Source organism: Pseudomonas sp. Soil_N_39 (genome assembly GCF_057655955.1).
This window is the reverse complement of record NZ_JBDGLI010000008.1, coordinates 102,571-195,870: the sequence shown is the minus strand read 5'-3', so window position 1 is coordinate 195,870 and position 93,300 is coordinate 102,571. Positions and strand designations below refer to the sequence as shown.

Sequence of the window (93,300 nt, the reverse complement as noted above, 5' to 3'; positions counted from 1 at the left end):
GACCCACCGCTATCGCGAGCAAGCCCGCTCCCACATTGGATCTGTGGTGGACTGAGGATTTGTGAACACCCCAAAAAACCTGTGGGAGCCGAGCTTGCTCGCGATGGCGTCAGCAGCATCAGCATCAATGCAAGCTGACCCACCGCTTTCGCGAGCAAGCTCGCTCCCACATTGGATCTGTGGTGGACTGAGGATTTGTGAACACCCCAAAAAACCTATGGGAGCCGAGCTTGCTCGCGATGGCGGCGGCACATCCAGCATCAATGCAAGCTGACCCACCGCTATCGCGAGCAAGCCCGCTCCCACATTGGATCTGTGGTGGACTGAGGATTTGTGAACACCCCAAAAAACCTGTGGGAGCCGAGCTTGCTCGCGATGGCGTCAGCAGCATCAGCATCAGCATCAATGCAAGCTGACCCACCGCTATCGCGAGCAAGCCCGCTCCCACATTGGTTCCGTGGTGGACTGAGGATTTGTGAACACCCCCAAAATCTGTGGGAGCCGAGCTTGCTCGCGATGGCGTCAGCAGCATCAGCATCAATGCAAGCTGACCCACCGCTTTCCCGAGCAAGCTCCCACACTGAGTGTCGGGTGGTTGGAATGGATTTTTCATTTCTGCGCCGTTTTCGCTTTCCCGGGCGACAAATCCTGTTCAAAGGGCTCCCCCGCCGCGTGTTCATGGTGCTAGGTTGTAAGTGATTGTTTCATCAAACGATACTTCTCTCCTGCAAAGGAATGCCTGCCACCATGAACTGCCCGTTCAAGCGTCTTGTCGTTGCCACCCTCATACTGTCCAGCCTGTCGTCATTCGCGATGTCGGCCAACGCCAACATCACCGCCCAACAAAGCACGGCCATCGTCAAAACCTTCGCCGATACATCAGTCACCGATTTCAGGCAATTCCTCGCCGAAGTAGCCAAAAGCGACCTCGCCAAAACCGCCAACCTCGGCCCGACCATCAGCGCCTTCCAGGCCAACAAAACCCTGTCGACCGAACAGCAGAACGAAATCCATCGCCTGCTGGGCCTCTACGCCCGAGTGAAATACGGCAAAGCTGCCACCGAGACGCTGAAGGAACTGGTCGCCATCCCGACCTTTCGCAAGGACGGTGTCGCCCAACACGAGAACCCCGAGTTCCTCAAGATCGCCGACAAGATCAAAAGCCTGGCCGAGGCGTTCAACCTGAACTTCCGCAACATCGACAACCGCGTCTATGAGATTTCACTCGAAGGCAGCGGTGACGAAGTCGTCGGTATCCACGCCCATGCCGACGTGGTGCCGGTCACGCCGGAAAACTGGGTGTTGAAAGACGGCACCCGTCTCGATCCGTTCAAGGTCACCCTGGTGGGCGACCGCATGTATGGCCGGGGCACCGAGGACGACAAGAACGGCATCGTCGTGGCGCTCTACGCCATGAAGATCATCAAGGAAGAGAAGCTGCCGCTGGCGCGCAACTTCAAGCTGCTGGTCGACACCACCGAGGAAACCACCGGCGACGCCATTCCCTATTATTTCGAACGCAACCCGACGCCCAACTACAACTTGGCACTGGATGGCGGCTATCCCGTGGTGATTGCCGAGAAAGGCTACGGCACCGTCATGGCCAATTTCCCTCGCCGCGCGGCACAGGGCAAGGGCGCGCAAATCACCGCATTGACCGGCGGCCTGGCGACCAATCAGATTCCGTCGACGTCCGTGGCCACCTTCGCCAGCGACAAGCCCGCCGAGATGGCCGCCGACCTGCTCAAGGCCGCTACCGACTATGCCAAGCGCAACGGCGGCAATTTCGAAGTGGGCTCCCAGGTCGTCGGCAAAGACGTGCAACTGACCTTCACCGGCGTTTCCGCCCACTCCTCCGAGCCCGAGTCAGGCGTCAACCCGGTGGCACGGATGCTGGACTTCATCAATGGCCTGGACGGCAAGGTTGCGCTCAAACACAACCACATCACCGACGCCGCCCGTTACGCCGCCAACAATTGGGGCTTGGATTACCTGGGCAAAAAATTAGGCATCGGCTTTTCCGATGCGTTCATGGGGCCGCTGACCGCCTCGCTGACCTACGTCGGGATGGATGACAAGACGTTCAAGCTGGCGGTCAACCTGCGGGTACCGGTCGGCAAGACCACAGAAGCCCTCAAGACTGAGATTGCCGACAAGCTGGCCGTCTGGAGCAAGCAATCCCAGGTCGCGGTGGCCTTCGACTACTCCATCGACGCGCCGATGTACCGCAACCCTGAGGGTGAATGGGTCAAGGCACTGCTAGCCGTCGCCACTGAAAATCTCGGCATGGAACACAAATACGGCACCTCCGCCGGCGCCACATCGGTCCATGACCTGCCCAACGGCGTGCAATTCGGCCTGGCGATGCCCGACGTCAAATACACCGGCCACAACGACAACGAGTTCAAGACCGTGGAGCAATTCCTTTTGGACTTGCAGATCGTGACCGAGATGATGGGACGGATCGGGCAGTTGCCGAAGCTCTGATCGGCCTGCACGGGACAGCTATCAAGACCTGTTGGTTTTCATTGTGGCGAGGGAGCTTGCTCCCTCGCCACAGGTTTACCCTTATTCCTTCACCTTATTCCTTCAGGTGAGTGGCGCTGGGGTCAATGACCTTGGCGGTAATGTCGACCAACTCCAGCCCCCAATCCCCATGCAGGTACCAATCGTCCCCGATCATCTCGGCCGGGTGCATCGTTCGATCGGCACCGTTGCCGCAGGCCAGCGCACTGGTCGGACAGTAACGATCACATCCCCAGCAGATGCGCTCGGGATGCTTGGGACTGATGGGAAAAGGCTTTGCCATGACGACCCCGTATGACCGATGGGTGTACCCATACCCTACCCCGCTGGGCCGCTGCCGCCCTTGATCCTGATCAAGAACAGCCGCGCAGGAACGATCCCACGTTCGTTGATCAAAAATTCGCGCTGAAAATTGACAAGAATCATTATTATTCGCAGCGAAGCTTCCTAGACTCGGCGCCATCAATTAGCCAACCAGGAAGTCATCATGCGCACCCTTGCTCCGTTGTCCCTCGCCTTGCTGTTGCTCCCACCGCTGGCCCAGGCCAAGGAATACCCCATCGGCGAACCGCAACTGTGCCCGGGGCTGGAAGTCGGCGCGGTGTACTTGCAACCGATCGAAATGGCCCCCGCTGGGATGATGCGCGCCACGGCGGATTCGGATGTGCACCTGGAAGCGGATATCCGCGCCACGGCGGACAACCAGCAAGGCTTTCAGGAAGGCAGTTTCGTGCCCTATCTCAACGTGTCGTTCCAGCTGAAGAAACAAGGCAACGACACCACGCTCAAAGGCGACTTCCACGCCATGGTTGCCAATGACGGGCCGCACTACGGCGACAACGTCAAGCTGCTCGGCCCGGGCAAATACCAATTGACCTTCACCGTCCTGCCACCGGGTGGCCACGCGTCCCTGGGTCGTCATACCGACAAGGAAACCGGCGTGGCCCCATGGTTCGAGCGCTGCGAACTGCATTATGAATTCGTCTACGCCGGGATCGGTAAAAAAGGCGGGTACTGAACATGAGCCGCCGATCCTGGCCGTCATGCCTGGCCTGGCTGACGCGGGCCGCTCTGCTGCTACCGTCAATCGCCCTGGCCGAACTGCCCACCTATGAATTGAGCATGCGCGACGGGTATTTCACGCCGTCGCAGCTGGAAGTACCCGCCGGGCAACGGTTCAAGATCGTGCTGAAGAATGTCGGCCAGGGTCCGGCGGAGTTCGAAAGCACGCCATTGCGCGTAGAGAAAGTGCTCTCGCCCGGCGTCACGACTTTCGTGGTCATCCATCCGCTGCGCCCCGGGCACTATCCGTTTTTCGATGAATTCAACCCGCAACTGCCCGAGGGCGGGATTCTCGCCCGGTGATCGGCCAGTAGGAGGCGTTTGCATGACTCAATCGATGTTTATTGTCTGGCGCGAAAGCGTCGAAGCGTTGTTGGTGATCGGGATTCTCCAGGCCTGGGCCAGCCAGCAGCAACAGGCCAGCCAACTGCGGCGCTCTGTATGGGCCGGCGCGGCGTTGGGCCTGTTGTTGTCCGGCGTGCTGGCCGGCCTGATCCTACTCGCCGGCGAGGCCATGAGCGGTGCGGCCAATGAGTGGTTCCAGGCGTCGTTGGCACTGTTTGCCAGCCTGTTGATCGTGCAAATGGTCGGCTGGATGCACCGGAACGCGAGGACACTCAAGCATGACCTGACACGCCACGCCGAACAGCGCCTGAGCCGTCAGGGCGGCCTGGGGCTGTTGGTCTTGGCGTTGCTCGCCGTCAGCCGCGAAGGCAGTGAAACCGTGGTTTTCCTGTATGGCGCCGGGACACGCCTGCACGGGCCGCAACTGGGCTTGTTCGCCGTGGGCGCGCTGGCCGGGCTGGTGCTGTCGCTGCTGACCGTCTCCTTGCTGCACAGCAGTCGTCGGTTAATCTCGTGGCCGCGGTTCTTTGCTATCAGCGAAGCGATCCTGCTGCTGTTGGGCGCGGCGTTGCTGGTCAGTGCCATCGAGCGAGTCGGCGGGCAATTGCTGGCGATGGATTGGCCCGAGGCGGTGTATCGCGGCATTGGCGACGCGCTGTGGGACAGCAGCGCATTACTCGACGACGGCCATGGTTTCGGCGGGTTCCTGGCGGATTTCACCGGGTATCGGGCCAGCCCGAGTGCGATGACATTGCTGGTGTGGCTGGGCTATTGGGGGGTGGTCGCGGGTTGGTTGCGGCCACGCAAAGCGGAAACCCTGCCATGCCCGACCTGAACCCCTGGCTGCAACGCCTGGGCGACGGCATGCGCCGCCACGGCGCAACCATTCGTGCAGTGCAATGGGCGGTGGTGCTGTTCTACGCGGTGCTGTTGGTGGTGCCGGCAATGTTGCCATTACCGGACAGCCAGGCGCGGCTGTTGGATAGCCTGACGCTGCTGGCACAGTTCCTGTTCTGGGGAATCTGGTGGCCGTTCGTGTTGCTGTCGATCGTGTTGTTCGGCCGCCTCTGGTGTGGCGTGCTGTGCCCGGAAGGCGCCTTGAGCGAATGGGCCAGCCATTACGGCAAGGGCTTCGGGGTGCCACGCGGGTTGCGTTGGGCCGGCTGGCCGACCCTGGCGTTCTGTCTGACCACGGTCTACGGCCAGTTGATCAGCGTGTACGACTATGCCCAGGCGGCACTGCTGATCCTGGGCGGTTCCACCGTCGCCGCGGTGATCGTCGGCCTGTCGTTCGCCCGGGGCAAGCGGGTGTGGTGCCGTTACCTGTGCCCGGTCAGTGGTGTGTTTGCCCTGCTCGCCCGCTTGGCACCGGTGCACTTCCAGGTGGACGAACAACGCTGGCTGGAAAACCCTGCACCCCGGCGTCCTCCCCCCAATTGCGCGCCGCTGCTGGACATCCGTCGCCTGCGCGGCGCCGCCGATTGCCACGCCTGTGGTCGCTGCAGCGGCCAGCGCGACGCGGTACGGCTGATTGCCCGCTCCAGCAGCGCGGAAATCCTCCAAGCGACGGCCAAGACGCTGTCGTCCTGGGACGTTCGCTTGCTGCTGTTCGGCGTCATCGGCCTGGCCATGGGAGCCTTTCAGTGGACCGTCAGCCCCTGGTTCATCGACCTCAAGCAGGGCCTGGCCCAATGGCTGGTGAGTCACGATTGGCTTTGGGCGCTACAGGACAACGCGCCCTGGTGGCTGTTGACCCACTACCCGCAACTCAATGACAGTTTCAGTTGGCTCGATGGTTTTTGCATCGTCGCGTATCTGGGCATGAGTGCTCTGCTGATGGGCACTTCGTTGATGCTATTGATGCGCCTGGCGGCATGGCTCTCGGACGATGCCACAGCCTATCGGCCCCTGGCCCTCACCCTGACGCCTCTTGGCGCTGCCGGGTTGTTCCTCGGCCTGTCGGCCACCACCGTCAAGCTGCTGCGCTATGAAGGGCTGCTGCTGGAATGGGTTTCACCGGTAAGGGCCGCGCTGCTGACAGCGGCAATTGCCTGGAGCCTGTGGCTGGGCTGGAAACGCCTGCGGTCCACCGTGGCATCGCCGATCCGACGCTTGCCCGCCATGGCATGCCTGGTCCTGGCTAGCAGCCTGGTGGGGTATGGCTGGTGGTTGCAATTCTGGGGTTGGTGATCGAGGGATTGCGAGGGTCTACAAAGTCATGTCCACCACAGGGCCCCTGTGGGAGCGAACCTGCTCGCGATAGCGGTGGATCAGCCTGCATCCATGTTGAATGTACCGCCGTCATCGCGAGCAAGCTCGCTCCCACATTGGTTCCGGGGTGACTGCGAATTATGTATCCGCCACAACGCCCCCTGTGGGAGCGAGCTTGCTCGCGATGGCGGCGTGTCAGTCAGCACTTCTGCAAACTGACACACCGCTACCGGCCACTCAACTGCGCAACACAAACGAGGGGAACAGCTCGCGCAGGGCGGCCCATAACTCCGGCTGCAAGGCCTGCGCCGAGACGCTGGAAAGGTGGGGGTCGAGCATCCGGGCGGTGCGCACCAATTGCACGGCAAATCGGGTGACGCCGCGCTCGCTCAGGCGCCGGGCCAGGGTCAGCAGCCGTTCGGGGTCGAACAGGTGCCAGTGCACCGTCGTGCGACATTCATAATCCACGCCGCTGTCCAGCAGATGATCGAGGCTGCGCCAGTTTGCAGCGCCGCTGCCTTCGACCCGGGTTACATCGAGGGCATCTTCGGGCAAGGCCTTAATGTCGAACCCCACCCAGTCGGCAAGCCCGACCACTTTGGCGAAGGCCGCCGGCTTGATGCCGGCGCTGTGCAGGCCGATGCGAAAGCCCATCTGCCGCACCTCCTCCATGGCTGGCGCCAAGCCGTCCTGCAAGGTCGGCTCGCCGCCGCTGAACACCACGGCGTCGAGCAGATCCTGACGGCGTTGCAGAAACGCCAATACCCGGCACCAATCCACCTCCTCGCTGCCGCGTGGCGGAATCAGTTGCGGGTTATGGCAATAACGACAACGCCAGGCACACCCCTGGCAAAACAGCACACAGGCCAGTTGGCCCGGATAATCGAGGGTGGTCAGGGGCACCATGCCCCCGACCCGTAGCACTCGACTCATGGACGCCCGGCCGCGCGTTCGGTGAAGTGCACCCGCTCGCGGTGCTCGGACTGTTTGCCCGGGTTGAAGGCCGTCACCGGGCGGTGATAACCCATCACTCGGGTCCAGACTTCGCAACGTTGACGCTGTGCTTGTGGAAGGCTTTGCGATGCATTCATGGGTGAAGCTCCTTGCGGTCGATGAATCGGATCAGTGAACGCTGCCTGCCAACTGCTGTTGCAGCAGCAAGGCCTCGTCGCATTTGGGGCAAAACTCGTGTTCGCCGGCCAGATAGCCGTGCACCGGGCAGATGGAAAAGGTCGGCGTGATGGTCAGGTACGGCAGGCGGAAACGTCCCAGGGCCTTGCGCACCAGTTGCTTGCAGGCCTGTGTCGAGGAAATCTGCTCGGCCATGTACAGGTGCAACACGGTGCCGCCGGTGTATTTGCATTGCAGTTCGTCCTGCAGCTCCAGGGCTTCGAAAGGATCGTCGGTGAAGCCCACCGGCAGTTGCGACGAGTTGGTGTAGTACGGCGCAACCGGGCTGCCGGCCTGCAAGATATCCGGGTAGCGCTTGAGGTCTTCCTTGGCGAAGCGGTACGTGGTGCCTTCGGCGGGCGTGGCTTCGAGGTTGTAGAGGTGGCCGGTTTCTTCCTGGAAACGCAGCAGCGTGGCCCGCACGTGATCCAGCAGCTTCAGGGCAAATGCCCGGCCCTGCTCGGTGTGCAGGCCTTGCTGGTCGTCGGTGAAGTTGCGCAGCATTTCATGCAGGCCATTCACGCCGATGGTGGAGAAGTGATTGCGCAACGTGCCGAGGTAGCGCTTGGTGTAAGGGTACAAACCGGCATCCATGTGATGCTGGATGACCTTGCGCTTGACCTCCAGGCTTTCCTTCGCCAGTTCCATCAGGGTATCGATGCGTTGCAGTAACCCGCTGGTGTTGCCTTTGTACAGGTAGCCCAGGCGCGCGCAGTTGATCGTCACCACGCCCAGGGAACCGGTCTGTTCCGCCGAGCCGAACAAACCGCCACCGCGCTTGAGCAGCTCGCGCACGTCCAGCTGCAGGCGGCAGCACATCGACCGCACCTGGTTGGGTTGCATGTCCGAGTTGAGGAAGTTCTGGAAATACGGCAAGCCATAGCGGGCGGTCATTTCGAACAGCCGGTCGGCGTTCTCGCTGTCCCACGGGAAGTCATGGGTGATGTTGTAGGTCGGGATCGGGAAGGTGAAGACCCGGCCTTTCGCATCGCCGGCCTGCATCACCTCGATGTAGGCGCGGTTGATCAGCTCCATTTCCGCTTGCAGGTCACCGTAGGCGAACGGCATCTCCTCGCCACCGATCACCGGGATTTGTTCGCGCAGATCCTCTGGGCACACCCAGTCGAACGTGAGGTTGGTGAACGGGGTTTGCGTGCCCCAGCGCGACGGCACGTTGAGGTTGTAGATGAACTCCTGCAACGACTGGCGGACCTCGTCGTAGCTGAGCTGGTCCTTGCGCACATAGGGCGCCAGGTAGGTGTCGAACGAGCTGAACGCCTGGGCGCCGGCCCATTCGTTTTGCAGGGTGCCGAGGAAATTCACCATCTGCCCCAGGGCGCTGCTCAGGTGCTTGGGCGGCCCGGCCTCGACCCGCCCGGGCACGCCGTTGAGGCCTTCGTGCAACAGGGTGCGCAAGGACCAGCCGGCACAGTAGCCGGCGAGCATGTCCAGGTCGTGGATATGCAGGTCCGCCTCGCGGTGCGCCTCGCCAATGGCCTGGCTGTAGACTTCGTCGAGCCAATAATTGGCGGTGACCTTGCCCGACACGTTGAGGATCAGCCCGCCGAGGGAATACCCCTGGTTGGCGTTGGCCTGTACACGCCAGTCTTCGCGGTCGAGGTATTCGTTCATCGAGGTGGCGACTTCCACCAGCGTACGGCGATCCCGACGCAGGCGTCCGTGTTGCTCGCGATAGACGATGTAGGCGCGCATGGAGAGAAAGAAACCGGCGTCCATCAGCACCCGCTCGACGCGGTCCTGGATCTGCTCGACGTTCAAGCGCGTCTGCCCTTCCAACCGCGCCAATACCGCCTCAAGCAACCCCTCGGCCTCGGCTTCGGCATATTCGCCAGTGGCCTTGCCGGCGGCGATCAGCGCCTGGCGGATCTTGTCCGCATCAAAGGCGACCACACTGCCATCGCGCTTGTGCAAGCGGTTACACCCTACTGAGATCAACGTGCTCTGCATTTTGGCTCCAGACACTACATATAGGCTTTTAATAATCTTAAGACACAATATGCAGTGGAGAGTACGGGCAAAAGGCAGGGTTGCAATTGATCGGCATCAAGAATCGGCAGCGACTATTCGTCAGGCTGAAAGGTCATTTGGCAGCCCCCTGCCCCCCCTGTGGGAGTAGGCCTGTGGGAGCAAAGCTTGCTCGCGATGAACGATGACACGGTCTTGCAGTTGAACCGTGTAGCCTGCATCGCGGGCAAGCCTTGCTCCCACAGGCCCGCTCCCACAGAGGTTACGGCGTGACTGTGAGATTTGTATCCACAACAAATCCCCTTGTGGGACCTGAGCAGTGCTCACCCACCGCTCATGTTCATGAACCGCACAATCTGCACCTCCCCGCCGGGGTTAAAGTCGTGGCGCAAGGGTTTGCCGCGCAGCGCCTGCCGCACCGCCTGGATCACCGGTTGATCGTCCAGCGGGTAACGCCGTAGCAAGCCACGCAGGTCGAGGGAGTCTTCTTGTCCCAGGCACAGCAGCAAGCGCCCTTCGACGGTCATGCGCACGCGGTTGCAACTGGCGCAGAAGTTGTGGGTGTTAGGGGAAATGAAACCGATCCGGGTATCCGGATGCTGCTCCAGACGCACATAACGCGCAGGCCCGCCGCTGTTTTCAGTGCTGTCGAGCAGCCGGTGATGGTGAGCGATCTCGGCCCGCACCTCATCGCTGGAACAGAACGACTCGCCCCGGGAACGACCCACATCCCCCAACGGCATTTCCTCAATGAAGCTGATATCGATGTGTCGGTCGATGGCGTACTGCACCAGCGCCGGGACTTCATCGAAGTTGCGGCCCTTCATGACCACGCAGTTGAGCTTGATCCGCTCGAACCCGGCGACCTTCGCCGCTTCAATCCCTGCCAACACTTGATCGAGGTTGCCGTTACGGGTGATCGCCCGAAAACGTTCGCCGTCCAGGCTGTCGAGGCTGATGTTCATGCGCTTGACCCCGGCCTCGACCAGCGGCTGGGCCAATCGCCCCAGCTGCGAGCCGTTGCTGGTCATCACCAGTTCCCGCAGGCCGGGCAATGCCGCTATCTCGCGACACAGCCCGACGATGCCCGGACGGATCAGCGGCTCGCCACCGGTCAGGCGGATTTTCTTCACCCCCAGGCCGACGAACAGCCGCGCCAGGCGCTGCAACTCCTCCAGGGTCAACACCTGCTGGCGCGGCAGGAACGTCATGTTTTTCGCCATGCAATACACACAACGAAAATCACAACGATCGGTCACCGACATCCGCAAATAATCGATCTGGCGCCCAAACCCGTCCTGCAACACCGCGTTCATGAAGATCTCCCGATTGAGCCCGTGCTCACTGCACCAGCGGCGAGTCGGCGCCCTGAAGGTGAATGCCGCGAATATCCGCCGCACCGATCAAGGTTTGCAGGTACTGCACCAGCGCCTTTTGCCAAACGCCCTGCTGCAACTGGGTGCGAATTGCTGTCGCTACGGCCTCATAAGGCAACGACTGGCCATCGATGCGCTGGTCGATGCTGATCACGTGCCAGCCGTAGCGGCTTTCCAGCGGTTTGCTGGCCAGACCCGCTGGCAGGGTGAACAGTTGGCGCTCCAGTTCGGGCACGGTCTGGCCCTTGCTGATCTGCCCCAGCGAACCGCCCTGCTCCTTCGACGGACAGGCCGAATACTTCAGCGCCAGTTCGGCGAAGCTGCCCGGGAACTGATCCAACCGCTCCAGCAGCAGCTCGGCCTGCACATGGGCCAGGCTGCGCGCCTCGACATCGTCCGGCGCGCATTCGAGCAGGATGTGCCGCACCGCCAACAACGGCGCACTGTGAAAGCGCGCCCGGTTGCTTTCGTAGTAACGCAGGCAGGTGGCATCGTCGCACTGCGGCACCTGCACCTCACGTTCAAGCAACAGCCGCGTGGCCGCTTCCTCTTCGTTTTCTCCGGCACCGACCTGCAATGCCAGGCCCAGCTCGGCGATACGCTGCTGGAGCAATTCGCGAATCACCAGGGCCCGAGCGGCCTGGTAGACCGCATCCTCGCGACTGTCAGCCGGGTGATATTGCAGCTCCTGGGCCATCGCCTGCGGGGTGATCGACACCCCGTTGACGCTGATGATCGGCCACTCCTGCTCACTGCTGGCAATCAACTCTGGCGCTTCATCTTCCACCACCGGCCCGGCCTGGGCCGGCTCGAACTGCACGGTCCCAACGGGCTCCACATCGACCACCGGCGGCACTTTTGCCGAAGAACCACAGCCGCCGCTGCCGCCACCACCACCGCCACATCCGCATCCACTCGCCATGATCTTCTCCTCAAAACTTCTGCCGAACGATTTGATAACGACGTCCCAGGTACCAGACCGGCGCACTGACGATGTGAACCAGACGGGTGAACGGGAACAACACGAACAAGGTCAGGCCCAGCACCACGTGGAGCTTGTAGACCAGGCCCACCGGCGCTATCGCGGTAGCAGCTTCCACCGGACGCAACAGCACGGTGTTCTGGGCCCAGTCGGCGAGCATCACCATCACCGAGCCATCCATATGGGCGGTGGAGGCGACGATGGTCATCAGCCCCAACACCAGTTGCACCAGCAACACCACCAGCACGAGGATGTCCGAGGCATTGGAGGTGGCGCGCACCCGTGGGTCGGTCAGACGACGGTTGAGCAGCATCATCAGGCCGATCAGGCCGAGCACGCCAAAGAAGCCCCCGGAAACCATCGCCAGCAGCTGCTTGTTCTCGGTGCTCAGCACATGGTGGTAGATCGCCGACGGTGTCAGCAGGCCAACGAAGTGACCTGCCAGCACAAACAGCACGCCAACGTGGAACAGGTTGCTGGCCACGCGCATGCCGCGCTTGTTCAGCATCTGGCTCGAACCGGCCTTCCAGGTGTACTGGGACAGGTCGAACCGTGCCCAGCTGCCGAGCAGGCAAATCGCCAAAGCGACATAGGGGTAGACCCCGAACAACAACAGATCCCATTTAGACATTGCCCACCTCCCCGGCTGGCGCTGCGGCCCGCCCTTCATGCTGAAAATCCACCCAGTGCAACGGCACCGCACTTTCGTCCCGCGCCTTGCCAGGCGCGCTGGGCAGTGAACTGCAACGGTCCTGCTGTTCGGCCTTCATGAAATCCACCGCCTCTTCTTCCCAGATCTTGTCCAGGGCTTCGAGGGAGTCGTCCCGTGGCTCGGCCTTCACTTGCTCACGCAACTCGGCCACCGCCACCTGGGGTTCGGCCCCGGCGATTTGCAACAAGGCCCGGAAGCAACTGGCGTAGACACTTTCGCGTTCGTCCAGGCGCGCCGCGAGCAAGGCCAGCAGGTGCGCCACATCCGCCAGGCCCTCGCGGGCCTCGAGGTCTTCGCGGGTGGAGAGAAACTCCAGGTACAGCGGGATGTAGTCAGGCAACTCTTTGACGCCGATGGCGAAACCGGCCTCTTCGTATTGCGCCATCATGTCCACCATGGCCTGGCCCCGGTCGCGGGACTCGCCGTGGACATGTTCGAACAGCAGCAGCGACAGGGAGCGGCCACGACCGAACAGCGCGCCGTAGTGCTCCTGGCCGTCCATCAGGTCAGTGCCGCAGATCACCTCGAGCAATTCAAACAGGCCGGCGCGCTGCTGGGGACTGATTTCCCGCGCTTGTGCAATGGCCTGTTCCAGCTCGTCGCGACCGGCCACCAGGGTCTCGGTCGGATAATCGAGCAGCAACGAAATCACCTTGAGAATGCGCATGTTCATTCCTCCCACAACTGCACGGTTTTGATCACGTCGCGGCGGTTGGCTTTCTTGCCGCCGAACATGTTGGTGTCGGAGCTGCCGCTGCAGCCGCTGCCGAAGCTGAAACCACAACCGGAGCGTTCGGCGAACGCATCGCTCATGGCGTCTTCACGGTGAGCGCTCGGTACGACGAAGCGGTCTTCGTAGTTGGCGATGGCCAGGTAGCGGTACATCTCTTCCACCTGGTTCACGCTCAGGCCGACGTCGGCCAGCACTTGCAAGTCCTGCACGCCGTCCACTTGTTCGGAACGCTTGTAGGCGCGCATCGCCAGCAGGCGCTTGAGCGCAAGCTTGACCGGTTTCTCATCGCCGGCGGTGAGCATGTTCGCCAGGTAACGCAGCGGAATGCGCAGGCTGTCGACGTCCGGGATCACCCCGTTCATGCCCACGGTGCCGGCCGCGGCGGCGTTCTGGATTGGCGACAGTGGCGGCACATACCAGACCATCGGCAAGGTGCGGTATTCCGGGTGCAGCGGCAGTGCGAGTTTCCAGTCCACGGCCATTTTGTAGACCGGCGAGCGTTGCGCCGAATCGATCACCGACTGCGGCACGCCATCGGCCAGGGCCTGGCGAATCACCGCCGGGTCGTTCGGGTCGAGGAAGATCTCCAGTTGTTTCTCGTACAGGTCCTGCTCGTTGGCGGTGCTGGCCACTTCGCTGATGCGGTCGGCGTCATACAACAGCACACCGAGGTAACGAATCCGTCCGACGCAGGTTTCAGCGCAAACGGTCGGCATGCCGGCTTCGATGCGCGGGTAACAGAAAATGCATTTTTCCGACTTGCCGCTCTTCCAGTTGAAATAGATCTTCTTGTACGGGCAGCCACTGATGCACATGCGCCAGCCGCGGCACTTCTCCTGATCGATCAGGACGATGCCGTCCTCTTCGCGCTTGTAGATCGCGCCGCTCGGGCAGGACGCCGCGCACGCTGGGTTCAGGCAGTGCTCGCACAGGCGCGGCAGGTACATCATGAAGGTGTTTTCGTACTCGCCGTAGATGTCCGCCTGGATCTTGTCGAAGTTCTTGTCCTTGCGCCGTTTGGCGAATTCGGTGCCGAGGATTTCCTCCCAGTTCGGGCCCCATTCGATTTTCTGCATGCGCTTGCCCGACACCAGCGAACGTGGCCGTGCGGTGGGCTGATGTTCGCCCAGCGGCGCGGTGTGCAGGTGCTGGTAGTCGAAGTCGAACGGTTCGTAGTAATCGTCCAGGCTCGGCAGGTCCGGGTTGGCGAAGATGTTCGCCAGCACGCGGAACTTGCCGCCAATGCGCGGGTTGATCGAACCGTCGGCGTTGCGGATCCAGCCGCCCTTCCACTTGTCCTGGTTTTCCCATTCCTTGGGATAGCCGATGCCCGGCTTGGATTCGACGTTGTTGAACCAGGCGTATTCCATGCCTTCACGGCTGGTCCAGACGTTTTTGCAGGTAATCGAGCAAGTGTGGCAGCCGATGCATTTGTCCAGGTTCAGGACCATGCCGATTTGTGAGCGAATCTTCATCTCAGTTCTCCTCGATATCAGTCGGCAGTGGACGCGGCAGATCATCGCCACTGGAACCATCGAGCCAATCGACTTTGGACATCTTGCGCACCACGACAAACTCGTCGCGGTTGCAACCGACCGTGCCGTAATAGTTGAAGCCATAGGCCTGTTGGGCGTAGCCACCGATCATGTGGGTGGGCTTGAGCACCACGCGGGTCACCGAGTTGTGGTGGCCGCCCCGGGTCTTGGTGGTTTCCGAACCGGGCACGTTCACAATGCGTTCCTGGGCGTGGTACATCATCACCATGCCTTCCTTGACCCGCTGGCTGACCACCGCCCGGGCGGTCAATGCGCCGTTGACGTTGAAGCACTCGATCCAGTCGTTGTCCTCGATACCGGCGCGCTTGGCGTCGATTTCCGAGAGCCAGACAATCGGTCCGCCACGGCTCAAGGTCAGCATCAGCAGGTTGTCGCTGTAGGTGCTGTGGATGCCCCACTTCTGGTGCGGGGTGATCCAGTTCAGGACGATCTCGGTCTCGCCGTTGCTGCGCTTGCCTTTCACGCCGGCGATGGTGCGGGTGTTGACCGGTGGCCGGTAGCTCATCAACTGCTCGCCGAACGCCTGCATCCATGGGTGATCCTGGTAGAACTGCTGGCGACCGGTGATGGTGCGCCATGGGATCGACTCATGGACGTTGGTGTAGCCGGCGTTGTAGCTCACGTGATCGTCTTCCAAGCCAGACCAGGTCGGGCTGGAAATGATCTTGCGCGGCTGGGCCTGGATGTCACGGAAGCGAATCGCCTCGTGCTCCTTCGAGACGGCCAGGTGGCTGTGGTCGATACCGGTGAATTCCGACAGCGCCGCCCAGGCTTTCACCGCGACATGGCCGTTGGTTTCCGGGGCCAGGGACAGGATCACTTCGGCAGCGTCGATGGCGCTGTCGATTTTTGGTCGTCCTTGGCTGATGCCCGCTTCGACTTCCTTGTGGTTCAGCTCACCGAGGAATTTCACTTCGGTGTCGGTGTTCCAGTTGATGCCCTTGCCGCCGTTGCCGAGTTTTTCCAGCATCGGGCCCAGGGAGGTGAACTGCTTGTAGATGTTCGGGTAGTCACGCTCCACCACCTGCAGGTTCGGCGCGTTCTTGCCCGGTACCGGCGCCACGCCGGCGCTTTTCCAATCGGTGCCGCCAAAGGGTTGGGCCAGTTCGCCAACGCTGTCGTGCATCAACGGTACGGTGACCAGGTCTTTCTCTACGCCCAGGTGGCCGACCGACATGGCGGAAAACGCCTTGGCGATACCCTTGTAGATTTCCCAGTCCGAACGCGATTCCCAGGCCGGATCGATAGCGGCCGACAGTGGGTGAATGAACGGGTGCATGTCCGAGGTGTTCATGTCGTCTTTTTCGTACCAGGTGGCGGTCGGCAAGACGATGTCGGAATACACGCAGGTCGAGGACATGCGGAAGTCCAGGGTGGTCACCAGGTCGAGCTTGCCAATGGCGCCCTCGTCGACCCATTCGGCTTCGGTGGGCTTGCACTCGCTGCTATGGCCGATGTCTTCGTTCATCACGCCGTTCTTGGTGCCCAACAGGTACTTGAGCATGTACTCGTGGCCCTTGCCCGAGGAACCCAGCAGGTTGGAACGCCAGATGAACATGTTGCGCGGAAAGTTCACCGGGCTGTCCGGTTGCTCGCAGGCAAAGCGCAGGGAACCGTCCTGCAGCGACTTGACCACGTAGTCCTTGGGGTCCAGGCCCGCGGCGGCGGCATCGCGACAGATGTGCAGCGGGTTGGTGTTGAGCTGCGGCGCGCTGGGCAACCAGCCGGCCCGTTCGGCGCGGATGTTGTAGTCCAGGGCGTGCTCGGGGAACTGCGACTTGTCGGCCAGGGGCGAGAGCACATCGTGCATGCTCATCTTCTCGTGGCGCCATTGCGAGCTGTGGCCGTAGAAGAAGCTGGTACCGTTCATCTGCCGTGGCGGACGGTTCCAGTCCAGGCCGAAGGCCAGGGGCAGCCAGCCGCATTGCGGACGGAGTTTTTCCTGGCCGACATAGTGGGCCCAGCCGCCACCGGTCTGGCCGACGCAACCGCAGAGCATGAGCATGTTGATCAGCCCGCGGTAGTTCATGTCCATGTGGTACCAGTGGTTCATTGCCGCACCGACGATGATCATCGAGCGTCCACGGGTCTTGTCGGCGTTGTCGGCAAACTCACGGGCGATCTGGATCGCCTTCTCGCGGCTCACGCCAGTGATCTGCTCCTGCCAGGCCGGGGTACCGGGCACCGAGGCGTCGTCATAGTCCTTGGCAACGTTGGCGCCGCCCAGGCCACGGTCAATGGCCAGGTTGGCCGCCGACAGGTCGAACACGGTGGCGACTTTCGCCACGCTGCCATCGGCCAGCACCACGCTGTGCACCGGCACCCGGCGGAACTGCACCGCATCACCGGCCACGTGCTGGAAGTACTCCTGGGCTTCACCGGCAAAATACGGGAACGCCACCTCGGCGACGTCGCCGCCGATGAGGCTCAGTTTGAGGTCGATCTCACGCCCCTCACCGCCTTCACGGGGCAGGATGTTCCACTTGCCCTTCTCGCCCCAGCGATAGCCGATGGAGCCTTGGGGTGAAACCAATTCACCGCTGGCATCCAGGGCAATGGTTTTCCACTCCGGGTTGTTTTCCTGCCCGAGGTTGTCGGTCAGGTCGCTGGCCCGCAGGAAACGGTCCGGCTGGAAACCCGCGCCCGGCGCCGCGCCGAGCATCGGCTTGAGCATCACCAGCACCGGCAAGTCGGTGTAGCGCTTGGCGTATTCGGTGAAATAGGTGCTGGGCTTGTCCAGGTGGAATTCTTTGAAGATCACATGGTTGAAGGCCTGGGCCAGCGCGGCGTCAGTGCCCTGCTTGGGGTTGAGCCACAGGTCGGTGAGCTTGGCGACTTCCGAATAGTCCGGGGTGATCGCCACGGTCTTGGTGCCCTTGTAGCGCACCTCCGTGAAGAAGTGGGCGTCAGGGGTACGGGTCTGCGGGACGTTGGAGCCCCAGGCAATGATGTAGTTGGAGTTGTACCAGTCGGCCGATTCCGGCACGTCGGTCTGCTCGCCCCAGACCATCGGCGAAGCCGGCGGCAAGTCGCAATACCAGTCGTAGAAGCTCAGGCACACGCCACCGATCAGCGACAGGTAACGCGAACCGGCGGCATAGCTGACCATCGACATGGCCGGGATCGGCGAGAAGCCGACCACCCGGTCCGGGCCGTGTTCCTTGACGGTGTAGACATTGGCGGCGGCGATGATCTCGTTGACTTCTTCCCAGTTGGAACGGATGAAACCACCCATGCCGCGCTTGCTCTTGTACGAGTCAGCCTTGGCCTTGTTCTCGACGATGCTGGCCCAGGCCTCAACAGGCGGCAGGGTCTGCCGGGCTTCGCGCCACAGTTTGAGCAAGGGCTTGCGGATCTTCGGGTACTTGAGCCGGTTGGCGCTGTAGATGTACCAGCTGTAGCTCGCACCGCGGGGGCAGCCGCGGGGCTCGTGGTTCGGCAGATCGTTGCGGGTGCGCGGATAGTCGGTCTGCTGGGTTTCCCAAGTGATCAGGCCGTTCTTGACGTAGATTTTCCACGAGCACGAACCGGTGCAGTTCACCCCATGGGTGGAGCGCACGATCTTGTCGTACTGCCAGCGCGAACGGTAGACGTTCTCCCAGTCGCGGGACTCCTTGCGGGTCTCGCCGTGGCCGTCTGAAAACTCGCCTTGCTTGCGGTTGAAGAACCGCAGTTGATCCAATAAATGACTCACAGTGTCTTCCTCTCAGGCTTGCTCCGCGGGGTCTTCGCCCCGCCCACGCAATAGTTGAATTCGTCTTAGCAGGGTGTCGCCGCGCCTTTGCGGGCGTACCACCACCAGGTCACCACGATGCAGCTCAGGTAAAAGCCGACGAACATGTAGAAGGCCATCTCCGGGCCGCCGGTCAGGGCCATCGAAGTGCCAAATGATTTGGGAATGAAGAACGCCCCGAAGGCGCCCATGGCCGAGCTGAAACCCAGCACCGCGGCCGATTCCTTGCCGGCGTTCTTGAGCGCTTGCTCGCGCACCTCGGGCTTTTTGCCCAGGGCGGCTTTTTCATGCAGGGTGCGGAAGATCACCGGGATCATGCGGAAGGTCGAACCGTTGCCCACGCCAGTGGTGATGAACAGCAACATGAACATGCCCAGGAAACCGTAGAAGCTGCCGCCCTCGCCGCCCTTAGGCAGAAAGTGCAGGACACCGAACACCATCACAATCATCAGCACGAAGTTCCACAAGGTGACTTTCGCGCCGCCGAGCTTGTCCGCCAGCCAGCCGCCCAGCGGCCGTACCAGCGCGCCCACCAGCGGGCCGAGGAAAGCGAATTTCAGGGCGATGACTTCTGGGAACGAGGTTTTGATCAGCAGTGGGAACGCGGCGGAGAAACCGATGAACGAGCCGAAGGTCGCCAGGTACAACCAGCACATCAGCCAGTTGTGCTTGCGCTTGAAGATCACCGCCTGTTCGCTGAACGACGCCCGGGCACTGGACAGGTCGTTCATGCCGAACCAGGCAATCAGGGTCACGGCGAGGATGAACGGCACCCAGATGAACCCGGCGTTCTGCAACCACAGCGAGCTGCCATCGGCCAGCACTTGGGGTTGGCCGCCCATGAAACCGAACACACCGAAGGAAATCACCAAAGGCACGCTGAACTGCATCACCGACACGCCCAGGTTGCCCAAGCCGGCGTTCAGGCCCAGGGCAGTGCCCTGCTGGGATTTGGGGTAGAAGAAGCTGATGTTGGACATGCTCGAGGCGAAGTTGCCACCACCAAAGCCGCAGAGCAGCGCGATCAGCACGAACACGCTGTAGGGCGTGCTTGGATCCTGCACCGCGAAGCCCATCCACAGCGCTGGCGCCAGCAATGACGCGGTGCTCAGGGCGGTCCAACGGCGGCCACCGAAGATCGGCACCATGAACGAATAGAAGATGCGCAAGGTCGCGCCGGACAACCCCGGCAACGCCGCCAGCCAGAACAGTTGGTCAGTGGTGAAACTGAAGCCGATGGCGTTCAGGCGCACGATCACCGTGCTCCAGACCATCCACACCGCGAAGGCCAAGAGCAGCGCCGGGATCGAGATCCACAGGTTGCGTCGGGCGGTCAGTTTGCCGCTCTTGCCCCAGAACGCGGGGTCTTCCGGGCGCCAGTCATGAATGACCGGGCCCTTTTCAGGCGTTTGCAGAACGGACATGTTCTTCTCCTTGGGCAATGCTGGAAAACGGGGATTGGCTGGCCGGCGGCTGTTTACCCAGCAGCGGGCGCTTGCGCATTTCGCTGAAGTACATCCAGGTCAGGGAGACCCAGACCACGCCGTACATCAACATGAAGCAGGACGAGCGCACGCCGGTGAGGTCCACCAGGGCGCCGAACATGATGGGCAGCACGAACCCGCCCAGGCCGCCGGCCAGACCGACGATGCCGGACACCGCGCCCATGTTTTTCGGGTAGTCGTTGGCGATGTACTTGAAGACCGAGGCCTTGCCGAACGCGAAGGCGATACCCATCACGAACAGCAGCACGGTGAACAGCGTGGCGTTGAGGCCGATGTGGAAATCGACGATGCCGTTGACGGTCTGCACTTGCAGCTGGGTCTGGGGATAGGACAGCAGGAACAGGCAGATCCAGCTGACCCACAACACCCACCAGGTCACGCTCTGGGCGCCCCAACGGTCGGACATCCAGCCACCGACGGCCCGCAGCACGCCACCGGGCAAGGAGAAACACGCCGCCAGCAGCGCCGCGCTTTGCAGGCTGAAGCCGTATTCCTGCACGTAGTACTTGGTCATCCACAAGGCCAGGGCCACGTAGCCGCCGAACACGATCGAGTAGTACTGGCAGTAACGCCACACGGCCGGCTCTTTCAAGGTTTTCAATTGCTCGCGCAACGTGGCACCGCCGGTGCCGCTGTGTTCCTTTTTCTCGGTGGTGAGAAACCAGAACAGCAGCGCGGTGATGAACAGGATGGCGCTGAACACCTTCGGCACCAGGTGCCAGGAGCCGAATGCGATCAGGGCCGGAGCGAGGAACTTGGTCACCGCCGCCCCCGCGTTGCCAGCGCCGAAGACGCCCATGGCAAAACCCTGGTTCTGCTTATCGAACCATTTGGCGACGTAGGCAATGCCCACCGAGAACGAACCACCGGCCAGGCCGACGAACAGCCCCAGCACCAGGAATTGCCAGAAGGCCGTGGCGAGGGTGATCAGGTACAGCGGCAATACGCAGGCGAGCATCAGCAGGAAGAACACGATTCGTCCGCCAAAGCGGTCGGTCAGAAGGCCCAGGGGCAGACGCACCAGCGAGCCGGTCAATACCGGCGTGGCGGCCAGCAGGCCGAACTGGGTTTCGTTGAGGGCCAGCAGTTCCTTGATCGGAACGCCCAGCACGGCAAACATCATCCAGACCATGAAGCACACGGTGAAGGCCAGGGTACTCATCCCGAGTACCAGCCCTTGTTGCACTTGTGCTCGCATCACGAGGCACTCCGTCAGTTCGATGAGCGCAGCCTAGTGATACGAACCCTGCGAAAACTTGACCTGGGTCAACGTGCGCCGGGGCGGTACAGGCCTATGCTTGGCCCGTCTACCTCCAAGGAGGTAGGCCTGGATATCGATGAAACCCTTTGTTTTTCAATATTTTGATCAAGTTGGCCGAGGCTTTTATGGAAACGGAACGGCCAGCAACTCTTTAGAGGTAGTGCGCCCGGGATCGGCTCCTACACCCTCAGGTCAAGGGCGCCCCTATGCTCGGTTCACCGTTTTGCCTCCCAGGCCCCCGGCGATGATGGGTTGGCTGCGCAGCTCCCTGCCCGCTCGCGCCGGGCTGGCGGTGATCCTGATCGCCATCCTGGCCCTGGCCAGTTCCTTGAGCGCCGGTTTGATCGCCTGGTTCAGCCAGGGCGACGCCGCCGCCATCAACACCGCCGGCTCCGTGCGCATGGAGACCTACCACCTGAGCTGGAAACTGGTGGCGGGAGCCAACGACGACCTCCCGGCGATCATCGACAGCCTGCAACAACGCCTCGACAGCCCGGCCCTGCGCGCCGTGCTGGAAGACGGGCCGGAAACCTCCTTGCACAAGAGCTATCGCGACCTCATGCAGCGCTGGAACCAGACCTTGCGTCCGGCCATCGAGCGCGGCGATTCGACGTTTTTCCAAAGCAGCGCCCCTTCTTTCGTTGAGCAACTGGACCAGTTCGTCACCCTGCTGCAACGCCAGAGCGAACACAAGCAAGGCTGGCAACAGACGATCCAGGGCATGGCGCTGTTCAGCACCATGATCATCCTGCTGATCGGCCTGTATGAATTGCAGTACGGCGTGGTCACGCCCTTGCAGGAACTGGTGGACGCCACCCAGCGCTTTCGTCGTGGCGAATTCCAGGTGCGGGTCAACCATCAGTCCGAGGATGAGCTGGGCCAGTTGGCGACCAGTTTCAACACCATGGCCGAGACCATCGAGCAATCCCACCGCACCTTGGAAAACCAGGTCCAGCAAAAGACCCTGAACCTGCAACAGGCCAACGCCGCCCTCGAATTGCTGTACCAGAGCAGTCGCAGCCTGGCGACACGCCAAGCCAATGCCGAAGGCCTGGATGAGCTGATCCGGCGCTTCCAGCAGCGCTTGCCGGGGTTGCGCCTGACGCTGTGCCTGCAAGGGCAATTGCAGGCCCCGGCCAGGCACCTGCTGGCCCTGCATGGCGCCGCCAGCCGCCAGGTCTGCGCCAGCAGCGATTGCGCCAGTTGCCACCGGCAGAACGCCGCCCGCCCGCAGGCCTTCAGCATCAGCAACCAGGGCACCGAACTGGGTGAGCTCAAGGCACATTTCGTCGATGGCCACGCGGCGCAACCCTGGGAAACCGCGTTGATCCAGGCCCTGGCCAACCTGATCGGCACGTCGCTGTCCCTCAAGCGCCAACGCGAACAGGACCATCGCCTGCTGCTGCTCGACGAACGCACGATCATTGCCCGCGAGCTGCACGACTCCCTGGCCCAGGCCTTGTCGTACATGAAGCTGCAAGTCAGCCGCATGCAGACCCTGATGCGTCGGGGCGAGCCGGTGCAGACCCTGGAGACCGTCACCGGTGAACTGCGTGAAGGGCTCAACAATGCTTATCGCCAGTTGCGCGAGTTGCTGACCACCTTCCGCTTGCAGATCCACGATGACGGCCTGGTGGAGGAACTCAAGGACACCGCCGAGGAGTTCTCCAACCGAGGGGATTTCCAGGTGCACCTGTTCATCGACACCCTGGCCTTCGAGCTGTCAGCCAGCGAGCAGATCCACATCCTGCAGATCACCCGCGAGGCCCTGTCCAACTGCCTGCGCCACGCCCATGCACAAAACGCCTGGCTCGAACTGCGCCAGGAAGGCGAGACCGTACGGCTGTCGATCGAAGACGATGGCCGGGGCTTCAGTGGCGAGGTCGACCAGCGCGAACACCATGGCCTGAACATCATGAACGAGCGGGCCCGCAGCCTGCACGGTCAACTGCAGATTCACTCCCGTACACCCCAGGGCACCCGTATCCAGGTGCATTTCCAACCGGAATTCCTGGGCCAACCCACCGAAGGCCTCGCAACATGAACGCCCCCCTGCGCCACACCCTGCTACTGGTCGACGATCACCCGATGATGCGTCGCGGGATCCGCCAGATGCTTGAGCTCGAAGACGATTTGCAGATCGTTGGCGAAGCCAGCCACGGCGAAGAAGCCCTGACCCTGATCGAACCGCTCAAGCCCGACCTGGTGTTGCTGGACAACAACATGCCGCAGATGAACGGCATCGAGACCCTGCGCCGCCTGCGCGCCATGCACTACACCGGCAAGGTGCTGCTGTTCACCGTGTCCGATGCCGAGGACGACATTCGCGACGCCCTGCGCCTGGACGCCAACGGTTACCTGCTCAAGGACATGGAGCCGGAGCTGCTGATCCAGTACATCCGCGACGCCCTCAACGGCGCCCTGGTGATCAGCCCCGGCCTGACCCGCGTCATGGCCCAGGCCCTGCGCTCGCCACCGCGCCAGGCCGATGTGGAACTGACCGAGCGTGAACGCCAGGTGCTCAAGACCATCGCTGGCGGCTACAGCAACAAGGTCATCGGCCACAAGCTGGGCATCACCGAAGGCACGGTCAAGGTGCATGTGAAGAACCTGCTGCACAAGCTCGGCTTGCGTTCACGGGTCGAGGCGGCGGTGTGGGCGATGGAGCATTTGCGCGGGGCGGGCTAGCCCAGTAAAACACACGCCCTGTGGGAGCAAAACATACGCCCTGTGGGAGCAAAGCTTGCTCGCGATGGCGGTAGTTCAGCTTGCGAAAATGTTGAATGTGCCGCCGCTATCGCGAGCAAGCTTTGCTCCCACAGGGGATTGGCAGCAGATCTGGATTTCGTTCCCCACAGGGTTTTGCCTTGATCGAGAGGCCCATCCCTCTTCCGAGGTAGGCCAGCCGAGGCATAGGCCAGCGGCGACTTGGGCTCTACCATGACGGCACCCGGAGGTACGCCATGCTGACCCACCCTTCCATCGTTTTACTGTTGCGCCGTCATCACCTGTTCAGCCAATTGCCGGAGCGGGAATTTGAAGACGTCTGCAACCTGGCCGTCCTCAAGCGCCTGGGTTGCAATAGCACGCTCATGCACCAAGGCGATCCGGCCAAGCGGTTTTTCTTGCTGGTCAGTGGCCAGATCAAACTGTTCCGGGTCACCGGCGAGGGCCAGGAGAACCTGGTGGAAATCATCCAGCCCGGCCAGACCTTCGCCGAGGCCCTGCTGTTCAGCCAGGCCCGTTGCTACCCGGTCAGTGCGTCGGCGATCAAGGACAGTGTGCTAGTGAGTATCGAGGGCACGCATTATCGCAAGGCGCTGGAGGACCAGCCTAAGGTCTGCCTGGCGATCCTGGCGAGCATGAGCATTCATCTGCATCAGCGGCTCAAGGATATCGATAACTTGACCTTGGCCAGTGCCAGTCGGCGGGTGATCAATTTCCTGTTGCAGGAGCGGGATCCGCGGGATGGTCAGGTGGTGTTGCAGGTGTCCAAGCGGCTGGTGGCTTCCAAGCTGGGGATTCAGCCGGAGACGTTTTCGCGGATTCTTCATCGGTTGGTGGATGGGGGGTTGATTGCCATGGAGCGGCGGCAGATTCGTATCTTGTCCGAGGATGGGTTGGAGGGGTATCAGCAGTAGGTTTCTTTGGTGTGAATATCCATTCCTTCGGTTACGGCTGCTTATGGTTCCGCCCTTACGGCGGGTCACTTTTAAAGAGCCCGGAAGCCGGCCCAGTCAAAAGTAACCAAAACGCTTCTGCCCCACCACTCGGCACCTCGCCTAGGCTCGGTGTGCCCGAGATCAACGTCCATCGCGAGGCGGCCTTATAGCCGACCTGGTTCTGGATGAGACCGAGTTTCCCCTGTGGGGTGAGTGTGGGAGCGAGCTTGCTCGCGATTGCGGTGGTTCAACCAACGGAGATGTTGAATGTGCCGACCTCTTCGCGAGCAAGCCCCCCACAAGGATACTGCGGCGTACATAAGTTTTGTGCCTGCTGAAAATCCAGTGTGGGAGCGGGCTTGCTCGCGAAAGCGGTATCACAATCGACGCGGATGCTGAATGCGCTGGCCTCTTCGCGAGCAAGCCCGCTCCCACAGGAGGAACGCGATCCCACCAAGAGCCAGGTCGGCTATCAGGCCGCCTCGCGATGGACGTTGATCTCGGGCGCCCCGTTAACCACGCTGGCCGAACGCAGGCATTGCGCAGTGGGCATCCCGGCATGGATGCCGGGATAGCCGCGCTGGGCCATGGATGGCCCTTCGCGGCGGCCCACGGAGCAATGCCGGAGTGAGGGCACACCGAGCCTAGGCGAGGTGCCGAGTGGTGGGGCAAAAGCGTTTTGGTTACTTTTGACTGGGCCGGCTTCCGGGCTCTTCAAAAGTGACCCGCCGTCAGGGCGGAACCATAAGCCGCCGTTACCGAAGAAATGGATATTCACCCACCCCTAACCCACATCAACCAACGCAACCACCCGCGAAAACACCAACGCCATATCGCGCTCACCGCAATCCACCCCAAACCGCTTGCGCAAACCCAGCTGGTTCAGAATCACATGCACATCCGCCACCAAATCATGCTGCCGCAAACACGCCTGGACACACTGCAACGGACACCCATCCAACGCAATGATCCGCCGCCCCGACCGCGCCTTGTCAACCAGCGGCGGCACACCCCCACCCACCCCGACAATGCAAGACATCTCAGCCAGGCCCGCACGATCCAGCCGCAACGCAACGGTATTGGCCAGTTGCGCCACATTGGAACAACCGGAACACGAATACACCAGAGGCAACACACTCGGGGCTTTCATCAGACCGTCGCCAACCCCTTGCCTGCCCGCTCCAGATTGCGCCACAACCAAACAGGCAATACCTCCGGATCAAGACTGTCGATCAAGTTCTTCAACGCCAACCCCAACTCGGTATCCCCCTCGATCACCAACCTGCGACGAAAGAACAACGTGTCTGGATCCTCCTGACGACTGGCCAACAACAGAAACTCACGCCAGTTACCGCTGATGGTGACCTGAGCCTCAGCGCGCTCGGCGATGCGCAATCCATCCCGCGCCAGGGTCAGGTACCAGCACAACTTCAGGTCAGGCACGCGCAGGCACAACCAGCGCCCACGCAGCACCTCGAACCCGCCATCGCGCAACGGCTCGGCCAGGCAACGGTTGAGCGCCTGCTGCAACGTCAGCCGCTGCACCACGAACGGCACCTTGCCCACCAGCGGCAGCAAACGGTCGGCACCTTTGAGCAGCCACTTCTTCGGACTCAACACAGGCCCACCTCCTCTACCTTCAACATGCCGGCATGACCGTGCCAGTAACCATTGCAACCCTCCACGAACAGCGGCGGTGCCTCGCCCTGGCGGACCTTGTCGAAGGCCGTGACCACCTCGGCCATGCCCTGGGCCCGCGGGCTCAGGCGCAGTACGTCGGCGCCGCAAGCCAGCAGCGCGTTGTAATCGGCCAGCAGATTCGTCACCTCGCCGGACATCGTCTGGATGCCGTTGAGGGTGAACAACTGTTGGCCTTCCTGACTGCTCAACGCCAGGCCGTCGGGGTAGTTGATGCAACAGAACTGGCAGTCGTCCTTGGGTCGGTTTTCGGCTCGGGCGGTAAAGCAGCGCGCCGAGTACGCCAAGGGCAGATGACCATAGGAAAAAATCTCCACTTCGGGCACCTTGCGGCCCATCTCCCGCACCTGCTCCAGCACATCACCGATCAACGCCGCCGAACATTCCACCGGTGGCACCCAGCGGATCATGCCGCTGTCGAGCAATTGCCCCAAGGCATGACCGTTGTACAGGTTCAGCGCCGGGCCGCCGACAAAGGGCAGCCTGCGTTCGGCGAGGAACTGCACCGCACCCATGTCGTTGGCTTCCACCAACAATTGGCCGTTGTCACACAGGCGTCGCAGCGAAGACAGCTCCGAGGCCGCTTCGATCAGCGTCAGGCTCGACAACACAATCTGTGCCTGGCTGCACGCTTGCAGCTCGCGCGCCAACCCCAACCACTGATCCAGGGAGAACGCCCGGCGTTTCGAGCACACGGTTTCTCCCAGGTAAATCACGTCCAGCGGCAAGGCCGACATCTCGGCGTAGAAATTCCCCAGTTGCGCTTTGTCCCAGTAAAACAGGACCGGTCCCAGGCTGAGCTTCATCTGGCCTCCTTCATTGCCATGATCGATGGTAGGCACCCAGGGTGGTCTGGCTGCCTTCGGACAAACCGGCCAACACCTGACGCCATTCTTCCCGCACCCGGAACCGTTGCGGCGCGGCCTGATGGGCGTCCAGCGCGGCGCGCCAGACCCGGGTCACTTGTTCAACGTAGGCCGGGCTGCGTTGGCGGCCTTCGATCTTCACCGCTTCGACGCCGATGGTCGTCAGTTCCGGCAGCAGGTCGAGGGTGTCGAGGCTGGTGGGCTCTTCCAGCGCATGGAAGCGCTTGCCGCCCACCAGGAAGCGGCCTTTGCACAGGGTCGGGTAACCGGCCGGCTCTTCGGGGGTGTAGCGGTCGATCAGCACCTCGCTCAGGCGTGCACTGAGGCCTTGGGCGTCCTCGCTCCAGCGCACGGCCTTGGCGGGCGAGCAGACGCCGCACAGGTTCGGCGACTCGCCGGTAATGTAGGAAGACAAGTGGCAACGGCCCTCGGCCATGATGCACAGGCTGCCGAAGCCGAAGACTTCGATCGGCACCGGGCTGCCCGCCGCCACCTGCCGCACCTGGGCCAGGGACAGTACGCGTGGCAGCACGGCGCGGCGGATGTCATAGCGCTCTGCATAAAAAGCCAGGGCCGCCGCGTGGGTCGCCGAGCCTTGTACCGACAGGTGCAGCGCCAGTTTCGGATGACGCTGGCTGGCGTAGCTGAGCACGCCAGGGTCGGCGGCGATCAGGGCGTCCACGCCGAAATCGGCGGCACGGTCCACGGCCCGTTGCCAGCGCTCCCAGCCCTTGGGTTGCGGATAAGTATTGACCGCCACGTACAGCTTGCGTTGGTGCTGGCGGATATGCGCGACAGCCGCGTCGAACTGTTTGTCGTCCATGTTCAGCCCGGCGAAATGCCGGGCATTGGTGTCATCGCGAAAGCCGACATAGACGGCATCGGCGCCTTGGCGCACCGCCGCTTTGAGGGCAGGCAGATTCCCTGCCGGGCAAACCAGTTGCATGGGGCATCCTCGTGAGGAAACTAAGGGCGCCGCCAGTCTAGCCAGCCCTCGGCCGACGACCTTGACGGCAATCAATTGCCGTCAATGCATCAGGTCGGAGAATGGCAGGTACAGCACCTTGTCGTGCTTGTGCAGTTGCGCCTCACACTCCACCACCGCCAGCCCATCGGCCCAGCACGCGGCCGTCAGCATTGCCGAACTTTGCTGCGGGTGCAGCTCCACGCACAGGTGACCGTTGGCATCCGCAACCAATCTGGCGCGCAGGTACTGTCGACGTCGGTTGCGCTTGAGCCAGTCGAACCCGGCCGGGAGTTGCAACGGCACCGGCAGGACCTTGTCCATGCCCTGGGCCCGGAACAGGAACGGCCGCACGACGATCAGCGCCGTAATCAACGCCGCCGACGGATTACCCGGCAGCCCGATCCAAGGTTTTCCCGCCACATCGCCAAAGGCCAGGGGCTTGCCCGGCTGGATCGCCAGGCGCCAGAGGTCGATGCTGCCCAGGGCTTCGATGGCTTGCTTGAGGTGGTCCTCTTCGCCCACCGAGACACCGCCCGATGTGATCAGCACATCACATTCGGCCGCGGCCAGGCGCAACGCTTGTCGACTGGCCGATAACTGGTCGGGCATGACCCCGAAGTCATGCACCTCAACACCCCAGCCACGCAACAGCGCGGCGAGGCTATGGCGATTGCTGTTGTAGATCTGCCCTGGCGCCAGTGGCTCGCCCGGTTCGCGCAGCTCATTGCCGCTGCTGAGCAAGCCCACTTGCAAGGGGCGATAGACGTCCACCTGAGGGACGCCGGCACCGGCGAGCAAACCCAGTTCCTGGGCGCGCAGGCGCGTGCCCGCTTCGAGCAGCCGATCACCTCGACGCAGCTCTTCGCCTTCCTTGCGAACATGGTCACCGCTGTTGACCGATGGCAGCCAGACTCGCTCGCCGTCGACCTGGCAGCTTTCCTGTGGCACCACCGTGTCGGCCCCCGGAGGCAGCGGCGCGCCGGTAAAAATCCGCACGACCTGCCCGGCCTGCAACGGTTCGCCCGGCCCGTCACCGGCGGCGATGCGCCCGGCCAACGCCAGGTAGCCGCCATCAACCGGCAGGTCAGCGGCCCGCAGGGCATAGCCGTCCATCGCGCTGTTGTCCCAGGCCGGCAGGTTCATCGGGCACAGGATATCGGCGGCCAACACCCGCGCCAGGGCTTGATCAAGGCCGACTCGTTGCACGGGCGGTGGCGGCGGTGCCTGGTCGAGCAGATGCCGGATCGCTTCATCCACCGGCATCAGCACGCCGCTGTCGCATACCCGGCCGCTCACGAGCGCGTCTCGCACGCCGTCGGGGCGATGCCGTCCTGGGGCTTGAGATGCGGGGTGAAATTGCACGGGCCGGTGCGGCTGTCCAATTGCCCCGCCAGGATCTGCTCCCAACCGGTCCGACAAGCGCCCGGCGAACCCGGCAAGCAGCACACCAGCACGCCATTGCTCATGCCCGCCAAAGCGCGGGATTGCAGGGTGGACATGCCGATCTCAGCCAGCGACACCTGGCGGAACAGTTCGCCGAAACCGTCCACCTGTTTGTCCAGCAACGGCGCCACCGCTTGGGGCGTGTTGTCGCGCGGGGTAAAACCGGTGCCGCCGGTCATCAGCACCACCTGCACCTTGGGGTCGGCGATCCATTGGGAGACCTGGGCACGGATCTGGTAGATATCGTCCTTCACCAGCCCACGGTCGATGAGCACGTGCCCAGCGGTTTGCAGCAGATCCGCCAGGGTCTGGCCCGAGGTGTCGGTGTCGAAGGTTCGAGTATCGCTAATGGTAAGGACCGTGATGTTCAGCGGTTGAAAGAGGCGTTGCGTCAGATGGGCCATGATCAGCCGTCCTGTCAGAAAAGATGGCCCAGCCTGAACCGCAATCGTTGCCCGGCCTATTCCTCCTTGGAGGTACCTCCCTTGGCACCCCATGCAAGAACGATCCTATTCCCGTAGGAGCTGCCGAGCGTAGCGAAGCTGCGATCTTTCCATGGCCAATTGAGCCTCAAGCGAAAGATCAAAAGATCGCAGCCTTCGGCAGCTCCTACAAAGGCATCCATTCAGGGTGCCAGGCGGCTACGTTGCCAGAAGCCGTCTTGCAGACGGTAGTCGAGCCGATCGTGCAAACGGTCGGCGCGGCCCTGCCAGAACTCCAGGCGTTCGGGCCGCAGGCAATAGCCGCCCCAATGGTCGGGACGCCGCACGGGCTGATCGGCGAAGCGTTGTTCAGTCTGCGCCAGCAAGATTTCCAGCGCGGCCCGATCCGCCAGAGGGCGACTTTGTGGCGACGCCCAGGCACCCAGGCGACTGCCTACGGAACGGGACTCGAAGTAGGCATCCGACAGCGCTGGATCGAGTTTGTGGACCGGCCCTTCGATGCGCACTTGCCGCTCCAGCCCCGGCCAGAAAAACGTCATGGCCGCCCAGGGATTGGCCGCCAGATCCTGGCCCTTGGCACTGTCGTAGTTGCCGAAAAACGAAAAACCCTGGGCGTCGAAGCCCTTGAGCAACAAGATCCGACAATGAGGCCGACCCTGTTCGTCCACCGTCGCCAGGGCCATGGCGTTGGCTTCCACGGGTGGACTTTCGGTGTCGCGGGCCTGTTGCATCCAGAGCGTGAACAAAGCCATGGGATCGTCGGGTGCCTGGGCTTCATCCAGTCCATTGAGGGTGTACTGGCGGCGCATTTTGGCCAGGGAGAGGGGCATGAGGGTGATCTCCACAATGGGTTTGGGCCAGTGTGGAGTCGGCTGGGTTGCCGGACCTTGATCGTCGTCAATGCCGGTTCTTGTGGTGAATTGAAGGGCGCTATCGCGAGCAAGCTCGCTCCCACAGGGGACTTGTGAACACAGCAGATCACCTGTGGGAGCGAGCTTGCTCGCGATGAAGGCAACGCGGTCTAACAGATCAACGGCTACTTAAGCCCCAACCGCCGCGCCAGCTTATGCAAGTTGCTCGGATCCACCTCCAACAACCGCGCCGCCCCCGCCCAGTTCTGCCCGCAACGCTCCAGGGCGTTGAGGATCGCCTGTCGCTGACAACCATCGACGGCTTCGCTCAACGGCTGGATCGGTGCATCGAGCGCCTCCGGGGGCGCCTCCAGCAACGCATGGGCCGTGGCGGTGTTAGCGTTGACGTCCAGGTCCAGCACCTGCGGCTCCAGGGTCATGATCAGGCTGCGACTGGCACCGCGGCTCAGTTGCTTTAACGCCGCGCGACTGATGACGTGCTCCAGCTCCCGTACATTGCCGGGCCAACTGTACGCCAACAACGCCTGTTCGGCCGCCGGTGACAGGCGCAAGCCGCGCAAGCCCAGGCGTGTGCGGTTCAGTTCGAGAAAGTGTCCGGCCAGCATCAACACATCGTGGCCACGCTCACGCAGCGGCGGGATCGGCACCGGGTAGACCGAAAGCCGGTGGTACAGGTCGGCGCGAAACAGCCCGTCGCGAATGCTGTCGGGCAAGTGCCGGTTGGTGGCGGCGATGATCCGCACATCGACATGCAACGGCTTGTCCGCCCCCAGGCGCTGGATCTCACCGTTCTGCAGGGTGCGCAGCAACTTGGCCTGCACACTCAACGGCAACTCACCGACCTCATCGAGAAACAGCGTGCCGCCATTGGCCGCATCGAAACGCCCGGCGCGGTCGGTGGTCGCCCCGGAGAACGCACCTTTGACGTGGCCGAACAACTCGCTTTCGGCCAGGGACTCGGGCAATGCTGCGCAGTTGACCTGGACCAGCGGCTTGTGACCGCGCCGGGACAAGCGATGCAGGCGGCGGGCGAACAGCTCCTTGCCCACACCGGTTTCCCCCAGCAATAGCACCGGCAATTCGGAGTCGGCCAGCACATCCAGCTCGTTGAGCAATTGCTGCAAACCTTCGCTGCGCCCAAGGATCTCGCCCTCCTCGGCTGGCAAGCGCAGGTCGGTCTGGTCGCTGCGCGATGCCCGCAGGCTACGGTTTTCCTGTTCAAGTCGAGTGACCCTCACCGCCGCCTCGATCTGCAGCGTGCAGCGCTTGAGTTCCTCCCGGGCGCGGCTGTCGAAGGTGCCGGCGTGCAACGCATCCAGGGTGATCGCCCCCCAGAGCCGGCCTTCCACGTACAGGCTCACGCCCATGCAGTCATGCACCGGCAGGGGTTCACCGACGTGGTTGTCGAGCAAGCCGTCATAAGGATCCGGCAAACGACTGTCCGGTTCGAACCAGGTGGGTTCGCGCGAGGCCATGATCGCCGCCAGGCGCGGGTGCTGGGCAATCACGAAGCGTCGTCCCAGCGCCTCGTGGACCAGGCCCACTGTGGCCACGGGCCTGAGGCTGTCGTCGTCCAGGCGCAGCAACCCCACGGCGCCACTGTTGAAGTATTCGCGCAGGGTCTGCACCAGGCGCTGCAATCGCACCGCATTGGGCAGCTCGACGATCAGGTCGGCGGCCAGGCTTTCACGCAGCATGGTAGTGATGACCCTCCAGGGTTCGTTTGACCCTTCACAGTCAGGGTGACAATCACCCTGTAAAAAATTTAAGGCTTAGTTTTCAGTCAGTTACATTTGGCACGCCGGCTGCAAAGAGAGTGCTCATCTGTCCCTCCCCGGGATTCAACCCAAGGAAGCATGATGAGCCTCGACCTGCTGGAACAAAGCCTGGGCCAACTGGCCTGCGACATTCCCGGTGCGACCCGCACCTTCCATCATTACAACCTCGACTTCTGCTGCGGTGGGCAAAAATCCTTGCGCGAAGCCGCGCTGGGCAAAGGCCTCAACCCGCTGCTGATCGCCGATGCCCTCAGCACCTTGCAAGCCGCCGGGGAACTGGGCCATGACTGGCGCGACGAGCCCCAGGCGCTGTTGATCGCCCACATCCTGGAACGCTACCACGCGCGCCACCGCGAACAGCTGCCGGAATTGATCCGCCTGGCCCGGCGCGTCGAACAGGTCCACGGTGCCCGGGCCAGTTGCCCCAACGGCCTGGCCGATCACTTGCAGGACATGTATCAGGAACTCGAAGGCCACATGCTCAAGGAAGAACAGGTGCTGTTCCCGATGCTGCAGCAGGGCCTGGGCGAACGGGCCTCGGCGCCGATCCAGGTCCTGCGCTATGAACACGACCAGCACGGTGAAGCCCTGGAAACCATGCTCGCCCTGACCGACCAGATCACCCCGCCCTCCGACGCCTGCAACACCTGGCGCGCCCTGTACCGCGGGCTGGTGGAGTTTCGCGACGACCTGATGCAGCACATCCACCTGGAAAACAATGTGTTGTTCGTCAATGCGATGAAGCCCGCTCGCTAGCTCTCAAACATTGCCCATTACGCCTGTGGGAGCAAAGCTTGCTCGCGATAGCGGTGAATCAGTCAACATTGATATTGACTGACACTACGCCATCGCGAGCACGCTTTGCTCCCACAGGTATTTGCAGCTCTCATTTGCCGCCCTCATCCGCTGCTCAAAACTGCCAATAGAACATCGCCTTCGCCAACACCACGATCAGTACCATGTGCCCCAGGATACTGCGCCGCAGCCAGCAGGCGCGGCTGGGTGTCAGGCAGCCGCGCTTGAGCCAGTACGCCAGCCACACATAGTGCCCGACGATGCTCAGCGCCAGCAGGATCTTCAGGCTCAGCAGCAGGCCGAAGCTGTTGCTCAACGGCTGGCTCAATGCGCCGCGATGTTGCCAGGCCAGGGCCAGGCCGGCGCCGTACAACACCAGCACCACGCCATGCAGTACATGCCGCGAGCGCTGGGCAATCGCCTGATCAGCGCCTTCCCTGACGATCTGCGTCAAAGGCCGGCGGGCGGCATGCCAGATGAACACCTCAAAAAACAGCGTGCCAATGAAGGCGATCGCCGCCAACAGGTGCGTGACCAGCAAGACCCCGTACATCATCGATCCCCTCCGCCCCATCGACTCATCCCGGATGCCCATCCACCCGGGTCTGCAACAGCATCGGGCCATAACGCCAAGCGTAGAGGCCGAACGCCAATGTCCAACACAGCGCCGCCAGCCACAGCCCAACCAGCGGCAACAGCAGCACCAATAGCACACGACTCAGGCACGCCAAGTTCAGCAGGATAAAGGCCAGGGTCATGCCCGCCGGTGGCTCCAGGGCTCGCCCGGTATGGCCCAGGCTGACGCGGGCAATCATCGCCAGGATCAAACCGGCCATGGCACCGATGGTCAGGCTGTGCACCGCCAGGCTCGGGTTCACCGGCATCCCGAAGTGCCACAGCGCCATGCCCAGGCAAGCCACCGCCAGCCAAGCGTAGGCCAGGTGCAACGACCACAGCAGCGGCACCCGCCACAAGTCCCGATCGTGCCAACGCACCAGTCGAATCCCGTGGCCCACCGCCAACGCGGCGAACAACAGGCCGACCCAGGCGCTGGCCACCAGCGCCGGACCGAAGGCATATAACAACGCCACCAGCGCCGCACCCGCCAGCAACAAGCGATCGAGCCACGGCCAAGGGGCCACGCCCTCGACCCGCCCAAGGCCGCGCTGGGTAAAGAATGGAATCACGCGCCCGCCGATCAACCCCATCATCGCCGCCACCAGCCACAGGCCGGTGAGCACGCTCTGGCGCTGCAAGCCTTCGTTGTGCTGCACCAGGCCATACACGGATAACCCATCGGCGGCGGCCAACAACAGCAATACCAGGACAATCGGGTAATTGCGCTTCTGCCGCACACGCCACAACGTCACGCCCATCAACACAGCGACCGCCAGGGCAAAACCCAACTCCAGCAGCGTCAGCAACGGCCAGGGCGCATCGACCAGCCAGGCCAGCCGCGCGCCGAGCCACAGCGACGCCAGCGCGGCCAAGCGCTTGCCACTGAGCCCCGGGGTGCCGGTCCAGGTTTGCACCGCCGTCAGCAGGAACCCGGCGATGATCGCCAGGCCGAAGCCGAACAACAATTCATGTCGGTGCCAGGCCAACCAGCCGCCGGCCGGCTGCCAGGTCGACAAGCGCCCGGTAAACGCCGCGAGCCAAAAGGGAATGGCCAGCAGCGCCAGCACGCAACCGGCCAGAAAGAACGGCCGAAACGCCAGGCGCCACAGCGGCGCGATGGCCATGGCCTTGCGACGGTCAAGCACTTGCATACATCACTCCTTTGCCTCGCCAAACCGTCAGCGAGGTACGACAAACCAGGGTTCGAATGATCGGCTATCGACGCCAGCAGGCCTTGTCTCAGATCAAGCCAGCGCATCGGCAACCTCCCGCCTCGAACAGGCACTTGCAAGGGGCTTGCCGAACTGGGTCATTGTGGGAGCCCACTTAAGGCATTCGATAAACCCGTGGCGAGGGAGCTTGCTCCCGCTGGGCCGCGAAGCGGCCCCTAAACCCGCCAAATGCGGAGCATCAGACACTCCGCACCCGCCGGTTTACGACTGCTTCGCAGCCGAGCGGGAGCAAGCTCCCTCGCCACAGGTCCATCATTTTTTTGTGTACAGCATTGTGCTCCCACAGGGACTGTAGTCGAACGGGGTATTTATGACCCGGTCATGGTCGTTTTAACCCTATTGCGCCAGGGTCATTTCTACCCTCACCAGCCCCAACGCCCCACGAATCAAAGCACCCAGGCCTGGCCCGGCTCTTGCTCAGGCACGGCATTACCTTTGTTGCCGGGGTCATCCATGAAATCCGTCGTTCTGCCGCTTACCTGGTTCGTCGTGCTCACCTGCGTCCTGGCGCTTGCCAGCGGCCTGTCCCTGAGCCTGGTCTGACCCCGCTCACTTCTTTCGCCACTACAAGGATCCATGCCATGGTGCTCCACCGTGTCCATCACCAGATTCTGCGCAGCCATCATCTGTTCGAGCCCTTGAACGAAGAACAGCTCGACGAATTGATGAGCAACAGCCAGTTGCTGAGCATCGACAAGGGCGACCCGTTGTTCCGCCAGGGAGAACCGGCGCAGGCGTTTTACTTCGTGATTTCCGGGGCGGTGAAAATCTACCGGCTGACCCCGGACGGCCAGGAAAAAGTCTTCGAGGTGATCGGCGAGCGCCAGACCTTCGCCGAAGCCATGATGCTGATGGACACGCCCAACTACGTCGCGTCCGCCGAAGCCGTCGGTCCGACCCAGTTGTATCGGCTGTCCAACGCCACCTACATGCGCCTGCTGCAAAGCAACAGCCGGCTGACCTTCGCCCTGCTCGGCAAGCTCTGCGTGCGCCTGCACCAACGGGTCAACGAAATTGAAACCCTGTCACTGAAAAACGCCACTCACCGCGTGGTGCGCTACCTGCTGACGCAACTGGTGCGCCTGCAAACCGTCGACAGCCAGTTCGAACTGCCGATGGCCAAGCAGTTGATCGCCGGGCACCTGTCGATCCAGCCGGAAACCTTTTCGCGGATCATCCGGCGCCTGATCGATGAAAAAATCATCACCCAGGACGGTCGCCAGATCGCCATTCTCGATCGCCTGCGCCTGGAGCAATTCGAATGAGCGCGCAGCCCACTTGCCTGTATTGCCAAAGAGCCAACCCTGTCGATACCACCGAATGCCGCCAGTGCGGCATGCCCCTGCCGGCCGAGGCTGCATTGGCCGGCGAACGTCGGCTGCGGCGCTTCAGTTGGTTCTGTGTCGGGCTGACGATTTTCTGCATCGTCATGTTCTTCTGGCTGCCTCGCAGCATCGTCTGAACCCTCAATCCTGAGTCAACTGCCGGTATAACTGCGGTAGACGCAGCGGCAGTTGCTGGGGCTGGCGAATCAAGGTGTAGCCGTTGGCCCCGAACATGTACGGCAGGTAATCCCCCGCTTCGCGATCGATGGTAATGCAGAACGGCGTCAACCCTTGGCGTCGCGCCTCAAGCACCGCCTGGCGGGTGTCTTCCACACCGTAGCGCCCCTCATAAAGGTCCAGGTCATTGGGCTTGCCGTCACTGAGCAGCAACAACAATTTGCGCCGCCGCCTGCAGCCCGCCAACCGTTGCGTGGCCTGGCGAATCGCTGCGCCCATGCGCGTGTAGTAACCGGGCTTGAGGCCCTGGATGCGTCCGCGGGTGTGATCGTCGTAACGCTGGTTGAAGGCCTTGAGCTCATGCATGCGCACCTGCTGGCGGCGCAGGGAAGAGAACCCGTACAAAGCGAAATCATCCCCCAGCACCGACAGGGTTTCGCCGAACAGCAACAGGCTGTCGCGGATCACATCGATCACCCGGTGCTCGTCGTTGAGGTGGGCATCGGTGGACATCGACAAGTCGGCCAGCAGCAGGCAGGCCAGGTCGCGGCGGGTCTGGCGCTGGTCCATGAACAGGCCGCGTTCGCTGCACTGGCCGTGCTGGCGCTCGACATGAAAGTCCAGCCAGGCTTGCAGATCCAGCTCCGAACCTTGGGTTTGCTGGCGCAACCATTGACGATCGTTACGCAAGTGTTCGAACTGGCGACGCAGGCGCTGGGCCGAGCTTCGCAGGCGTGCGGGCAACGGCTGGGGCTGGCAATCGCGGGGGGTAAAGGTTTGCAGACTGACGAAGTCGTCTTGCAGGCGTTGCTTGCGGTAATCCCATTCCGGCAACAGGATGCCCGCGCCCAACGGGATGTCATCCACATCGGCCGGAGGCAGGTCCAGGTGCAGTTTCAAGCCACCGCCCTTGCACACGCGGGTGCGCGACAAGGTCAACTGATCCAGGTCCTCGGCGACGCGAGCGGCGTCCGGGTCTTCGCTGTCATCCGCCCAGCGATCCAGGTCCACGTGTTCGGTCCAACTGAACAGGTTTTCCAGGCGCACGATCAGCAGCCCACCGTCACGGCTGCTGTCATCGATTCGCTCGGCGCGCTTGCGCCCGCCCTGTTGCTCGCCGGACGGCGTGGCCAGGTATTGCTCGGACTCTTCGAGGTTGGCGGCCTGGGGATTGGCCAGGTGTTGGGGTGGGTAGAGCCACAGCGGCAACGGCCAGGCGGCCCGTTCGCTGCGGGGAAAATGTTCGACACTGCCCGGTTCGCGCAAGGCTTGGCACAACGCCCGCTCCAGGGCGGCTTCGCCCGGGTTGAGCGTGGCCGGGTCGGGACGCAGGGACAGGTGCGCGTCCACCAGCCGCCGGTAGCGAGGGCGCAGCGCCGGGTAGCGCTTCAGCACGGCCAGGGTCCAGCGCTGATTGTCTCGCCCCCAGTGCTTCATCGGTCCCGACTGCGCGGCCAGCAACGCCAGCCAGCGGTACAGTTCTTGGTTGAGCTCGATATCGGGGAACGCCGCCAGGCTCGCCGGCAGGCGCAGGTTATCGCCATCGCACCAGGCCAAAGGCACTTGCTTGCAGGTGCCGGCGATCTGCTGCAACAGGTTGCGACGCAGCAACAGGTCGCGGTCGCTGACCGCTTCCACCCCCAGGTGAGGCGCACCGCCGGTGGCGCGAAACAGCACCTGCAGCGCACGGTGCCGGGGGACCAGCTCGACCCGAGCCTCCGGAAAATCGGCACTGGCCCGGCGGGTGATGAAACGGTGCCAGACACTGCCGACCCATTCTTCCAGCTCCAGGGTGAATGCCATGGTTATTTCCTCTTAAGCCGAGCCCATTGTGGCGAGGGGATTTGTGTGGGAGCAAAGCTTGCTCGCGAAACAGGCGCCTTGATCTCTGAAAGACTGCATCGCCCCCATCGCGGGCAAGCCTTGCTCCCACATAAATCCCCTCGCCACAAATGGGTCCGGATTAACAATTGTGGTGTGTTACGAAGGCACCACCGCCGCCGGTGCACGCAGGGCCGCACGGCCACGTTGACGGAAGCTGAACAGGTAGCAGAGCAGCCCGGCCAGGAATCCGACGCCGCTGACCAGTCGTGCCCAGAACAGCGGTTTCAAATGATCCATCGTCGCCATGAACGGCAAGGCACTGCCATCCTCCATCCACCGCTGCAACCAGACCTGGACCACACCAGCTGCGGTGAGGAACAAGGTGATCATCACCATCGACAAGGTCATCAACCAGAAGCCCCAGATCTCCAACCGCTGGGAGCGCTCGTCCGCCGCTTCACCCAAGCCGCGCAAGCGTGGCATGGCGTAGCTGATCAGCGTCATCACGATCATTGCGTAGGCACCGTAGAAGGCCAGGTGACCGTGGGCCGCGGTCAGTTGCGAACCGTGGGTGTAGTAGTTGACTGGCGCCAGGGTGTGCAAGAAACCCCAGACGCCCGCGCCAAAGAACGCGGTGACCGTAGTGCCCTTGGCCCATAGCGTGGCGGCGCGGTTCGGATGCTGCCGACGACGGTTTTTCACCATGCTGAAGGCGAAGATCACCATCGCCAGGAACGGCAGCGGTTCCAGCGCGGAGAAGATCGAGCCGACCCACAACCAGACCTCAGGCGCGCCGATCCAGAAGAAGTGGTGACCTGTGCCGATGATCCCGGTGATCAGCGCCATGGCGATGATCACGTAGAGCCATTTTTCAACCACTTCGCGGTCCACACCGGTGATTTTGATCAGAACGAAGGCAAGCATCGACCCCATGATCAGTTCCCAGACGCCTTCCACCCAAAGATGCACCACCCACCACCAGTAGAACTTGTCGCGGGCGAGGTTTTCCGGGTTGTAGAAGGAGAACAGGAAGAACACCGCCAGACCGATCAGCCCGGTCATCATCACCATGCTGACCGTGGTCTTGCGACCTTTGAGCAGGGTCATGCCGATGTTGTAGAGAAAACCCAGGCACACCACCACGATGCCCATTTTGGTGATGGTCGGCTGCTCCAGGAATTCGCGACCCATGGTCGGCAGCAAATCGTTGCCGGTGAACTTCGCCAGCGTCGCATAAGGCACCGAGAGGTAACCCAGGATTGTCGCCACGCCTGCGGCGGCGAACACCCAGAACAACACCAGCGCCAGTTTCGGGCTGTGCAGTTCGCGGTCGGCCTCCTCCGGTATCAGGTAATACGCCGCGCCCATGAAGCCGAACAGCAGCCAGACGATCAGCAGGTTGGTGTGGACCATTCGGGCCACGTTGAACGGAATCAGCGGGAACAGGAAGTCGCCGACCACGTATTGCAGCCCCATGATCAAACCGAACAGCACCTGCCCGAGGAACAGCATCAGGGCAAACACGAAGTAGGGTTTGGCGACGGCCTGCGAGGCGAATTTCAGATGCGGATTAGCCATGCTCATCTCTCAGCCCTCCTTGTTTGGCGGCCAGCCATTGGTGTTGATTTTCGAGCTCCACTTGAGGAACTCGGCGATGTCGTCGACTTCCTGCTCGCTCAGGTTGAACTGCGGCATGGCCCGACGACCCGGCACGTTCAGCGGTTGCATTTTCATCCAGGCCTGCAGGAACGGCTTGAAGGCCTCGTCGCCACCGCGCCGGTTCACGACGTTGCCCAGCTCCGGCGCAAAATACGCGCCCTCGCCCAGCAGGGTATGGCAACCGATGCAATTGTTGCGCTCCCAGACGCCCTTGCCGCGTATCACCGACTCCGTCAATTGCGCCTGGTTGCTGCGTTCGGGAAAGGTCTGTTCCGTGTGGTAGGTCAGGGCCAGGAATATCAGAAAGAAGAAGATGCTTCCCCCGAAGTAAATATTCCTGGCCATGCCTTTGGTGAAGGTATCTGACATGGTCACTTCCTCATTGCTTGGCGTGACCATTTTAGGAAGCGAGGGGTCTGAAACCGCTTGATGGCGATCAAGAATCTCCGATGGTTTTGCTGGGTTGTTCCAGCGCTGCCCAAAAGCCAGGTGAGCTGTTGTGTTTTGCTGGGTTGTTCCAACATCGCCCGAAAGCCAGGTGAGCTTTTGTGGCGAGGGAGCTTGCTCCCTCGCCACAGGGGATTGTGTCGGGAATCAGAGCGTGAATGAGATTGCAATCGCGAGCACCATCGCCCAACTCAACACCAACCGCCGCCACAACCGCGGTGCATGGCGCAGTTCCATGAAACCGTCGGCGATCAGCCAGGCCTTGGTCACCGCGACCGCCAGGATGGCAATGGACACCAACCCGCTGGCAGCGACCTGGCCCAGGGCGACGGTGCCGGTGCTCAGCACAGCCAGCGTCATCCAGCAGGCGATCAAGACACGGGAAGCCGACATGAGCACCTCCGCTCAACCGAGAATGTAGACAACCGGGAACAGCAGCACCCAGACAAGATCCACCATGTGCCAATACAGCACACCGGATTCCAGCCCACTGTTGCACTGCGACCCATAGCGACCTCGCCGGCAACCCTCGGCAAGCCAGGCAAGGATCACCATGCCCAGTAGCACATGGAGGAAATGAAACGCAGTGAGGATCCAGTACAAGGTGAAGAATGTGTTGTGCTCCATCCCCAAGCCGTTCGCCAACAGATGGGCGTACTCCGTGAGTTTGATCGCCACATAGCCGCAGGCGAGCAACAACGCCCCGCACAATAACAGCGCGGCTCGACGCGGTCGGTCGTGCCTGACTTGCTCTTGGGCCAGGGCGGCGAACAGGCCGGCAGTCAACAAGCTGAGGGTCATCGCCAGACCCGTGGACCGGTCCAGCAACTGCCGGCCCTCGCTGAACATCTGCGGATGCAACGCCTGGGCAACGGTGAACGCCAGGATCAACAGCGCAAACACCGACAACTCGGCGAGGATGAAAAACCACATCGCCAGATCCCCGGGCAAGCGCCGGGACACGCCAGCGGTTTCAGCCGAAGTGGACATCGACCACATCCATCAACGCGGCAACAGTCTGCGGGTCGTCACTCAACGGCTCGGCCAGGCACGCCAGGCAGGCTTGGCGCGGGTCCATGCCGGAACCGATCATGCGCGCGGCGAAAATCAACAGGCGCGTCGAGGCCACCTCTTCAAGGTCGTGCTGATCGAGCCGGCGCAGCGCCTGCCCGAGCCGCACCACCTGGGCCGCCAGGGCGATGTCCACACCCGCCTCGCGGGCGACGATGCGCTCTTCATCGGCCACCGCCGGATAGCCAAAGCGCATCGCCACGAAACGCTGGCGCGTGCTGGGTTTCATGCCCTTGAGCAGGTTCTGGTAACCGGGGTTGTACGACACCACCAGCATGAAGGACGGCGGCGCCTGCAGCACTTCGCCGGTGCGCTCCAGGTACAACTGCCGGCGATCATCGGCCAGCGGGTGCAGCACCACCGCCGTGTCCTGGCGCGCTTCGACCACTTCATCCAGATAGCAGATACCGCCCTCACGCACGGCCCGGGTCAAGGGGCCGTCCTGCCACCAGGTGCCCTGGGCGCCGATCAGGTGACGGCCCACCAGGTCGGCCGCGCTCAAGTCATCGTGGCAGGCGACGGTGTACAGCGGCAGCTTCAGCCGATGGGCCATGTGCTGGACGAAACGGGTCTTGCCGCAACCCGTGGGGCCTTTGATCAGCACCGGCATGCCGTGATGCCAGGCCTGTTCGAACAGCGCCTGCTCGTTGTCCTGGGGTTGATAAAAGGGTTCGTCGGGGTGCTGCAAAGTGTGGATAGCGTTCATGGCGGGGCCTGATCAGACAACACGATTGGCGGCCACGCTACGGCGCCCTGCGACAACCTGGCAAGGGCGGCGGCCGGCAAACTTGATCGCCGTCAAGCGGCTCACCACCGCCCTGGGCATAGCCTTGCATCGCACCAAGAACCTGCGCGCCGAACGTCAACTACAGCGCAGCGCGGGCCATGCCTGAGGAGAAATGGAATGCTGATCAGCCACAAAAAAACGTGGGCCCTGAGGGTGACGGCGCTGTGTACAGCGCTGGTTGCTCCCTACGCCTTCGCCGACCAACCCACCACGCCGGAACCGTCCCGCGTGGTCAAGACCGAAGGCGCGCCGGACCTGAGCCAGGCCGACTTCGACTCGGCCAAGGAAATCTATTTCCAGCGCTGCGCCGGCTGCCACGGGGTGCTGCGCAAAGGCGCCACCGGCAAACCGCTGACACCCGACATCACCCAGTCTCGCGGCCAGGCTTACCTGGAAGCGCTGATCACCTACGGCTCGGCCGCGGGCATGCCGAACTGGGGCACCTCCAACGCCCTGACCAAAGACCAGATCACGGTGATGGCCAAGTTCATCCAGCACACCCCGCCGACACCGCCGGAATGGGGCATGGCCGAAACCCTCAAGACCTGGAAGGTCCTGGTCAAGCCTGAAGACCGGCCGACCAAACAGCTCAACAGCCTCAACCTGCAGAACCTGTTCTCGGTGACCCTGCGCGACGACGGCAAGATCGCCTTGATCGACGGCGACAGCAAGAAAATCGTCAAGCTGATCGACACCGGCTACGCGGTGCACATCTCGCGCATCTCGGCGTCGGGCCGCTACCTGTTGGTGATCGGTCGGGACGCCAAGATCGACATGATCGACCTGTGGCCGAAAGAGCCGACCAAGGTCGCGGAAATCAAGGTCGGTATCGAAGCCCGCTCGGTGGAGACCTCCAAGTTCAAGGGCTACGAGGACAAGTACACCGTCGCCGGTTCCTACTGGCCGCCGCAGTTCACCATCATGGACGGCGAGACCCTGGAGCCCAAGCAAATCGTCTCGACCCGGGGCATGACCGTCGACACCCAGCAATACCATCCCGAGCCTCGCGTCGCGGCCATTATCGCCTCCCACGAATGGCCGGAGTTCATCGTCAACGTCAAGGAAACCGGCAAGGTGATGCTGGTCAACTACCAAGACATCAAGAACCTCACCATCACTAGCATCGACGCCGCGCCGTTCCTCCATGACGGCGGTTGGGACAGCAGCCATCGCTACTTCATGACGGCCGCCAACAACTCCAACAAGGTTGCGGTGATCGACTCCAAGGAACGCAAGCTCACCGCCCTGGTGGACGTCGGCAAGACCCCGCACCCGGGCCGCGGCGCCAACTTCAACCATCCACTCTATGGGCCGGTCTGGGCCACCAGCCACTTGGGCGATGCCGGGGTTTCGCTGATTGGCACCGACCCGGCCAAGCATCCGCAATACGCCTGGAAACAGGTCGCTTCGCTGCAGGGCCAGGGTGGCGGTTCGCTGTTCATCAAGACCCACCCCGCGTCGCGCCACCTGTATGTCGACACCACCCTCAGCCCCGACACCAAGCTCAGCCAGTCGGTGGCAGTGTTCAACATCGACAAGCTCGACGCCGGCTACACCGTGCTGCCGATTGCCGAATACGCCGGCATCAAGAAAGGCGCGTTGCGCGTGGTGCAACCGGAATACAACAAGGCCGGCGACGAGGTCTGGTTCTCGGTCTGGAGTGGTCAGGAAGACGAGTCGGCGCTGGTGGTGATCGACGACAAGACCCTCAAGGTCAAGAACGTGATCAAGGACAAGCGCCTGATCACCCCGACCGGGAAATTCAACGTCTACAACACCCAACACGACATCTATTGAGCCCCATCAATAAGAGGAAAAACCATGAAGCCTATTCTGATTGCCCTGGCCTTGACTGCCGCCTACAGCCTGCCGGCGTTGGCGCAGGACGGCCCGACGTTGTTCAAGAGCAAACCCTGCGCCGCCTGCCATTCCATCGACACCAAGGTGGTGGGCCCGGCGCTCAAGGAGGTCGCGGCAAAAAACGCCGGCGTCGCCGGGGCCCAGGACGTGCTGGCCAAGCACATCAAGGAAGGCACGCAAGGCAACTGGGGACCGATGCCGATGCCGGCCAATCCGGTGACGGAAGAGGAAGCCAAGATCCTCGCGGCGTGGGTCTTGACCCTTAAATAACCTTGACTGAGGGCATCTCCCTGTGGCGAGGAGAGTTATGTGGGAGCAAGGCTTGCCCGCGATGGCTGCGATGCGGTCTTTCAAGGATCAAGGCGCCTGTATCGCGAGCAAGCTTTGCTCCCACATACCCCTCGCCACAAAGGCCGTGCGCGACTTTATTTTCTGATCAGGAGGACGTCATGGAACGACACCGCTTCACCACCTCGATGACCACCCTCCTCTTGGTTTTCTCCACCTGCGCGCTGGCCGCTCCCGACAGCCAGCGCCAGGCCCGATTGCAACACCTGCTGGACCAGGACTGTGGCGCCTGCCACGGCCTGTACCTGACCGGCGGCCTCGGCCCGCCCCTGACCCACGAAGCCCTGGCCGGAAAATCCCGCGACAGCCTCATCGCCACCGTCACCCTCGGACGGCCCGGCAGTGCCATGCCCGGTTGGGCAGCGTTGCTTTCACCCGACGACATTCGCTGGCTGGTGGACCGGCTCCTTCAAGGAAAACCCGCCTCATGATCCGTTCCTTCCTGTCCTCCACGGCCATCGCCCTGCTGCTCTGCGGTTGCGCCCAGACACCGTTGCGCGGCACCGGCGACTTGGGCGTGGTGGTGGAACGCGCCAGCGGCAGCCTGCAAATCATCGAAAGCGACACCCGCACCGCCCTGGGTCGCGTCGAAGGCCTGGGCGACTTGTCCCACGCCTCGGTGGTGTTCTCCCGTGACCAGCGCTACGCCTATGTGTTCGGCCGTGATGGCGGCCTGAGCAAGGTCGACCTGCTGTGCGCACGCATCGAGCGCCGGATCATCCAGGGCGGCAACAGCATCGGCGGCGCGATCAGCCAGGACGGCAAGCTGATCGCCGTCTCCAACTACGAGCCCGGTGGTGTCAAGGTGTTCGATGCCCAGACCCTGGAACAGGTCGCCGACATCCCGGCCACCCCGCTGCCCGGCGGCCAAAAACGTTCACGGGTGGTCGGCTTGGTGGATGCGCCGGGACAACGCTTCGTCTTCAGCCTGTTCGACACCGGCGAAATCTGGACCGCCGATTTCAGCCTCGGCCTCACCCCGCGCATCGAGCGTTTCACCGCCATTGGGCTGCAACCCTACGACGCCCTGATCACCCCGGACGGCCGCTATTACATGGCCGGGCTGTTCGGTGAAGACGGCATGGCCCAACTCGATCTCTGGCATCCGGAGCGCGGGGTGAAACGGGTGTTGGGGCATTACGGGCGCGGCCAGGCGCGACTCCCGGTGTACAAGATGCCGCATCTGGAAGGCTGGGCCCTGGCCGACCAGCAAGTCTTCGTGCCTGCCGTCGGGCATCACCAGGTGTTGGTGATGAATGCCGAGGACTGGCAGCAGACCGACGCCATCGCCGTGGCCGGCCAACCGGTATTCGTCACGGCGCGACCGGACGGCCGGCAGCTGTGGGTCAACTTTGCCTACCCGGACAACGACCGCGTCCAGGTCATCGACACCCAGACCCACGCCATCGTCGCCGACCTGCGGCCCGGCCCGGCCGTGCTGCACATGGAGTTCACCGCCCGGGGCGACCAGCTCTGGTTGTCGGCCCGGGATGGTGGTCAGGTACAAGTCTGGGACCCTTATCGCCTCGAACGCCTGGGCAGCCTGCCGGCCCTGAGCCCCAGCGGTATTTTCTTCAGCAGCCGCGCGCACAAGCCGGGGTACTGACCATGACACCCAACTCACTGGCCCGGCGCCTGATCGATCGATTCCAGCATGGCCTGCCGTTGTGCGCCGAGCCCTATCAAGCCATGGCCCAGGCCTTGGGCTGCAGCGAGGCCCAGGTCATCGACTGCCTGCACCACCTACAGGTGGCCGGAACCTTATCGCGGGTCGGCCCGGTGTTCGAGCACACCCGGGCCGGGGCCAGCACCCTCGCCGCCCTGGCCGTGCCCGAAGAGCGCTTGCACCAGGTAGCGGCACGCGTCAGCCAATACCCGGAAGTCAATCACAACTACGCCCGGGAGCATCGCTACAACCTCTGGTTCGTGCTGACCGGCCCCAACCGGGCGCACCTGGACAACATCCTCCAGGAACTGGAACGCGACACCGGTCTGACGCCACTGGACCTGCCCATGCTCACCGCCTACCGCATCGACCTGGGCTTTGCCCTGGAGGCCATCTCATGAAAAACACCCTGAGCGAGCAACAGTCACTGGCACTGCGCCGTCTACTGGAAACCGGCCTGCCCCTGACACCGCGTCCCTTCCAGGCGCTGGCCGAGCAGATCGAAGCCAGCGAGCCACAGGTGCTCGAGCAGGTGCAGCGCTGGCATGAACAGGGGCTGTTCCGGCGCGTCGGCCTGGTGGTCAACCATCGCGCCCTGGGATTTGCCGCCAACGCCATGCTGGTACTGGACGTGCCGGACGCCCTGGTCGATGAAGTCGGCCGTCGCCTCGGTCAGGCCCCCGGCATCAGTCTTTGCTACCAGCGCCCGCGGCGCCTGCCCCAGTGGCAATACAACCTGTTCTGCATGATCCACGGGCGCCAGCGTGACTGTGTCGAGGCTCAGGTCCAGGCGCTGCTTGAAGAACATCTGCTGGACGACCTGCCCCACCAGTTGCTGTTCAGCACGCAGTTGTTCAAGCAATGCGGTGGACGTTTCGCCGCACCGGCCGGAGCCCGTATCGATGGATGACCTGGACCGCCGCCTGATCAATCGCCTGCAACTGGGCCTGCCCCTAGTGCGCCACCCTTGGCAAGCCCTGGCCCAAGAGCTGGACAGCAGCAGTAGCGAATTGCTCGATCGCCTGCATGAGCTGCTCAACGACGGTGTACTCACCCGCTTCGGCCCGATGTTCGACATCGATCGCCTGGGCGGTGCGTTCACCCTGGCGGCGCTGGCGGTGCCCGAGCCACGCTTCGACACCATCGCCGAGCTGCTCGCCGACATGCCCGAAGTCGCCCACAACTACCGCCGCGAGCACACCTGGAACATGTGGTTCGTGCTCGCCTGCCCCAGCGAACAGGCGATCCACGACACCCTGCTGCGCATCGAACATTTGACCGGCCTGGTGCCGCTGAACCTGCCCAAAGAGGAGACCTACCATGTCGGCCTGTATTTCCCCGTCTGAGTCTTCGTGGCAAGCGCCGCCACGGCGGGATGAAACACCCCTGGCCCGGCGCCTGGTGGAACTGACCCAGGCCGGCCTGCCCTTGCTCGAAGACCCCTGGGCCTGGCTGGCCGAGCAACTGGGCTTGAACGTGGAATCCACCCTCGACCTGCTCAAGCGCCTGCAAGCCGAAGGGGCGATCCGGCGCATCGCCGCCGTGCCCAATCACTACCGCCTGGGTTATCGCCACAACGGCATGACGGTCTGGGACGTGGCCGATGCCGACATTTCGCGCCTCGGCGCCCTGCTGGGGGCGCAGCCCTTCGTCAGCCACTGCTACCGGCGCCCGCGTCGGCCCGGCTGGCGCTACAACCTGTTCGCCATGGTCCATGGCCGCAGTCGCGAAGAAATCGACAGTTACCGTGAACACTTGCGCTACCTGCTGGGGGACGCCTGCACCGGCGACGACATGCTGGTGAGCAGCCGCATCCTGAAAAAAACCGGCCTGCGCCTGACGCCTGTGGGAGCAACGCTTGCTCGCCAAACAGGGGCGTCGGTTTTATGAAGGACCGCATCGGCTTCATCGCGGGCAAGCCTTGCTCCCACCACGCCTTGCTCCCACGGAGCGACTTATGTTGAGGATCAGCCACTACCTGCGAGCCCTGGCCGGGCACTGCCCCGCCCCACGCGTCGCGCCACCGGGCAGCCCCCGTCCGCCAGTGGTGATCTGGAACCTGCTCAGGCGTTGCAACCTGACATGCAAGCACTGCTATGCGACATCGGCCGACAGCGTGTTTCGCGATGAACTGGACACCGTTGCAGCGCTCAAGGTCATCGACGACCTGCATGACGCTGGGGTGCGCGTGCTGATCCTGTCCGGTGGTGAACCGCTGCTGCGCGACGATCTGTTCCAGCTCAGCGCCTATGCCCGCGGCAAGGGCTTTTTCCTCGCCCTGTCCACCAACGGCACGCTGATCGACGCGTCCAATATTCAGCAGATTGCGGCGGCGAACTTCGATTACGTGGGCATCAGCATCGATGGCCTGGAAGCGACCCACGATGAATTCCGTCAGCTCAAGGGCAGTTTCGCCAGCTCCATGGCGGCCATCCGGCTCTGCCGCGAGCAAGGCATCCGGGTCGGATTGCGCACCACCCTCACCCAGCAAAACCATACCCAGTTACCGCGCTTGCTGGATTTGATGAATGAATACGACGTACAGAAATTCTATCTGTCGCATCTGAACTACAGCGGACGCGGCAAGCGCAGTCGCAAACTCGATGCCCACCAGCAAATGAGTCGCGAGGCCATGACCTTGATCTTCGAGCGGGCCTGGCACGACATCGAACAAGGCCGCGACAGTGACTTCGTCAGCGGCAACAACGACGCCGATGCAATCCTGTTGCTGCACTGGGTATCCCGGCACATGCCCCACCACTACGCCGCACTGGAGCAGATGCTGCGGGCCTGGGGCGGCAATGCGTCGGGCAGCGGCATCGCCAACATCGACAACACCGGCGAGGTCCACCCCGACACCTATTGGTGGCAGCACTCGGTGGGCAACGTTCGCCAGACGCCGTTCAAGAGCCTCTGGCTGGAGCGTCCCGACGCCCTGCTGTTGAAGCTGCGCGAACACCCTCGAGCCGTGGGCGGCCGTTGTGGGCAATGCCGCTGGCTGGACATCTGCAACGGCAATACCCGTACCCGCGCCTGGGCCGACGGCGACCTGTGGGGCCAGGACCCCGGCTGCCACCTCAGCGATGACGAAATTGGCCTGCACGCGATTCCCAGCGTTGCGATGCCCTGCGCCCGATAAACCAACGGCGAACCTGATGACGAACCAAGGAAGTCCCATGCCTGCCTCCATCGTTTTGCCCGCTGCCCTGCAATCGCCCTTCAGACCGGGTGAAGTCGCCCTGGTCGGCGCCGGTCCCGGTGACCCGGGCCTGTTGACCTTGCGCGCCTGGAGCCTGTTGACGCAGGCCGACGCGGTGGTCTACGACCGCTTGATCAGCCCGCAATTGCTCAATCTGATCCCCCTGCCCTGCGCCCGGCACTACGTCGGCAAGGCCGCCGGTTGCCACAGCCTGCCCCAGCCACAAATCAACGAACTGCTGGCCGACCTGGCCGATCAGGGACAACGGGTAGTGCGGCTCAAGGGCGGTGATCCGTTCATCTTCGGTCGCGGTGCCGAGGAGCTGGAGTATCTCCTGGCCCGGGGTATCAATTGCCAAGTCGTGCCCGGCATCACCGCCGCGGCCGGTTGCAGCACCTATGCCGGCATTCCTCTGACCCATCGCGACCTGGTCAACTCCTGTCGCTTCATCACCGGTCATCTGCAACGCGAAGGCGACTTGGACCTGCCCTGGCAAAGCCTGGCGGATGACAGCCAGACCCTGGTGTTCTACATGGGCTTGTCAAACCTCGGCACCATCGCCACGCGGCTGATGGCTGCGGGCCTGGCGGCTGACACGCCGGCGGCGTTGATCAGCAACGGCACGCGCCCCGACCAGCAGGTCCTGCGCGGGACCCTCCAGCAACTGCCGGACATGTCGCGGGCCTGCGCCGAAGGCCTACCGACCTTGACGGTGATCGGCAAGGTGGTCGGTTTGTTTGCCCATCAGTTGCTGGAGCATCCGGCACGCCTGCACCCGGTCACGCTGGTTCAGCCGGGTATCGCGAGGGTGGCATCATGAGGATCGGCTGGCTGGCTCCGTTGCTGTGGATCGGCGCCGTCCAGGGTGCCACGGTGCCTGAGCCGGACCTGGCATTGGCTGAGCAGGACTACCAGCGACACTGCCAGCAGTGCCACGGAGTCAATCGCATCGGCGCTGCCGGCCCGGCGCTGTTGCCCCAGAGCCTGAGCCGGATCAAGCCCGACGAGATCCGCCAAGTAATCGCCAATGGCCGCCCGGCCAGCCAGATGGCGGCGTTTGGCACGGTGCTGACGCCTGCCCAGATCGATGGCCTGACCCACTATCTCCAGCGTCCGCCCGCCGTCGAACCAACCTGGAGCGAGGACGACACACGCCGCAGCCATCGCCTGCTGGCGGATGTCGTCGCCCTGCCCGATAAACCCCAACACCACGCCGATCCGCTGAACCTGTTCGTGGTGGTGGAGGCTGGCGACCATCACGTCGATATCGTCGACGGCGATCGCTTCGAGGTCCTGGCGCGCTTCGCCTCACACTTCGCGCTGCATGGCGGACCGAAGTTTTCGCCGGACGGACGCTTCGTCTATTTCGCCTCCCGGGACGGCTGGATCAGCCTGTATGACCTGCACAACCTCACGCTCATCGCCGAGGTGCGGGCCGGGCTCAATACCCGCAACCTGGCGGTGAGCAAGGACGGGCGCTGGGTGCTGGTGGGCAACACCCTGCCGGGCAACGTGGTGGTGCTGGATGCCCGTGACCTGTCGCTGGTCAAGACGGTCGCAACGGTTGGGCTGAACGGCCAGGCCTCGCGGGTCAGTGCGGTTTATACCGCGCCGCCGCGGGACAGCTTCATCGTGGCCTTGAAGGACGTGAAAGAGGTCTGGGAACTGTCCACCGGGCCGAACCCGGACTTCGTGCCCCGGCGGATCGAGGCCGAGGATTACCTCGATGATTTTTCCTTCTCGCCCGATTACCGGCAATTGCTCGCCACCTCGCGCAAGGCCCAGGGCGGCCAGGTGATCGACCTCGACACGGGGCGGATCGTCTCTGATATCGCGCTGCCGGGCATGCCGCACCTGGGCTCGGGGACCTATTGGAAACGCGACGGGCACTGGGTGTTCGCCACGCCCAACATCAGCAAGGGGCTGATCTCGGTGATCGACTTCGACACCTGGAAAGTCATCCAGCAGATCCCCACCCTGGGGCCGGGTTTCTTCCTGCGCAGCCATGCCAACTCCCGCTACGCCTGGACCGATGTGTTCTTCGGCCCCGACAACGATGCCATTCACCTGATCGACAAACAGACCCTGGAAATCGCCCACACCCTGCGGCCCATGCCCGGCAAGACCGCCGCCCACGTCGAGTTCACCCGCGACGGCCGCTACTTGCTGCTGAGTATCTGGGACACCGATGGTGCGCTGATCGTCTACGACAGCGACACCCTCAAGGAAATCAAGCGCCTGCCCATGAACAAGCCTTCGGGCAAGTACAACGTCGGCAACAAGATCGAGTTTGCCGAGGGGACGTCCCACTGAAAAAAAGGGGGCTGATGCGCAGCCCCCAATAGCAAACTTCCCTGCCACAAAAGACTGCGACGGTGTCCGGTTGGAATGACTATTGTGGCGAGGGGATTTATCTATGGAACAAAGGCCTATGGGAGGCTGTGGGAGCAAAGGCCTGTGGGAGCAAGGCTTGCCCGCGATGAACGATAACGCGGTTCAGCTGCTCGACCGCGGCGCGACTATCGCGGGCAAGCCTTGCTCCCACAGACAGCGTCGTCCCCTTTACCAGGTAAGCACCGCCCCCACCGCAAAGGTATCGGTGTCTTCATTCTGGGCACTGGTGTCGTGGCCGTTGATTTCGAACTGGTTGTACTCGGCCACGAGCTTGAGGTTGTCGTTGATGTCGTGGAACAGCGCGATGCCCCGGGTTTCGTAATCGGCACCACTGCCCACCACGCCGTTGCCGTCGTCATCGGTCTTGCCGTAGGACAGCGCCAGGCGGTTCTTGCCCAGTTTGTACGAGCCCTGCAACAGGTAGCCCTTGCTGTCGACATTGCGCAGGGTGGCTTCACCGGCGTTGTTGGTGAAGAACGGGTTGATACCCTTGGCCTGGAACCCGGAACCGGTGAGCGACAACCCACCCATCTTGGCCTGCACGCCATACCCCAGGCCCTTGGAAGTCACCGACTCAACGGTGGAGTCGGTGTTGTCCGAGGTCTGGTAGCTGCCGTTGAGCCAGCTGTAGATCTTCGCCCCGCCCAGGTCGAACTGGTAGGTGATCTCGCTCTCGGTGCGCGGGTTTTCCTGGTAGGCCTTGCCGGTGGCGCTGTTGTCGTTGGTGTCCACCGGGTCCATGATCCCCACCGCCACCCGCAGCCCGTCCATCACCGGCGTGCGGTAAGTGATCTGCGAGGTCGGGAACGGGTACGGATAACCGCTGCCAATGTTGCCGAACGAGACGCCACCGCCGTCCACCAGCCCCAGGGTGTCACTGACCTGGCCGTAACCGGCGAGCAGTTCGTCCAGCAGGATGTTGGAGCGGGCAAACAGGCCGAAGTCCTTGCCGACCAATACCTCGCCCCACTCCGGGTTGGCCACGGTGCCGTAGAACTGGCGCACGTCGATGGCGGTGTCGGTGCCGTTGGTTTCGCTGTCGTTGATGGTCACCCAGAACGAGGCCCGGGCGCCGAGCTTAAGGTCATCGACCTGCTTGCCCATGTTGAAACCCAGGTAGTTGGGCAAAAAGCCCATCTTGACCCGCGCCTGCCGACGGTCGTACTGCTCACCGGCGCGGTCCACGTCGCTGTTGACGTAAAAGGCGTTGATGTAGCCGTCGGTGGAAAAGGTGGTCTGGTCCTTGTCGTACAGCATGATTTCAGCGTTGGCCCAAGGCGTCAGACCCAGGCTGGAAAGACCGGCGATGACCGCAGGTAAAAAACGCAGGCAGGTATTTTTATTGTTGTGCATGGCGCGCTCCGCAACAGGGGACGGGATGTCGGAGGCGATTATCGAAAGGTGCCAGGGCGCGTCATACGCTGCCTTGGAGGCAATTGGCGGATGCTTTGGAAGCTCGGGCCCGGCGCGGCAGTTTGGACGTAAGACTGCGATGCAGGTGGGCGCGGCAGTTTGGGTGTAAGACGGCGAGGCTGGCGGGTGCGGTACTTTGGGTGTGGGCCGCAGGGGGGCCTAGGGATGTGGGAGGGATTTTTCTGTGAGAGCAAGACCTGTGGAGATACCTGTGGGAGCAAGGCTTGCCCGCGATAGCCGCGCCGCGGTCGAACAGCCGGACCGCGTTATCGTTCATCGCGGGCAAGCCTTGCTCCCACAGGCCCCTCTGCGGTGTATCAGAACCTCGGCTTGACGGTCTTCCAATCCGGCCGGTAGCGCTGCATCTGCCGCACATCGTCACGCTGGCGGATGCCGCAGCTGAGGAACTGATCATGCAGCTTACCCAGTTGATCCCGGTCCAATTCCAAGCCAAGGCCCGGCGCCCGGGTGATCTTCACGCAGCCATCGACAATCGGCAGCTTGCCGCCCTTGATCACTTCTTCATCCGGCTCCTGCCAGGGGTAATGGGTGTCGCAGGCGTAGTCCAGGTTCGGCACCGCGGCCGCCACGTGGGCCATGGCCATGAGGCTGATACCCAAGTGCGAGTTCGAATGCATCGACACGCCCAGGCCAAAGGTGTTGCACATTTTCGCCAGGACCTGGGTGTCCCGCAGGCCGCCCCAGTAATGGTGGTCGGCCAACACAATCTGCACGCTGTTCAGCGCCACGCTGCGGCGGAACTCATCAAAATCGGTGACCACCATATTGGTCGCCAGCGGCAGCCCCGTGCGCTTGTGCAGCTCGGCCATGCCTTCCAGCCCTGGCGTCGGATCTTCGTAATACTGCAGGTCATCCCCCAGCAGCTCGGCCATGCGAATCGAGGTTTCCAGGGACCAGTTGCCATTGGGGTCGATACGCAACGGGTAGCCAGGGAAGGCCTGTTTCAGCGCCTTGATGCAGGCGACTTCATGCTCCGGATCAAGGGCGCCGGCCTTGAGCTTGATGCTCTTGAAGCCATAGTCCTGGATCATCCGCCGGGCCTGGGCGACGATCTGCTGTTCGTTGAGCGCTTCGCCCCAACTGTCTGGCGGGTACGGCGAATCGATGTGCTCGGCGTACTTGAAAAACAAGTAGGCACTGAACGGGATCTCGTCGCGAATCGCGCCGCCCAGCAGGTCCACCAGCGGCACGTTCAGGTAATGGGCCTGCAAATCCAGGAAGGCCACTTCGAACGCCGAATAGGCATTGCTCACCGCTTTGCTCGCGTGGGACCCCGGCGCCAGTTCGGCACCGGCAACGCTGGCCGGTTTCTGCGCGGCGACGGTCGCCTGGACGATGGCCCGCAACTGATTAAGGTTGAACGGGTCCAGGCCGATCAACTGGCTCTGCAGTTGCTGCTGGATCGCCAGGGCCGGGGCATCGCCGTAGCTCTCCCCCAGACCGATGTAACCGTTGTCGCTCTCGATCTCGATAATCGAACGCAACGCGAACGGCTCATGGATGCCGCTGGCGTTGAGCAAGGGTGGATCGCGAAAAGCGATGGGAGTGACGGTGACGCGTTTGATCTTCATACAACGGCTCCCGATGGGCCAGGGTTCAAGGCTTGAGGTTTTTCCGGTTGACCGGCAACGGTTTCAGGTCGGCCGGACAGTGAGTTCGGCGTATCGCGGCCCGGCTTGGTGCGGGCAAAGAAAATCACCACGGCGGCAACCAGGGAGGTGATTGCCAGCCCATACAGCCCACCCTCGATGGACCCAGTGGTCTGTTCCAGAAAACCGAAGGCCGTGGGCGCCACGAAGCCGCCGAGGTTACCGATGGAATTGATCAGGGCGATCACCGCCGCCGCGATGCGCGCATCCAGGTAGCCTTGGGGAATCGGCCAGAACAGCGCCGAGGCCGCCTTGAAGCCGATGGCCGCGAAACAGATCGCCACGAAGGCAAAGATCGGCCCGCCGGTGGTGGACATGAACATGCCGAACGCAGCGATCACCAGCGTCACCGCGACCCAGGCCTGCTGAAATTTCCATTTGCCGGCCAGGGCGGCAAAACCGTACATCGCGATGATGGAAATGATCCACGGAATGGAATTGAGCAAACCGACCTGGAAGTCCCCCAGGTTGCCCATCTTCTTGATCATGCTCGGTAGCCAGAACGTGGCGCCGTAGATGGTCAGGGCGATGGAAAAGTAGATGAAACAGAACAGCGCGATCTGTCGGTCGGCCAGCAACTTGAACATCGACGGCTTGACCACTTGCGCCGCTTCTCGGGCCCGTTGCTCTTCGGCGATGGCGGCGATCAATACGGTTTTCTCTTCAGCCGTCAGCCATTTGGCCTGGCTCGGGTGCGATTGCAGCCAGAACCAGACAAACCCGCACAGCACGATGGAGGCGAAACCTTCGATCAGGAACATCCACTGCCAGCCATGCAAGCCCATCCCACTGATGTGCAGCAAGGCGCCGGACACCGGGCCGGAAATCACCGAGGCAATGGCCGACCCACTCAGGAAGATCGCCATCGCCTTGCCGCGCTCATTGGCAGGCAGCCATTGGGTGAAGTAGTAGATGATGCCGGGAAAGAATCCCGCCTCCGCCGCGCCGAGGATGAAGCGCAGCACATAAAAACTGGTCTCGCCGCGCACAAAGGCCATGGCCATGGCCGCCGCGCCCCAGGTGAACATGATGCGCGTCAGCCAGGCCCGCGCGCCGTAGCGTTGCAATAGCATGTTGGACGGGACTTCGAACAGCGCGTAGCCGATGAAGAACAGCCCGGCGCCGAGCCCGTAGGCCGCGGCGCCGATGCCCAGGTCGGTTTCCAGGTGACTGCGCACGAAGCCGATATTAACCCGGTCGATGTAGTTGACGATGAACATCACCACCACCAACGGCAGGACATGACGTTTGACCTTGGCCGCCGCGAGCGCCAGGGTGCTGTCATGGGTGGAGTCCGTTACGTTATTCAAGGGGGGCCTCCCGATCATTGTTTTTGTGAGGAACGGGAGGATGATGGACGTGGTGGATTGTTCCCGTCTAATCTAACTTGGCACTTGATTGATACTCGGATTGAATCAATGTTTGAACTGGCCCAGTTGCGCTGCTTCACCACCGTGGCGACCGAACTCAACTTCCGTCGTGCCGCCGAACGCCTGAATATGACCCAACCGCCGCTGAGCCGGCAGATCCAATTGCTGGAACATCACCTGGGCGTCGAGCTGTTCACCCGCAGCACCCGCAGCGTGGCGCTCACCGCCGCCGGCCGGGCGTTTTTCATCGAGGCACAGAACCTGTTGGAACAGGCGCAACAAGCCGCCGTGGCGGCCCGGCGTTTCGCCCAGGGCGACATCGGTTCGGTGACCATCAGCTTCGTCGGCAGCGCGGTGTACGAGTTCTTGCCCAAGGTGATTGCCGAGGCCCGGCTGAAACAACCCCAGGTCAAAATCGTCCTGGCGGAGATGAACACCTACCAACAGCACGAAGCCCTGCGCGCCCGGCGCATCGACCTGGGCATCGTCCGCTCACCGCTGCTGGAAACCGGCTACGCCACCGAATGCCTGGTGCGCGAGCCCTTCGTGCTGGCGGTGCCCGCCGGGCATCCGCTGGCCAGCGCCGAAACCGTCAGCGTCCAGGACCTGGATGGACAGCCGTTCCTGATGTACTCCCACGCCGCCTACCCACCCTTCAACGAACTGCTCACCGGCATGCTGCGCTCGGCCCAGGTCGCGCCGCAATTCGTGCAATGGCTGGGGTCGTCGCTGACGATCCTGGCGCTGGTCAACGCCGGCATGGGTCTGGCCCTGGTACCGCGTTGCGCCACCAGCGTGGTGTTCAAGCAGGTGGTGTTTCGCGAGATCGACCTGGGCGAAGGGGTGCAGAGCGAGTTGCACCTGGTGTGGCGCGAGGACAACGACAACCCAGCGTTCACCATGTTGCTGGAAGGGATTCGGGGGGCGGTGCGGGAAGGGTTGTGAATCGGATTCCGACCGCCAGCTGCACTTCCGTGGCGAGGGAGCTTGCTCCCGCTGGGCTCTGTAGGAGCTGGCGAAGCCTGCGATCTTTTGATCTTTTGATCTTTCGCTTGAGATTCAAGTGTTTGGGGAAAGATCGCAGCCTCGTTGCACTCGACAGCTCCTACACGGCTCCTACACGTCCAGCGGGAGCAAGCTCCCTCGCCACATGGCCAGCGCCCTTGAGCTCTGTGTCTGATGGGTTTGCCTGTGCCCTATTCCAGTCCTCCCTCACAAGTTGTACGATGACCGACGAGCACGCTTCGCTCGCGTTCCTGATACCTACAACAACAAGGAAATCCCATGAAAAAAGCGACATTGGTCATCAGCTTCTTGTGCCTGTTCAGCGGCTACGCAGCGGCAGCCGCGACATCGCCCGAGCAGGAAGTGGCCCAGGCGGTCGATCATTTGACCCAAGCCATGCTGCACAAAGACATCCCCCAACTCCAGGCACTGGCCGCCGAGAACCTGACCTACGGGCACTCCAGCGGCAACATCCAGGACAAGAAAGCCTTCATCGCCGACATTGAAACGGGCAAGAGTGCGTTCAAGACCCTGGAAATGAAGAACCAGAAAATCACCTTGTCGGGTGATGTGGCGCTGGTGCGCAATCATTTCTCGGCGCAGGCGCTCAAGGGCACAGAGGTGGTGCCGACGGAGATCGAGAACTTCCAGATCTGGCAGAAGCAGAAGGATGGCAAGTGGCTGCTGATCGGGCGTCAGGCGTTTCGGTTCTGACCTGAAAATCTATGTGGCGAGGGGATTTATCCCCGCTGGGCTGCGAAGCAGCCCTAGACCTTATGCTTCGATGTACCAGATTGATTGCATCGCTGCTGTTGGGACTGCTTCGCAGTCCAGCGGGGATAAATCCCCTCGCCACAGGTCACCGTTACTTCAATCCGTCGCCCATTGCTCCCGGTACTGCAGCAGAAAATCCACAAAAGCTCGCACCCGCTGCGGCACGTACCGGCCGTGGGGATACAGCAAGGTGAACGGACGTGAGCGCCCCGCGAAAGGCGCAAGCACCTCCACCAATTGCCCGTTGGCCAGCTCCTGCTCCACGATGAACTTGTAGGTCTGGAACAAACCGGCGCCATGTTTGGCCAGCGTCACGCCACCAAGCACATCGTCCGAACAACAGTACCCCCCTTCGCCGAATACCTCCTTTTCCTTGCCTTCGACATTGAACAACCAGGAAATCCGTCGTCCGCTACTGGGCAATTCGAACTGGATGCACTCGTGGTCGTCCAGGTCTTCAAGAGCCTGGGGCGTGCCGGCCCTACGCAGATATTCCGGGGAGGCGACCACCACCAGTTTCGCGTCTTCCAGCAGCCGGGCGATCATCGACGAGTCGGGTTGGGCCCGCACCCGGATGGCGAGGTCATAACCTTCGGCAACAAAATCGATGTTTCGATTGCTCAGGTGCAGGTCCACGCTGACTTGCGGGTACAGCGCCCGAAAGGCCGGCAGCAAGGGCAGGATGCGGTGATGGCCGTAAGTGGTGGGCAGGCTGATGCGCAGTTGCCCGGACGGCACCGATTGCGCGCCCATCATTTCCTGTTGCGCCTCGACCAGTTGCGTCAGCGCTTGCCGGCATTGCTCGAAATAGGTCCTGCCGGCTTCGGTCAGGCGGATGCTGCGGGTGGTGCGCACGAAAAGCCGTGAGCCCAGGCGTTCTTCCAGGCGAAAGATCGAGCGGCTCACCGCCGCCGGGGTCACCCCCGCCAGCTGCGCCGCGGCCGTGAAACTGCCCGCCTCCGCCGCCAGGCAGAACAGTTCTATGCTGCCTAGCTGCAGGTCTTCGAAATGACGCTTCATGATTCATTACACCGCGTATCAACTGAAGTTTCGAAAAGCCTGTTTATCAGTCTGCGGCATATAAATACAGTGGCCTTCCAACACGCGGGCATTGTCCTGCGTCCATTTCCCACCAGCTGGAGTGCAACATGCCTTTCGTCAATGTGCGAATTACCCGAGACGGCGTCACCCGTGAACAGAAAGCCCAGGTGATTTCCGAAATCACCGAAACCCTCCAGCGCGTGCTGGGCAAGGATCCGCATTTGACCCATATCGTGATCGAGGAAGTCGACACCGATAACTGGGGATACGCGGGGATGACGACGACGCAGTATCGAAGTCTTCCCAAGGAATAACGCTCCACTCTTGCGAGCCCGGTCCGATTGACCGGGCTTTTTTCTGCCTGCCAACCCGGGAACATTGTGGGAGCGAGCTTGCTCGCGATTGCGGTGAGTCGGTCACATCAATGCCGACTGATCTGGCGCAATCGCGAGCAAGCTCGCTCCCACAGGGGATTGCTGGCGAACGCGGGTTTGCGATCAGCCGGGAACATTATGGGAGCGAGCTTGCTCGCGATTGCGGTGAGTCAGTCACATCAATGCCGACTGACCTGGCGCTATCGCGAGCAAGCTCGCTCCCACAGGGGATTGCTGGCGAACGCGGGTTTGCGATCAGCCGGGAACATTGTGGGAGCGAGCTTGCTCGCGATTGCGGTGAGCCAGTCACATCAATGCCGACTGACCTGGCGCTACCGCGAGCAAGCTCGCTCCCACAGGGGTTATGTGTTGCCCTTGCCATTAATTACATGGCGTATCAACTCAAGTACCAGAAGCCTTATTTATCAAACCCTGAGGCATCAATACCCTGAACTCAACCACCGCCAACACAGGCGCACCGGTTCAACTCAATGTGATCAGGAGTCAATCATGAGCCTCAACAAAACCGTCATCATCACCGGCGCTTCCAGCGGTATCGGCCTGGGTCTGGTCAAGGCGTTCCTGGGTCGGGGGTATAACGTGGTGGGCAATGCCCGCTCCCCGTCCGGCCTGGAGGCTGCCGCCGCCCAGCTCGGCCACCCGGCCGGTTTCATTGGCGTGGCCGGCGACATTGCTGACCCGGCCACTTCAACCGCCCTCATCGCCCAAGCCGTCGAGGCGTTTGGCGCCGTTGACGGGCTGGTGAACAATGCCGGTTTCTTCCTGCCAAAACCCTTCGTCGAATACAGCCCCCAGGATCTGGACGCGCTGCTGGACACCAACCTCAAGGGTCTGGTCTACGCCAGCCAGGCCGCTGCCGCGCACATGATCGGGCGCCAGCAAGGCTTCATCATCAACATTTCAGCCGCTGTGGCCCTGCAGCCGAACATCCAGGTGCCGGCGGCGCTGCCAGTGTTGATCAAGGGCGGCGTCAACCAGATGACCCGCGCCCTGGCCCTGGAACTGTCGCCCCACAACATCAAGGTCAACGCGGTCGCCCCCGGCATCATCGACACGCCGATGCATGACCCGGCGCACCGCGACTTCCTCGACAACCTGGCCCCGGCCGGACGCGTGGGCACTGTCGAGGAAATTGCCGAGGCCGTGTTGTACCTGGCGAGCGCTGACTTCACGACCGGCGCGGTACTGCCGGTGGACGGCGGGATGAGCACAGGCAAGTGGTAAAAAGAAAAACCCCGGAGGCAGGACCTCCGGGGTTTTCATGACGCACGGGATTCAGAGCATGTAGGAGATGCCGGCCTGCACGGTTCGTGGTGCGCCTGGGTAGGCGTAGACGCCACCAAATGCGCCTTCCTCATAATCGGCGTCGAACAGATTCTTCAGGTCCAGGTTGAGGCGGATCCGCTCGTTGACCTTGTAGTAGCCGAGCAGGTCCACAACGGTGTAGCTGTCCATGGTAAAGGTGCTGGCCGCCGTATTGCCGGCCCGCTCATCGACATACTTGGCGCCCAGGCCCAGGCCGAGACCCTTGAGGCCACCGTCCTGGAACTCGTAGACGTTCAACAGGCTGAAGGAGTTCTTGGGCACGTTAAGCAAGCGGGTGCCGGACGGGATATTGATGTCCTTGGTCACTTCGGCATCTACATACGCGTAGCCACCGATCACACGCCATTCTGGCGTTAAATTGCCCGCCACATTCAAGTCGAAACCACGGCTGCGCACTTCCCCGGCAGCCACGTTGAAGGTGGAATCCAGCGGATCGGGCGTGAGTACGTTGCGCTTTTCAATCTGGTAGATCGCCGCGTCGACGCTCAACTGCCGATCCAGCGCTTCCCACTTGACGCCCATTTCGTAGGACTTGCCCTCTTCCGGCTTAAACCCCTCACCCTGCCCCTGGCGACTGGCTCCGGTGTTGGGTTTGAACGAGCGCGCGGTGTTGGCGTAGAGCGCAACGGTATCGGTCAGATCGTAGATCACCCCCAGGCGTGGGGTGACGGCATTTTCAGTCTTGTCCCAGTTACGGCTACCGGGCCGAGCCTGAGGGACGAAGGATTCGTACTCATGCTCGAAATGCTCGAAACGCGCCCCTGCCAACACCTTCAGGCGCTCAGTCAGCGCCACCTGATCCTGAACAAACACGCCAAACGTCTTGAGATTTTCCTGGTCATTTGTGGGTGTGCGCGTCAACGCCGGGCGTGGCTGGCCATGCACCGGATCGAAAATATCGATCGGGTAGGCACCGCCGGCGCCAGAGGATCGCTGGATGATGGACTGGTAGTCGTAGTCTTCATACTCGATACCCGTCAACAACGTGTGCTCGAAGCCGCCGGTGGAAAAATGCCCGGTGAGGTTGAGCTGGGTGTCCCGATCGGTCCATTCCAGCTTGCGGTAATTGAAGTTACGACTCAGCGTGCGCCCATCGGCTCCGATGCTGTTGCCTTCCACCGCGTTGCCCTGCAAGGTGCCGTCGAGCCACTGGGTTCCGCCGGCCAAGGTCCAGTCGTCATTGAGCATGTGCTCGAAACGCACCTGCAGCATGTTGTTGTCGTTGTGCAGTTTGCCCGCATCTTTTTCGCCGAAGAATGTATCGCGCGAGGCGCTGCCGCGCTGGCCGGCGTAGTGGGTCAAACCACGGTCCAGGGGCGCGTTGTTGCGCATGAAATCGCCTTCAAAGGTCAGGCGCGTGGTGTCGTTGACCTGCCAGCTCACCACCGGCGCGATGCCGTAACGCTCGGTCTCGACGTGGTCGCGGAATGTGTCACCGCCCTCACCGATCACGTTCAAGCGATAGGCCAGGCGCCCTTCTTCGTCCAGCGGACCAGACGCGTCCAGCGTGCCGCGACGCATCCCTTGGTCGCTGACCTGGCTGCCCAGGGTCACCGTGCGCTCGGCCAACGGCTGCTTGGACACCACATTGAAGGTGCCGCCCGGATCGCCACGGCCATAGAGCATGGTGGCTGGGCCGCGCAGGACTTCCAGCCGCTCGATGGTGTTGGCGTCCGGCATGTTCGGGTAGCCACGATTGATCGGGAAGCCGTTACGGTAGAACTCCCCGGTGGTGAAACCGCGCACGGTGAAAGTGGTCAGTCCCTGGCCGCCGAAGTTATTGCCCCGGCCTACGCCGCCGGCGTAATCGAGGGCGTCTTGCAGGCGCGTGGCGCTGAGGTCTTCGACCACGTCGCGGGACACCACGGAAATCGATTGCGGGGTTTCATGGATCGCGGTGTCGGTACGGGTGGCACTGGCCGAACGGGTGGCGTGATAGCCCTTCACCGGGCCTTGTGCTGATTCATAGTCGGAATTACCGACGATATCCGTGGCTTGCAACTCAAGGGAGGCTGGTTTGGCAGGGATTGGTTCTTCGGCCCAGGTAGGAACGGAATAAGCCTGGAGCACACACAGTGAAACGAGAATCCGACGCATCGATGCACAATCCTAATGGAAACAAGCCACCCACATCGGGAGGCTGACAAAAATGTGTCGCGAAAGATACAGCAACTCATTGTCGTTTGATATCTATTCCCATTAACACTGATGTTTTTTGTGACCGGTCAGTCCGCCATCGCGAGCAAGCTTTGCTCCCACAGGGATCTTCAGCGGGTACAAGTCTTGTGATTGGCCCCTGCTCTCCCTGTGGGAGCAAAGCTTGCTCGCGATGGCGCCAGAACAATCCCCCCATACCCTATAGGCCCACCGCAATCGACTCCTGCTCCACCCGCTGGAAGAACACCTGCGCACGATGATCCTGGGTATAAGCCACGTTCAACCGCAACCAATCGCACGCCTCGCCCTGGGGCAGGAACATCGAGCCCTGAGACAGTTGGACCTGCAACTCCCGGGCGATCTGCTGCACCCGCTGTGCCGCCAGGCACCGCGGCCTGGCCCAGACGAACAAGCCTCCCATCGGCTCGGCAAACACCTCCCAGTGAGTCGGGTCCAGTTGGCGCAGCGTACTTGCCATCTGCTTGTTCAGGCGCTGGCGCAAGCGCTGGATCAGCTTGCGATAAGCACCGTTGGCCAGCAATGTCGCCACCACGTTTTCCGCCAGCAGCGAACAACCGATGCCGGTAATCATCTTGACTTCGGCCAGGCGCTGGATGATGTCGGGCTGGGCGACCACGTAACCGATGCGCAGCGAACTGGACAGCGTCTTGGAAAAACTCGCCAAGTAGATCACCCGGTCCAGGGCATCCAGGGAGGCCAGGCGGGACGTCGGGCCATTCTGGAAATCGGCGTAGATGTCGTCCTCTATGAGGCGAAAGTCGTGGGCCGTTGCCAGTTGCAGCAGACGATAGGCCACGCTCGGCGCCAGGCTGGTGCCGGTGGGGTTCTGGTACATGCTGTTGATGAAGAAATACGAGGGCCTGTGCTCGCCGAGGAGCTGTTCCAGGCGGGCAATGTCCGGGCCTTGCGCGGTTCTGGGCACCGCCACGGTCTTGACCCCGTGCAGCTTCAGCAGATTGAACAGGTTGTAATAGCCGGGGCTTTCCACCAGCACCAGGTCACCGGGCTTGAGCAGGGTTCGCACCAGTAGGTCGAGGCCCTGGCTGGCGCCTTGGGTGGTGATGATCTGTGCCGGGTCGACGTGAATGTCGATCAGGCCCAGGCGTTTTTGCAGGTGCAGGCGCAACTGAGGCGAGCCCAGCGGGGTGCTGTAGTTGAACAACGCGTGGTTGTCGCTGCGCACCACCTGGCGGATCGCCTGGCCCAGGTCGGTGTCGTCACGCCAGGCGTCGGGCAGCCAGCCGCAACCGAGCTTGAGCTGCGTCGCTTCATTGTCGAACAACCGCCACGGCGCGTTATCCGTTTCAGGTACCGGTTCCACCGGCCGGGCCAACTGCTGCGCGACAAAAAAGCCCGCGCCATGCCGAGATTCCAGCACCCCGCTGGCAACCAGTTGGTCATAGGCCTTGATCACGCTCGACAGGCTCAGGCCATTTTCCCGGGCCAACTGGCGAATGGACGGCATCCGCGCGCCGGGGCGTATGCCATGGGCGTTGATCCAACCCGTAAGGTGCGTCACGAGCTGCCGGATCAAGGGCTCGGAAACACTGCGATCAATCTTCAGGTCCACGGCGGGCACTCTTGGCTAAGTGTTCTCTATTTTTTAGCAAACAGTTAAACACAAATGGCCTGGGTCTGTTTCTTGTTTGCGTTGTGCCTGGCGGTGATAGTCCTCGGGACTTCATGCACACCTTTAAGGAACACCCTTGAACCCACAGCATCGACATTCCTGGGGACTGGCTTTCGGCCTCTGCCTGATCACCCTCGCGGTCAACCTGCAGGCGCCGCTGTACACCACCTACGCGCAGTTATCCGGCTACGGGGCCGGCGCCACGGCGGTGGCGTTTTCCGGTTATGTGCTGGGGGTGCTGCCGGTCCTGCTGGCGTTCGGTGGGTTGGCCGACCGGGTGGGCCGCAAGCCGTTGATCCTGGTCGCGCTCGGGCTGTCGATGCTGGCGACGCTGGTGACCTTGCTCTGGCCGAACCTGGTGGCGCTGGGCGTGGCACGCCTGATGATGGGGGTCGGCACGGGGTTGGCCTCGGCCACGTCGACCGCCTATATGACCGAGCTCATGGCAACCGGCGATGCCCGCTCGCCGGCCAACCGGGTCACCGCCAGCACCTCCCTGGGTTTTGGCCTGGGCGCGGCGTTGACCAGTCTGTTCCTGTTCGTCCATCACAGCGCCACGCCCGGCAGCTTCTGGTTGCAACTGATGTTGGCCGCCATCGCGATTGTCGTGGTCTGGCGGCTCCCGGACCCAGCGCTGAAAATCAAAGACGCGCCGCTGCTGCGCCTGCCATTGTTTCCCGCCGGCAGCCTGCCCTACAGTTTTTCCATGCTGTTGGCCTGGGCGACTTCGGGCCTGGTTATCGCCCTATTGCCGTCTGTACTGGCGACCCACGATTTGCAGCGTTGGTCGGGTCTATCGACCTTCACGGTCATCAGTTGCGGCTTGCTCTTCCAGCCTTGGGTGCGGCGCATGCCGCCGGCCAGGGCCACGGGTCTGGGCCTGTTGATCCTGCCGGCGAGCTACGCGCTGCTGGCTTGGGGCGCAAGCGCCGGCTCCCTGCTCGCCGTGCTGCTGGGGGCATTGGGGGCCAGCAGCGCCTGCTACGGTTTCCTGTACCTCGGTGGTTTGTCAGCTATCACGGCCATGGCCGGGGCGGAGAAAGCCCGGGTCAGCGCCGGGTTCTTCCTGTTCGCCTATGTCGGGTTCAGCATCCCGGTGGTGGTGACCGGGCTGCTGGCTGACGCTTTTGGCGCTGACGTGGCGTTGATCGTGTTCGGCCTGGCGCTGCTGGCGGGGGCGTCGGTCACTGGGTGGCGCATCGTCCGGACAGAGGCTTATGGGACTCGCCTGTCCCACTGCTGAGCACAAAACCTTGTGGCGAGGGGATTTATCCCCGTTGGGCTGCGCAGCAGCCCTAAAGCCTGACATTGCTGTGTGTCAGGCAGATAGGAGCTGCTCATTTTGGGGCTGCTACGCAGCCCAACGGGGATAAATCCCCTCGCCACAGTTCCGTACCCTTGGCGGCTTCATCGCCTGCTTCAAGGACCACCCCGGCAAAGTCGTATACCATATCCCCACCTAAGCCGAATGACCCGCCGCCGTGACTTTATCCAAATTCAACCTGCCCGACCTGGGCAACACCCCTTCCACCTCGGAAATCATCACCCGCCACCTGCGCGATGCCATCGTGGCCGGACACTTTGCCGAGGACGAGCCGATTCGCCAGGATGACATCGCCCGCCAGTTCAACGTCAGCAAGATCCCCGTGCGCGAAGCCCTCAAGCGTCTGGAGGCCGAGGGCCTGGTGATGTTCCAGCGCAATCGCGGGGCGATGGTGACGCGCATTTCCGAGGCGGAGCTGGCGCAGATGTTCGAGGTGCGCATGCTCCTGGAAGACAAAGTGCTGCGCCTGGCGATCCCCAACATGACCGAAGACACCTTCGCCCGCGCCGAAGGCATCTGCCAGGAGTTCGTCGGTGAAGACGACGTGGGCCGTTGGGCCGAATTGAACTGGCAACTGCATGCGTGCCTCTACGAGCCGGCGCAACGGCCGTTCATGGTGAGTCTGATTCGCTCGGTCCACGACAAGCTGGAGCGGTACTTGCGCATGCAGATGAGCCTGTCAGCCGGTAAGGACCGTGCCGATCATGAGCACCGGGAAATCATCAAGGCCTGCCGCGCCGGTGATGTCGAACGGGCCGTGGCGCTGCTGGACGAACACATCGCAGGAGTCTGCGAGACCTTGTTCAAGTTCCTGCCTTCCAGCCATTGATGGGCTGGCACTGTGCCGATTTCGTCATCGGCGACAGATAAAACCATCAAGCCGTCCCCCCTGGACGCGGGCCACGCTTGCCGTTACTCATCTGAACGGACGTGGCCCTCCCATGAAACGTATCACTGTGATCGATTCCCACACCGGCGGCGAGCCGACCCGACTGGTCACCGACGGCTTTCCTGACCTGGGCCTGGGCAGCATGGCCGAGCGCAAGCAACGCCTGGCCACGGAGCATGACGCGTGGCGCACCGCCTGCGTGCTGGAACCCCGGGGCAGCGATGTGCTGGTGGGGGCGCTGCTCTGTGAGCCGGTGGACCCAAGCGCCTGTGCCGGCGTGATCTTTTTCAATAACAGTGGCTACCTGGGCATGTGCGGCCACGGCACCATCGGGCTGGTGGCGTCACTGGCCCACCTGGGCAGGATCGGCCCCGGCGTGCACAGTATCGAAACCCCGGTGGGCACGGTACAGGCCACCTTGCACGAAGACCGCTCGGTCAGCGTGCGCAACGTACCGGCCTACCGTTACCGCCAGGCGCTGGCCCTGGAGGTGCCGGGCATCGGCCAGGTAGTCGGCGATGTGGCCTGGGGCGGCAACTGGTTTTTCCTGATCGCCGAACATGGCCAGCGGGTGGCCGGCGATAACCTCGACGCGTTGACCGCCTACACCTACGCCGTGCAGCAAGCCTTGGAGCAGCAGGGTTTTCGCGGTGAGGACGGCGGCCTGATCGACCACATCGAACTGTTTGCCGATGACCCGCACGCCGACAGCCGCAACTTCGTGCTCTGCCCGGGCAAGGCCTATGACCGCTCCCCTTGCGGCACCGGCACCAGCGCCAAACTGGCGTGCCTGGCGGCCGATGGAAAACTGCAACCCGGGCAGATCTGGCACCAGGCCAGTGTGATTGGCAGCGAGTTCGAGGGCTCCTACGAACGCTTGGGCGAGCGCATCGTGCCGACCATTCGCGGCCGTGCCTACATCAGTGCCGAAACCACCCTGATCATCGAAGCGGATGACCCGTTCGCCTGGGGCATACGTCCGTGAGCGAGGGCCATGTCGCCGACGTGATCATCATCGGCGCGGGCATCATTGGCGCGGCCTGTGCCCAGGCATTGGCCCAGCGCAATCTGAATGTGTTGGTGCTGGACGCCGGTTGGCACGGGGCCACGGCGGCCGGCATGGGACATCTGCTGGTGCTGGATGACAACCCGGCGGAATTGGCACTCAGTCAATACTCCCTGCAACGCTGGCGCGAACTGGCCCCGGCACTGCCCGAGGCCTGCGCCTGGCGCAACAACGGCACCTTGTGGCTGGCGGCCAATGCCGAGGAAATGGCCGTGGCCCACACTAAGTACCTGAACCTGGTGGCCCATGGCGAAGCCTGTGAATTGATCGGCCAAGCCACCCTGCACCAGCGTGAACCCGAACTGCGCCCAGGGCTGGAAGGCGGATTGCTGATCAGGGGCGACGGCATCCTCTACGCCCCGGCAGCCGCCCGCTGGATGCTGGACGCGCCTAACATCCGCCAGCAACGGGCACAGGTCAGCGAAATCGACGGCGCTCGCGTACGCCTCGATGATGGGCGCTGGTTGAGCGCCGAGGCGGTGGTCCTCGCCAATGGCATCCAGGCCACCGAGTTATGCCCGGAACTGCCGATCGAGCCGAAGAAAGGCCACCTGCTGATCACCGACCGCTACCCCGCCACCGTCACCCACACCTTGGTGGAGCTGGGCTACGTCACCAGTGCCCATAACGCCAGCGGACCGTCGGTGGCGTGCAATATCCAGCCACGCCCGACCGGGCAATTGTTCATCGGTGCCTCGCGGCAGTTCGGCACCGTCGACCCGCAGGTGGAAGGCTGGATGCTGGCGAAGATGCTCAAGCGTGCCGTCGACTACATGCCTGGGCTGGCGCATCTGAACGGCATCAGGGCCTGGACCGGTTTCCGCGCAGCAAGCCCCGACGGCTTGCCCCTGGTGGGCCGACATCCGCAGCGCACGGGACTGTGGCTGGCGGTCGGTCACGAAGGCCTGGGCGTCACCACCGCGCCCGCGACGGCCGACCTGCTGGTGACGCAGTTGTTCGACGAGACCTCGCCATTGCCCGCGCAGCCTTACCTGCCGCAGCGTTTCCTCGGAGAACCCGCCCATGCCTGAAGCCCGACACAATTCCCCTGTTTGCTCCGGGGATAGGGTTAACCCCGTGGCGAGGGAGCTTGCTCCCGCTGGGGCGCGAAGCGGCCCTGTTTTGGGTCTGCTGCGCAGCCCAGCGGGAGCAAGCTCCCTCGCCACAGGTTCTGGGGGCGCTCAAGACATCCGCTTCACCAAGGAGGATTGGCCCCATGCCTGACCTATTTCTGGACGGCCGCCCGCTGTCAGTCGCCCATGGCACCAGCGTCGCGGCGGCATTGGCGTTGGGCGCGGACGGTTGCAGTCGTACCTCGGTCAGCGGCCAGCGCCGTGCTCCGTTGTGCGGCATGGGCGTCTGCCAGGAATGCCGGGTGTTGATCGACGGTCGTCGCCGCCTGGCTTGCCAGACCTTGTGCCTCGATGGCATGCACGTGCAGACCCGACCATGAACGAAACCACCGACCTGCTGATCATCGGCGCCGGCCCCGCCGGCATGGCCGCCGCCCTCGCGGCGGCAAGCAGCGGTGCGCGCATCGTGCTGCTGGACGACAACCCGCTGCCCGGCGGGCAGATCTGGCGCGACGGCCCCCAGGCCAATCTGCCCAGCGCCGCCCGACGCCTGCGCGATCAACTGCACACCTGCGCCAACGTACGCTGCCATGCCGGCACCCGCGTGATCGCCTGCGCCGGGGATAAAACCTTGCTGGTGGAAGATGCCGAGCGCGGTTGGCAGATCCGCTACGAGCGCTTGATTCTCTGTACCGGTGCCCGTGAGCTGCTGTTGCCGTTTCCCGGCTGGACACTGCCCGGCGTGACCGGCGCCGGCGGGTTGCAGGCGCTGATCAAGGGCGGCTTGCCGGTGCGCGGCGAACGGTTGGTCATCGCCGGCAGCGGCCCCTTGCTGCTGGCCAGTGCCGCCACGGCAACACATCAGGGCGCACAGGTGCTGCGCATCGCCGAGCAGGCCCGTCGCGGCGCCGTGGCTGGTTTCGCCGCGCAATTGCCACGCTGGCCGGGGAAGTTTTTCCAAGCGTTCAGTCTGTTCGACCGGCATTACCGCACCGACACCCATCTGGTAGAGGCGCTCGGACGGGAGCGGCTGGAGGGCGTGCGCCTGCAACAGCAAGGCAAGATGATTGAACTGGCCTGCGACCGACTCGCCTGCGGTTTCGGGCTCGTTCCCAATACCCAGTTGGGCCAGGCCCTGGGCTGCGCGGTGGAGGACCAGGCGCTGGCGGTTGACGCCTGGCAAGCGACCTCGCGCCGTGAACATTACGCCGCCGGTGAGTGCACCGGTTTCGGCGGCAGCGAACTGGCGCTGGTGGAAGGCGCCATCGCCGGGCATGCTGCAGTTGGTAATAGCGCCGCCGCCCAACTGCTGTGGCCGCGTCGTGCACGTTGGCAGGGTTTCGCCCGGGCCTTGAACACGGCCTTCGCCCTCGATCCACGGCTCAAGAACCTGGCCACGGCGGACACCCTGGTCTGCCGCTGCGAGGACGTGCCCTATGGCGAACTGGCTGGCCATGACAACTGGCGCGAAGCAAAACTGGCAAGCCGTTGCGGCATGGGCGCCTGCCAGGGCCGAGTCTGCGGCGCCGCCCTGGAACACCTGTTCGGCTGGACACCGCCCACCCCTCGCCCACCCTTCAGCCCGGCGCGGATCGAAACCCTGCTGAACCTGGAAGAAACCCCACCCTCCTGACCTCAACACACATCCCACTCTGACCTGCCTAGTCATACAACCTGCACTCACCGCAATTCCCTGTGGGAGCTGAGCTTGCTCGCGATAGCGGTGGGCCAGTTGATAGAGATGCTGCCTGTGCCGCCGTCATCGCGAGCAAGCTCGGCTCCCACAGGGGATTGTCATACCCCCCAGATCTGTGAACACACCGGAACCCTGTGGGAGCGAGCTTGCTCGCGATAGCGGCGTGACACGCACCACATTTTCGACTGACACTCCGCCATCGCACCCACAAAAAAGACAACGCCGGCCATGTACCCCTCGCTCACTTCCCTAGCCCCCTGCGACCTCGACACCCTGCTACGCAGCCTGCAGCCCATCGCCCCGCTACTGGACACCCTCGCGGACGTGGTGTTTTTCATCAAGGACCAGCAGGCCCGCTACGCCTTCGTCAACCAGACCCTGGCCCGGCGCTGCGGTTTCAAACACAGCGGAGACCTGCTGGGCCTCACTGCCGAACAAGTGTTCCCCGAACGCTTCGGCCCGCTGTACACCGAGCAGGACCGGCGGGTGCTGGCCAGCGGGCGGGAGTTGGCCGACCAGCTCGAACTGCATTTGTATTACGGCAACCAGCCCGTATGGTGCCTGACCCACAAGCTCGCCCTGCATGACCCAAACGGCCAGATCGTCGGCCTTGCCGGCATTTCCCGCGACCTGCAACTGCCGCAATCGAACCACCCGGCGTTTCACAAACTGGCGGCGGTGGACGCCCATATCAAGCAGCACTTCGCCCGCCCCATCAGCCTTGCCGAGCTGACCGCCATCGCCGAATTGTCGGTGGCGCAGCTGGAACGGCACTGCAAACGCATCTTCCAACTCACACCACGGCAAATGATTCACAAGGCAAGGCTGGAAGAAGCCTCGCGACTGTTGCTCGACAAGGACCTGCCGATCACCGAGATCGCCCTGCGCTGCGGTTACACCGATCACAGCGCCTTCAGTCGCCAGTTCCGCGCCCTGACCAGCCTGTCACCCAGCCAATATCGGGAGAATCAGGGCTAAGTCATGTTCCCTGATGGGGCGCCAAGCCCCGTGGTTGCTCCCATCTGTAACACCCGTCACCAACGTTGCACCGTGCCTTGGTGTGGCACGGTCCTGCAGGAAAGCCTCTAGATCAGCGTTCCGGTGGAATTGCCAGAACTGAACCCCAAACAGGCACGCCGATTGCTTATTTAATATCGTATACGAAATCCTCAATACGATATCTCACCGCATTTATTCGACAGCGAGGCATTTATGAAAAACCCTGCATTGGCCGTAGCCCTCAGCGTTGTCCTCACCCCGCTTTTCATTGCCCCCGCCCACGCCGACAAGCTCGACGACATCATCGGCTCCGGCAAACTGCGCTGCGCCGTGACCCTGGACTTCCCACCCATGGGCTTTCGTGATGAAAAAAACAACCCGGCGGGCTTCGACGTGGACTATTGCCACGACCTGGCGAAGGTCCTCGGCGTCGAGGCCGAAGTGGTGGAGACCCCATTCTCCGACCGAATCCCCGCGCTGCTGTCCGGCCGCGCCGACGTCATCGTCGCCTCCACCTCCGACACCTTGGAGCGAGCCAAGACCGTCGGCCTGACCGTGCCCTACTTCGCCTTCCAGATGGTGGTGCTGACCCGCGACAACACCGGCATCAACAGCTACGCCGACCTCAAGGGCAAGGCCTTGGGTAACACCAGCAGCACCTACGAAGCCATCGCCCTGGAGAAGGACCAGAAGAGCTGGGGCAGCGGCAGCTTCCGCGCCTACCAGTCGCAGAACGACACTCTGCTGGCCGTCGCCCAGGGGCACATCGACGCCACCGTGGTGACCAACACCGTGGCCGCCGCGACCATCAAGTCGGGCAAGTACAAGGGCCTGAAGATCGCCGGTGACGCGCCCTACGTCATCGACTACGTGTCCCTCGGCGCCAAGCGCAGCGAGTACGGCTTGCTCAACTACCTCAACCTGTTCGTCAACCAGCAGGTGCGCACGGGCCGCTACAAGGAGCTGTTCGTCAAATGGGTCGGCACCGACATCCCGCCGGCCAACCTGACCGTTCCCCAGGTCTACTACTGAGGATCGGCGCATGCCAAGCACGCCTGTCCGTGTGAAAGGCCGCAGCCTGGTGGAGGGTGCCGCCCAGGGCGCCCTGCTGTTCGCCGAGGTGGGGCTGAGCTTCTGGGGCGGGGTCGATCCAGCCAGCGGCGAGGTCATCGACCGCCACCATCCCTTGAGTGGGGAGCGCCTGGCCGGGCGCGTATTGGCGATTCCCAGCGGACGCGGCTCCTGCACCGGCAGCAGCGTCTTGATGGAGCTGATCAGCAACGGCCACGCCCCCGCAGCCCTGGTGCTGGCCGAAGCCGATGAAATCCTGACCTTGGGCGTGCTGGTGGCGCAGGTGATTTTCCAGCGTTCGCTGCCGGTGTTGTGCGTAGGACATGAGGCCTTCAATGGGTTGCGCGGCCAGGGTTTTGTCCGCCTTGAAGGCGACGTCCTGACCCTCACCGGGCGCCGCCCCAACGACGGTTGGCAAGGTTCGGACGCAGTGTCGCAGCCGCCTACCGCCTCGACCCTGGCGCTGACCGAACAAGACCGGGCATTGCTCGACGGCAGCCATGGCAAGGCCGCCCAAGTGGCGATGCAGATCGTGCTGCGCATGGCCGAGATCCAGGGCGCCACGCAGTTGCTGGACGTGACCCAGGCCCACATCGACGGCTGCATCTACACCGGCCCGGCCAGCCTGCGCTTTGCCGAGCAACTGGTGCAGTGGGGCGCGCAGGTGCGCATCCCCACCACCCTCAATGCCATCTCCGTGGACCAGCGGCGCTGGCGCGAGCTGGGCGTCGAACCGGCCCTGGGAGAGCCGGCCAGTGCCTTGGGCGACGCCTACATGGCGATGGGCGCCCAACTGAGTTTCACCTGTGCGCCCTACCTGCTGGACACCGCGCCAAAGACCGGCGAGCAAATCGTCTGGGCCGAATCCAACGCGGTGGTCTATGCCAACAGCGTGCTGGGCGCTCGCACGCAGAAGTACCCGGACTTCCTCGACATCTGTATCGCCCTGTGCGGGCGAGCCCCCTTGTCCGGCTGCCATCTCGACGACCCGCGCAAGGCCCAACTGATTGTCGACGTGCCGGCGCTGGGCAAGGTCGATGACAGCTTCTATCCGCTGTTGGGCTATCACATCGGCAGCCTGGCCGGCCGGCGCGTTCCGCTGATACGCGGCCTGGAACACGCCGCGCCGAGCCTGGACGACCTCAAGGCCTTCGGCGCCGCGTTCGCCACCACCAGCGCCGCGCCGCTGTTTCACATTGCCGGGGTGACACCGGAAGCCCTCGACCCGGCCGAGGTCCTGGAGCGCGACGTCGCGTTGCCGCGGGAAAGCGTCGACGCCGCGGGGCTGCTTGCCAGTTGGCGCGAGCTCAACAGCGCCCGGGACAACTGGGTGGACGTAGTCTCACTGGGCAATCCGCATTTCTCCCTCAGCGAATTCGCCGCCCTCGCGACCTTGTGCGCGGGCCGGGTCAAGCATCCGTATGTGGTGCTGGCGATCACTTGCGGCCGGGCGGTGCTGGAACAGGCCCGCAAAGCCGGGTATCTGATCGCCATCGAGGCCTTCGGCGCGGTGCTGGTAACCGACACTTGTTGGTGCATGTTGGGTGAGCCGGTGATCCCGCCCCAGGCCACCACGCTGATGACCAACTCCGGTAAATACGCCCACTACGCACCCGGCCTGGTCGGTCGCGGGGTGCACTTTGCCGCCCTCGCCGATTGCGTCGAGGCCGCGTGCACCGCCGCGACTCGCGGCCAGCCGCCGACGTGGCTGCAACCCTCCGCCCGCACCGGGAGCCCGACCCATGTTTGACTACAGCTTCCAATGGCGCCCGGCCTTGCGCGCCCTGCCCGACATGCTCGCCGGGGCCTGGGTGACCTTCGAGACCGCCGCGCTGTCGATGATCTTCGGCGTGCTGATCGCCCTGGTGCTGACAGTGATGCGCCAGGCCCCGAATCGCGTGCTGCGGGGTGTGGGCAATGGCTGGGTGTCCATCGCCCGCAACACGCCTTCGCTGTTCCAGATCTACATCCTCTACTTCGGCCTCGGCTCCCTCGGGCTGCACGTCAGTTCCTGGCTGGCCTTGCTGGCCGGGATCACCTTCAACAACGCCGGCTACCTGGCGGAAAACTTTCGCGGCGGCCTCAAGGCCGTGCCCGGTACGCAAATGCGCGCCGCCCGCTCCCTGGGGATGAGCGCCTTCCAGGCCTACCGGATGATCATCGTCCCGCAGCTGTTGCGCATCGTCTTCTACCCGTTGACCAACCAGATGGTCTGGGCGGTGCTGATGACGTCCCTGGGGGTTGTGGTCGGCCTGAACAACGACCTCACCGGTGTCACCCAGGAATACAACGTCAAGACCTTCCGCACTTTCGAATACTTCGCCCTCGCGGCGGTGCTGTATTACCTGATCGCCAAGCTGATCGTCGGGCTGGCCCGGCTGTTGTCCTGGCGCTTGTTTCGTTATTGAGGAGGGTGGGACATGTTTTCTACAAGCCTCAGCGTTAACGACCTGCTGTATTTGCTCGAGGGGGCCTGGGTCACGCTGCAACTGACGGTGTGGTCGATCCTGCTGGGCACCCTCGCCGGCTTGCTGTTCGGCCTGTTGCGGGCGTTGTTGCCGCGCGCCAGCCTGCCACTGGCCTGGCTGCTGGACGTGTTTCGCAGTGTGCCGCTGCTGATCCAGTTCGTGCTGTTCAACTCCCTCAAGAGTATCGCCGGCCTGAACCTCAGCGCCTTTGCCGTCGGTTGCATCGTCCTCGGGATCTACGCCGCCGCGTACTTCACCGAGATCGTTCGAGGGGGCGTGCTGGCGGTGCCGTTGAGCACCCGCCGGGCCAGTCGGTCGCTGGGCCTGAGCTATGTGCAGGACCTGCGTTTCATTGTCCTGCCGATTGCCACGCGGGTGGCCTTTCCCGGCTGGCTGAACCTGGTGCTGGGGGTGATGAAGGACACCGCGCTGGTGATGTGGATCGGCATCGTCGAATTGCTGCGGGCCTCGCAAACCATCGTCACGCGCATTCAGGAACCCCTGCTGGTGCTGTGCATCGCGGGCCTCATTTACTACGTCATGAGCCTGGTGGTTGCCCGTCTCGGCGCACGCCTGGAAAGAAGGTGGCAGGAAAATGATTGAGATCGAAAACGTGCACAAATCCTTCGGTGACCTGGAAGTGGTCAAGGGTGTGAGCCTGACGGTGGACAAGGGCGAAGTGGTGTCGATCATCGGCGGTTCGGGCTCGGGCAAGTCGACCCTGTTGATGTGCATCAATGGTCTGGAGCCGATCCAGAAAGGCAGCATTCGCGTGGACGGTATCGAGGTCCATGACCGCGCCACCGACCTTAATCGCCTGCGGCAGAAGATCGGCATCGTGTTCCAGCAATGGAACGCCTTCCCCCACCTGACCGTACTGGAAAACGTCATGCTCGCGCCGCGCAAGGTGTTGGGCAAGAGCCGCCAGGATGCCGAGGCGCTGGCGGTGAAGCAGCTTGAACACGTGGGCCTGGGGGACAAGCTCAAGGCCTTCCCCGGCAAGCTTTCCGGCGGCCAGCAGCAGCGCATGGCGATCGCCCGGGCGCTGGCGATGTCGCCGGACTACATGCTCTTCGACGAAGCCACCTCGGCCCTCGACCCGCAACTGGTGGGTGAAGTGCTGGACACCATGCGCATGCTCGCCGAAGACGGCATGACCATGGTGCTGGTGACCCACGAGATCCGCTTCGCCCGGGACGTATCCGACCGCGTGGCGTTCTTTTGCAATGGCCGGGTCCATGAGATCGGGTCACCGGACCAGGTGATTGGTCATCCGGTGCAGCCGGAGACGGCGGCTTTTCTCAAGTCAGTGAAATAGCGGATGGCCCCATCGCGAGCAAGCTCGCTCCCACAGGGTTGCGCGGCGTACACAAAAACAATGTGGGAGCGAGCTTGCTCGCGATGAGGCCCAACCAGACAACACAAGGATTTGACTCATGCGCTCATCGAAAATCATCCATGTAGTCAGTTGCCACGCCGAAGGCGAAGTCGGCGATGTGATCGTCGGCGGCGTCGCCCCACCACCCGGCGCCACGGTGTGGGAGCAGTCACGCTGGATCGCCCAGGACCAGACCCTGCGCAACTTCGTCCTCAACGAGCCCCGTGGTGGCGTGTTCCGCCACGTCAACCTGCTGGTGCCGGCCAAGGATCCGCGGGCGCAAATGGCCTGGATCATCATGGAACCGGCCGACACCCCGCCGATGTCCGGCTCCAACTCGCTGTGCGTCGCCACCGTGTTGCTGGACAGCGGCATCCTGCCGATGACCGAACCCCAGACCCGCCTGGTACTGGAAGCGCCGGGCGGCCTGATCGAAGCGGTGGCCGACTGCCACGATGGCAAGGTGCAACGGGTGGAGATCAAGAACGTGCCCTCCTTCGCCGACCGCCTCGATGCCTGGATCGAAGTCGAGGGGCTGGGGTCGCTGCAGGTGGACACTGCCTACGGCGGCGACAGCTTCGTCATCGTCGACGCCCAGCGCCTGGGTTTTGCTATCCGTCCTGATGAAGCGGCCGAATTGGTGGCCGTGGGGCTGAAAATCACCCGGGCCGCCAACGAACAACTGGGTTTTGTCCATCCTTTGAACCCGGACTGGTCGCATATCTCGTTTTGCCAGATCGCCGCGCCCATCGTCCAGGAGAACGGCATCGCCACTGGCGCCAACGCCGTGGTGATCCAGCCCGGCAAGATCGACCGCTCCCCCACCGGCACCGGCTGCTCGGCGCGCATGGCGGTGCTGCACGCCAAGGGTTTAATGCACGTGGGCGAGCGGTTTATCGGTCGCTCGATCATCGGCTCCGAATTCCACTGCCGCATCGACTCACTGACCGATGTGGCCGGACGCCCGGCGATTTACCCGTGCATCGCCGGGCGGGCGTGGATCACCGGGACTCATCAACTGTTGCTCGACCCGGCCGATCCGTGGCCGCAGGGGTATCGGCTTTCGGATACCTGGCCGGGCGCATGACTTCCAGATTTTCACACAGCCCTGTGGGAGCAAGGCTTGCCCGCGATGAAGATGACGCGGTCTTCCAGGGGAACCGAGGTGCCTGCATCGCGAGCAAGCTTTGCTCCCACAAATGCCTTCGCCACAAACCATTAACAATCGGAGACAACCCATGAGCAAACGTATCAACTGGAGCGGCGTGTTCCCTGCCGTCACCACTCAATTCAACGACGACTTCTCCATCAACCTGGAAAAAACCCACCAAGTGATTTCCAACGTCATCCGCGATGGCGTTTCCGGCCTGGTGGTCTGCGGGTCGGTGGGGGAAAACACCTCCCTGAGCGCCGAGGAAAAAATCGCCGTGACCGAAGTGGCGGTGGACGCCTCCCGTGGTCGCGTGCCAGTGATCTGCGGCGTGGCCGAGTTCACCAGCGTGCAGGCCGCCAAGGTCGCCAACGCGGTGCGCAAGGTCGGTGTCGACGGGGTGATGCTGATGCCGGCGCTAGTCTACGGCTCCAAACCCTTCGAGACCGCCGAGCATTTCCGCTACGTGGCCCGCCACGCCGATGTGCCGTTGATGGTCTACAACAACCCGCCGATCTACAAGAATGACGTGACACCGGACATCCTGATTTCCCTGGCCGATTGCGACAACGTGGTGTGTTTCAAGGACTCCTCCGGCGACACCCGGCGTTTCATCGACGTGCGCAATGAAGTCGGTGACCGTTTTGTGTTGTTCGCAGGCCTGGACGATGTGGTGCTGGAAAGCCTTGCCGTGGGCGCCGAAGGTTGGGTCTCGGGCATGTCCAACGTGTTCCCGAAGGAGGGCGAAACCATTTTCCGCCTGGCGCGCGCCGGCCGCTTCGCCGAGGCGATGCCGATCTACGAATGGCTGATGCCGATCCTGCACCTGGACGCCCGCGCCGACCTGGTGCAATGCATCAAGCTGTGCGAAGCCATCGCCGGCCGCGGCAGCGCCCTCACCCGCCCACCTCGCCTGGCCTTGCCAGAAGAAGATCGAGTGTATGTGGAGCAGATCATGGCCAAGGCCATGGCCAATCGGCCGGTGTTGCCGGATGTGGGGCTTTGACCCCAAGGCCTGGCGCTAACCGGCGGTGATAATGCCGCCGCCATCGCGAGCAAGCTCGCTCCCACAGGGATTTGTGGTGAATACGCGATAGTGAGGCCATGCAATTCACACTGTGGGAGCGAGCTTGCTCGCGATAGCGGTCTGTCTGAATCGACTATGCTGGATAGGCCGCCATCATCGCGAGCAAGCTCGCTCCCACAAGGATTCAAGGTATCCCATGAATTATTTCCTGGCTCAGGCCCTGAACAATCAATGGGCCAACCACAGGCTGCTCGGCGCCTGCGCGCAGTTGAGCGAGGCCGACTACGCCGCGCCGCGCACGGGATTCTTCCCGTCCATCCAAGCCACGCTTTGCCACATCCTGGAAGTGGACCGCTATTACCTCACCGCCCTGGAAGGCGACCGGGACGGCCAGATAAAAGACTTTTCCGAGACCCTGGCCTTTGCCCAACTGATGCACAACCAGACCCGAACCGACCAGCGGCTGGTGGCGTTCTGCGAAGCCCTGCGGGAAGACGACCCCGCCCGCTCCGTCGACCTGGTGCGTGCCGACGGTGTGGTGCGCGAACGAATCGACCGGCTGCTGTTGCACCTGTTCGAACATCAGATCCATCATCGTGGACAAGTCCACGCCATGCTCAGCGCCACCCACGTCGAGCCACCCCAACTCGATGAGTTTTTTCTCGATTGCGACCGTCGGTTCCGCGAAGACGAGGAACAGTTGCTTCAACTCGATGAACGGCGGGTCTGGCGCGAATACCTGCCCGGTTGAACCGGCCACCCAAAGGAGACCTTGCCATGAACGTTATCCTTCGTTGCATCGGTTTGGCGTTGATGCTGATCACCACCGCAGCACTCGCTCACCACGGCTGGAGCGAATACGACGCCAGCAACCCCTTGGAACTCGACGGCACCATCAAGGAAGCCGGGTATTCCCATCCCCATGGCTACGTGCGCCTGCAGACCACCGACAAAACCTGGACCGTCGTGCTGGCCCCGCCTTCACGCATGGAGAATCGGGGGCTGACCAAAGACATGCTCAAAGCGGGTAACCGCGCCACCGTGGTCGGCTATGCGAACCGCAACAAACCCGACGAATTACGCGCCGAACGCATCATCATCGGCGACAAGACCACCGAGTTGCGCTGATGCAGGCTTCCCAGGCAGGCTCAACCCAAGGCTGGATGGACCGGTTGGCCGACTCGTCCCTGGGGTTGGCCATGCGCAGCGAGCTGTGGCTCTATCCGCTGGTGGAAGTGGTGCACATCGTCGGCTTTTCGATATTGGTGGGCGCGGTGGTGATGTTCGACCTGCGCCTACTCGGGCTGTCCAAGGGCATCGCCGTGACCGCGCTGGCCCGCCACCTGCTGCCCTGGGCCGTTGCGGCCCTGCTGTTGATCGTGCCTGCCGGGTTGATGATGTTCAGTGCGCATCCCCATGACTTTGCCGGCAACAACGTCTTCATTCTCAAGCTTTGCCTGATCGCGGCGGCGGGCCTCAATGCCCTGTTGTTTCACGTTGGAGCCTACCGTTCGGTCGAGCAATGGAACACCGGCCACAAGGCGCCGGGCGTGGCCAGACTTCAAGCACTGCTATCCATGGCGCTATGGGTCTCGGTCATTCTCTGCGGTCGATTGCTGGCCTATACCTGAACTACACCTGAGCTACACCTGGAAAAAAAGGCGATGGCCGCTGCCGGCCATCGCCAAATCGCCCACCCGGGCGCTCTCAGATCCGTGCGGGAGACACGATGATCTTCACGTTGTGCTCCTTGTTGTTCACCAGCTCCTCGAAGCCCTGCCCGACGATCTCCTCCAACTGGATGCGCCCGGTCACCAGCGGCGAGATGTCCAAGCGTCCGTCGGCGATGAAGGCAATCACATCGGCGAACTCACCGTTGTAGGCCAGCGCGCCAAGCACCTGCTTTTCGGTGGAGACCAGGTCAAAGAAGTTGAACTCGCTCGGTTCCTCGAAAATACCCACCAACACACACTTGCCAGCCTTGCGGATCAGGTCGATGGCGAACTTGGCGGTGTGCTTGTTGCCAATGCATTCGAAACTGACATCGGCCCCCAGGCCAGCGGTCAGCCGGCGGACTTCAGCCAGGGCATCACACTCGTTCGGATCGATCACGTGGCTGGCGCCGACTTCCAGAGCCTTGGCCTTGCGCGCACCGGACATTTCCAGGGCGATCACCTGGGCCGCGCCGGCCGCCTTGGCGCACATGATGGTGCACAGGCCGATGGTCCCGGCACCGACCACCACGACGTTCTGGCCCAGCAGGCTGCCGGCCTTTTTCACCGCATGCATGCCCACCGCCAACGGCTCGATCAACGCACCGGCCTCGGTCGGAAAGTCGGCGGGCAGTTTGTAGAGCAGGTTCGCCGGCACGTTGACCAGTTCCGCGAACGCACCGTTGTTCATCAGCCCAGTGAAGGCCAGGTTTTCGCAGATGTTGTAGAGCCCATGGGTACAGTAATAACAAGTGCCGCAGTGCTGGCAGGCGTCCGCCGCCACGGGCTCGCCGACACTGAAACCCTCGACGCCGGCGCCCAGTTCGACAATCTCGCCGCAGAACTCATGGCCGAGGATGCATTGGCCCTTGATCCCGGTCAGCGGGTGTGGCGCGTCCACCGGGATAAATACTGGCCCGGCCACGTATTCATGCAGGTCAGAGCCACAGATACCGCACCATTGCACACGGATCTGCACCCAACCGGCAGGCGGCGCAACCGGCAGTGGCACGTCTTCGACGCGGATGTCGTTGCGGCCATGCCAGACGGCGGCGCGCATGCTGCGGGTCGGCTTGATTGAAACGTTCATAACGTTACCTCCAGAATGTTCAGGGACGATGACACCTGCCACCGCCCACTTGATCAGTGCTGCTCGATGAACCCGAGGATCAGCCGGTTGACCTGCTCGGCCGCTTCCATCTGCACCATGTGCCCCTGGCCGGAAAGCACTTCGACCTGGGCACTCAACCCTTCGCTGTGGGCCACGGGGATGATTGCGTCGTCGCTGCCCCAGATCAGCAGGGTCGGTACGTGGCCGGCCTGCACCACTTCACGCAGGTCCATCTGCTGGCGACCGTCGACGAACAGCGTCGCGGACAGTTGCCGCAGGGCGGCGTCCACGCCTTCCAGGCGCTTGTACTTGAGCATGTCGTCGAGCATCTGCCGGTTGACCAGCTCGGCATTGGAGAACAGTTGCATCAGTGGCGGCTTGAGGGCGTTGCGGTTGGCCGCTTCGACGAAAGCTTGCAGGTAGCTGCCGTTGATCTCCGTCCCCAACCCGGCGCTGCCGATCAAGGTCAGCGACCGAACCCGCTGGGGCATCAAGCGCGCGACATTCAGCGACACCGCCCCACCCATGGAATGCCCCACCAGGTGCACAGCGTTGATGTCCAGGTGATCGAGCAAGGCCAGCACCACGCCGCTCAGCTCGTTCAGGTCGCCACGTTGCAGGGTTTTCGACGATTCGCCATGGCCCGGCAGATCCAGGGCAATGACCCGTCGCCCGGCAGCCAGTGCTTCATGGTTGAACAGCCAGTTGTTCAGGTCGCCGCCGAAACCGTGCACCAGCACCAGCGGCGTGCCGCCCTCGCCGCGCTCGAAATAGCGGATCACCCGGCCGTCCAGCTCGACTTTCTGCGGTTTCGGGCCGCGGTCTTCATCGGCCGCGTCACCGGGCACGAAGTTGGATTGGAACTGCTCGATGACGGCGTCGATCTCGGCCTCGCTGGCCTCGCCCTCAACGACGATACCGAGCAAGGCGCCGACCGCCAGAGTTTCATCCTGGTGGGCGATTTGTCGGCGTAAGATTCCAGAGAACGGCGCCTCGACGCTGCTGGAGATTTTGTCGGTCTCGACGTCCATCACTTCCTCGCCCTTGGTGATGGCCTGGCCCTCCTCCTTGAGCCAGGCATCGACCCGGCCCTCGGTCATCGACAGGCCCCACTTGGGCATGGTCAGGGTAAAAATCTGGCTCATCAGCGCTTGCTCCACTCGATCACGTTGAGCACGGCTTTTTCGATCTTCGCCGCGTCAGGGATGTACAGGTCTTCCAGGGCATCGGAGAACGGCACCGGGGTGTGCGGCGCGGTGACCATTTCGATCGGCGCCTTGAGTGCGCCAAAGGCTTTTTGCGCCACCAGCGCGGAAATATCGGTAGCCATGGAGCAACGCGGGTTGGCCTCGTCGATCACCACCAGGCGTCCGGTCTTCTCGACACTTTCCAGGATGCTGTCCTCGTCCAGCGGGCTGGTGGTGCGCAGATCGATCACTTCGCAGTCAATGCCGCGCCCCGCCAGGCTGCGTGCGGCGTCCATCGCGGTGTTGACCAGCCGCCCGTAGGACACCAGGGTCACGTCCTTGCCGTCGCGCAGGAAGTTGGCCTCGCCGAACGGTACGGTGTAGAGCTCTTCCGGCACGTCACCCTGCATGCTGTAGAGCAACTTGTGCTCACAGAAGATCACCGGGTCGTTGTCGCGGATCGCCTGGATCAGCAGGCCCTTGGCGTCGTAAGGCGATGACGGGCACACGACTTTCAGCCCCGGAATGTGCGTCCACAGGGACGTAAGCATCTGCGAATGCTGGGCGGCGGCGCGCAGGCCGGCGCCGACCATGGTGCGGATCACCAGGGGCGTGGAGGCCTTGCCGCCGAACATGTAGCGAAACTTCGCCGCCTGGTTGAGGATCTGGTCCAGGCAGCAGCCGGCAAAGTCGACGAACATCAGCTCGCACACCGGGCGCACGCCACAGGTGGCGGCGCCGACTGCCGCACCGACGTAGCCGATTTCCGACAGCGGCGTGTCCAGCACGCGCCCGGGGAACTGATCGTAAAGGCCCTTGGTGACGCCGAGCACGCCGCCCCAGGCATCGTTTTCACCGGGCGCGCCGGCACCACCGGCCACATCCTCACCCATGATGAAGACGCTTGAGTCGCGGCGCATTTCCTGGGCCAGGGCTTCGTTGATTGCCTGCTGATAGCTGATTTTTCTCGCCATGATGGGATTCTCTATTTTTGTTATTCAGGGGGGCGGTCAGGGATAGCTGACGTAGACGTCGGTCAGCAGGTCCGCCGCAGAGGGCTTGGGATCGGACTTGGCCTTGTACACGGCGTTTTCGATCAACAGGTCCACTTCCTTGTCGATCTGGTCCAACTGCTCGACGGTGAGCAAGCCGGCCCGGGTGGTGCGCTCGCGGAACTGCATCAGGCAGTCCTGGTTTTCGCGGAACTGCTTGACCTCGTCCGGCGCCCGATAGGTCTGGGCGTCGCCCTCGAAGTGGCCGTAGTAGCGGGTCAGCTTGACCTCGATCAGCGACGGCCCTTCCCCGGCACGGGCGCGTTCGACGGCGGCCCCGGCGGCTTCATGCACGGCAAAAAAATCGAAACCATCCACCGTCACCCCAGGCATGCCGAAGCCAGCCGCGCGGTCGGCGATGTGATCGCAGGCCACCGACCAATTGGAAGCGGTGGCTTCGGCGTAGCCGTTATTTTCCGCGACGAACAGGCACGGCAGGTTCCACACCGAGGCCATGTTCATGGCTTCGAACACCGCGCCTTCGTTGGAGCCGCCGTCGCCGAAAAACACCACGGCGACGCTGTCGGTGCCCTTGAGCCGGGCCGCCAGGGCAGCGCCCACCACCAGCGGCGCGCCGGCGCCGACAATGCCATTGGCGCCGAGCATGCCTTTCTCGAAGTCGGCGATGTGCATCGAGCCGCCCTTGCCTTGGCAGACGCCGGTTTTCTTGCCGTAGATCTCGGCCATCATCCCGTAGACGTCCACGCCCTTGGCGATGCAATGGCCGTGGCCACGGTGGTTGGACGCGATGCAATCGTCATCGCCCAGGTGGGCCATGACCCCGGCGGCCGACGCTTCTTCGCCGGCATACAGGTGGACGAAACCGGGAATCTCGCCCGTGGCGAACTCCACGTGCAGGCGCTCTTCAAAGGCGCGGATGGTGCGCATCACCTGGTAGGCGTGCAGCAGTTGATCGTGGGTGAGCGGTGTCGACATTTTTATTCTCCTGGGGTGTCTTCTTGAAGATTCAGAGGGTGTTGCGGGTGTTCGCGGCCGATGGCCAGCAAACGCTGTTGCGCGGCGTAGGCCAGCACCGCGTTGACGTCGATGCTCAGCGGGCCGCCGGCATCGAGGGTGACCGTGGGCCGGTCATGGACGTTGAATTCGATTTCCCGCTCGCCGTCCAAGGCCAAGGTGCCGCTGGAGAGCGATAGGCTGTGGGCGATGCCGGACTCCAAAGGGCCGGCGGCAAGCACCCCGCAGCCCTGCAACAGGCCGGGCGCGAGCGGCACCAGCAGCGCTTCGGGGGATTGCGGGTCGAGGCGCATCCAGGCGCCGCCCGGTGCCTGGCGTGACACCGGAAACCACAAGCCGCACAACGCCGACAGGCCAATGGATTGCGGTTCGGCGAAGGTCACGAAGACTTCGGCCAGGTCCTGTGCCCGACTGATGGCCCGGGCGCCGACAAAGCGCAGCGGCGACACGGCGACGTCCACCAGGGCAACTTCGCGCAGGCCACGTCCGGCATCGCAGACCAGCAAGCGCTTATTGCGACGCAAGCCGATCTGCGCCGGGATCCGCCCGCTGGCGTACAACCCACCGGCCAATCCGGCACTGGTGGCCTCGCGCAATTCAGGAAAGGCGTTGTTGGTGCCGGTGGACAGGGTCAACAATGGGATGTCCCCCACTTCGGCGGCCACCGCCTTGTGGGTGCCGTCGCCGCCGAGCACGGCGATCAGCGCCACCTCGCGCTCGGCCATCAGGCGCGCGGCCCGGCGGGTATCTTCGACGGTCTGGCGCAGGGTCAGGTCGAGAAACTCCAGGGCCGGCCAGTGGCTGCTGCGGGCCTGGCGGCTGTGGCTGTTCTTCAGCACGGCGGCGGCCATGCCGATCATGTCGGTGGGCATCAACACCTGCTCGATGCCGGTGGCGCCAAAAGCGGCCAGCAGGCGCTGGATCACCGAGACCTTGTCGGTGCTGGAAAACAGCCCGGCATTGGCGGTCAGGCGCCGTACATCACGGCCCGATGCGGGATTGGCGATGATGCCCACGGTCAGTGGCCGGCGGCTCATGGCGCCACCCTGGAAAGGACAGGCGAACGGTCTGGGCAACCAGACCCTGGGCAGGAAAACATAGACACCTCGTTGTTATTATTGGATGCCTCGCCGAAGCGGGCTCCAGAGGTAGAGCAAGGGCGGTGCCAGCTACGGAAAACATCCGGGAGATGGCCGGACCAGAGCGGTCAAGCCGTGTTCTTCGATGAGGCAAAGCGAGCCCCGGTGAGACGCGTCATGTCAGCCTGCACGAGGTGGCGGCGAGACGCTGAGACGTGGCGTCTCACCCCTGCCCGAATAATCCGTCGAGCTTGTCTGCACCCAGCGAACGGCGCTTAATGTGCGCACAACGACAAGAAGCTGAATCGGAGGCCCCATGCTTTCCGCTCACTCCCGGGCGCACGTGGATTGCGTCAGCCGCGTGGTGAAAAACGCGAACCAATTGCCACAACTGCCCGTCCCGGACCTGATCCTTGACTCCTGGCGCCGGTCCATGGAGCAACATCACCTGGACCCCGGTTCGCTGCAGGGCCCGCGCATCCTCTCCCAGGACGTGCTCAAGCAATGCCGTGAGCGCTCCGAGCTGTTCCTCAATATCGCCAGCGAAGAAGTGGCCCGCCTCCATGGCCGGGTCCGCGATGCCGACTACTGCGTGCTACTCACCGATGCCCAGGGCCAGACCATCGACTACCGGGTGGAAACCACGATCCGCAATGACTGCCGCAAGGCCGGGCTGTACCTGGGTACCTGTTGGTCGGAGGGTGAAGAAGGCACCTGCGGCGTGGCGGCGGTGCTCACGGGTAAGGCCCCGGTGACGGTGCACAAGCGTGATCATTTCCGCGCGGCGTTCATTGGCCTGACTTGCTCCGCCGCCCCGGTGTTCGACCCCCAGGGTGAATTGCTCGGGGTGCTGGATGTTTCGGCGGTGCGCTCGCCGGACGATCGCCGTTCGCAGCACCTGATCCGGCAAATGGTGGTGCAGAGCGCCCGGGAGATCGAACAGGCGTTTTTCATGAGCAGCGCCCAGGGTTACTGGGTGCTGCGGGCCCATCGCAACGCCGGCTACGTCGACAGCCAGCCGGACTTCCTGTTCGCCTGGGACGACGACGGTTGCCTGCAAGCCTTGAACCCGGCCGCCCGCCAATACCTGTTGCAACATTACGGGCAGTTGCCGCAACACATCGGCCAAGTCTTCGACCCGCAACGGCTGCACCGTGCCCGGGACGAAAGCCTCTGCCCCCTCGATCACGCGTTGCATGGCCGCTTGAGCGCGCCTCGCCAGCGCGCCAGCCCGCGTCCGCGAGTGGCGATGACGCCTGCCGAGATCGATCCGCGCCTGGCCGACAGCCTGCGCCTGGCGGTACGGGTCAAGGATCGCAACCTGCCGGTGCTGATCCAGGGCGAAACCGGTTCCGGCAAGGAAGTGTTCGCCCGGCAGTTGCACCAGGCCAGCCAGCGCCGTGATCGCCCTTTCGTGGCGTTGAACTGCGCCGCCATCCCCGAAAGCCTGATCGAGAGCGAATTGTTCGGCTACGTCGCCGGCGCCTTCACCGGGGCCTCGGCCAAAGGCATGCAGGGCTTGTTGCAACAAGCCGATGGCGGCACCTTGTTCCTGGATGAAATCGGCGACATGCCGCTGGCCTTGCAGACCCGCCTGTTGCGGGTGCTGGCCGAGGGTGAAGTGGCGCCGCTGGGGGCATCGCGCCGCAAGGCCGTGGATATTCAGGTGGTCTGTGCCACCCACCGCGACCTGGAGACCCTGGTGGCCGCCGGCGAGTTTCGTGAGGATTTGTACTTCCGCCTCGGCGGCGCGCGTTTCCAGCTACCGCCGTTGCGCGAACGCAGCGACCGGCTGGCGCTGATCAATCGGATTCTTGCCGAGGAGTCGGCGTTGTGTGGAGGGACGGTGCAACTGAGCGGCGCGGCGCTGGAATGCCTGCTCGGTTATCACTGGCCGGGCAATGTCCGCCAGTTGCGCCATGTGCTGCGCTACGCCTGCGCGGTGTGTGAAGCCAGTGTGGTTCAGCTCAGCCACTTGCCCGAGTCATTGCACAACAGGAACGCCGCCGATCAGGGACCGGAGCCGAGCGCCAGCCCGGAACGCCAGGCACTGCTCGATGCGCTGGTGCGCCACCGCTGGAAACCCACCGCCGCCGCCCGGGCCCTGGGCATTTCCCGGGCGACCCTGTATCGGCGGGTGCATCAGCACGGTATCGAGATGCCAGGCCGCAGCCCGGCCTGAGGCCTATCGGCGCGCCAGTTCATGACGGACACATTGCTCGTAGTAGGTCTGCTTGACCGCAGCCGGCTTGAGACGCGAAGCGCTGTTGTAGGTTTGCTCGGTAATGCCCAGGGCAGTCATGCGCATCCAGGGCCGGGGAAACTTGCGCACTTGCAACTTCTTGCGCGCGCCGTACAGGCTGACGCCAGACAACTTCGACGCCTGCGCACCCGCCGCGATGTCCGAACCCCAGCGGCACACCGATTGCTGGTTCTGCGTCAGCGCCCTGGCCTGGGCCTCAAGCGAGACGGCGGCCAGGAGAAACGTCGCTACGACCCACTTAGAAATACGCATAGGTTTGTCGCCCAACTTTCTGAAAGGAAAGAAGTTTGACTGTATGCAAATGAGCAAGGGGCCAGCATTTGCACGCCACTCTCGAATCTGCATGCAATCCTGTGGCGAGGGAGCTTGCTCCCTCGCCACGGGGAACGGCTTGCCTTCGCCATCTGCGATATCCATCCCCAAGTGGCCCATTAATCTAGAAATAGATAGAGAACATAGCTACAACACATTGAAATTAAACAATTTCTATCAACTCATTGGCTCATCTTCGCCTCCTGCAACAGTTGCTGGATCACCTGCTCCTGCTCGCCATAACGCCCTTCGCCAAAATGGCTGTAGCGCACCTGCCCCTTGGCATCGATGAAGTAATGGGCCGGCCAGTATTGATTGTTGAAGGCGCGCCAGATCGCATACTGGTTGTCGATCGCCACCGGGTAGTGGATGTCCAGCTTGCGCACCTGCTCACGCACGTTGTCGATGATCTTCTCGTAGCCGTATTCCGGGGTGTGGACACCGATCACCACCAGCCCGTCCTGTTCATACTTCTTCGCCCAACCGTTCACATAGGGCAAGGTGTGCTGGCAGTTGATGCAGTCGTAGGTCCAGAAGTCCACCAACACGACCTTGCCCCGCAGGGACTCGCTGTTCAGCGCAGGCGAGTTCAGCCATTGCACCGCACCGTCCAGCGAAGGCATGGTGCCCTGGGATTCGAGGGTCGGCATGGCGCTTGCGTCGGCCTTGCTCACCACATAGTCGATGGCCTTGGGCACGTTCTCCAGCAGGCTCTTTTCCAAGGTGGCCGATTGTTGAGACGACGTGGCCGCCAACAACCGGTCATCCGCCCCCGTGCCGATCGCCACGGCCGCCAGCAACACCGCCAGCCCCGTTCCCCGGCGCAACCAGGTGGTGATCGGCAGTGAGAGTTTCAAGCGCCCGACCAGACCACGCCCGGCCAGGATCAGGGTGCCCAGGGACAAGGCGCTGCCCAGGCCATAGGCGAGCAACAACAGGCTGGTTTGTGCGCTGGCACCTTGCAGCATGGCGCCGGTCAGGATCACCCCAAGTATCGGTCCGGCGCACGGTGCCCAGAGCAGCCCGGTGGCGACCCCGATCAGCACCGAGGCCACAGGTCCGGCCATCCGCCCGGCCCCGGCGTCCAGACGATTGCCCAGGCTGACCAGCGGCCGCGCCAGCCAGATGCCGACCCGGCTGAAAATCAGCGACAGCGCGAACACCACCATCACCACCAAGGCGACTTGCCGGCCGACGCTGCTGGCGCGCACCACCCATTCGCTGCTGACCACCGCCAGGCTGGAGACCAGGGCGAACGTCAACACCATACCGCCGAGGGTCAGCAGCACCGAACCACGGGAGCGATCGGCCCGGGCAAACAGAAACGGCACCACCGGAAGAATACAGGGGCTGAGGATCGTCAGGATCCCGCCGAGAAAAGCGATCAGAAGCATGGCAACACCTCAACATAAAAGGGCGACGCAAACCCTGTGGCGAGGGAGCTTGCTCCCGCTGGGCTGCGAAGCGGCCCCGAACATGACCTGACAACGCGGTGTGTCAGACCGATATGGGGGGCCGCTTCGCGCCCCAGCGGGAGCAAGCTCCCTCGCCACAAAAGCAGCTCAGTTCTGGTTGCTGCAGTTATCGGACAACTTGCGATAGTCCAGCGCCTGCTTGTGCCCTGCCGAATCCAGGTAAGTCATGTGGGCGTTGACCACGCCGCAGGTGGGCTCGGCGTCTTCGGACAGGGAAAGCACCTTCTGGATGTCCAGGTGGCTGCCGTAGGTATAGCTGTGCGCTTGCACGTTGCTTTCGGCCCGGGCCGACAGGGTGCAGATGTTCAGCGCGGCAAAAAGGCAGGCAGCGTAGAGGGCTTTGGTGTTCATGGCGATTCCTCGATTCAATGGGGTTTGTCTGCCGAGGCCCGTTGTGTTGCCTCGATGGATGCCATTGAATGCCCCGCAGGTATCGCGTCTGTATCGAGCCAGGTGGCTTTTTGCATCGCTGTGTATCCGTCGCGCGCCAGATACACTGCAATACAAACCGCCGCGAGCCGGGCTGGCCGGCGCCTGTAGACTGCGCACAACGAAACGCCGAGGAGCTGGACACCATGGATCATGTCGATCACGTGTTGATAGTGGATGACGATCGCGAGATCAGAGAGCTGGTTGGCAACTACCTGAAAAAGAACGGCCTGCGCACCACCGTCGTCGCCGACGGCCGGCAGATGCGCGCCTTCCTGGAAACCACCCCGGTGGACCTGATCGTGCTGGACATCATGATGCCCGGTGACGACGGCCTGGTGCTGTGCCGGGAGCTGCGGGCCGGCAAGCACAAGGCCACGCCGGTGCTGATGCTCACCGCGCGCAACGACGAAACCGACCGCATCATCGGCCTGGAAATGGGTGCCGATGATTACCTGGTCAAGCCGTTCGCCGCCCGTGAACTGCTGGCGCGGATCAACGCCGTGCTGCGCCGCACCCGCATGCTGCCGCCCAACCTGGTGGTCACCGAAAGCGGTCGCCTGCTGGCGTTCGGACGCTGGCGCCTGGACACCACCGCCCGCCACCTGCTGGACACCGACGGCACCATGGTTGCCTTGAGCGGCGCCGAGTATCGTTTGTTGCGGGTATTCCTCGATCATCCGCAACGGGTACTCAACCGCGACCAGTTGCTTAACCTCACCCAGGGCCGGGACGCCGACCTGTTCGATCGTTCCATTGATCTGCTGGTCAGCCGCCTGCGCCAGCGTCTGCTGGACGACGCCCGGGAACCAGCCTACATCAAGACCGTGCGCAGCGAAGGCTACGTGTTCTCGCTGCCGGTGGAGATCCTCGAGGCGTCGGTATGAGCCTGCCGCTGCGTTGGCCGCGGACTCTGGCCTCCAGGTTGTCGCTGATCTTCCTGATCGGCCTGATCCTGGCCCAGGGCCTGTCCTTCGGCGCCCAGTACTACGAGCGCTACCAGAGTGCCAGGTCGACCATGCTCGGCAACCTGGAAACCGATGTCTCGACCTCCGTCGCCATTCTCGACCGCCTGCCTGCCGCCGAACGCCCGGCCTGGCTGCCGAAACTCGCCCGGCGCAACTATGGCTACCTGCTCGACGAAGGCCAGCCCGGCCAACCGATGGACCTGGCCGACGCGCCGATCTCGGTCAGTTCGATCCAGGAAGCCATCGGCCAGGCCTATGGCCTGACCTTCCAGCAGATTCCCGGGCCGAAAATGCACTATCAAGCGCATCTGCGCCTGGGGGACGGCAGCCCGCTGACCATCGACGTACGCCCGGCGATGATGCCCCTCTCCCCCTGGCTGCCGATGGTGTTGCTGGGGCAGTTGGCGCTGTTGATCGGCTGTACCTGGCTGGCCGTGCGCATCGCCGTCGGCCCCCTGACCCGGCTGGCCCAGGCGGTGGAAACCCTCGACCCGAACGCCCACAGCGTCCGGCTGGACGAAAAAGGCCCGACTGAAGTGGTGCATGCGGCCAAGGCCTTCAACGCCATGCAGGACCGCATCGCCGCCTACCTCAAGGAGCGCATGCAGTTGCTGGCGGCGATTTCCCATGACTTGCAGACGCCCATCACACGTATGAAGCTGCGGGCCGAGTTCATGGACGAAGGGATCGAACGGGACAAACTGTGGAGCGACTTGAGCGAAATGGAACACCTGGTGCGGGAAGGCGTGGCCTATGCCCGTAGCATCCACGGCGCCACCGAGGCCAGTTGCCGGATCAGCCTGGATGCGTTTCTCGACAGCCTGGTGTTCGACTACCAGGACACCGGCAAGGACGTGCAACTGTCCGGGAAAAACGCCGCCGTGATCGACACCCGCCCCCATGCCCTGCGGCGGGTGCTGGTCAATCTGGTGGACAACGCCTTGAAATTCGGCGGTGCGGCGCAGATCCAGGTGCAACGGGCCGACAACGGGCAACTGGCAATCCAGGTGCTGGACCGTGGCCCCGGGATCAGCGAGCAGGAACTGGCCGAGGTGCTCAAGCCGTTCTACCGGGTGGAGAGCTCGCGCAACCGGGAAACCGGCGGCACCGGCCTGGGCTTGGCCATCGCCCAGCAACTGGCGATCGCCATGGGCGGCTCCCTGACCCTGAGCAACCGCGACGGCGGCGGCCTCTGCGCCGAGCTGCGCCTGGCATTCGCAAGCTGACACCGCCCCTGTGGGAGCGAGCTTGCTCGCGATGGCGGTGTATCAGCCGGCATCCACTCAACTGACCCGACGCCATCGCGAGCAAGCTCGCTCCCACACCGTTCCGAGGCGCTACAAATATGGGTGCCTTACCCAATTCCCCTGTGGGAGCGAGCTTGCTCGCGATAGCGGTGTGTCTGCCGGCATCCATTCAACTGACCTGACGCCATCGCGAGCAAGCTCGCTCCCACACCGTTCCGAGGCGCTACAAATATGGGTGCCTCACCCAATTCCCCTGTG

The 93,300-nt window shown here is 63.0% G+C and carries 89 protein-coding genes; 46 read left to right on the top strand and 43 right to left on the bottom strand.

Annotated features, from left to right (window positions below; genetic code table 11):
- Nucleotides 1–747 precede the first annotated feature (747 nt).
- Complete coding sequence (locus tag AC3A5O_RS14305; RefSeq protein WP_487753336.1) at nt 748–2,487, top strand: dipeptidase; 1,740 nt, start codon at nt 748–750, stop codon at nt 2,485–2,487.
- Between the two features lie 94 nt (nt 2,488–2,581).
- Here the strand turns inward: AC3A5O_RS14305 and AC3A5O_RS14300 are convergent, their stop codons facing one another.
- Nucleotides 2,582–2,809, bottom strand: coding sequence for a DUF3079 domain-containing protein (locus AC3A5O_RS14300; protein ID WP_122566513.1), 228 nt, complete (start codon nt 2,807–2,809; stop codon nt 2,582–2,584).
- 204 nt (nt 2,810–3,013) lie between these two features.
- Between AC3A5O_RS14300 and AC3A5O_RS14295 the strand changes: the two genes are divergently transcribed.
- The 4 genes from AC3A5O_RS14295 to AC3A5O_RS14280 are packed head-to-tail and all read left to right on the top strand — an operon-like array spanning nt 3,014 to nt 6,123.
- Entirely contained in the window at nt 3,014–3,544 is a 531-nt protein-coding gene (locus tag AC3A5O_RS14295; protein WP_305470849.1) for an iron transporter, read from the top strand.
- A 2-nt stretch (nt 3,545–3,546) separates the two neighbouring features.
- On the top strand, nt 3,547–3,891 hold the full coding sequence (locus tag AC3A5O_RS14290) for a cupredoxin domain-containing protein (RefSeq protein ID WP_122566511.1): 345 nt from the start codon (nt 3,547–3,549) through the stop codon (nt 3,889–3,891).
- A gap of 22 nt (nt 3,892–3,913) precedes the next feature.
- A complete protein-coding gene (locus AC3A5O_RS14285) occupies nt 3,914–4,768 on the top strand; it encodes an FTR1 family iron permease (protein WP_487753335.1) in 855 nt (284 codons plus the stop codon).
- Nucleotides 4,756–6,123 carry a 4Fe-4S binding protein gene (locus tag AC3A5O_RS14280; protein ID WP_487753334.1) on the top strand — a complete coding sequence of 456 codons (1,368 nt, stop codon included), beginning with the start codon at nt 4,756–4,758 and terminating at the stop codon, nt 6,121–6,123. Before AC3A5O_RS14285 ends, AC3A5O_RS14280 begins: the two co-directional genes overlap by 13 nt.
- Before the next feature lie 258 nt (nt 6,124–6,381).
- Here AC3A5O_RS14280 and AC3A5O_RS14275 read toward each other — a convergent pair whose 3' ends face one another.
- The 11 genes from AC3A5O_RS14275 to AC3A5O_RS14225 form a co-directional block, all read right to left on the bottom strand.
- Entirely contained in the window at nt 6,382–7,077 is a 696-nt protein-coding gene (locus AC3A5O_RS14275) for an anaerobic ribonucleoside-triphosphate reductase activating protein (RefSeq protein WP_122566507.1), read from the bottom strand.
- A complete protein-coding gene (gene nrdD, locus AC3A5O_RS14270) occupies nt 7,074–7,235 on the bottom strand; it encodes an anaerobic ribonucleoside-triphosphate reductase (RefSeq protein WP_014339185.1) in 162 nt (53 codons plus the stop codon). Before nrdD ends, AC3A5O_RS14275 begins: the two co-directional genes overlap by 4 nt.
- A 31-nt stretch (nt 7,236–7,266) precedes the next feature.
- The gene (locus AC3A5O_RS14265) at nt 7,267–9,282 is read right to left on the bottom strand and encodes a ribonucleoside triphosphate reductase (RefSeq protein ID WP_122566506.1); all 2,016 of its coding nucleotides are present in this window, start codon (nt 9,280–9,282) and stop codon (nt 7,267–7,269) included.
- 341 nt (nt 9,283–9,623) lie between these two features.
- A complete protein-coding gene (gene moaA, locus AC3A5O_RS14260; RefSeq protein WP_487753333.1) occupies nt 9,624–10,616 on the bottom strand; it encodes a GTP 3',8-cyclase MoaA in 993 nt (330 codons plus the stop codon).
- A 25-nt stretch (nt 10,617–10,641) separates the two neighbouring features.
- The gene (locus AC3A5O_RS14255) at nt 10,642–11,598 is read right to left on the bottom strand and encodes a peptidylprolyl isomerase (protein ID WP_487753332.1); all 957 of its coding nucleotides are present in this window, start codon (nt 11,596–11,598) and stop codon (nt 10,642–10,644) included.
- A gap of 10 nt (nt 11,599–11,608) precedes the next feature.
- Nucleotides 11,609–12,289, bottom strand: coding sequence for a respiratory nitrate reductase subunit gamma (gene narI, locus AC3A5O_RS14250; RefSeq protein ID WP_305470839.1), 681 nt, complete (start codon nt 12,287–12,289; stop codon nt 11,609–11,611).
- Nucleotides 12,282–13,037 (bottom strand): nitrate reductase molybdenum cofactor assembly chaperone, encoded by a 756-nt coding sequence (gene narJ, locus AC3A5O_RS14245; protein WP_305470838.1) that lies wholly within the window; start codon nt 13,035–13,037, stop codon nt 12,282–12,284. The genes narI and narJ overlap by 8 nt, the downstream gene beginning before the upstream one ends.
- 2 nt (nt 13,038–13,039) lie before the next feature.
- Nucleotides 13,040–14,578: a nitrate reductase subunit beta gene (gene narH, locus AC3A5O_RS14240; RefSeq protein WP_122566500.1), complete on the bottom strand. Its 1,539-nt coding sequence runs from the start codon at nt 14,576–14,578 to the stop codon at nt 13,040–13,042.
- A 1-nt stretch (nt 14,579) separates the two neighbouring features.
- Complete coding sequence (locus AC3A5O_RS14235) at nt 14,580–18,353, bottom strand: nitrate reductase subunit alpha (protein WP_487753331.1); 3,774 nt, start codon at nt 18,351–18,353, stop codon at nt 14,580–14,582.
- A 65-nt stretch (nt 18,354–18,418) separates the two neighbouring features.
- Nucleotides 18,419–19,816 (bottom strand): NarK family nitrate/nitrite MFS transporter, encoded by a 1,398-nt coding sequence (locus tag AC3A5O_RS14230; protein WP_305470833.1) that lies wholly within the window; start codon nt 19,814–19,816, stop codon nt 18,419–18,421.
- Entirely contained in the window at nt 19,794–21,095 is a 1,302-nt protein-coding gene (locus AC3A5O_RS14225) for an MFS transporter (RefSeq protein WP_439653639.1), read from the bottom strand. The genes AC3A5O_RS14230 and AC3A5O_RS14225 overlap by 23 nt, the downstream gene beginning before the upstream one ends.
- A 307-nt stretch (nt 21,096–21,402) precedes the next feature.
- On the opposite strand from AC3A5O_RS14225, the gene AC3A5O_RS14220 reads away from it, so the two are divergent.
- From AC3A5O_RS14220 to AC3A5O_RS14210, 3 genes are all read left to right on the top strand, one after another.
- Nucleotides 21,403–23,202: a HAMP domain-containing protein gene (locus tag AC3A5O_RS14220; RefSeq protein ID WP_487753330.1), complete on the top strand. Its 1,800-nt coding sequence runs from the start codon at nt 21,403–21,405 to the stop codon at nt 23,200–23,202.
- Nucleotides 23,199–23,846: a two-component system response regulator NarL gene (narL, locus tag AC3A5O_RS14215; protein WP_003202460.1), complete on the top strand. Its 648-nt coding sequence runs from the start codon at nt 23,199–23,201 to the stop codon at nt 23,844–23,846. Before AC3A5O_RS14220 ends, narL begins: the two co-directional genes overlap by 4 nt.
- Nucleotides 23,847–24,121: 275 nt before the next feature.
- On the top strand, nt 24,122–24,799 hold the full coding sequence (locus AC3A5O_RS14210) for a Crp/Fnr family transcriptional regulator (protein ID WP_122566494.1): 678 nt from the start codon (nt 24,122–24,124) through the stop codon (nt 24,797–24,799).
- Nucleotides 24,800–25,292: 493 nt separating this feature from the next.
- Here the strand turns inward: AC3A5O_RS14210 and AC3A5O_RS14205 are convergent, their stop codons facing one another.
- The 9 genes from AC3A5O_RS14205 to norR all read right to left on the bottom strand — a co-directional run bounded on the left by AC3A5O_RS14205 (nt 25,293) and on the right by norR (nt 32,806).
- Nucleotides 25,293–25,457 carry a hypothetical protein gene (locus AC3A5O_RS14205; RefSeq protein ID WP_163006746.1) on the bottom strand — a complete coding sequence of 55 codons (165 nt, stop codon included), beginning with the start codon at nt 25,455–25,457 and terminating at the stop codon, nt 25,293–25,295.
- Nucleotides 25,458–25,604: 147 nt separating this feature from the next.
- Nucleotides 25,605–25,970 carry a putative zinc-binding protein gene (locus tag AC3A5O_RS14200; RefSeq protein ID WP_305470828.1) on the bottom strand — a complete coding sequence of 122 codons (366 nt, stop codon included), beginning with the start codon at nt 25,968–25,970 and terminating at the stop codon, nt 25,605–25,607.
- Nucleotides 25,970–26,440, bottom strand: coding sequence for a ubiquinone anaerobic biosynthesis accessory factor UbiT (gene ubiT / locus AC3A5O_RS14195; RefSeq protein ID WP_305470827.1), 471 nt, complete (start codon nt 26,438–26,440; stop codon nt 25,970–25,972). The genes AC3A5O_RS14200 and ubiT overlap by 1 nt, the downstream gene beginning before the upstream one ends.
- Nucleotides 26,434–27,324, bottom strand: a complete 891-nt coding sequence (locus AC3A5O_RS14190) for a U32 family peptidase (protein ID WP_487753329.1) — start codon at nt 27,322–27,324, stop codon at nt 26,434–26,436. Before AC3A5O_RS14190 ends, ubiT begins: the two co-directional genes overlap by 7 nt.
- Nucleotides 27,325–27,334: 10 nt before the next feature.
- Nucleotides 27,335–28,330 (bottom strand): ubiquinone anaerobic biosynthesis protein UbiU, encoded by a 996-nt coding sequence (gene ubiU, locus AC3A5O_RS14185; protein WP_305470823.1) that lies wholly within the window; start codon nt 28,328–28,330, stop codon nt 27,335–27,337.
- An 81-nt stretch (nt 28,331–28,411) separates the two neighbouring features.
- Nucleotides 28,412–29,647 (bottom strand): molybdopterin molybdotransferase MoeA, encoded by a 1,236-nt coding sequence (locus tag AC3A5O_RS14180; protein ID WP_305470821.1) that lies wholly within the window; start codon nt 29,645–29,647, stop codon nt 28,412–28,414.
- Entirely contained in the window at nt 29,644–30,198 is a 555-nt protein-coding gene (moaB, locus tag AC3A5O_RS14175) for a molybdenum cofactor biosynthesis protein B (RefSeq protein ID WP_487753328.1), read from the bottom strand. Before moaB ends, AC3A5O_RS14180 begins: the two co-directional genes overlap by 4 nt.
- A gap of 221 nt (nt 30,199–30,419) precedes the next feature.
- Complete coding sequence (pdxH, locus tag AC3A5O_RS14170) at nt 30,420–31,067, bottom strand: pyridoxamine 5'-phosphate oxidase (protein WP_487753327.1); 648 nt, start codon at nt 31,065–31,067, stop codon at nt 30,420–30,422.
- Nucleotides 31,068–31,273: 206 nt separating this feature from the next.
- Entirely contained in the window at nt 31,274–32,806 is a 1,533-nt protein-coding gene (norR, locus tag AC3A5O_RS14165) for a nitric oxide reductase transcriptional regulator NorR (RefSeq protein WP_305481461.1), read from the bottom strand.
- A 162-nt stretch (nt 32,807–32,968) separates the two neighbouring features.
- Between norR and ytfE the strand changes: the two genes are divergently transcribed.
- Nucleotides 32,969–33,643 (top strand): iron-sulfur cluster repair protein YtfE, encoded by a 675-nt coding sequence (gene ytfE, locus AC3A5O_RS14160; RefSeq protein WP_122566485.1) that lies wholly within the window; start codon nt 32,969–32,971, stop codon nt 33,641–33,643.
- Nucleotides 33,644–33,797: 154 nt separating this feature from the next.
- Here ytfE and AC3A5O_RS14155 read toward each other — a convergent pair whose 3' ends face one another.
- Nucleotides 33,798–34,235, bottom strand: coding sequence for a hypothetical protein (locus AC3A5O_RS14155; RefSeq protein ID WP_305471196.1), 438 nt, complete (start codon nt 34,233–34,235; stop codon nt 33,798–33,800).
- Nucleotides 34,236–34,260: 25 nt separating this feature from the next.
- Nucleotides 34,261–35,451, bottom strand: a complete 1,191-nt coding sequence (locus AC3A5O_RS14150; protein ID WP_460078625.1) for an NnrS family protein — start codon at nt 35,449–35,451, stop codon at nt 34,261–34,263.
- A 662-nt stretch (nt 35,452–36,113) separates the two neighbouring features.
- Here AC3A5O_RS14150 and AC3A5O_RS14145 point away from each other — a divergent pair.
- Entirely contained in the window at nt 36,114–36,797 is a 684-nt protein-coding gene (locus AC3A5O_RS14145) for a Crp/Fnr family transcriptional regulator (protein ID WP_060742081.1), read from the top strand.
- Nucleotides 36,794–36,994: a protein DnrP gene (locus AC3A5O_RS14140; RefSeq protein ID WP_487753326.1), complete on the top strand. Its 201-nt coding sequence runs from the start codon at nt 36,794–36,796 to the stop codon at nt 36,992–36,994. Before AC3A5O_RS14145 ends, AC3A5O_RS14140 begins: the two co-directional genes overlap by 4 nt.
- Before the next feature lie 4 nt (nt 36,995–36,998).
- Here the strand turns inward: AC3A5O_RS14140 and AC3A5O_RS14135 are convergent, their stop codons facing one another.
- From AC3A5O_RS14135 to AC3A5O_RS14110, 6 genes are all read right to left on the bottom strand, one after another.
- Nucleotides 36,999–38,837: a nitric oxide reductase activation protein NorD gene (locus AC3A5O_RS14135; RefSeq protein WP_487753325.1), complete on the bottom strand. Its 1,839-nt coding sequence runs from the start codon at nt 38,835–38,837 to the stop codon at nt 36,999–37,001.
- A gap of 177 nt (nt 38,838–39,014) precedes the next feature.
- Nucleotides 39,015–40,442, bottom strand: coding sequence for a cbb3-type cytochrome c oxidase subunit I (locus AC3A5O_RS14130; protein ID WP_122566481.1), 1,428 nt, complete (start codon nt 40,440–40,442; stop codon nt 39,015–39,017).
- A 3-nt stretch (nt 40,443–40,445) separates the two neighbouring features.
- The gene (locus AC3A5O_RS14125) at nt 40,446–40,886 is read right to left on the bottom strand and encodes a c-type cytochrome (protein WP_003202495.1); all 441 of its coding nucleotides are present in this window, start codon (nt 40,884–40,886) and stop codon (nt 40,446–40,448) included.
- Between the two features lie 225 nt (nt 40,887–41,111).
- Complete coding sequence (locus AC3A5O_RS14120; protein WP_122566480.1) at nt 41,112–41,357, bottom strand: cytochrome C oxidase subunit IV family protein; 246 nt, start codon at nt 41,355–41,357, stop codon at nt 41,112–41,114.
- A 12-nt stretch (nt 41,358–41,369) separates the two neighbouring features.
- Complete coding sequence (locus AC3A5O_RS14115) at nt 41,370–41,954, bottom strand: cytochrome c oxidase subunit 3 family protein (RefSeq protein WP_487753324.1); 585 nt, start codon at nt 41,952–41,954, stop codon at nt 41,370–41,372.
- Nucleotides 41,938–42,741: a CbbQ/NirQ/NorQ/GpvN family protein gene (locus AC3A5O_RS14110; protein WP_122566478.1), complete on the bottom strand. Its 804-nt coding sequence runs from the start codon at nt 42,739–42,741 to the stop codon at nt 41,938–41,940. The genes AC3A5O_RS14115 and AC3A5O_RS14110 overlap by 17 nt, the downstream gene beginning before the upstream one ends.
- 198 nt (nt 42,742–42,939) lie before the next feature.
- Here AC3A5O_RS14110 and nirS point away from each other — a divergent pair, with 198 nt between their 5' ends.
- The 11 genes from nirS (at nt 42,940) to AC3A5O_RS14055 (ending at nt 52,208) form a co-directional block, all read left to right on the top strand.
- Nucleotides 42,940–44,619 (top strand): nitrite reductase, encoded by a 1,680-nt coding sequence (gene nirS, locus AC3A5O_RS14105; protein WP_122566477.1) that lies wholly within the window; start codon nt 42,940–42,942, stop codon nt 44,617–44,619.
- A 24-nt stretch (nt 44,620–44,643) separates the two neighbouring features.
- Nucleotides 44,644–44,952, top strand: coding sequence for a c-type cytochrome (locus AC3A5O_RS14100; RefSeq protein WP_053119574.1), 309 nt, complete (start codon nt 44,644–44,646; stop codon nt 44,950–44,952).
- Nucleotides 44,953–45,131: 179 nt separating this feature from the next.
- Complete coding sequence (locus AC3A5O_RS14095) at nt 45,132–45,461, top strand: c-type cytochrome (RefSeq protein WP_487753323.1); 330 nt, start codon at nt 45,132–45,134, stop codon at nt 45,459–45,461.
- The gene (locus AC3A5O_RS14090) at nt 45,458–46,636 is read left to right on the top strand and encodes a cytochrome D1 domain-containing protein (protein WP_487753322.1); all 1,179 of its coding nucleotides are present in this window, start codon (nt 45,458–45,460) and stop codon (nt 46,634–46,636) included. The genes AC3A5O_RS14095 and AC3A5O_RS14090 overlap by 4 nt, the downstream gene beginning before the upstream one ends.
- Nucleotides 46,637–46,638: 2 nt before the next feature.
- Entirely contained in the window at nt 46,639–47,097 is a 459-nt protein-coding gene (locus AC3A5O_RS14085) for an Lrp/AsnC family transcriptional regulator (protein WP_487753321.1), read from the top strand.
- Entirely contained in the window at nt 47,094–47,606 is a 513-nt protein-coding gene (gene ahbB / locus AC3A5O_RS14080; RefSeq protein WP_487753320.1) for a siroheme decarboxylase subunit beta, read from the top strand. The genes AC3A5O_RS14085 and ahbB (AC3A5O_RS14080) overlap by 4 nt, the downstream gene beginning before the upstream one ends.
- Nucleotides 47,599–48,042, top strand: a complete 444-nt coding sequence (locus tag AC3A5O_RS14075) for an Lrp/AsnC family transcriptional regulator (protein WP_122566472.1) — start codon at nt 47,599–47,601, stop codon at nt 48,040–48,042. Before ahbB (AC3A5O_RS14080) ends, AC3A5O_RS14075 begins: the two co-directional genes overlap by 8 nt.
- Nucleotides 48,017–48,586 (top strand): siroheme decarboxylase subunit beta, encoded by a 570-nt coding sequence (gene ahbB, locus AC3A5O_RS14070; RefSeq protein ID WP_487753319.1) that lies wholly within the window; start codon nt 48,017–48,019, stop codon nt 48,584–48,586. Before AC3A5O_RS14075 ends, ahbB (AC3A5O_RS14070) begins: the two co-directional genes overlap by 26 nt.
- Before the next feature lie 67 nt (nt 48,587–48,653).
- On the top strand, nt 48,654–49,835 hold the full coding sequence (nirJ, locus tag AC3A5O_RS14065) for a heme d1 biosynthesis radical SAM protein NirJ (RefSeq protein ID WP_487753318.1): 1,182 nt from the start codon (nt 48,654–48,656) through the stop codon (nt 49,833–49,835).
- 37 nt (nt 49,836–49,872) lie between these two features.
- Nucleotides 49,873–50,715 carry a uroporphyrinogen-III C-methyltransferase gene (gene cobA, locus AC3A5O_RS14060; protein ID WP_305481454.1) on the top strand — a complete coding sequence of 281 codons (843 nt, stop codon included), beginning with the start codon at nt 49,873–49,875 and terminating at the stop codon, nt 50,713–50,715.
- Entirely contained in the window at nt 50,712–52,208 is a 1,497-nt protein-coding gene (locus AC3A5O_RS14055) for a cytochrome D1 domain-containing protein (protein ID WP_487753317.1), read from the top strand. Before cobA ends, AC3A5O_RS14055 begins: the two co-directional genes overlap by 4 nt.
- Nucleotides 52,209–52,457: 249 nt before the next feature.
- Here the strand turns inward: AC3A5O_RS14055 and AC3A5O_RS14050 are convergent, their stop codons facing one another.
- From AC3A5O_RS14050 to AC3A5O_RS14040, 3 genes are all read right to left on the bottom strand, one after another.
- On the bottom strand, nt 52,458–53,642 hold the full coding sequence (locus tag AC3A5O_RS14050) for a porin (protein WP_122566467.1): 1,185 nt from the start codon (nt 53,640–53,642) through the stop codon (nt 52,458–52,460).
- A 377-nt stretch (nt 53,643–54,019) separates the two neighbouring features.
- Nucleotides 54,020–55,294, bottom strand: a complete 1,275-nt coding sequence (locus tag AC3A5O_RS14045) for a glucarate dehydratase family protein (protein ID WP_122566466.1) — start codon at nt 55,292–55,294, stop codon at nt 54,020–54,022.
- A complete protein-coding gene (locus AC3A5O_RS14040) occupies nt 55,291–56,700 on the bottom strand; it encodes an MFS transporter (protein ID WP_122566465.1) in 1,410 nt (469 codons plus the stop codon). The genes AC3A5O_RS14045 and AC3A5O_RS14040 overlap by 4 nt, the downstream gene beginning before the upstream one ends.
- Before the next feature lie 90 nt (nt 56,701–56,790).
- Here AC3A5O_RS14040 and AC3A5O_RS14035 point away from each other — a divergent pair, with 90 nt between their 5' ends.
- Both AC3A5O_RS14035 and AC3A5O_RS14030 read left to right on the top strand, forming a co-directional pair.
- On the top strand, nt 56,791–57,687 hold the full coding sequence (locus AC3A5O_RS14035; RefSeq protein ID WP_122566464.1) for a LysR family transcriptional regulator: 897 nt from the start codon (nt 56,791–56,793) through the stop codon (nt 57,685–57,687).
- A 339-nt stretch (nt 57,688–58,026) separates the two neighbouring features.
- Nucleotides 58,027–58,461 (top strand): nuclear transport factor 2 family protein, encoded by a 435-nt coding sequence (locus AC3A5O_RS14030; protein WP_305470788.1) that lies wholly within the window; start codon nt 58,027–58,029, stop codon nt 58,459–58,461.
- Nucleotides 58,462–58,617: 156 nt separating this feature from the next.
- Here AC3A5O_RS14030 and AC3A5O_RS14025 read toward each other — a convergent pair whose 3' ends face one another.
- Complete coding sequence (locus tag AC3A5O_RS14025) at nt 58,618–59,541, bottom strand: LysR family transcriptional regulator (protein WP_487753316.1); 924 nt, start codon at nt 59,539–59,541, stop codon at nt 58,618–58,620.
- Nucleotides 59,542–59,669: 128 nt separating this feature from the next.
- Between AC3A5O_RS14025 and AC3A5O_RS14020 the strand changes: the two genes are divergently transcribed.
- Together AC3A5O_RS14020 and AC3A5O_RS14015 are read left to right on the top strand one after the other, a co-directional pair.
- On the top strand, nt 59,670–59,876 hold the full coding sequence (locus AC3A5O_RS14020) for a tautomerase family protein (protein ID WP_003202537.1): 207 nt from the start codon (nt 59,670–59,672) through the stop codon (nt 59,874–59,876).
- Nucleotides 59,877–60,446: 570 nt separating this feature from the next.
- Nucleotides 60,447–61,181: an SDR family NAD(P)-dependent oxidoreductase gene (locus AC3A5O_RS14015; RefSeq protein ID WP_487753315.1), complete on the top strand. Its 735-nt coding sequence runs from the start codon at nt 60,447–60,449 to the stop codon at nt 61,179–61,181.
- 51 nt (nt 61,182–61,232) lie between these two features.
- Here AC3A5O_RS14015 and AC3A5O_RS14010 read toward each other — a convergent pair whose 3' ends face one another.
- Complete coding sequence (locus tag AC3A5O_RS14010; protein WP_487753314.1) at nt 61,233–63,380, bottom strand: TonB-dependent siderophore receptor; 2,148 nt, start codon at nt 63,378–63,380, stop codon at nt 61,233–61,235.
- A 259-nt stretch (nt 63,381–63,639) separates the two neighbouring features.
- Nucleotides 63,640–65,031 (bottom strand): aminotransferase-like domain-containing protein, encoded by a 1,392-nt coding sequence (locus AC3A5O_RS14005; RefSeq protein WP_487753313.1) that lies wholly within the window; start codon nt 65,029–65,031, stop codon nt 63,640–63,642.
- A gap of 136 nt (nt 65,032–65,167) precedes the next feature.
- Between AC3A5O_RS14005 and AC3A5O_RS14000 the strand changes: the two genes are divergently transcribed.
- The 17 genes from AC3A5O_RS14000 (at nt 65,168) to AC3A5O_RS13920 (ending at nt 80,863) form a co-directional block, all read left to right on the top strand.
- Entirely contained in the window at nt 65,168–66,334 is a 1,167-nt protein-coding gene (locus AC3A5O_RS14000; RefSeq protein WP_487753312.1) for an MFS transporter, read from the top strand.
- Nucleotides 66,335–66,572: 238 nt separating this feature from the next.
- Nucleotides 66,573–67,244 (top strand): GntR family transcriptional regulator, encoded by a 672-nt coding sequence (locus AC3A5O_RS13995; RefSeq protein WP_487753311.1) that lies wholly within the window; start codon nt 66,573–66,575, stop codon nt 67,242–67,244.
- Between the two features lie 112 nt (nt 67,245–67,356).
- The gene (locus AC3A5O_RS13990) at nt 67,357–68,289 is read left to right on the top strand and encodes a 4-hydroxyproline epimerase (RefSeq protein WP_305470779.1); all 933 of its coding nucleotides are present in this window, start codon (nt 67,357–67,359) and stop codon (nt 68,287–68,289) included.
- Nucleotides 68,286–69,401, top strand: coding sequence for an NAD(P)/FAD-dependent oxidoreductase (locus AC3A5O_RS13985; protein WP_305492259.1), 1,116 nt, complete (start codon nt 68,286–68,288; stop codon nt 69,399–69,401). Before AC3A5O_RS13990 ends, AC3A5O_RS13985 begins: the two co-directional genes overlap by 4 nt.
- Nucleotides 69,402–69,586: 185 nt before the next feature.
- A complete protein-coding gene (locus tag AC3A5O_RS13980; RefSeq protein ID WP_122566454.1) occupies nt 69,587–69,823 on the top strand; it encodes a 2Fe-2S iron-sulfur cluster-binding protein in 237 nt (78 codons plus the stop codon).
- Nucleotides 69,820–71,076, top strand: coding sequence for an FAD-dependent oxidoreductase (locus AC3A5O_RS13975; protein ID WP_487753310.1), 1,257 nt, complete (start codon nt 69,820–69,822; stop codon nt 71,074–71,076). Before AC3A5O_RS13980 ends, AC3A5O_RS13975 begins: the two co-directional genes overlap by 4 nt.
- Before the next feature lie 291 nt (nt 71,077–71,367).
- Nucleotides 71,368–72,117 (top strand): PAS domain-containing protein, encoded by a 750-nt coding sequence (locus tag AC3A5O_RS13970; protein ID WP_487753309.1) that lies wholly within the window; start codon nt 71,368–71,370, stop codon nt 72,115–72,117.
- A 234-nt stretch (nt 72,118–72,351) separates the two neighbouring features.
- The gene (locus tag AC3A5O_RS13965) at nt 72,352–73,170 is read left to right on the top strand and encodes an ABC transporter substrate-binding protein (RefSeq protein WP_122566451.1); all 819 of its coding nucleotides are present in this window, start codon (nt 72,352–72,354) and stop codon (nt 73,168–73,170) included.
- Nucleotides 73,171–73,180: 10 nt separating this feature from the next.
- A complete protein-coding gene (gene lhpI / locus AC3A5O_RS13960; protein WP_487753308.1) occupies nt 73,181–74,959 on the top strand; it encodes a cis-3-hydroxy-L-proline dehydratase in 1,779 nt (592 codons plus the stop codon).
- Nucleotides 74,952–75,617 (top strand): amino acid ABC transporter permease, encoded by a 666-nt coding sequence (locus tag AC3A5O_RS13955; protein WP_305470770.1) that lies wholly within the window; start codon nt 74,952–74,954, stop codon nt 75,615–75,617. Before lhpI ends, AC3A5O_RS13955 begins: the two co-directional genes overlap by 8 nt.
- 12 nt (nt 75,618–75,629) lie before the next feature.
- Complete coding sequence (locus AC3A5O_RS13950) at nt 75,630–76,280, top strand: amino acid ABC transporter permease (protein ID WP_092172958.1); 651 nt, start codon at nt 75,630–75,632, stop codon at nt 76,278–76,280.
- A complete protein-coding gene (locus AC3A5O_RS13945; protein WP_487753307.1) occupies nt 76,273–76,995 on the top strand; it encodes an amino acid ABC transporter ATP-binding protein in 723 nt (240 codons plus the stop codon). Before AC3A5O_RS13950 ends, AC3A5O_RS13945 begins: the two co-directional genes overlap by 8 nt.
- 118 nt (nt 76,996–77,113) lie before the next feature.
- Nucleotides 77,114–78,142 carry a trans-3-hydroxy-L-proline dehydratase gene (locus tag AC3A5O_RS13940; protein WP_305470766.1) on the top strand — a complete coding sequence of 343 codons (1,029 nt, stop codon included), beginning with the start codon at nt 77,114–77,116 and terminating at the stop codon, nt 78,140–78,142.
- Between the two features lie 151 nt (nt 78,143–78,293).
- Nucleotides 78,294–79,211, top strand: a complete 918-nt coding sequence (locus AC3A5O_RS13935; RefSeq protein ID WP_283557217.1) for a dihydrodipicolinate synthase family protein — start codon at nt 78,294–78,296, stop codon at nt 79,209–79,211.
- Nucleotides 79,212–79,428: 217 nt separating this feature from the next.
- On the top strand, nt 79,429–79,983 hold the full coding sequence (locus tag AC3A5O_RS13930) for a DinB family protein (protein ID WP_122566446.1): 555 nt from the start codon (nt 79,429–79,431) through the stop codon (nt 79,981–79,983).
- 26 nt (nt 79,984–80,009) lie between these two features.
- On the top strand, nt 80,010–80,360 hold the full coding sequence (locus AC3A5O_RS13925; RefSeq protein ID WP_122566445.1) for a DUF6152 family protein: 351 nt from the start codon (nt 80,010–80,012) through the stop codon (nt 80,358–80,360).
- The gene (locus AC3A5O_RS13920) at nt 80,360–80,863 is read left to right on the top strand and encodes a DUF6644 family protein (RefSeq protein ID WP_487753306.1); all 504 of its coding nucleotides are present in this window, start codon (nt 80,360–80,362) and stop codon (nt 80,861–80,863) included. Before AC3A5O_RS13925 ends, AC3A5O_RS13920 begins: the two co-directional genes overlap by 1 nt.
- 76 nt (nt 80,864–80,939) lie before the next feature.
- On the opposite strand, the gene AC3A5O_RS13915 is transcribed toward AC3A5O_RS13920, so the two are convergent.
- From AC3A5O_RS13915 to AC3A5O_RS13895, 5 genes are all read right to left on the bottom strand, one after another.
- Entirely contained in the window at nt 80,940–82,004 is a 1,065-nt protein-coding gene (locus AC3A5O_RS13915) for a 2,3-butanediol dehydrogenase (RefSeq protein WP_240998454.1), read from the bottom strand.
- Between the two features lie 83 nt (nt 82,005–82,087).
- Nucleotides 82,088–83,200, bottom strand: coding sequence for an acetoin dehydrogenase dihydrolipoyllysine-residue acetyltransferase subunit (locus AC3A5O_RS13910; protein ID WP_487753305.1), 1,113 nt, complete (start codon nt 83,198–83,200; stop codon nt 82,088–82,090).
- Nucleotides 83,200–84,216, bottom strand: a complete 1,017-nt coding sequence (locus AC3A5O_RS13905; RefSeq protein WP_487753304.1) for an alpha-ketoacid dehydrogenase subunit beta — start codon at nt 84,214–84,216, stop codon at nt 83,200–83,202. Before AC3A5O_RS13905 ends, AC3A5O_RS13910 begins: the two co-directional genes overlap by 1 nt.
- A 36-nt stretch (nt 84,217–84,252) precedes the next feature.
- Nucleotides 84,253–85,230, bottom strand: a complete 978-nt coding sequence (locus tag AC3A5O_RS13900; protein WP_305470755.1) for a thiamine pyrophosphate-dependent dehydrogenase E1 component subunit alpha — start codon at nt 85,228–85,230, stop codon at nt 84,253–84,255.
- Between the two features lie 2 nt (nt 85,231–85,232).
- The gene (locus AC3A5O_RS13895; protein ID WP_122566439.1) at nt 85,233–86,306 is read right to left on the bottom strand and encodes an ATP-NAD kinase family protein; all 1,074 of its coding nucleotides are present in this window, start codon (nt 86,304–86,306) and stop codon (nt 85,233–85,235) included.
- Nucleotides 86,307–86,664: 358 nt separating this feature from the next.
- On the opposite strand from AC3A5O_RS13895, the gene AC3A5O_RS13890 reads away from it, so the two are divergent.
- Nucleotides 86,665–88,530 (top strand): sigma-54-dependent Fis family transcriptional regulator, encoded by a 1,866-nt coding sequence (locus tag AC3A5O_RS13890; RefSeq protein ID WP_487753303.1) that lies wholly within the window; start codon nt 86,665–86,667, stop codon nt 88,528–88,530.
- Between the two features lie 3 nt (nt 88,531–88,533).
- Here AC3A5O_RS13890 and AC3A5O_RS13885 read toward each other — a convergent pair whose 3' ends face one another.
- From AC3A5O_RS13885 to AC3A5O_RS13875, 3 genes are all read right to left on the bottom strand, one after another.
- Entirely contained in the window at nt 88,534–88,863 is a 330-nt protein-coding gene (locus tag AC3A5O_RS13885; protein ID WP_487753302.1) for a hypothetical protein, read from the bottom strand.
- 242 nt (nt 88,864–89,105) lie between these two features.
- Nucleotides 89,106–90,317, bottom strand: a complete 1,212-nt coding sequence (locus AC3A5O_RS13880; protein WP_122566437.1) for a cytochrome c biogenesis protein DipZ — start codon at nt 90,315–90,317, stop codon at nt 89,106–89,108.
- Between the two features lie 168 nt (nt 90,318–90,485).
- Nucleotides 90,486–90,749, bottom strand: a complete 264-nt coding sequence (locus AC3A5O_RS13875) for a DUF2790 domain-containing protein (protein WP_122566436.1) — start codon at nt 90,747–90,749, stop codon at nt 90,486–90,488.
- A 224-nt stretch (nt 90,750–90,973) separates the two neighbouring features.
- Here AC3A5O_RS13875 and AC3A5O_RS13870 point away from each other — a divergent pair, with 224 nt between their 5' ends.
- A complete protein-coding gene (locus tag AC3A5O_RS13870; RefSeq protein WP_003202589.1) occupies nt 90,974–91,714 on the top strand; it encodes a response regulator in 741 nt (246 codons plus the stop codon).
- Nucleotides 91,711–93,021 carry an ATP-binding protein gene (locus tag AC3A5O_RS13865; RefSeq protein WP_122566435.1) on the top strand — a complete coding sequence of 437 codons (1,311 nt, stop codon included), beginning with the start codon at nt 91,711–91,713 and terminating at the stop codon, nt 93,019–93,021. The genes AC3A5O_RS13870 and AC3A5O_RS13865 overlap by 4 nt, the downstream gene beginning before the upstream one ends.
- Nucleotides 93,022–93,300 lie beyond the last annotated feature (279 nt).

Coding starts and splice junctions, on each gene's coding strand:
- AC3A5O_RS14010 (WP_487753314.1), bottom strand. CDS start 63,380: ATGCGTCGGATTCTCGTTTCACTGTGTGTGCTCCAGGCTTATTCCGTT.
- ahbB (WP_487753319.1), top strand. CDS start 48,017: ATGTCGGCCTGTATTTCCCCGTCTGAGTCTTCGTGGCAAGCGCCGCCA.
- AC3A5O_RS13915 (WP_240998454.1), bottom strand. CDS start 82,004: ATGCGCGCCGCCGTCTGGCATGGCCGCAACGACATCCGCGTCGAAGAC.
- AC3A5O_RS14230 (WP_305470833.1), bottom strand. CDS start 19,816: ATGTCCGTTCTGCAAACGCCTGAAAAGGGCCCGGTCATTCATGACTGG.
- AC3A5O_RS14085 (WP_487753321.1), top strand. CDS start 46,639: ATGACACCCAACTCACTGGCCCGGCGCCTGATCGATCGATTCCAGCAT.
- AC3A5O_RS13965 (WP_122566451.1), top strand. CDS start 72,352: ATGAAAAACCCTGCATTGGCCGTAGCCCTCAGCGTTGTCCTCACCCCG.
- AC3A5O_RS13895 (WP_122566439.1), bottom strand. CDS start 86,306: ATGAGCCGCCGGCCACTGACCGTGGGCATCATCGCCAATCCCGCATCG.
- narJ (WP_305470838.1), bottom strand. CDS start 13,037: ATGCGCATTCTCAAGGTGATTTCGTTGCTGCTCGATTATCCGACCGAG.
- nrdD (WP_014339185.1), bottom strand. CDS start 7,235: ATGAATGCATCGCAAAGCCTTCCACAAGCACAGCGTCAACGTTGCGAA.
- AC3A5O_RS13925 (WP_122566445.1), top strand. CDS start 80,010: ATGAACGTTATCCTTCGTTGCATCGGTTTGGCGTTGATGCTGATCACC.
- AC3A5O_RS14275 (WP_122566507.1), bottom strand. CDS start 7,077: ATGAGTCGAGTGCTACGGGTCGGGGGCATGGTGCCCCTGACCACCCTC.
- AC3A5O_RS14200 (WP_305470828.1), bottom strand. CDS start 25,970: ATGAAAGCCCCGAGTGTGTTGCCTCTGGTGTATTCGTGTTCCGGTTGT.
- AC3A5O_RS13950 (WP_092172958.1), top strand. CDS start 75,630: ATGTTTTCTACAAGCCTCAGCGTTAACGACCTGCTGTATTTGCTCGAG.
- AC3A5O_RS14095 (WP_487753323.1), top strand. CDS start 45,132: ATGGAACGACACCGCTTCACCACCTCGATGACCACCCTCCTCTTGGTT.
- AC3A5O_RS14115 (WP_487753324.1), bottom strand. CDS start 41,954: ATGTCCACTTCGGCTGAAACCGCTGGCGTGTCCCGGCGCTTGCCCGGG.
- AC3A5O_RS14290 (WP_122566511.1), top strand. CDS start 3,547: ATGAGCCGCCGATCCTGGCCGTCATGCCTGGCCTGGCTGACGCGGGCC.
- moaB (WP_487753328.1), bottom strand. CDS start 30,198: ATGGCCCATCTGACGCAACGCCTCTTTCAACCGCTGAACATCACGGTC.
- AC3A5O_RS14110 (WP_122566478.1), bottom strand. CDS start 42,741: ATGAACGCTATCCACACTTTGCAGCACCCCGACGAACCCTTTTATCAA.
- AC3A5O_RS14130 (WP_122566481.1), bottom strand. CDS start 40,442: ATGAGCATGGCTAATCCGCATCTGAAATTCGCCTCGCAGGCCGTCGCC.
- AC3A5O_RS14225 (WP_439653639.1), bottom strand. CDS start 21,095: ATGCGAGCACAAGTGCAACAAGGGCTGGTACTCGGGATGAGTACCCTG.
- AC3A5O_RS13910 (WP_487753305.1), bottom strand. CDS start 83,200: ATGAGCCAGATTTTTACCCTGACCATGCCCAAGTGGGGCCTGTCGATG.
- AC3A5O_RS14300 (WP_122566513.1), bottom strand. CDS start 2,809: ATGGCAAAGCCTTTTCCCATCAGTCCCAAGCATCCCGAGCGCATCTGC.
- AC3A5O_RS13880 (WP_122566437.1), bottom strand. CDS start 90,317: ATGCTTCTGATCGCTTTTCTCGGCGGGATCCTGACGATCCTCAGCCCC.
- AC3A5O_RS13990 (WP_305470779.1), top strand. CDS start 67,357: ATGAAACGTATCACTGTGATCGATTCCCACACCGGCGGCGAGCCGACC.
- norR (WP_305481461.1), bottom strand. CDS start 32,806: ATGCTGCGTGAAAGCCTGGCCGCCGACCTGATCGTCGAGCTGCCCAAT.
- nirS (WP_122566477.1), top strand. CDS start 42,940: ATGCTGATCAGCCACAAAAAAACGTGGGCCCTGAGGGTGACGGCGCTG.
- AC3A5O_RS13940 (WP_305470766.1), top strand. CDS start 77,114: ATGCGCTCATCGAAAATCATCCATGTAGTCAGTTGCCACGCCGAAGGC.
- AC3A5O_RS14015 (WP_487753315.1), top strand. CDS start 60,447: ATGAGCCTCAACAAAACCGTCATCATCACCGGCGCTTCCAGCGGTATC.
- ahbB (WP_487753320.1), top strand. CDS start 47,094: ATGAAAAACACCCTGAGCGAGCAACAGTCACTGGCACTGCGCCGTCTA.
- AC3A5O_RS14055 (WP_487753317.1), top strand. CDS start 50,712: ATGAGGATCGGCTGGCTGGCTCCGTTGCTGTGGATCGGCGCCGTCCAG.
- AC3A5O_RS14040 (WP_122566465.1), bottom strand. CDS start 56,700: ATGATCGGGAGGCCCCCCTTGAATAACGTAACGGACTCCACCCATGAC.
- AC3A5O_RS14030 (WP_305470788.1), top strand. CDS start 58,027: ATGAAAAAAGCGACATTGGTCATCAGCTTCTTGTGCCTGTTCAGCGGC.
- AC3A5O_RS14285 (WP_487753335.1), top strand. CDS start 3,914: ATGACTCAATCGATGTTTATTGTCTGGCGCGAAAGCGTCGAAGCGTTG.
- AC3A5O_RS13920 (WP_487753306.1), top strand. CDS start 80,360: ATGCAGGCTTCCCAGGCAGGCTCAACCCAAGGCTGGATGGACCGGTTG.
- AC3A5O_RS14220 (WP_487753330.1), top strand. CDS start 21,403: ATGATGGGTTGGCTGCGCAGCTCCCTGCCCGCTCGCGCCGGGCTGGCG.
- AC3A5O_RS13945 (WP_487753307.1), top strand. CDS start 76,273: ATGATTGAGATCGAAAACGTGCACAAATCCTTCGGTGACCTGGAAGTG.
- AC3A5O_RS13905 (WP_487753304.1), bottom strand. CDS start 84,216: ATGGCGAGAAAAATCAGCTATCAGCAGGCAATCAACGAAGCCCTGGCC.
- AC3A5O_RS14075 (WP_122566472.1), top strand. CDS start 47,599: ATGGATGACCTGGACCGCCGCCTGATCAATCGCCTGCAACTGGGCCTG.
- AC3A5O_RS14050 (WP_122566467.1), bottom strand. CDS start 53,642: ATGCACAACAATAAAAATACCTGCCTGCGTTTTTTACCTGCGGTCATC.
- AC3A5O_RS13885 (WP_487753302.1), bottom strand. CDS start 88,863: ATGCGTATTTCTAAGTGGGTCGTAGCGACGTTTCTCCTGGCCGCCGTC.
- AC3A5O_RS14210 (WP_122566494.1), top strand. CDS start 24,122: ATGCTGACCCACCCTTCCATCGTTTTACTGTTGCGCCGTCATCACCTG.
- pdxH (WP_487753327.1), bottom strand. CDS start 31,067: ATGCCCCTCTCCCTGGCCAAAATGCGCCGCCAGTACACCCTCAATGGA.
- moaA (WP_487753333.1), bottom strand. CDS start 10,616: ATGAACGCGGTGTTGCAGGACGGGTTTGGGCGCCAGATCGATTATTTG.
- lhpI (WP_487753308.1), top strand. CDS start 73,181: ATGCCAAGCACGCCTGTCCGTGTGAAAGGCCGCAGCCTGGTGGAGGGT.
- AC3A5O_RS13970 (WP_487753309.1), top strand. CDS start 71,368: ATGTACCCCTCGCTCACTTCCCTAGCCCCCTGCGACCTCGACACCCTG.
- AC3A5O_RS14265 (WP_122566506.1), bottom strand. CDS start 9,282: ATGCAGAGCACGTTGATCTCAGTAGGGTGTAACCGCTTGCACAAGCGC.
- AC3A5O_RS13875 (WP_122566436.1), bottom strand. CDS start 90,749: ATGAACACCAAAGCCCTCTACGCTGCCTGCCTTTTTGCCGCGCTGAAC.
- AC3A5O_RS13890 (WP_487753303.1), top strand. CDS start 86,665: ATGCTTTCCGCTCACTCCCGGGCGCACGTGGATTGCGTCAGCCGCGTG.
- AC3A5O_RS13935 (WP_283557217.1), top strand. CDS start 78,294: ATGAGCAAACGTATCAACTGGAGCGGCGTGTTCCCTGCCGTCACCACT.
- ytfE (WP_122566485.1), top strand. CDS start 32,969: ATGAGCCTCGACCTGCTGGAACAAAGCCTGGGCCAACTGGCCTGCGAC.
- AC3A5O_RS14295 (WP_305470849.1), top strand. CDS start 3,014: ATGCGCACCCTTGCTCCGTTGTCCCTCGCCTTGCTGTTGCTCCCACCG.
- AC3A5O_RS14305 (WP_487753336.1), top strand. CDS start 748: ATGAACTGCCCGTTCAAGCGTCTTGTCGTTGCCACCCTCATACTGTCC.
- AC3A5O_RS13900 (WP_305470755.1), bottom strand. CDS start 85,230: ATGTCGACACCGCTCACCCACGATCAACTGCTGCACGCCTACCAGGTG.
- narH (WP_122566500.1), bottom strand. CDS start 14,578: ATGAAGATTCGCTCACAAATCGGCATGGTCCTGAACCTGGACAAATGC.
- AC3A5O_RS13870 (WP_003202589.1), top strand. CDS start 90,974: ATGGATCATGTCGATCACGTGTTGATAGTGGATGACGATCGCGAGATC.
- AC3A5O_RS14150 (WP_460078625.1), bottom strand. CDS start 35,451: ATGCAAGTGCTTGACCGTCGCAAGGCCATGGCCATCGCGCCGCTGTGG.
- ubiU (WP_305470823.1), bottom strand. CDS start 28,330: ATGCAACTGGTTTGCCCGGCAGGGAATCTGCCTGCCCTCAAAGCGGCG.
- AC3A5O_RS14140 (WP_487753326.1), top strand. CDS start 36,794: ATGAGCGCGCAGCCCACTTGCCTGTATTGCCAAAGAGCCAACCCTGTC.
- AC3A5O_RS14090 (WP_487753322.1), top strand. CDS start 45,458: ATGATCCGTTCCTTCCTGTCCTCCACGGCCATCGCCCTGCTGCTCTGC.
- AC3A5O_RS13975 (WP_487753310.1), top strand. CDS start 69,820: ATGAACGAAACCACCGACCTGCTGATCATCGGCGCCGGCCCCGCCGGC.
- AC3A5O_RS14125 (WP_003202495.1), bottom strand. CDS start 40,886: ATGTCAGATACCTTCACCAAAGGCATGGCCAGGAATATTTACTTCGGG.
- narI (WP_305470839.1), bottom strand. CDS start 12,289: ATGTCTAAATGGGATCTGTTGTTGTTCGGGGTCTACCCCTATGTCGCT.
- AC3A5O_RS14120 (WP_122566480.1), bottom strand. CDS start 41,357: ATGTCGGCTTCCCGTGTCTTGATCGCCTGCTGGATGACGCTGGCTGTG.
- AC3A5O_RS14045 (WP_122566466.1), bottom strand. CDS start 55,294: ATGAAGATCAAACGCGTCACCGTCACTCCCATCGCTTTTCGCGATCCA.
- AC3A5O_RS14135 (WP_487753325.1), bottom strand. CDS start 38,837: ATGGCATTCACCCTGGAGCTGGAAGAATGGGTCGGCAGTGTCTGGCAC.
- AC3A5O_RS13955 (WP_305470770.1), top strand. CDS start 74,952: ATGTTTGACTACAGCTTCCAATGGCGCCCGGCCTTGCGCGCCCTGCCC.
- AC3A5O_RS14020 (WP_003202537.1), top strand. CDS start 59,670: ATGCCTTTCGTCAATGTGCGAATTACCCGAGACGGCGTCACCCGTGAA.
- nirJ (WP_487753318.1), top strand. CDS start 48,654: ATGTTGAGGATCAGCCACTACCTGCGAGCCCTGGCCGGGCACTGCCCC.
- narL (WP_003202460.1), top strand. CDS start 23,199: ATGAACGCCCCCCTGCGCCACACCCTGCTACTGGTCGACGATCACCCG.
- AC3A5O_RS14255 (WP_487753332.1), bottom strand. CDS start 11,598: ATGGCGAGTGGATGCGGATGTGGCGGTGGTGGTGGCGGCAGCGGCGGC.
- AC3A5O_RS14100 (WP_053119574.1), top strand. CDS start 44,644: ATGAAGCCTATTCTGATTGCCCTGGCCTTGACTGCCGCCTACAGCCTG.
- AC3A5O_RS14190 (WP_487753329.1), bottom strand. CDS start 27,324: ATGAAGCTCAGCCTGGGACCGGTCCTGTTTTACTGGGACAAAGCGCAA.
- AC3A5O_RS14155 (WP_305471196.1), bottom strand. CDS start 34,235: ATGTACGGGGTCTTGCTGGTCACGCACCTGTTGGCGGCGATCGCCTTC.
- AC3A5O_RS13865 (WP_122566435.1), top strand. CDS start 91,711: ATGAGCCTGCCGCTGCGTTGGCCGCGGACTCTGGCCTCCAGGTTGTCG.
- AC3A5O_RS13930 (WP_122566446.1), top strand. CDS start 79,429: ATGAATTATTTCCTGGCTCAGGCCCTGAACAATCAATGGGCCAACCAC.
- AC3A5O_RS14280 (WP_487753334.1), top strand. CDS start 4,756: ATGCCCGACCTGAACCCCTGGCTGCAACGCCTGGGCGACGGCATGCGC.
- AC3A5O_RS14025 (WP_487753316.1), bottom strand. CDS start 59,541: ATGAAGCGTCATTTCGAAGACCTGCAGCTAGGCAGCATAGAACTGTTC.
- cobA (WP_305481454.1), top strand. CDS start 49,873: ATGCCTGCCTCCATCGTTTTGCCCGCTGCCCTGCAATCGCCCTTCAGA.
- AC3A5O_RS14145 (WP_060742081.1), top strand. CDS start 36,114: ATGGTGCTCCACCGTGTCCATCACCAGATTCTGCGCAGCCATCATCTG.
- AC3A5O_RS14035 (WP_122566464.1), top strand. CDS start 56,791: ATGTTTGAACTGGCCCAGTTGCGCTGCTTCACCACCGTGGCGACCGAA.
- AC3A5O_RS13980 (WP_122566454.1), top strand. CDS start 69,587: ATGCCTGACCTATTTCTGGACGGCCGCCCGCTGTCAGTCGCCCATGGC.